This window comes from Acinetobacter lactucae, assembly GCF_013122135.1.
In the GTDB taxonomy this organism is placed as follows: domain Bacteria; phylum Pseudomonadota; class Gammaproteobacteria; order Pseudomonadales; family Moraxellaceae; genus Acinetobacter; species Acinetobacter lactucae.
Genome location: NZ_CP053391.1, coordinates 3575287 through 3690629, shown reverse-complemented (window position 1 = coordinate 3690629; position 115343 = coordinate 3575287). Strand labels below are relative to the sequence as shown.

Here is a 115343-nt window from a genome sequence, read left to right as displayed (position 1 = left end):
GTGCATATAGCTCAGTTTAGGATAACCTAGGAGTTGTCCCAGCCAGATCTGACGTTCGGTGTTATCTAATAAGTCTGCGCCTCGAACGACATGGGTAATACCTTGTAGATAATCATCCACGACCACGGCAAGTTGATAATTAATAATCCCATCGCGGCGCTTAAGGACGAAGTCTCCGAGATCGTAGTATAGATTGGAGCAATGAATTCCTTGCAATCGATCATCAAAACAGATCTGCTGATTTTGAACTTTTACCCGTATCGCTTGACCTTGAAAATCAAGATTGAGATCACGGCAAGTACCTGCATAGATTGCATTTGATCCGAGCATTTTGCGCGTACATTGACATGCATAAATCAGACCTTCTTTCTTAAGTTGGTCTAATACGCTTTCATAAATATCTAAACGGTTTTTTTGAAAGATGATCTCGGCATCGGGTTCGAACTGGAAGGCTTCGAGTGAGGTGAGAATATGCTCCTCACTGCCGGGATAAATACGAGGGATATCTGTGTCTTCGACACGAACCAGCCATTTGCCTTGATGGGCTTTTGCGTCGCAATAGCTGGCAACAGCAGTAATGAGTGATCCAAAATGCAAAGGGCCGGTTGGCGAGGGCGCAAACCGGCCTGAGTATGAAAAGCTAGGCTTCTCTTGAGTAGCTACAGCGGTCATATTAACCGTTATTTTGCTTCTCTTTGATTTCTGCCAAAGTTTTGCAATCAATACATAAAGTTGCAGTTGGACGTGCTTCTAAACGACGTAAACCGATTTCGATACCACATGTTTCACAGAAACCGTAGTCTTCGTTTTTAATTGCTTCCATAGATTGTTCGATTTTACGAATCAACTTACGTTCACGGTCACGTGTACGTAATTCAATTGCAAATTCCTCTTCTTGGGTCGCACGGTCGTTTACATCTGGCAGTGCAGTTGATTCGTCTTGCATCGTATTTAACGTACGATCAACTTCAGACATTAATTCAGCTTTCCATGCTTGCAGAATTTGTCGGAAATGCTCGAGCTGTCCTTCAGACATGTACTCTTCATTTTTCTTAGGTTGATAAGGTGCAATACCAAATAAACTTGCAGTTGTGCCTATGTCAGAAGTTTTAGGTTTCACTTTACGTGCACGTTTTGCAGAAGCTTTGTCGCCTTCCACTACAACTTCTGTATGTTCATCCAAAACTTGGTTGTGGTTGTCATTCGCCATAATAGGGCATTCCTCATCATACACGTATTATCTATACGCAAAAAATATGGTGATATGCAAGTGTTTTTATAGAAAACCATCGATGGGATTTTCCCATCGGGTCGTCATCATATAGATTTTTCCTGCAAGATGATAGTCATTCCGCCCCGTAAATATTTTCAAAACGTGTTTACCCCAGTCATAATTATATATAAGCATATAAGAAATAGACCTAATAGCCTGAAATATCGGTATTTATATGGCCTTGAAAATTTTCAAGACGGAAGACTTCTGTTTCAAAACTACCATCGTTTTTTAGACGAATGTAACGGTAGCCGGGAGCATTTTGATCTAAAGCAAAATCATTACTAAACGGTTTAAACTGAACACTTGTTGATGGAGTCGAGAAAAATTCGACCCCTTGCCAAATGTTTATGGAATCCTGATGAACATGACCACAGACTAAAGCTTTCACATTTTTAAACGGCGCCAATGTATTCAGTAAAGCATTAGAATTTTGTAGCTTGTGATGATCAATCCATTTTGATTTCATTGCAAAAGGATGGTGATGACAAGCCAACAAAATCGGGTTGTCTGCAAACTCTTCAAGTAAAGCCGTTAATTTCTCTAGTTGTTCTTCTGATAGATGCCCATCAATATGACCTTTTACCGCACTATTTAATAAAATAACGCGCCAGTTTCCTAAGCCAATTACCACCGGTTCCTGATGGTTCTCTTTATGCAATGGAAAATGGTCAACATTGTCATGATTACCTAAGGTCTGAAAAAAAGGCAGACCAAGCGTTTGCATATATTGAATATAACGTTTGTAGGTAATAGGCGTCGGTGCTTGAGCCAGATCACCCGTATGGACGATGGCATCAATTTCAGGATGTTTATTTCGTATTTGCTGAATAATGGCATGAAAACTTTCTTCAGGATTCATACCCACAAATTCTAAATGTGGATACTCCAATAAGTGGGTATCGGTAATTTGTATAATGACATGGTCTTTTTGTGAAAGTGTTGAGACTTGAAAAGTCACCGTCCTACCTCTTCGGATTTATTATCGTTTTGCCGTGTTGGGCCAGCCATTGTAATGCCATAATGACAGGAGCATTTCTTAAACGTCCACTGTTGAGTAGAGTCTGGATTTCACTATAATTAAATAAGTGCAATTGAATATTTTCACCCTCATCATCTACGCCAAATATACCACCTTTAGCGGGCAATTCAGTTTCGGCAACATAGAGATGAAATAACTCTGAGCAAGCACCAGCTGACGGATAAAAGCTAAATAGGTGCTCTAAATCCTGAACTTCACAACCTGATTCTTCAAGACTCTCTCGTCGAATGCAACTTTCTGGTGATTCATCACCATCTAACACGCCTGCAATGATTTCCAGTTGCCATGGTGATTGAGAGTCGTCTAAAGCCCCAACACGGAACTGTTCAATCAATGCAAACTGTTGTTTTTGATCGTTGTAGAGGAGTACACCAGCTGCTTCAGGCCGATGAACGAGTTCACGTTGCAATACATGAGTATATTCAGGTTGATTAAATAGACGATGTCGAAGGCTGACTTTTTCAACTTGAATAAAACCACGGAATAAAGATTCACGTGATGTTACTTCGACATCTTTAGATGTATAACTTGGACGTTCAACAATACTCATGATTCGGTCAGGACGAAATCTATTTATTTCATCCTAACCGAGAATCAGGGCTAGGCAAGTGTTTTTTTTGAATATTTACACTTTATGATACAGTTTTTGACCTTGCTCCTGATAAACCTCTTTCATCGCTTTGAGGCCTTCTTCAACCTCTGAATCGTTATTGGTGAGGTTGTTGGCATAGTCGCGTACATTCTGAGTGATTTTCATTGAACAGAATTTTGGACCACACATTGAGCAGAAGTGAGCAGATTTGTGAGCCTCTTTTGGTAAGGTTTCATCATGCATACTACGTGCTGTATCAGGGTCTAGGCTTAAGTTGAACTGATCATCCCAACGGAATTCAAAACGCGCTTTTGATAAGGCATTATCGCGAACTTGAGCACCTGGATGTCCTTTCGCAAGGTCAGCCGCATGTGCCGCAAGCTTGTAGGTAATAATTCCGTCTTTAACATCTTTTTTGTTTGGTAAACCCAAATGCTCTTTTGGTGTGACATAACAAAGCATCGCTGTACCGTACCAGCCAATCATGGCAGCGCCAATTGCAGAGGTAATGTGGTCATAACCCGGAGCGATATCAGTCGTTAAAGGCCCAAGCGTATAGAATGGCGCTTCTTTACATACTTCTAGTTGAAGGTCCATGTTTTCTTTAATCATGTGCATTGGTACGTGACCAGGGCCTTCAATCATGACTTGAACATCATGTTCCCATGCACGGTGAGTAAGTTCACCAAGGGTTTTAAGCTCGCTGAACTGTGCTTCGTCATTCGCATCTTGAATACAGCCCGGACGTAAGCCATCACCTAAGCTAAATGAAACGTCATAAGCTTTCATGATTTCACAAATTTCGTCGAAATGAGTGTATAAGAAGTTTTCTTCATGATGCGCTAAACACCACTGTGCCATGATTGAACCACCACGAGACACAATACCGGTCAAACGGTTTGCGGTGAGTGGTACGTAGCGAAGTAATACACCTGCATGAATCGTGAAGTAGTCAACGCCTTGTTCGGCTTGTTCAATCAGTGTGTCTTTGAAGATTTCCCATGTTAGGTCTTCTGCAACACCATCTACTTTTTCAAGCGCTTGATAAATAGGTACGGTACCGATTGGAACAGGTGAGTTACGAATAATCCATTCACGTGTTTCATGAATGTTTTTACCTGTCGATAAGTCCATAATGGTGTCGGCACCCCAACGAGTTGCCCAAGTCATTTTGGCAACTTCTTCGTCAATTGAAGAACCAAGTGCTGAGTTACCAATGTTGGCATTAATTTTAACCAAGAAATTACGGCCAATAATCATTGGTTCAAGTTCTGGATGGTTAATGTTGGCAGGAATGATCGCACGACCTTCAGCCACTTCTTGACGAACAAATTCAGGTGTAATTTCTTTTAAGTTTTTTGCACCGAAATTTTGTCCAGCATGTTGACGCATATCAACACCTTCACGCTGGCGCTGATTCTCACGAATTGCAATATATTCCATTTCAGGTGTGATAATACCTTGCTTGGCATAGTGCATTTGAGTGACATTTTTGCCAGTTTTAGCGCGGCGTGGGTTTTGAATGTGAGCAAAACGAATGTCAGCGGTACGAATGTCTTTTAAACGCTCTTGACCAAACTTTGAAGTTAAGCCAGAAAGTACGTCGGTATCGTTACGCTCTTCAATCCAGTTTTGGCGAACTGAAGGTAACCCTTTGTTTAAATCAATTTGAACATTTGGATCTGTATAAACACCTGAAGTGTCATAAACCATAATAGGAGGATTATGTTCACCGCCAAGACCAGTAGGGGTGTCGGTTAAAGAAATTTCTCGCATTGGAACCTGAATATCAGGACGAGAGCCTTCAATATAAACTTTTTTAGAAGCGGGTAAGATGCGGGTTAAATCTTTTGCATCTTGTTCATGTTGTGCTGAAATTTCAGCAGAAGAGAGATTCGTTAACTGGTTCATCACATGATCCTTATGAATAACATCAACGAATCAAGCACGACCAAAAACGATGGCGGATTTATCTTTACGAGATAAATTGAGGGCTTTAAGTTTTCAGATGGCTTGATTCCTACGCAGGTCTTAACCTGATCAGGTTCAACGGTACTTGTGATCAAACTTGTGTTGCGATAACACGGAATTTACACAATCTCAGCGAGCTATTACTCGCGCTCCGTCAAGCGATTTACAGACTAACATGTTTTAGGTTGGCTGGCATTGTCAATTTGTATCTATACAAACCGCATCCATATGGCAGTCACGATAGACTTCAGTGTTCCATGGGGAGTCTAATTTTAATAGCTGCTCAAGTTGTTCATGCGTAATCTGATAATTTGATTTTTTATCACCATTCTTATCAGTTAAATCTATTTTAAATTGCTTATTGCGTTCCTCTACAGGCGTGGCAATAAACTTAAGAAACAGTTGAGCAGGTTTGGCTAAACTCGATTCATTTTGTGTAGAGAGAAACCGAATTTGTTGAAGCGCATCTTTATCAAACCATGTGTTCGGGGCATATTCATCTGACACAGGGGTGTTGTCTAAACCAAAGAAAATAAAATAGCGATATTCGTTAAAGAGTAATTTGGCATCACTAATAAAGAGGCTCTTTGGATATTTTTGAATAAATTTTTCCCAAAACAATGCGCGTTCAGTGAGCTCTTTCCAAGAAATAGCCAACGCACCATCGTTATAAAAAATATTTTGATTGTCTTTCGCCATACGCGTTAAGAACTCTTTTTGGTCTGCTGGTAAGGCTTTAGAAAAAACATCAACTAAATAGTTTGGCTGACGTCGATAGGTAAACATGCCTTCACCTTGATAAAGGAGTTCAATGTAGGCTTGACCTTCATGTTGAAGTAAATATTGATCACGCGGGCTAAGTTGGGCGAAGAGTTTTTTCTGAGTTTGAATGACCTTTTTAAGGTCTTGTTTCTGTTCTAAAACAGCATAGCCAAATGCTTCAAAAGCTCTAGCTGTTTTGTCAGTGTAGTCTTGTTTAAGAAAACGTTGATACATGGCAGTTGATGCATTAATCAGCTTAAGCTGTTCCTCATTTTTTAAAGAGGGAACACAAGTTTTAAGCTTTTCATTAATTTGATTTAAATTTTCTATTTTACTGTTTTGGTCGATTTTCTGCATGGCAGCCATGATCTGTAAGCAGCTACTGTCTTGTTTTTGAGTAGCCTTTTGTTCAGTTGTTTTTTGCTCTTTAGACACAGGCTGATCTTGCTCTGATGTTTTATTACATCCAGCTAAAAGTAGTGCACTGCACATACTCATCATTAGAACTTTTTTCATCATAGTACTTTTATAGAAATTAATATTGCTCAAATTATAACGCTTAAAAAGATTGCATCATTGTTAGAAATCTTTATTATTAGGTAGGTCGGTCTACTTAAATTAAAACTATGAATGATAAAACAGCAAGACAGAAAATTCTCGATGCAGCGGCAACCTTATTTTATAACGATGGCATTACTGCAACGGGTATTAACTCGGTTACGACTAAAGCAGATGTTGCTAAGATGTCGCTTTATAATAATTTTTCTTCAAAAGGTGATCTTGTAGATGCCTACATTGCTGCACGACATCAAGAGTGGCTTGATCTCTATCAAACACGTTTAGAAAAAACAAAAACAGCGAAAGAAGCTATTTTGGCTGTGTTTGATGCCTATCAAGACCATGCAGAATTTGCCTATGAAAAAGGCTTTCGAGGTTGTGGATTATTGAATGCTGCGGCTGAGTTTCCTGCAAATAGTGCAGGGCGAAGTTCGGTAAAACGGCATAAAGAAGAAGTCGAGGCTATTGTTGCTGAGCATTTAAAAAAATTAATACCAGACTCTCAGCGTGTTAACTATGTGGCGACACAGCTTTCTTTTCTTTTAGAAGGTTCTATGGCACGAGCAGGCTTAGAAGGCAACAGTCGTCAACTCCTCTTGGCAAAACAAATGGCTGAAGACATTTTAAATAGAGAATGTCCACATGATTAGCCTCATTAAAAATAGTAGCTATGGAGGCACAATTGCGATTTTAGTTGCTTCCGTTTTATGGGGAACAACTGGTACGGCCGCAGCATTTGCACCGACACTTGGCCCACTTGCTATTGGCGCTGTAGCGATGGGTGGAGGAGGTCTTTTACAAGCTTTGGTCGCTTCAAGAGCAATTCGGGAAAACCGCCAATTTATTAGAAAAAATCTTTCAATACTTCTTTTAGGCGTAGCGGCAGTTGGTATTTATCCTTTGGCTTTTTATTCTTCAATGCATTATGCAGGTATTACGATTGGCACTGTGGTTTCAATTGGTACTGCTCCATTGATCGCAGCAATTTTAGAACGATTCTTTGACCGCAAAGCTTTATCGGCTATCTGGTTTCTAAGTTTTGTGTGTGGGGTACTTGGCGTAACGATGTTGTCGATGGGCGAAAGTCATGCGGTCCAAGAGAGTACAAACCAATGGAATAAATTCTTCGGTATTTTCCTTGGGCTGGTCGCTGCTACAACTTATTCACTTTATTCATGGGCTGCAAAAAGATTAATAGATCGGGGTGTTGCTGCTAAAGCTGCAATGGGCATGATTATGGGTGGTGGGGCAGTTATTTTATTGCCTACTTTGTTAGTTACAGGTGGAGGGTTATTGCAAAGCTCAACCAATCTACTTGTGGCTGGCTATATGATGCTAATTCCTATGTTTTTGGGTTATTTACTTTTCGGTTTTGGACTAAAAACAGTAAATACTAGCAAAGCGACCACCCTAACTTTATTCGAACCCTTAGTCGCTGCGATTTTTGCGATTGTTTTGGTTGGCGAGCATGTTTCATGGGTAGGTTGGATAGGCATGTTTTTGATTTTTATTTGTATTTTAATATTGTCAAAAACTAAGAACGCTTAAAAAACTAAAACTTTTAATGGCTTGAGTTTGATTTGAATTTTTCTTAGTCTTAAAGGCAAGTTTTATCGTTGATTTGAACAATGAAAATAAAATTAATGGTCGCTGTTGGCCTTTGGAGTTTTGCATCTTCGAGTTTTGCTCTAGATTTGGTTGAAGCTTATGAGCGCGCAAAACAAAATGACCCGACATGGCAAGCCAATCAACAACAATATGAAGCAGATCAACTTAATTTAGGCTTGGCAACGGGAGCGTTATTACCCACCGTTACATTGTCTGGAAACATTACTCGTAATCGACAAACTGTAAAACGTTCAAACTTTCCGGGTGTTGATCAAGAAGGCCTGTCAGATGCTTTGGTAAGTAACACGTCAACGACTCGACAAGCGACTCTCACTGCACGCCAGCCACTATTTCGTATGGATGCTTGGGAAGGTTATAAACAAGTTAAAACTTCGGTTGCCTTAAGTGAAATTACTTTAAGGCTGCAAAAACAAGATCATGTTTTAAATGTGGCAGAGGCCTATTTTAATGTGTTGCGTCAGCAGGCACTGAGTGTTGCATATTTACAAGAAGAAAAGGCTTTGCTTGAACAGCTCAATATGATGAATGCCAAACTCAAAGAAGGATTGGTGGCGCGTAGTGATGTGAGTGAAGCAAATGCTCAATATCAAAATGCCAGAGCCAATCGTATTTCAACCAATGTTCAATTACTTTTAGCTCAAGAGCAGCTTTCTGAATATATTGGTTCTTATCAAGATAAACTTGCTGTCCTGCGTAGTGATTTTAGTTTTCAAAAGCCTTATCCGGCAGAACTTAATGACTGGCTTTCTTTGGCGCAGCAAAAAAACTTAAAGATTCAGCAAGCCCGTTTACAGCAAAAATATAGTGAAGATCAGCGCCGTGTCGAAAAGGCCGCGCTTTATCCTCAAATAGATGCTGTAGCAAGCTATGGCTATACTAAACAAACACCAGAGACACTCATTTCGACTGATGGAAAATTTGATCAGGTCGGGGTAGAAATGAACTGGAATTTATTTAATGGTGGACGGACCCGAACATCAATAAAAAAGGCGACTGTAGAAGCCAATAAAGCGCAGGCACAACTTGATGCAGCCATTCGCCGTGCCAATGTCGATGTGAAAAGTGCCTTTATGCAGGTGGACACAGATCAAGCCAAACTTGAAGCAAGAAAGGCCGCAATGGATTCCTCTTCTTTAGTTTCTCAAGCTTCAAAAGCGAGTTATAACGAAGGCTTGAAAAGTATGGTTGATGTTTTATTGGCCCAGCGTAATGCTTTTTCTGCAAAACAGGATTATCTTAATGCTCAGTATGACTATTTATTGAATGTGCTTCGTTTAAAAGCTGCGGTAGGCCAATTAGGTGAAAAAGATCTGGTTGAGCTTAATAGCTGGTTAACCTATCAGTAAGTAAATGCTTTTATCTGAAATTTAATTTTGTCATAAAAACTTAATGATTGCTGTGTTTTAATGCTCAATCATTTTATTCCTGCGCCATCATGTTGGAGGCTTCCCTTGAGTCCAAGTAATCCGGTGTTAACCCATCATATTTCTTCTCAATTTAATGAAGATTTGCAAGATGTAAACACAAAGTTTATGACCATGGGTGGCTTGGTCGAACAACAGGTTGCCAATGCAATTCATTCTTTACTTGATACAGACGCAAATTTAGCAATTGATGTTCAATTTAAAGATAATGCAGTCAATCAATATGAACGTGATATTGATGAAGGTTTGACGCTAATTTTAGCACGTCGTCATCCAGCAGCGATTGACTTACGTATGGTTATTGCCATGAGCAAAGCCAATACTGACCTTGAGCGTATTGGTGATGAAGCGGCAAAAATAGCCCGTATTGCACAAAATCTGTGTGAAGAGGGTGGTTCGCCTCGTGGCTACATGGAAACACGTCATATTGGTAACCAAGTTCGTGTCATGATTCATGATGCACTTGATGCTTTTGCACGTTTAGATGCAGATCAAGCTTTACGTGTACTTTTAGCTGATGCTGACATTGACCGTGAATATCAATCAGCAACACGTACATTAATGACCTATATGATTGAAGATCCGCGTCATATTGCTCGTGTGATTAATGTGATGTGGGTTTTACGTTCATTAGAGCGTATTGGCGATCATGCTCGTAATATTGCTGAGCAAGTGATTTATATGGCGAAAGGCTTTGACGCTCGTCATACCAAAATTGAAGAAATTGAAGCCAAAGTCCACGAAAAGTAATCTTGAGCTGAAATATTTAAAAGCCTTGTTTCAAGCAAGGCTTTTTTATTTTTAAAAATAATAGATAAAAAAATGTCCCGAACTTTGGGGGGAAGTTCAGGACAGAAAATCAAGTGCATAAACACGACAGGGATCGTGTTCTTCTTGCTATAGAGTGATATTAAGTTCTTCGCTTTTTGATGTCATGTAGAGTCCTGTGCGCTCTATGTAAGGCTTTTTATGTTTGTGTAAGTTTCACGTAAAAAAAGGCGGATCTATGTATATAGATCCGCCTTTTAAATGATGAAAAAGCTAAAACAAACCGATTATTCTGGTTTCCAGCCTTCAGCTTTTTCTACACTTTCATCATTATTGAAGAATTTTTCACGTTGTTCTTCCAGAAACTTTTTAGCTTCTGGTTCAAACACGTTTAAACGCTTTTCATTAATGAGCGTAGTTTGATGCTGCAACCATTCTTGCCATGCTTGCTTAGAAACATTTTCAAAAAAATCTTGGCCTTTAGCACCCGGGAAAGGAGCGAAGTCTAAACCTTCCATTTCCTTTTGATATTTACGGCAAAATACTTGACGACTCATGTTTTATCCTTAAGCGTATAACTGTTCTAAACGTGTATGGGCACGCGCAATCGCAGCTTCAACCTGTTTTGGTGAAGTTCCACCAATATGATCACGTGCATTTACAGAAGCTTCTAGGGTTAAGGCTTTATCAAATACATCTGCTGTAATTAAGTCAGAGAATTGCTGTAATTGCTCAAGTGTTAACTCAGATAAATCTTTTTCTTCAGCAACGCCTAACGCGACTGCTTTACCTACAATTTCATGCGCATCACGGAAAGCAACGCCTTTTTTCACTAAGTAGTCAGCAAGATCGGTTGCAGTTGAGAATCCACGAAGCGCAGCTTCACGCATAATTTCAATATTTGGCACCAATGCAGGAATCATGTCTGCAAATGCCATGAGTGAACCACGAACCGTATCGATCGCATCAAATAAAGGTTCTTTATCTTCTTGGTTATCTTTGTTGTACGCCAATGGTTGACCTTTCATGAGCGTAAGCAAGCTAATTAAGTCACCAAATACACGGCCAGATTTACCACGGATAAGTTCTGGAACATCCGGATTTTTCTTCTGCGGCATAATTGAAGAACCAGTACAGAAACGGTCAGGAATATTCACAAATTTGAACTGTGCAGAAGTCCAAAGAATGAGCTCTTCTGACATACGTGATAAATGCATCATGATCAGTGCAGCAGCTGCATTAAATTCGATGGCAAAGTCACGGTCAGATACGGCATCAAGCGAGTTTTCAGATACAGCTTCGAAACCTAAAAGTTCTGCTGTGTATGCGCGGTCAATCGGATAAGTTGTACCAGCAAGCGCAGCTGAGCCAAGTGGCATGCGGTTAACGCGCTTACGGCAGTCTTGAAGACGCTCAGTGTCACGTACCAACATTTCAAACCATGCAAGCAAGTGATGACCAAAAGTCACAGGCTGAGCAGTTTGTAGATGTGTAAAGCCCGGCATAATTGTATTTACATTTTTGGCAGCCAAGCCTAACAAGCCTTTTTGTAAACGCTCTAATAATTTTAAAATATCATCAATTTCGTCGCGTAGGTAAAGACGAATATCAGTTGCAACCTGATCGTTACGGCTACGGCCGGTGTGTAATTTTTTACCTGTAATGCCAATACGTTGAGTCAAACGTGATTCAATGTTCATGTGAACATCTTCAAGATCGATGCGCCACTCAAAGTTTCCAGCCTCAATTTCTGAGCGAATGGTGCTTAAACCTTCAATAATGTCATCGCGTTCTGCTTCTGTGAGTACGCCAACTTTCGCAAGCATGGTAGCATGCGCAATCGAACCAGCGATGTCTTGCTTATAAAAACGTTGGTCAAACTGAACAGAGGCGGTAAATTCGGCTACAAAAGCGTCCGTCGCTTCAGAAAAACGACCACCCCACATACCTGAGGTTTGGTCTGGGGTTACTGAATTAGGGGGATTTGAAGATGTGGTCATGGTGGCTCAGTAAAATAAAAAAGAGTATATCACTTGCCGAAGCTCAACAAACAAAGTTGTTTCCTACAGCATACCGAAATCAAAATTCCTCCTATTTTTTTACGAAAAACGGGCGTTGGCAACACTTATTCGAATTAATTATCGCAAGTAATGTTTTGGCACTGGTCTTGGCATTGGCTGAAGCGCAGTCTTGGCAAGCCTTAAGTGGTGGAAGACTTTTTCAATACATCATTTTTATTAACTGGGTAATATTGTCTTTTTTTGCCTTGGTTGAACGCTTTCAAGGTTTTTTTAGCGGTTTACGTCAAGAGTTTGCTTTAGCTATTGGTTTTGTGATGCTACAAGGCATTGTTGTTTTGACTACTTTAATGAGTAATTTTTTTCAGTTTGGTCTTTTAAATAAACATGCTTCTTTAACACAGGACTTGAGCATTTACTTTACCAATGTACCTTTATATCTAAGCTATGGAATATTACTCGGGGCTTTCTGCTTACGTTATTTATATGTCAGAGAACAGTGGTTGCATCAGCAGTATGCAGAATTAAATGCTCGTATTCAGGCCATGCAAGCGCGAATTCATCCTCACTTCTTATTTAATAGTTTAAATAATGTGGTCAGTTTAATTACGATAGATCCAGATAAAGCAGAAAGCATGCTTATTAGTTTGTCGCGGCTATTTCGCGCGAGCTTCCAAGAATTGAAGTTGGTGAGTCTGCATGAAGAAATCGAGCTCAGTAAACAATATTTAATGATTGAACAGGTTCGCTTGGGGGAACGTTTAAAAGTAGATTGGAAAATTGAGCTTTCACCTGTGCAACTCAAACAGATCACTATTCCTTTATTGACATTACAACCCTTGTTAGAGAATAGTATTTTTCATGGGGTAGAACCAATGATGGATAAAGCAACCATAGGGGTATTGGTTGAAATATTGCAAAATCAGGTCAGTATAGTCATTACCAACCCATATACAGACGATACAATAAATTCACGGAAAGGGCATGGAATCGCTCTTGAAAATGTTAAGCAGCGCCTGAAAGCGTATTATGGGAACACCGTTAGATTTCAGGTTTATAAAGGCGAAGCTTTATATACCACTATTATGAGCTATCAATATCAAACAAAATAATAAGTCAGTCAGAGTTAACCATAAAAAAATGGACCAAGTTAACGGTGACAAGGAGGATGAATGAAGGTGCTAATTTGTGACGATGAACCACTTGCAGTGGAGCGTTTGTCACGTTTAGTTTCAAAGATGGGACATGAAGTTGTATCAACGGCTCATCATGGACAGGAGGCCTTAGAACAGGCACGGCTTCATCAACCGGATGTAATCTTACTTGATATTCAAATGCCAGGTATGAATGGTCTCGTCTGTGCAGAACAGTTAAGCCAGTTAAATCCTCGGCCTGCGATTGTGTTTTGTACCGCCTATGATCAGCATGCATTAGAAGCTTTTAAATCTCAGGCTCAAGCATATCTTCTTAAGCCGATTGATCCAGTAGAACTTGAACAAGCTTTTGGACAATTGACACAGCTTACTCGAGCACAGCTAAGTGCTTTGCCACCACATGAATTTTTACATGATCTAAAAACACAGCGCCATCAAATTGCTGCAAAAACCTATCGTGGCGTTGAGCTGATTCCTGTTGAGAATATCTATTATTTTTTAGCAGATCAGAAATATGTCACGGTGCGTCATCAAAACGGCAGTGTATTAATAGATGAAACATTAAAAGAACTTGAAACCGAATTTGCAGATCAGTTTATTCGTATTCATCGAAACGCGTTGGTTGCAGTTGCATATCTAGATGGGCTAGAGCTGGTTAGTTCGGGACAATATCAGGTTAGATTACGAGGTCTTGATGAAAGGCTTTCAGTGAGCCGTCGACATTTGTCTACGCTTAGAGAGCGAATTCATCAGCTCTAAATTTAAAAGAGTGATCTTGGACTTGCGAGATTTTACTTGCAATTTTAAGGGATCAAGTTAAGTTTAGGGTGTATTGTTTGACCAGCCCATGCTTGAATTTATGAAAACCTTGAAAATTGCTACGCGACAAAGCCCTCTTGCTCTTTGGCAGGCAGAACATATTCGTGCCCGTTTACAGGATCTTCACCCTGATTTAACAGTGGAATTGGTCAAGTTTGTCACGCAGGGTGATAAAATTTTAGATACGCCTTTAGCAAAAATTGGGGGCAAGGGGCTGTTCGTTAAAGAGTTGGAAGCAGCACTTTTAGATGGGCGTGCAGATTTGGCTGTACATTCAATGAAAGATGTCCCAATGGCTTTGCCAGAAGGTTTAACCTTAGCAGTGATTTGTGAGCGTGAAGATCCATTAGATGCTTTTGTTTCAAATCATTTTGAAAAATTCGCTGATTTACCACAAGGTGCAAAAGTCGGTACATCAAGCTTGCGTCGTAAATCTCAGATTCTAAAACAACGCCCAGATCTACAAATTATTGACTTGCGTGGAAATGTTGGCACACGTTTAGCGAAGCTAGATGAAGGTCAATACGATGCGATTATTCTTGCCAGTGCCGGTTTGAAGCGTTTAGGGTTGTCAGAACGGATTCGTCATTGTTTAACACCAGATATTAGTTTGCCTGCTGTAGGGCAAGGTGCATTGGGCCTAGAATGCCGTGCAGCTGACCAAGATGTATTGGCTTTAATTCAACCTTTATTACACGAAGAAACAGATGTTTGTGTACGTGCTGAACGTGCATTTAATGCCTATCTTGAAGGTGGTTGTCAGGTCCCAATTGCAGGTTATGCCACACTACAAAATGGTCAAATCCATATCGAAGGTCGTGTTGGAAGTCCTGATGGCCAAACATTATTACGTGCGGAAATGACAGATGAAGCCAATAATGCTCAGCAATTGGGTGAGAACCTTGCTCGAAACTTACTTGATCAAGGTGCGGGTGAACTATTAAAGGCCCTCTACTAAACTATGTTGTTTATTAATACTCGACCTGATTCTCGTGCAGCCGAATTAACAGATGCTTTGCAAAATGAAGGTTATCAGGTTGAGTCTTTACCTCTTTTAGAACTCGTTGCTAAACCCTTTTCCGACCACTTACTACAGCTTTACCAACAATTAGTTAAAGCACAAGCTATTGTTGTGGTCAGCCCAACAGCTGTTGAAATGGGCATGGAGTATTTAGCACAAAGTGGCTTAAAAATTAGCGATTTAAAACATATCCAATGGATTGCTGTAGGGCAGGCAACAGCAAATTGTCTAAATGAATATGGAATAGACGCACATATCCCAGATGTTGAAACCTCTGAGGGAATGTTGAACCTACCTATTCTGCACAATATGCAACAGACGGGTAGTGTGGCTTTTTGGCGGGGAGAAGGTGGTCGCCAATTTATGATGGAGACTTTGCAACAGCAAGGAATTCAGATTTTAAATTTTGTTCTATATCATCGGCAGTGCCCAGAAGCTTCATATTCTGCATTCAAACATCTGACACAGAATTCAAATTATAATTTAAATAAATGGCTGGTCTTAATTACCAGTGAAGCGAGCTGGAAGTATTGGTTAGAGCTTTGTTCAAAAAATAATGTACAACCTGATGGTGTATATCTGGTTTTAGGACCTCGTCTTTTTCAAATGGTTAAAGAGTATCGCGATCAGCAACAGGCTCATTTTCACATTATTCAACTTGAAAATTTATCGCCTTCGGGGATGATTCATCACATTCAGGCATTATAAGGATTCATATGAGAAAACTTGTTTCTATCATCATTTTACTGGGCGTAGCTTGGTTGGCTAAGCTCAGTTACGATATGTGGCAAATTTCTCGTACTGTTCCCGAGCTCAAACAAAGTCTGCTGCAATCAGAACAGCACTATGCCAATTTAAATGATCAATTAGTTGCTTTACAGCGACAGTTGCAGAATCAACCCGTAAATACAGGGAATAAAACTAATTCAGTGGTTCAACTAGATGCTCCACCGACAGGTATTGCCCCTACAGTTTTAATTAAACAAAAGTTAGATTTAATTCAATTTGCAATTGATCAGCAGCAGTTGATTTATGCAGTTGATCAATTAAATCAGTTACAGCAATCGCTTGTACACTACGAAATTGCTCCTGCATTGCAGCATAGCTTGAATCAATCGCTCGAGCAGGATAAACAGGCAGTTCAACAGTTCACTTTGGCTCAAAATCAACGTCATCAATTAATTGATGATTTATTACAGAACATTGATAAGAATATTCAACAAGCCTTAGCCCAGCCTAAACTTGAAATGGATCAATCCGAGACTGTGTCTTGGTGGAAAAAATGGTTCCGCATAGAAAAAGTAGAAACGCCGTCTATTAATTTAATGAGTCGAAGTGTCGTGCTGAAAGAAGTGCAATTAAGATTGTTAATTGCCGAACAGGCACTCAATCAAGGAAAAATGACTGAGTATCAAAATGAGTTGCAATCGGTGATGCAAAAGTTAGATGAAATGCCTGATGCAACCAGTCAGCAGTTAAAAAAACGTATTGCTAAAGTGGCACATTTATCTGTGGTGCCAGTTCCTAAACTCTCTACACTTGGGCTAATTGGCTCATAAGGAGGATATATGAAACACCTCCTGTGGGTTTATTTCGTAATCAGCTTAATACTCTTTGCAGCCTTAGCTTTATTTAGTTATGGCTATGGAATGGGGTATGTTTATATCTATTGGCGACAACTGCAGCTGCAAACAAATGTCTGGGGATTAACCCTTACTTTTGTAGTGATGAGTTTTATTGCTCAACTCGTATGGCTATGGATTAAACGTTATTCATCTCGTGAACAAAGAAAAAGTGAAAACATTTTCCAGTTTAAAAACCTTCACCCCTATGAACAATTAGGTATTGTTTGGTTATTAGAGGCTGCCGAAGATCAACGAGTATTTATTGAGCGTGTTTTTACTCAATCAGGACTTTTAAAAAATATTATTGATGCCAAATTTTTGGTTTTAAGTGGCGACTATCCAAAAGCATTAGCTGCTCTCGATCAATCACCACCGATGGCATTTGAATTGGCTGAGTTACAACGAATTGAAATCTTTTTAGCCCAAAATGAAGCCGACCGCACATTAACTCATCTCGAATTTTTATACCAACATCAGTTATCGCCTTGGTTACAAGAAATAGAAACTGCCTACCAGCAAAGATTAACTGCGTTATGGGGGCAATTAGCGCTGCAACATCCATGGGTATATTTACGTTCCATGAAATATGGTTTGCTAGATGCAGAACACCGTGATTTATGGTTGCAGCAACTTCTTCAGCAATTTGATCAAGCTTCTATTGATGACTTGCAGGCCTTACAGCAACGTTATTTAGATTTAGAGTCTGAAATTCAAACTCGACCTTATAGCAGTAAGTTGTTATGGCTAAAACTATTAGCCCGTATGCCAGATATGAGTATGCAACATGCGGCTTTAACCCTTCACTTGTTAAAAGAGCAGTTTGATCCAGAAGTATTTTATTTATGGTTTCAGCAACAACTACTTAAACAGGTTCCTGACTATGCTGATGTTGAAGAAAAAATTATTCAATTTGAAAACCAATATATGAATCTGCCGGTTTTGACCTTCGCAAAATGGCATGTCTATATTGCAACTGGACGTCAAGCAGAAGCTGAAACATTATTATCATTATATCCAGATAATATTTTAATGAGCTATTTACGTATTAAGTCTACGCTTAAAGAAGATGAAGTGTTAATCAAACAGTTAAATCTAATCTTTGAAAATGATGCAAATTTTTTAAAGTTTAAAATATGAGGTAAAAATGAAAGAACTGTCTGTCTACCCGATAATATATGAACAGAAAGTCGCATGGGGAGATATGGACGCTTTTGGTCATGTCAATAATGTACAATATTATCGATATATTGAAAGCTCACGTATTTTATATATGGAAGCAATAAATATATTAACCCCCCAAATATATCCCGTTGTTGCTTCAAGTCAGTGTAAATATTTAAGGCCTGTTTTTTATCCCGATGTATTGAAAGTCGGTGTTCGCGTGGAAGAGCTCCGTAATAGCGCATTCCGTATGGCCTATATATTGTGGAGTGAAACCCAACAACAAATCGTGGCTACTGCTGAGGCTGTTCTGGTATGCATGGATAAATTAACAGAACGAAAATGTGAAATACCTCAGGACATAAAACAAAAAATTATTGAACTAGAAAAATCAGTAGGACATGACTTAATACATTTATCTTAAATAAATATTAATAAAATATATTTCATTTATAATTGATAATGTAATTAAAAGGTAATTTTTTTAGTTATTCTGATGAACACGGCTTTCAAACTATTGCTTATTGAATAGATTATAAATAATATTGGTCTTGATTTTATGTTTTTAAATTTTGTCTGTATTATTTTGAATTGTCTGTAAGACTGGAGTATTTATTAATGAAACCGGATATCAGTGAATTATCTGTTGAAGAGTTAAAACGCTTACAAGAAGAAGCAGAAGCTTTAATTGCAAGTAAAAAAGATCAAGCAATTGAAGATGCTTATAATCAAATTATCGAGATTGCTGAAAATGTAGGTTTCAGTGTTGAACAACTTCTTGAGTTTGGTGCTCAAAAACGTAAGAAAACAACTCGTAAATCTGTTGAGCCTCGTTACCGCAACAAAAACAATGCTGAAGAGACTTGGACTGGTCGTGGTAAACAACCACGCTGGTTAGTTGCTGAAATTGAAAAAGGCGCAAAACTAGAAGATTTCTTAATCTAATCATAGTGCCGATTTAAAAAGCCAAGCAAATTTGCTTGGCTTTTTTATTTATAAAAATATCTCAAAATCTTGCTATAAATATTATTTGAAAAATGAGTGCTTAAATTCTTCTTTAAATGAATTGTTGAGATCAAATGTGCATTTAGTTCAATGAGCACCAAGTTTTCATGATTTTGTCATACGTTCAACTTATAGTCTTAATACCAAAGCCAAGCCAGATTGCTTGGTTTTTTTATATGAAGTGAATTGGCGATGTTGAAAAAGTATGCATAATGTCAGACTAGGGAGCTACTCTCAAAATAAGGACGATAATTTGCATGTTGGTAAGGCTGAATGAAGAAAAAGTCTAAGCAATGGAAGTGGTGGTTTTTTGCCCTCATTGCATTTTTAATTTTTATTATTTTACAGATCCCAGCGACGTGGCTTATTTCTAAATTTTCAAAGAATAATCAAACTCTACACAATGTAAGCGGAAATATCTGGCAAGGCCAAGCAGATTGGCGGCGTGGTACGTTGAGAGGCTCGATTCATTGGAAAACTAGACCTCTAGACCTATTTTTATTACGGTTCGCTGCTGACGTAGATATCCATAGTGGAAATACCCAGTTATCTGGGGTAATGGGTTATGGTGTGGGGAAAAAAGTAATTGTAAAGGCTATGAATGGTCAGGTCGCGCCTGAAACATTAAAACAAATTGTAAATTGGCAATGGCCTGCAAATAGTATTCAGCTTAAAGATATTGAGTTTAATTATAAAAAAGAGCAGGGTTTCGCCGCAGTTGATGGTCAATTGCATTGGGGTGGCGGTGTTTTAATTTATAATATCGGTGATCGTCAAGACCGTATGAATATGCCTTCTTTAAATGGGCAATTAACGGATCAAAATGGACAGTTGCAAGTTGATATACGTGATCAACGCAATCAAAAAATGGCGAATCTTTTATTAGATGCCAATATGATGCTTGATGTGCAGCTCACGCAAAGATTATTGCTCAATATTCCATCTTATGATGGAAAAGCTGGTTTAGATACGTTTGTCATTAGTTCTCGTCAACCCTTAATACAAGGGGGTAACTAATGAAAGTATGGATTGAGAAATTACAGCAACTACAATGGCAAAAATTAGACCGGTTAAGTGTGGTTGTATTTGCCTTTTTGATTTTATGGTTGTGTTGGAAGTTAGCTTCATTATTTTGGTGGGTAATTGCGCCTCCTCAAATGATGCAATTTGATCGGGTAGAGTTAGGATCGCAGCAGCCACAAATTCCTAACATTAGTACTTTTTCGCTTTTTAATGAACCTTCAGCCAATGCAGCTCAGGAAAATGTCAACCTAGAATTACAAGGTGTGATGCTGGGTTATCCAAATCGTTTTTCCTCGGCTGTTATTAAGCTAGATAATACTGCTGATCGATATCGGGTGGGAGAAACAATAGGCTCTACCTCTTATCAGTTGGCGGAAGTTTATTGGGATCACGTGATATTGCGTCAAGGTAATGGAGGTACTCGTGAACTTCAGTTTAAAGGTTTGCCAAATGGTTTATATCAGCCTATGACACCAGATGCTTCACAACCTGCTACTACTGCGCCTCAGTCATCGGCACCTGTCAATACGACTCAAGAGGCGTTAGGACAGGCTATTCAGCAAATGCAAGGCAACCGTGAACAATATCTACGTGACATGGGCGTTAGTGGGAACTCTAGTGAAGGTTTTGAAGTTACAGAACGTACACCCACAGCGCTTCGAAATAAGTTAGGTTTAAGGCCGGGTGATCGGATTGTTTCTTTAAACGGTCAAACGGTTGGGCAGGGACAAACGGATGTGCAGTTACTTGAACAGGCTCGTCGAGCTGGGCAAGTGAAAATAGAAATAAAACGTGGTGATCAAGTGATGACCATACAACAAAATTTTTAGTGATAACACGTCACCATAAGAGTTAGGAATTATCGCAAGTTATGGCTTTATTGAATCATCAACGTCCACTTTGGGCATTACTTGCAGCAGCCCCATTGATTGCGACAGTGAGCAGCAGCGTCTATGCCCAAACATGGAAGATCAATTTACGTGATGCTGACTTAACTGCATTTATTAATGAAGTGGCAGACATTACGGGTAAAAACTTTGCAGTAGATCCACGAGTGCGTGGCAACGTCACAGTAATATCGAATAAGCCCCTCAATAAAAATGAAGTTTATGACCTGTTTCTTGGGGTCTTAAATGTGAATGGAGTGGTAGCAATTCCTTCGGGGAATACCATTAAATTGGTTCCGGATAGCAATGTTAAAAACTCGGGAATTCCTTACGATTCGCGAAATAAATTGCGTGGTGATCAGATTGTTACTCGAGTCATTTGGCTTGAAAACACCAATCCTAATGATTTAATTCCAGCACTTCGTCCATTAATGCCACAATTTGCGCATATGGCTGCGATTGCAGGGACTAATGCGCTGATTGTTTCGGACCGTGCGGCCAATATTTATCAACTTGAAAATATTATTCGTAATCTGGATGGCACTGGACAGAATGATATTGAGGCAATAGGTCTTCAATCGAGCCAAGCTGAAGAAATCATTACCCAGCTGGAGGCGATGAGTGCTACGGGGGCATCTAAAGATTTTAATGGTGCACGTATCCGTATTATTGCAGACAACCGTACCAATCGTATTTTAGTTAAGGGCGATCCTGAAACGCGTAAGCGCATTCGCCATATGATTGAAATGCTGGATGTACCTTCGGCAGACCGTTTGGGGGGGTTAAAAGTTTTTCGCTTGAAATATGCAAGTGCAAAAAATTTATCTGAGATTTTACAAGGTCTTGTGACGGGACAGGCCGTTTCTTCATCAAATAGTAATAACAGTTCTTCTAATACATCGAATCCGATCAATAACTTGATGGGTAATAACCAGAATTCCAGTTCAAACACCTCTGGTTCAAATGGTAGCTCAATTTCTACGCCATCCATTAATCTAAATGGTAATTCAAATAATAGTAATCAGAACAGTATCTCTAGCTTTAGCCAAAATGGTGTGAGCATTATTGCGGATAATGCCCAAAACTCGTTAGTGGTTAAGGCAGATCCTCAATTAATGCGCGAAATTGAATCTGCTATTCAGCAGCTCGATGTTCGCCGTCAGCAAGTTCTGATTGAAGCTGCAATTATTGAGGTTTCAGGTAAAGATGCCGATCAATTAGGGGTGCAATGGGCACTTGGTGACATTAATAGTGGTATTGGTCTAATTAACTTTACGAATGCAGGTTCAAGTCTAGCTTCATTGGCAGCAGGTTACTTAACTGGTGGTGCTTCTGGTTTGGGGAGTGCAATTGGAGCCGGTAGTTCAATTGCATTAGGGAAGTATAAAGAGGGTGCAGATGGTTCTCGTCAATTGTATGGAGCTTTAATTCAGGCTTTAAAAGAGAATACGGCTTCTAATTTATTATCTACTCCTTCTATTGTAACGATGGACAATGAAGAAGCATATATTGTTGTCGGCCAGAATGTTCCATTTGTAACAGGGTCAGTTACTACCAATAGTACGGGGATTAATCCATACACAACAGTTGAGCGAAAAGATGTCGGTGTAACATTAAAAGTTATACCTCACATTGGTGAAAATGGCACAGTTCGACTTGAGATTGAACAGGAAGTTTCAAATGTTCAGGCAAGTAAAGGCCAAGCTGCCGACTTAATTACCAACAAGCGTGCTATTAAAACGGCTGTATTAGCAGAACATGGACAGACAGTTGTTTTAGGTGGTTTGGTATCTGATGATGTTGAGTTTAACCGTCAAGGTATTCCTGGGTTAAGTAGTATTCCTTATTTAGGCCGGTTATTCCGCTCGGATACTCGAAGTAATGTGAAGCGTAATCTTCTTGTTTTTATCCACCCAACAATTGTGGGTGATGCAAATGATGTGCGTCGTTTGTCTCAGCAGCGCTATAACCAGCTTTATAGTTTGCAATTGGCTATGGATAAAAATGGCAATTTTGCAAAATTACCTGAGCAGGTTGATGATGTCTATAATCAAAAAATGACACCACCTAGTATTGCCTCTCAGCCAAAAAATTATCAGCAGGTTCCATCAGGTGGAAAAACCTCGACGGTAATTACACCTGTGGCAGTAGAGCCAACGGTTCAAAAGCAAACCTTGCAGTTGCCTAATCCTGAAGTTAATCGTACTAAAAATACAGTAACAACAACGACACTGCGCCCAAGCACAGCACAGTAGTAGCATGTTATGATTGATAAAAATGAATGGGATATACGCATGACTTGGAAACTACAAGCAATTACTGGTGAAATTACTGGCCAAGAAATTAGTGTTGATCGTGATATGTTGGTAGGGCGTCATCAAGATGCCGATGTATTGTTACAAGCTGCTGAGATTTCACGTCGCCACGCGGCATTGCTTTTAAAAGATCAGGCGCTATGGGTGCAAGACCTTAATTCATCGAATGGCACATTTGTAAACGATATTCGTATTGAGCAAGAAAAGCAGCTACATGATGGTGATATTGTTCAGTTTGCTGGTTTTAAATTTTCTGTATTCGCACCTGCACAGGCAATCACGGAATTACCTGAAATTGAAGCCGAGCCTGTAAATACAACATCATCTCCAGATTTAAGCGATCAAGGAATGCCGAGCCTTGCAGAGCGTGCTGCAGAAGTAGAAGTTCGTCGCGATGGTATGCCGCAGAATATTTCTATTCCAAAGCCTGCACCTATTCCAGAAGGTGTAGATATCAATGCACAACAACAAACGCCTATCGCTTTTGATGAGCCAGTTTCTCGTGTTGCTGAAGAAAAGGAGCAACAGAAAAATGCTTCAGTTGGTTTAATCACGATTATTATTTTGGTAATTTTAGCTGTATTAGCATGGTTATTCTTTAAATAATCCGTTGCTGCTTTTACAATCAAGGCATGCTAAACGCATGCCTTTTTAATTTTGAGTAGAAAAAGATGTCTGTTGCACAACTAAATAAACGTAATTTAATTTTATTTGATCTAGATGGGACGCTAGTTGACTCTGCTGCTGATTTATATCGATCAATGAATTTAAGTTTAGAAGAACTAGAATGGCCTTTAGTAACAGAGAAACAAATACGAGAATGGGTGGGTAAAGGAGCATCTAAGCTCTGTGAGAGTGTTCTACTTCATATTTTTGGAATATTAGACTCTGAACAACATAAACTCTTATTACAGAAATTTATTGATATATACAGTGTAGAACTCTGTGTAAATACTCAAATTTATCCTGGTGTAACCGAGTTTTTAAAACATTGTAAAACTTTAAATATACAGATGGCATGCGTTACCAATAAGCCTGTACAACTTGCCCAAGGTTTGCTTGATGCTTTACAGCTCTCTTCATATTTTCAAGTCGTACTTGGTGGGGATAGCTTACCTGAGAGAAAGCCTCATCCATTGCCATTATTGCATTGCATGCAAAGCCTAAAAATATCTTCTTCACAATCATTAATGATTGGCGATTCAAGTAATGATATTGAGGCTGCGCGTCGCGCGGGAATTGATTGTATTGTAGTTAGCTATGGCTATAATCATGGAGAAAATATCTATGATTGCCAACCTCAGCAAGTTGTTGATAGTTTGGCTGAGTTAATTATCTAATGAATGAAATGGAGATCAGCATGAATAAGCGTATGGTTTTTCGATGGCGTGTCTAAATCGAATCTAGAAAAACACCCTTTTAAATCGAAACCATATTAGAGAAGAATTCATGACTACATTAGCGCAATTTGAACAACTTAAGGCTTTAGGCTACAACACGATTCCAGTCTATCGCCAACGCTTAGCAGACACAGAAACTCCTTTATCTGTTTTTGCTCGTTTTAAAGACCAGACACAGGCTTATTTATTTGAGTCCGTCGAAGGCGGTGAAAATTGGGCGCGCTATTCTATGATTGGCTTAGGCGAGTCGACGGTGTTCTCATGTAATGCTGGTATTCTATCTATACAGCATGCTGATGGTTCAATCACACAACAAGATTGCCAAGATCCATTTCAATATATTCGTGAATTCCAGAAACAGTTTAAAGTGCCTTCTGCTGAACTGTTACCAAACTTACCGAGTTTTACGGGCGGATTAGTGGGGTATTTGGGCTATGATGCGGTTCGCTACATAGAACCACGTTTAAAAAATGTCCCTGCGGCTGATCCCATTACATTGCCAGATTTATGGTTAATGCTATCAAAGACGGTTATTGTCTTTGACAACCTTAAAGATACTTTATTCTTAATTGTTCATGCCGACACTACCCAGCCAAATGCTTATGAAGATGCTCAACAAAAGTTAGATCAATTAGAGCAATTGTTGGCTACACCAGTAAGTTTGCAAGCTAAGCCACATACACCTCCACATTTTGAATCAATTACCGGCAAAGAAAAATTCCTAGAGACCATAGAAAAGGTTAAAGAATACATCCGTGCGGGTGATGTGATGCAGGTTGTTCCGGGCCAGCGTATGGTTTCTGATTTTGATGGGGAAGCTTTACAGGTCTATCGTGCTTTGCGTCATTTAAATCCTTCGCCTTATTTATTTTTGGTACAAGGACAAACCATTACAGATAAAAAGCCATTTCATATTGTAGGGTCATCACCAGAAATTCTTTCTCGCCTCGAAAATGGTATTGCGACAGTACGTCCGCTTGCAGGTACCAGACCTCGTGGAAAAACTAAAGAAGAAGATATTGCTTTAGAAAAAGACTTACTTTCGGATGAAAAAGAAATCGCAGAGCATTTAATGCTGATTGACCTTGGTCGAAATGATGTCGGGCGAGTTTCTAAAATTGGAAAGGTCCAAGTGACTGATCAAATGGTGATTGAGCGCTATTCGCATGTCATGCACATTGTTTCAAATGTACAAGGTGAAGTTCGTGATGATATTGATGCGCTAGATGTATTTAAGGCGACTTTCCCTGCAGGTACTTTGTCAGGTGCACCAAAAATTCGTGCAATGGAAATTATTGATGAAGTTGAGCCTGTAAAAAGAGGTGTCTTTGGTGGGGCAGTAGGATATTTAGGATGGCACGGTGAAATGGATATGTCGATTGCAATCCGTACTTGTGTTATCCGAGATAAAAAAGTCTATGTACAGGCTGGAGCAGGTCTGGTTGCGGACTCAAATCCTGAATCTGAATGGAATGAAACGCAAATAAAAGCTCGCGCAGTGATCAAAGCGGTTGAATTATCGTCAAACGGATTGATTTTATAAGTTTTTAGCGGTTTTTTTAAAAAAACCGCTTGCATCGTTTGGAAGTTTTGCTAAACTGCACACCGTTCCGATACGAAACGTACGAAACACTAAGAAGAGCCGGCATAGCTCAGTTGGTAGAGCAACTGACTTGTAATCAGTAGGTCCACAGTTCGAATCCGTGTGCCGGCACCATCTTAAAGGTGTGTAGTTGTGAAGTAAAGGACAACACTGAAATAAGTGTGATATGGTGAGATTCCCGAGCGGTCAAAGGGGGCGGACTGTAACTCCGCTACGAAAGTTTCGAAGGTTCGAATCCTTCTCTCACCACCATTAACTTCGATTGAAGTGGTATATACCAACACAGTGCGGGAGTAGCTCAGTTGGTAGAGCGGCAGCCTTCCAAGCTGCATGTCGCGAGTTCGATCCTCGTCTCCCGCTCCATCGAAGGATAATCGCTCTTATAGCTCAGTGGTAGAGCACTCCCTTGGTAAGGGAGAGGTCTCGAGTTCAAATCTCGATAAGAGCTCCAGATACAGTTTAGTAGATTTTCTACAAAGATTTAAAAAGCAGGCTTATTAGTCTGCTTTTCAAGTATTGGGTGTTTGATTTTTTTGGCGATATGTCGATGCTGGGTTTTTGCTCAGAATTGTGTTCGACGTAAACGAGGACTATAAACATGGCTAAGGCTAAGTTTGAACGTAATAAGCCACACGTAAACGTGGGCACAATCGGTCACGTTGACCATGGTAAAACAACTTTAACTGCTGCGATTGCAACAATTTGTGCAAAAACTTACGGCGGTGAAGCGAAAGATTACTCACAAATCGACTCAGCACCTGAAGAAAAAGCACGTGGTATTACAATTAATACTTCACACGTAGAATACGATTCTCCAATTCGTCACTACGCGCACGTTGACTGCCCGGGCCACGCCGATTACGTTAAAAACATGATTACTGGTGCTGCTCAGATGGACGGCGCGATCCTTGTGTGTGCTGCGACTGACGGTCCAATGCCACAAACTCGTGAACACATCCTTCTTTCTCGTCAGGTTGGTGTACCTTACATCATCGTATTCTTGAACAAGTGTGACCTTGTTGATGATGAAGAATTACTTGAATTAGTAGAAATGGAGGTTCGTGAACTTCTTTCTACTTATGACTTCCCAGGTGATGACACTCCAGTTATCCGTGGTTCTGCGCTTAAAGCGTTGGAAGGCGATGCTGGTCAATATGGTGAGTCTTCAGTTCTTGCTCTTGTTGAAGCGCTTGACTCTTACATCCCAGAACCAGAACGTGCTATCGACAAAGCATTCTTAATGCCAATCGAAGACGTATTCTCAATTTCTGGTCGTGGTACTGTAGTAACAGGCCGTGTAGAAGCTGGTATCGTTAAAGTTGGTGAAGAAGTAGAGATCGTTGGTATTAAAGATACAGTTAAAACAACTGTAACTGGCGTAGAAATGTTCCGTAAACTTCTTGACGAAGGCCGTGCAGGTGAGAACTGTGGTATCTTACTTCGTGGTACTAAGCGTGAAGACGTACAACGTGGTCAAGTACTTGCTAAACCAGGTACAATCAAGCCGCACACTAAATTCGATGCAGAAGTATACGTACTTTCTAAAGAAGAAGGTGGTCGTCACACTCCATTCTTAAATGGTTACCGTCCACAATTCTACTTCCGTACAACTGACGTAACTGGTGCAATCCAATTACAAGACGGCGTTGAAATGGTTATGCCAGGCGACAACGTTGAAATGTCAGTAGAATTAATCCACCCAATCGCAATGGACCCAGGTCTACGTTTTGCGATCCGTGAAGGTGGTCGTACTGTAGGTGCTGGTGTTGTTGCGAAAGTAACTGCATAAGCATATTATAGTGACGGATTACGTCTCAGGTTGAGGGCTTTGGCTCTCAACTTGCATTATAGGTCAGTAGTTCAATTGGTAGAGCGTCGGTCTCCAAAACCGAATGTTGGGGGTTCGAGTCCCTCCTGACCTGCCATATTTTGAAATAAAAAGCTTGATGCTGGCTTAGTTGTTCATATAATAAGTCGCGAGTTCTACGACGAGTACAAAAATGTCGAATGATAAACCGCGTGACGCATTGAGCGACGCGCCAATTCCTCAAAGAAATAATTCTGCTGAAGTTGTTCGTTCTGGTTCGCCTCTAGACGTTGTTCTATGGGTGATTGCAATAGCATTGTTGCTTTTAGCTACCATGGTGAATCAGCACTTACCAGCGTATTGGGCGCCTGCAAATAATGTTTGGGTGCGCGTTGGGGCAATTTTTGCTTGTATCGTTGTGGCTTTAGGTTTATTATACGCCACCCATCAAGGTAAAGGCTTCGTTCGTTTGCTAAAAGATGCACGAGTCGAATTGCGTCGAGTAACTTGGCCAACAAAACAGGAAACAGTCACTACTTCGTGGCAGGTTCTATTGGTTGTAGTTGTTGCATCACTGGTTTTATGGTGCTTTGACTATGGTTTGGGTTGGTTAATTAAGTTGATTATCGGGTAAAAGAGCTATGAAACGTTGGTACATTATTCATGCCTACTCTGGCTATGAAAAACAAGTGTTGCGTTCACTTACAGAACGAATCCAGCGTAGCGCTGTTGCTGATAGCTTTGGTGATGTCCTTGTTCCTACCGAAGAAGTGGTAGAAATGAAGGATGGTAAGAAACGTAAATCTGAGCGTAAATTCTTTCCTGGCTATGTGTTAGTCGAAATGGAAATGAATGATGATACTTGGCATATTGTTAAAGAATGTCCAAAGGTTCTAGGTTTTATCGGTGGTACACCTGAAAAACCAGCACCAATCACTCAGCGTGAAGCAGATGCGATTCTTGCGCGTGTACGTAATACTGGTGAAGCACCACGTCCTAAAACGATGTTTGAGCCAGGTGAAGAATTACTTGTTATTGACGGTCCATTCACAGACTTTAAAGGTGTGGTGGAAGAGGTTCAATACGATAAGTCACGTTTAACGTTGACGATTAATGTATTTAATCGACCAACTCAGGTTGAACTCGAGTTTCGCCAAGTCGAAAAAACGATTTAATCTCAATTGGTTGAAAAGCGCCCGATTTTATCGGGCATTGTTGTTGTAACAGTAGTGTTGCGTAAAGATTGGGGAGCCTAGCGGCGTTTGTACCCAGAGGTATTTTAAAATGGCTAAGAAGATTGACGGCTATATCAAGCTGCAAGTTCCAGCTGGTAAAGCAAATCCATCTCCACCAATTGGTCCTGCGTTAGGTCAACGTGGTGTAAACATCATGGCATTCTGTAAAGAATTCAATGCTGCTACACAAAAAGTTGAACCAGGTCTTCCAATTCCTGTAGTGATTACTGTGTACAACGACAAGTCGTTCACATTCATCATGAAAACTCCTCCAGCTTCTATTCTTCTTAAGAAAGCTGCTGGTATTCAAAAGGGTTCATCTGTACCAAACAAAACTAAAGTTGGTAAGTTGACTCGTGCTCAGTTAGAAGAAATTGCGACTACTAAAGAACCGGATTTAACTGGTGCTGATTTAGACGCACGTGTTCGTACCATCGCTGGTTCTGCACGTTCTATGGGCTTGGAAGTGGAGCTATAAGACATGGCAAAGTTAACTAAACGTCAAAAAGCCATTGCTGCTGCTGTTGAAGCAAACAAAGTTTACACTTTGGAAGAAGCGGTACAAGTTCTTAACAGCCTACCTGCTGCAAAATTCAAAGAATCTTTGGATGTGGCTGTAAACCTTGGTGTAGATCCACGTAAATCTGATCAGGTTGTTCGTGGTGCAACTACATTACCTGCAGGTACTGGTAAAACTGTACGTGTAGCTGTATTTGCTCAAGGCGCTCAAGCAGAAGCTGCGAAAGAAGCTGGTGCTGATGTTGTAGGTTTTGATGACCTTGCTGAAAGCATCCAGGGTGGAAACCTTGACTTTGATGTTGTAATCGCTGCTCCTGACGCTATGCGTGTTGTTGGTAAGCTCGGTACAATTCTTGGTCCACGTGGTTTAATGCCAAACCCTAAAGTTGGTACTGTAACTCCTGATGTAGCGAATGCTGTTAAAAACGCTAAATCTGGTCAGGCTCGTTACCGTGTAGACAAAGCGGGTATTATCCATGCTGCGATCGGTCAATTAGGCTTTGATGCTGCTGCTATCCGTCAAAACGTTGAAACTTTAGTTGCTGACTTGAAAAAGTTAAAACCTGCAACTTCTAAAGGTGTATACATCAAAAAGATCACTTTGAGCTCAACTATGGGTCCTGGTCTTACTGTTGATGTAAACAACGTTTCTAACTAAGTCTAGACTTAGTAAAGAATTTTAAAGTCCTGATTGAGGACAGAGCCCAAATAAAAATATTTTTATTAGGTGGGGTGGAGCAAAGCTTCATCCCTTACTCATCAGGCGGACTTTGAATTGATAAATGAGAATTTATCAGCGTCAAAGACCTCAGGCGAAAAGATGTTGTTTTCGAATAGCACTTTTCTTAATAAACCAGCCTGCGTAGACGCGGTGGTGTGATTTGTTCCTCCTCCGCGTGTAAGTCGAGAGGCTTACGAATTGGGAGTGTGCCCATTGGGTACATAAATCACCTTAGGAGGTTTTACAATGGCTCTTCTTATTGAAGACAAAAAACAGATCGTTGCGGAAGTAAGTGAAGTTGCTTCTAAGGCGTTTGCAGCCGTTGTTGCTGACTACCAAGGCTTAAGCGTAGAGCAATTAACAACACTTCGTGTTGAAGCTCGTAAGTTAGGTGTTTCTACACGTATTGTACGTAACACTTTGGCTAAACGCGCACTTCAAGATACTCAATTCAATATCTTGAACGACAACCTTGTTGGTCCAACAATTCTAGGTTTTTCAACTTCTGAAGATGACATGGGTGCAGCTGCACGTTTGTTCGAAGATTTTGCTAAAACTAACAAAGCATTTGAGTTAAAAGCTGCTGCATTTGACGGCAAAGTTTATCAAGGTGCTGACGTTAGCGTAATTGCAAACCTTCCGAACCAAGAGAAAGCTCTTACTATGCTTGCCTCTGTCCTTCAAGCTCCTATTTCGAAATTGGGTCGCCTTATTACAGCGCTCAAAGAGAAAAACGAGTCAGAAGCTGCTTAATCAATTTTACACACCATTCAATATCCATTTGGAGTTATTCTCATGGCTTTAACTAACGAAGAAATCTTAAACGCAGTTGCTGAAAAAACTGTTCTTGAACTTGTTGAATTAATTTCTGCTTTCGAAGAGAAATTCAACGTTTCAGCTGCAGCTGTTGCTGTTGCTGCTCCAGCTGGTGGCGCTGCTGCTGCTGCTGAAGAACAATCTGAATTCAACGTTGAGTTGACTTCTTTCGGTGCTAACAAAGTAGCTGTAATTAAAGCAGTTCGTGAAGCAACTGGTCTTGGTCTTAAAGAAGCTAAAGACCTAGTTGAAGGTGCTCCTCAAGTTCTTAAAGAAGGCGTTTCTAAAGAAGAAGGCGAAGAACTTAAGAAGAAACTTGAAGAAGCTGGTGCTACAGTTACACTTAAGTAATTGTAAAAGGAGTCGGTTTTTAAATCGGCTCCATAAAATGGCTGATGGCTCTTGGGTCATCAGCCTTTTTGCGTTACAATAATCGGCTCGATTTTTGTTAGTTTTGTTTGATTTTTGAGAAATTCGAAATAAAACAAGTAATTTCAAATGTTTACCAATATTTTTCTTTTTTAAAAATATTGTTAAGCGTTTTTATACCACTAAAAATTGCAGCATTTGTAAACAGTGGTGGCCATATCGGCCTGCGTAATTCCTTCTGAGCCCGTTCTGCAGGCGGGCTTAGTTTACTTTCCGAGGACTCCAGATGGCATACTCATATACCGAAAAGAAACGGATCCGTAAGAATTTTGGTAAATTGCCCCAAGTAATGGATGCACCGTACTTACTATCGATTCAGGTCGATTCGTACAGAACATTCTTGCAAGATGGCAAAACTCCAAAAAACCGCGAAGATATCGGTCTCCAAGCCGCATTTCGTTCAGTTTTTCCTATCGAAAGTTATTCTGGCAATGCTGCTTTAGAATTTGTTGAGTATAGCCTTGGTAAACCTGAGTTCGATGTACGCGAATGTATTCTTCGTGGTTCGACTTATGCGGCACCAATGCGCGTTAAAATTCGTTTGATTATTAAAGATCGCGAAACTAAATCAATTAAAGACGTACGAGAACAAGAAGTCTATATGGGTGAAATTCCACTCATGACTGAAAACGGTACATTCGTCATTAATGGTACTGAGCGTGTAATCGTATCTCAATTACACCGTTCACCAGGCGTTTTCTTTGATCACGATAAAGGTAAAACCCACTCAAGTGGTAAAGTGTTGTATTCAGCACGTATTATTCCTTACCGTGGTTCATGGTTAGACTTCGAATTTGATGCGAAAGACTTAGTTTACGTACGTATTGACCGTCGTCGTAAATTACTTGCTACTGTTGTATTACGTGCACTGGGTTATAACAACGAACAAATCTTGAATTTGTTCTATGAAAAAGTACCTGTGTATCTTGATATGGGCAGTTACCAGATTGACCTAGTACCTGAACGTTTACGTGGGGAAATGGCGCAATTTGATATTGCTGACAATGACGGTAAAGTTATTGTTGAGCAAGGTAAGCGTATTAATGCTCGTCACGTACGTCAAATGGAAGCTGCTGGTTTAACAAAACTTTCAGTTCCAGATGAATACTTATATGAGCGTATTACTGCTGAAAATATTACTTTACGTGATGGTGAAGTAATTGCCGCTAATACTTTGTTAAGCCATGAAGTTATGGTGAAACTAGCAGAAGGTGGTGTTAAACAGTTCAATATCTTATTTACGAACGATATTGACCGTGGTTCGTTTGTTGCTGACACATTACGTGCAGATACAACTGCTGGCCGTGAAGAAGCATTAGTTGAAATCTATAAAGTAATGCGTCCAGGCGAGCCGCCAACAAAAGAAGCTGCTGAAAACTTATTCAATAACTTATTCTTCTCTTCTGAGCGTTATGACTTATCTCCAGTAGGTCGTATGAAGTTCAACCGTCGTTTGGGTCGTCCATACGAAGTTGGTACTGACCAGAAGTCACGTGAAGTAGAAGGTATTTTATCGCACGAAGATATCATTGATGTATTACGTACATTAGTTGAAATCCGTAACGGTAAAGGTGAAGTCGACGATATCGATCACTTGGGTAACCGTCGTGTACGTTCTGTTGGTGAAATGACTGAAAACCAATTCCGTGTTGGTTTGGTTCGTGTTGAACGTGCTGTTAAAGAGCGTTTAAGCCAAGCAGAAACAGATAACTTGTCTCCGCAAGATTTAATTAACGCTAAACCAGTTGCAGCTGCAATCAAAGAATTCTTTGGTTCAAGCCAGTTATCTCAGTTCATGGACCAAAACAACCCATTATCTGAGATTACCCATAAGCGTCGTGTATCAGCGCTTGGGCCTGGTGGTTTAACACGTGAACGTGCGGGCTTTGAGGTACGTGACGTACATCAAACTCACTATGGTCGTGTATGTCCAATTGAAACGCCGGAAGGTCCAAACATTGGTTTGATCAACTCGCTTTCTGTATATGCAAAAGCAAATGACTTCGGTTTCTTGGAAACACCTTACCGTAAAGTGGTAGATGGTCGAGTAACTGATGCTGTTGAATACCTTTCTGCTATTGAAGAAGTAGGTACTGTTATTGCACAGGCCGATTCTGCAGTAGATAAAGATGGCAACTTAACAGAAGAGTTTGTTTCTGTTCGTCATCAAGGTGAATTCGTACGTATGCCACCAGAAAAAGTGACGCATATGGACGTTTCTGCTCAGCAGGTTGTATCTGTTGCTGCATCACTTATTCCATTCCTTGAACACGATGACGCGAACCGTGCGCTTATGGGTTCAAACATGCAACGTCAGGCAGTTCCTACTCTACGTGCGGATAAACCGCTTGTAGGTACAGGTATGGAAGCGAACGTTGCACGTGACTCAGGTGTGTGTGTGATCGCAAACCGTGGTGGTGCAATTGAATACGTAGATGCTTCTCGTATCGTTATTCGTGTAAACGAAGATGAAATGATTGCTGGTGAGGCTGGTGTAGATATCTACAACCTCATTAAATATACGCGTTCTAACCAGAACACTTGTATTAACCAAAATATTATCGTGAATTTAGGCGACAAAGTTGCTCGCGGTGATATCTTGGCAGACGGTCCGTCTACAGATATGGGTGAGCTTGCGCTTGGTCAAAACATGCGCGTTGCGTTCATGACTTGGAATGGTTACAACTACGAAGACTCGATCTTATTATCTGAGCGTGTACTTCAAGAAGACCGTTTAACTTCTATTCATATTCAAGAATTATCTTGTGTAGCGCGTGATACTAAGTTAGGTGCAGAAGAAATTACTGCCGATATTCCTAACGTTGGTGAAGCTGCACTTTCTAAACTTGATGAATCAGGTATCGTTTATATCGGTGCTGAAGTTACAGCAGGTGACATCCTTGTTGGTAAAGTAACGCCTAAAGGTGAAACTCAGTTAACTCCTGAAGAAAAATTGCTTCGCGCAATCTTTGGTGAGAAAGCAGCTGATGTTAAAGATTCATCTTTACGTGTTCCATCTGGTACTAAAGGTACAGTTATCGACGTTCAAGTCTTCACTCGTGATGGCTTAGAGAAAGATGACCGTGCACTAGCTATCGAAAAAGCACAGCTTGATGCTTACCGTAAAGACTTGAAAGAAGAATACAAGATCTTTGAAGAAGCAGCTCGTGAGCGTGTAATTCGTTTGCTTAAAGGCCAAGAGTCTAATGGCGGTGGTTCAACTAAACGTGGTGACAAACTCGTTGAAGACGTGTTATCTGGTTTAGAGCTTGTTGATTTGCTTGAAATTCAACCAGCAGATGAAGCAATCGCTGAGCGTTTAACTCAAATTCAAGTGTTCTTAAAAGAAAAGAGCGCAGAAATTGACGAGAAATTCGCTGAGAAGAAACGTAAGCTTGCAACAGGTGATGAATTAACAACTGGCGTATTGAAAGTTGTTAAAGTTTACTTAGCTGTTAAACGTCGTATTCAGCCTGGTGATAAGATGGCTGGTCGTCACGGTAACAAAGGTGTTGTATCTAACATCCTACCTGTTGAAGACATGCCACATGATGCTAACGGTGTACCAGTAGATATCGTATTGAACCCGTTGGGCGTACCATCTCGTATGAACGTGGGTCAGATTCTTGAGACTCACTTGGGTATGGCGGCTAAAGGGCTTGGTGATAAAATCGAAAAAATGTTGAAAGAACAGCGTACAGTTTTAGAACTGCGTGAATTCTTAGACAAGATTTATAACAAAGTCGGTGGTGAGCAAGAAGATCTTGACAGCTTAACTGATGCTGAAGTCTTAGCTCTTTCAGGCAACTTACGTGCTGGTGTGCCTTTGGCTACTCCTGTATTTGATGGTGCTGAAGAAGGTCAAATTAAAGACTTACTTGAGTTAGCTGGTATCTCTCGTACTGGTCAAACAGTATTGTTTGATGGCCGTACTGGTGAACAGTTTGATCGTCCTGTAACTGTGGGTTACATGTACATGCTCAAATTGAACCACTTGGTTGATGACAAAATGCATGCGCGTTCAACTGGTTCTTACTCTCTTGTTACACAGCAACCGCTTGGTGGTAAAGCACAATTCGGTGGTCAGCGTTTCGGTGAGATGGAGGTCTGGGCACTCGAAGCTTACGGCGCAGCATATACTCTCCAAGAGATGTTAACTGTTAAGTCGGATGACGTTGAAGGTCGTACACGCATCTATAAGAATATTGTAGATGGTAACCATTATATGGATCCGGGTATGCCTGAATCGTTCAACGTATTGACCAAAGAGATCCGTTCTTTAGGTATCAACATTGAACTGAAAAATGGTGATTAAGTCGTAAGACTCACGATTTTTTAGGTAAAAACAATATTTGTGACCCAGTCGGGCAAGCGTTGCTTCCCGACACACGGAGAAAAAAATTGAAAGACTTGCTCGATATCATGCGTAAGAAAACGGACTCAGATGGTCATGCACCAATTGAGTTTGACCGTATCCGTATTGGTCTTGCGTCACCAGAAATGATTAAGTCATGGTCTCATGGTGAAGTTAAAAAACCTGAGACAATTAACTACCGTACTTTTAAACCAGAACGTGACGGTTTGTTCTGTGCCAAAATCTTTGGTCCAGTAAAAGATTACGAATGCTTGTGTGGTAAATACAAGCGTATGAAATACAAAGGCGTCATTTGTGAAAAATGTGGCGTTGAAGTAACTACAGCGAAAGTTCGTCGTGAACGTATGGGTCACATTGAACTTGCTTCTCCAGTTGCACATATCTGGTTCTTAAAATCGTTACCGAGCCGTATCGGTTTATTACTTGATATGACACTGCGTGATATCGAACGTGTATTGTATTTCGAATCATACGTTGTAACTGACCCTGGTATGACTCCGTTTGAAAAGTATCAACTTTTAACAGACGAAGAGTACTTCAATGCACTTGAAGAACACGGTGATGAATTCACTGCGAAAATGGGGGCAGAAGCGGTTCAGGACTTGTTGAAAGATATCGATCTTGAAGCTGAAATCGCACGTTTACGTGAAGAAATCCCTCAAACAACTTCTGAAACGAAGTTGAAAAAAGCGTCTAAACGCTTGAAATTGATGGAAGCATTCAAAGATTCAAACAACAAGCCAGAATGGATGGTGATGAATGTACTTCCTGTACTTCCACCTGATTTACGTCCATTAGTTCCACTTGAAGGTGGTCGTTTCGCGACTTCTGACTTAAACGATTTATATCGTCGTGTCATTAACCGTAATAACCGTTTGAAGCGTCTTCTTGACCTTGCTGCTCCAGATATTATCGTACGTAACGAAAAACGTATGTTACAAGAGTCTGTAGATGCATTGCTTGATAACGGTCGTCGTGGTCGTGCAATTACTGGTTCTAACAAGCGTCCATTAAAATCTTTGGCAGATATGATCAAAGGTAAACAAGGTCGTTTCCGTCAGAACTTATTAGGTAAGCGTGTTGACTATTCGGGTCGTTCGGTAATTACTGTAGGTCCTACTTTACGTCTTCACCAATGTGGTCTTCCGAAGAAAATGGCACTTGAATTATTCAAGCCATTCATTTTCGCGAAACTACAAGCTTCAGGTCAGGCGACTACCATTAAAGCTGCGAAGAAAATGGTTGAGCGTGAGACTCCGGAAGTTTGGGACGTTCTTGCTTCTGTAATTCGTCAACACCCGGTAATGTTGAACCGTGCGCCAACACTTCACCGTTTAGGTCTTCAAGCATTTGAACCTATTCTTATTGAAGGTAAGGCAATCCGTCTTCACCCACTCGTTTGTGCTGCGTTTAACGCCGACTTCGATGGTGACCAAATGGCGGTACACGTTCCGTTGACACTTGAAGCACAGTTAGAAGCTCGTGCATTGATGATGTCAACAAACAACATCTTGTCACCAGCAAACGGTGAACCGATCATTGTTCCTTCTCAGGACGTTGTCTTGGGTCTTTACTACATCACACGTGATGCTGTAAATGCCAAAGGTGAAGGTATGGTGTTTGCGGATACTCATGAAGTAAACCGTGCACTTGCTACTGGTCAGGTTGCGATCCATGCACGTGTTAAAGTACGTGTACATCAAACTGTTATCAATGAAAATGGTGAGCGTGAACACCAAACTATTATTGTTGATACAACTCCTGGTCGTTGTTTGCTTTGGGAAATTGTTCCACAAGGCTTAAGCTTTGACATGATCAACCTTGAGATGACTAAAAAGAATATCTCTAAATTGATCAACTCTTGCTACCGTAAACTTGGTTTGAAAGATACAGTTATCTTCGCTGACCAATTAATGTACTTGGGCTTCCGTCAAGCGACTCGTTCAGGTGTATCGGTAGGTATGGAAGACATGCTTATTCCACCTACTAAACAGACAATTATTGATAAAGCGGAAACAGAAGTTCGTGAAATCGAACAACAGTTCGAACAAGGTTTCGTAACTGCTGGTGAGCGTTATAACAAAGTTGTCGATATCTGGGCGCGTACAAACGACCAAGTTGCTAAAGCAATGATGGATAACTTGTCTTATACACTTGTGAAAAACAAACAAGGTGAAGACGAGAAGCAAAAATCATTCAACAGCATCTATATGATGTCTGACTCCGGTGCCCGTGGTAGTGCGGCGCAGATTCGTCAGCTTGCTGGTATGCGTGGTTTGATGGCAAAACCGGATGGCTCGATTATTGAGACTCCGATTAAAGCGAACTTCCGTGAAGGTTTAACAGTACTTCAGTACTTTATTTCTACACATGGTGCGCGTAAAGGTTTGGCCGATACAGCATTGAAAACTGCGAACTCTGGTTACTTGACTCGTCGTCTTGTAGACGTAGCGCAAGACTTGGTAATTACTGAACCTGACTGTGGTACAGCGGGTGGTTTAGTAATGACACCATTCATTCAGGGTGGTGATGTCATCGAGCCATTACGTGACCGCGTATTAGGTCGTGTAACTGCTGAAGATGTACGTCGTGCATCTGATGATGAAGTTGTATTACCTCGTGGTACGTTAATTGACGAGAAAATCGCAGCTCAGCTTGAAGAAGCTGGTGTCGATGAAGTTAAAGTACGTTCAGTAATCGCATGTGAATCAACATTCGGTGTGTGTGCTCGTTGTTATGGTCGTGACCTTGCACGTGGTCACTTGGTGAACCCAGGTGAATCAGTGGGTGTAATGGCTGCACAGTCAATTGGTGAGCCAGGTACACAGTTAACGATGCGTACGTTCCACGTTGGTGGTGCTGCGAGCCGAACTTCTGCTGCGAACAGTGTTCAAGTACGTAACAAAGGTACTGTACGTTTCCATAACGTGAAAACTGTACAACATGCAAAAGGCCACTTGGTTTCAGTTTCACGTTCAGGTGAAATTGGTATTGCCGATGATTTAGGTCGTGAGCGTGAGCGCTATAAACTTCCTTACGGTGCAAGCATCTTGTTGAAAGATGGTGAAGCTGTAGAAGCTGGCGGTATCGTAGCGACTTGGGATCCGCATACACATCCATTGGTAACAGAAGTTGCTGGTAAAGCACGTTTCAGCCAAATCGCTGATGGCGTAACTGCAACATCGAAAACTGATGATGCAACTGGTATGACTACTGTTGAAATCTTGCCTGTAACAGCTCGTCCTGCTTCTGGTAAAGATTTACGTCCTGCAATCGTGTTGGATACAACAGATGGCGGCGAACAGTTCTACTTCTTGCCACAAAACACAATCGTGACTGTCCGTGATGGCGAAACGATCGGTGTGGGTGACGTTATTGGTCGTGTACCACAAGAAACATCACGTACTCGTGATATTACCGGTGGTCTTCCGCGTGTAGCTGACTTGTTCGAAGCGCGTAAACCAAAAGAGCATGCAATTCTTGCTGAAGTATCAGGCGTTGTAAGCTTCGGTAAAGAGACTAAGGGTAAAAACCGTTTGGTAATTACTCCTGATGATGGTTCTGAGATTTACGAAGAATTGATTCCAAAATGGCGTCAAATCAACGTATTCGAAGGCGAGCATGTGAACCGTGGTGAAACTATTTCTGATGGTCCACAAAACCCTCATGACATCTTGCGTTTGAAAGGTGAAGTTGCATTAACTAACTACATCGTGAACGAAGTTCAAGACGTTTACCGTCTCCAAGGTGTAAAAATCAACGATAAGCACATTGAAGTTATCGTACGTCAAATGTTGCGTAAAGTTGATATCACTGATGGTGGTGATACAAGCTTCATCAAAGGCGAGCAAGTGGATTACATTCGCGTTGTTCAAGAGAACCAAGCTGTCTTGGCTCAGAACAAGTTCCCTGCGAAGTTTGAACGTCAATTAATGGGTATTACGAAAGCATCGCTTTCTACTGACTCGTTCATCTCTGCTGCATCGTTCCAGGAAACAACTCGTGTGTTAACTGAAGCGGCTGTAACAGGTAAAGAAGATGATTTACGTGGCTTGAAAGAAAACGTTGTAGTAGGTCGCTTGATTCCAGCAGGTACTGGTCTTGCATACCACCTAGAACGTCGTCGTCAAGAAGCAGAAGCTGCAGAACATGAGCTTCACAATGACTTCAGCGAAGTAGACCAAGCATTCAGCCAAGCATTAAACTCAGAACAATTCTAAGTTTAGACTGGCACTAAAAAAGGCACCTCAGGGTGCCTTTTTTATTTATAGTTATTTTTAACAATTAAGAGTTGTAATTACATAAACATATTAAAGAGCCATTATTTTATTACTAAAGCGGGATAAAGACTCCATAAAAACACACTAGGCTACCTGCTTATGAAGACTGGAGTAAATCTAATGAAAAAAATGATGATGATTGTTGGTGTTGGCTTGATGTCAGCAACTTTGTTTGTAGGTTGTCAGAATGCAAGCCCAGAAAGTCAACGTATTGGTTCAGCTGCGATTGGTGGTGGTGCAGGTGGTGCGGTAGGTAAACATGTGGGTGGTAATATTGGTGCAGGTCTAGGAGCGGCACTTGGCGCAGGTGTTGCGGCTAATGCCAAAGGATCTAGCAGTAAAACCGTACGTAATAGTGCAATTGGTGCTGGTGTTGGTGCGGTCTTAGGTGGAGCAATTATTGGTGGTGATGCTGGTGCTGCTACAGGTGGAGCACTTGGTGGTAGTGCAGGCGCAGCTTATGAAGAGAAAAAAGGTAAATACTAAAAGTATCCTTAATAATTGTTAAACCATAGAAGTCTTTATATGATTAAAGACTTCTTTTTTTACGCCTTTTTATAATTAAAATTTTGATTAATGAGCTTATAAGGATGAGCTTTACAAAATATCAATCGATTAGGACAGACGAATAACACAATCTGATCAAATTCCTCATAAAAGGGGATTATTCTTTTCATTAGAACAGATAGTAGTGAGTACGGTCATGAAAAAAACAATTGGATTAGTTTCTGCGTTAATGTTGTCTACACTTATGTTCACAGGCTGTCAAAATATGAGCCCATCTGATCAACGTATTGGTGCGGCAGCAGCAGGTGGAGCACTTGGTGGTGGTTTAGGTAACCATGTAGGTGGAGGCATTGGTGCAGGCTTAGGCGCAGCGGTAGGTGCTGGCGTTGGTTCTAATACTCAAGGTGGTAGTAAACAGACAACGACTAAGAGTGCAATTGGTGCTGGTATCGGTTCTGTAGTAGGTAAAGCACTGATTGGTGGTGACTCTGGTGCTGCAATTGGTGGTGCGATCGGTGGTGGTGCTGGTGCAGCAATTGAAGAGAAAAGATAAAAGGTTTAGAAGATTTATAAAATAAGCGCTTTTTAGCGCTTATTTTTATTGAGGGAAGGGCTTCGCTTTTTTACGTCTGATATAAAGCGTTTTTTGAACCTCTGCAATTCTTACTCCTGATTCATCAAAAATATTTAGATGATAGGTTCTTAGAACGGGCTCATAGTTTTCGGCAAGTTCACGAATTTGTTCAATTTCGGCTAAATCGACTCGAATATCTGCATGTACAGTGCTGCGCCCTGGGGAAAGAAAATTGATTTCAGCAGCTTTATCCCAAACAATATATTTTGATCCGAGATGATGCATAAGAATCATCATATAAAATGGGTCAACCATTGAATAAAGACTTCCACCAAAATGTGTTCCGACTAAATTTTGGTTTTTCCAAGTCAGTGGCATCTTTACACGCACATGGCAAAGTTCTAAATTCATGATTTCAATATAAATCCCCGCGCCACGATAAGGGGGATAGTGATTAAATAGAAATTTTGAAATCGTAGGATTGTTCTGAAGTCTTCTTAAAATAGCCATAATAGTCAATTTTTTTTATTGAAACAGTATTCATACTAGATAAGTATCATCTTTTTTATATTGATGGCAATGCTCTATCCGACTAACGACATGATCGATTGAAAAACAAGATAGGAAATGATTATGCAGCCAAAATTTCATACAGTAACAACAAGTGATCAACAAACGCTTTGTGCCAAAACATGGGGTGATGAAAAAAATACTCCTTTGGTTTTAGTACATGGCTATCCAGACAATCAAGAAGTATGGGAATCAATCATTGAGCATTTGATCAATGACTTCTACATTGTTACTTACGATGTGCGTGGAGCAGGTTTGTCATCTATACCAAAACGTATACGTGATTATCGTTTAGAGCGTTTATCTTTAGATTTACAAGAAGTGGTAGATGAGTTATTACCGAATCGCCAATTCCATATGGCTGCACATGATTGGGGTTCTATTCAGTCTTGGGAATCGGTTACCGAGCCTAAGTTCAAAGGACGTTTATTATCATACATCACCATTTCTGGGCCATGTCTTGATCATGCCGCTTTATTTTTACGTGATAAATTTAAATCTTCGCCAGCCCAAATCTTAAAAATATTAACCAAATCTTGGTATATCGGGGCATTTCATCTTCCGTTAATAGCACCAACAGTATGGTCTCTTTTTAGCCCAGAAAAATGGGGGAAAATTCTTACTCAATTAGAAAGAAAAAGTAATTTACCTTTAAATAATAATATTAATGCTGATGGAAAATATGGCATTAATTTATATCGTGCCAATTTTATTCCTCGCTTAACTGGCCCACGTCAACGTTATGCACAGTGTCCAGTAAAAGCCGTTATTTTAAAATATGATACTTTTGTGAGTCCTGAATACATCACTGAGGCTATGCCAAAGTGGGTTGAAAAATTTGAATATGTAGAGCTTAACGCAAATCACTGGGCGATTCTGAGTGAGCCAGAGAAAATAGCAACTCATATTCGTGAGTTTATTAAAGCTCAAGCTTAACAGTGAAATAACTGCATAAAACTGTTAATTCGGCGATATTTTCGGCTTCATAGAAATGAATCTGCTAGAATATCGCCTTTTGTTTTGCTCTGAACTTATTCATGAATGCTGTCGTTATTGCGATTGCAGTGATGTTCTTATTATCACTGGCGCGCGTCTCTGTCGTACTGACTTTAGTGGTTTCTGCCATTGTGGGCGGCCTCGTAGCAGGTTTAAGCCTTTCTCAAACCGTTGAAGCTTTTAACGCTGGTCTTGGCGATGGTGCTGAAGTTGCACTTGCCTATGCGGTGTTAGGGGCATTCGCTCTGGCACTTTCAAAATCTGGATTACCTGATTTACTTGCTCATAAGCTGATTGGTTTATTGGGAATGGAGGCTGGGAAAAGCCGTCAGACCAAAGTGAAATATCTACTCTTAGGTATTTTATTAATTTCTGCTATTTTCTCTCAAAACCTTATTCCGGTTCATATTGCTTTTATTCCAGTATTGGTGCCGCCACTATTAAAAGTAATGAACCATTTAAAATTAGACCGTAGAGCAGCAGCTTGCGTACTTACGCTAGGTTTAGTCGGGACTTATATTTTTCTTCCGGTTGGTTTTGGTGCAATTTTCCTTGAACAGATTTTGATGGGAAATATCAACAAGATTGGTGCGGCGTATGGCTTACATGTTGATCGAGCAATGATGCCAATTGGCATGGCTATTCCTGTTTTAGGGATGGTTTTAGGCACCTTGGTTGCGGTATTTATTAGCTACCGTAAACCAAGAATTTATGCAGATCGTAATATCACGCCTGTGACCACGATCGATTTAGATAAACCTCTTCGTGCAAATACAGAAGTTCAAACAGCTGACTTAAAAGCAGATGCTGAAGAGTTAAAGCATGAGGCAGAGCAAGCCCCGGTTATTGCAAAGAAAACAATCTTGATGGCATTGCTCGCAATTGGCTTAACGCTCGCTGCACAGCTGTATTCAGGTTCGATGATTTTAGGTGGTTTAGTCGGTTTTGCTGTTCTATCTACTGCCGGAATTTTCAAATGGCAAGATGCTGATGATGTCTTTGTACAAGGCATGCGTATGATGGCTTTAGTAGGTTTCATCATGATTTCTGCTGCCGGCTTCGCCTCGGTCATGACCCATACTGGTGATATTAATCAGTTAGTAAATGGTGTAGTTGAGATTATTGGAGATAATCGCGCACTTGCTGCTTTCTTAATGCTTTGTATTGGTCTATTTGTCACAATTGGTATTGGTTCATCTTTCTCAAGTGTTCCTGTATTAGCTGTTATTTATGTGCCTTTATGTGTGCAGTTTGGTTTCTCACCATTAGCAACGATTGCACTTATTGGTACGGCAGCAGCATTAGGTGATGCTGGATCGCCAGCTTCTGATTCAACCTTAGGGCCAACAGCTGGTTTAGGGGTAGATGGGCAACATGATCATATTTGGGATACAGTTGTACCTACCTTTATTCACTTTAATATTCCGCTATTAATTTTTGGCTGGATCGCTGCAATGGTTTTATAAAGTTTTTATAAAATATTAAAGTGTAAACCTTCTTAATCATAATCTTTAGATTTCAATTAAGAAGGTTTTTTGTTGTCTAAATAAAATATGTATTTAAAATAAATTATATTAAAACACTCGGAATTAAAAAGTTTATTAAAATAGTTGGTAATATAAAATAATCTTGATTAATAAGGTTGGAATAAAAACCTATTAAAATGGTTGGGTAATATATAATTTTATTTAAAACAGTTATTTAAAAATAAATACTAAAATAATTTTATAATGAGTATTGCAAGGTTTTAAAATAAGTGTTTATTATAAATATAAATAAGGTTGGAGATATTAAAGTGTTCAAAAAAGCTTTGGTTATTGCATTAATGGGGATGTCTTCTTTTACTTTTGCTGGTAACTGGCAAGTGAAATTTGGTGGTAGTGTTATTGCTCCATCAGAAGATACAACAACAGCTTTAGGCGTGGTAAAAGCAGATCATGAATATGCATTTACACCATCAGTAGAATACTTCTTTGGCCAATCTCCATTTTCGGCAGAGTTATTGTTAGCAACACCAGTTAATCATGATGTTTTGTTAGATGGAAACAAAGTAGCGCGTATTAAACAGTTACCACCAACGATTACTGCTAAATATCATTTTAAAAACTCGACTCGTTTTACCCCATATATTGGTATCGGTGCTACAGCATTTATTCCTTGGGACGAGCAAGGTGTTGCTGACAAAGTAAAAGAAGATTTTGGTGTGGCAGGACAAGTTGGATTTAATTTCCAACCTGCTGATGCTAAAAATTGGGGTGTATTTGTAGATGTTCGTTATGCTGATTTAAGCCCAGAAGTTACTTTAACAAATGGCGCTAAATTTGATCTAGATATTAATCCTTTTGTTTACACTTTAGGTTATAGCTATAAATTTTAAGCATAATAATAAATAGAAAAAATATAATAATAAAACCTAGACTCAGGCACCTCACATATATTTTATGTGAGGTTTTTTTATGGATTTTATTTGCACTAAAAAAAGCATAAAACAGACAGTTTTATACATATTTTCTGCAAGTTTTTTTCTAAACTAATTTCTATTCATTACAAGCATGGGAATAAGAACATGAATAACAAATTAGCGATTTGTTTAGCACTTTTGAGCGGTATTGCTTTTACTCAAAATTTACAAGCTGCAAGTTTTTCGTGCGATGCTGCAAAAACGAAAACAGAAAAAAGCATTTGTAAAAACCTTTCTTTAAACGATGCAGATGTAAAAATGGCAACGACGTATCAAATCGTTTTGCATGCTTTACCGATGGGTGGACGAGATAACCAAAAAGATACTCAGCAGCAATGGCTGAAAAAAAGAAATGCTTGTGCTGCCAATGTCAGTTGTATTAGCAAAGCTTACCAACAACGTCAAAAGCAGTTAGATACGATATTGCAAGATAGAGTGTTAAGCCACGGCCCATTTTAATTAGATTAAAAATTTTTGATATTCAGGATTGAAAAATTCTAGAAGTACTCCATTCATAAAGCATTCGAGAACAAACAGCTTCAAAATTTAAGGAGTGATTTATGAGTGAACAAGCATCACAAAATTATAGTTTCCAAGCAGAAGTTGCCCAGCTTTTACATTTAGTGACGCATTCTCTCTATTCTAACCCTGAGATTTTCTTACGCGAACTTATCTCTAATGCATCAGATGCATGTGATAAGTTGCGTTTTGAAGGAATTAATCATCCTGAATATTATGAAAATGATCCAGACTTACATGTACGTATCAGCTTAAATAAAGAAGATAAAACATTAACGATTTCTGATAACGGTATCGGTTTAAGCCAGCAAGAAGCAATTGATAACTTAGGTACAATTGCTAAGTCAGGCACTAAAGATTTCATGTCAAAATTGACTGGCGATCAAAAAGCAGATGCTCAGTTGATTGGTCAATTTGGTGTGGGTTTCTATTCTGGTTTTATTGTTGCAGACAAGATTACGGTTGAATCACGCCGTGCGGGTCTAGATGCATCTGAAGGGGTGCGCTGGATTAGTGGTGGTACAGGCGAGTTTGAGGTTCAGCAAATTGATAAAGCTTCACGTGGTACCGACATTATTCTTCACTTACGTGATGATGCACTTGATTATTTAGAATCTTATAAAGTTAAGCAGATTGTTAATAAATACTCTGATCACATTAGTCTGCCAATTGAAATGCAAAAAGAAGTTTGGCAAGAAGAAGAGGTTGCTGAAGGTGAAGAGCCTAAAGGCGGCCAAATGGTCAAAACTGACGAGTGGGAAGCGATCAACTCGGCAAGTGCTTTATGGACACGTAACAAAAGCGACGTGACTGAAGAGCAATATATTGAGTTCTATAAAAACTTAACTCATGACTTTGAAGCACCGCTCGCATGGGCACATAACCGTGTTGAAGGTAGTACTGAATATACCCAATTACTTTATATTCCAAGTAAAGCGCCACATGACATTTTTACTCGTGAAGCAAAAGCGGGAATTAAGCTATATGTAAAACGCGTCTTTATTATGGATGATGCGGATAATTTAATTCCAAACTATTTACGCTTTGTTCAAGGTGTAGTGGATAGTGCTGATTTGCCGCTTAATGTTAGCCGTGAGTTGTTGCAAGAAAGCCGTGATGTCAAAACGATTCGTGAAGGTAATGCACGCCGTGTATTAACCGTACTTGATGGTTTGGCTAAATCGGAAGATGAAAAAGACCAAGAAAAATTCAAGACTTTCTATAGTGAGTTCGGCTCAGTACTTAAAGAAGGCTTGGGTGAAGACTTTGGTAACCGTGAACGTATTTTAAAATTATTACGTTATGCGACTTCAACAAATGATGAAGTAACGACTTCTTTTGCTGACTATAAGGCACGTATGAAAGAGGGCCAAAAAGCCATCTATTATGTGACTGCTGACAGTCTGGCAGCAGCGAAAAACTCACCACAGTTAGAGTTGTTCAAGAAAAAAGGCATTGAAGTATTATTAATGGCAGAGCGTGTTGACGAATGGGCAATGAATTTTGTTCATGAGTTTGACGGTACGCCATTAAAGAATGTGTCTAAAGGCGCTGTTGATTTAGGTGACTTGCAAGATGCTGAAGAGAAAAAGGCACTTGAGCAAGCAGCTGAACAGTTTAAGCCTGTTGTTGAGAAACTAAGTGACTCATTAAAGGCTAAAACTAAAGAAGTACGTGTAACTACACGTCTAGTTGATTCTCCTGCGTGTTTAGTAACGAGCGAAGGTGAGTTATCTCCTCAACTGATTCGTATGCTCAAACAAGCAGGCCAAGCGGTGCCGGAAATTAAACCGATTTTAGAAATTAACCCTGAGCATCCTTTAGTGAAGAAACTTGATGGTTCAGAGCAGTTTGATGACTTGGCAAACGTGATTTTCGATCAAGCTGTTATTGCTGAAGGTGGTTTACCAGAAGACCCAGCAGCTTATGTGAAGCGTATTAATAGTTTATTGCTCAAGTAATTTGGCTTTAAAAGAAGCCTCTGAACTATCAGGGGCTTTTTTTTGTGGATAAAGAAAGAGTTATCCACAATTTATTAATTTCTGATTAAAAATTAGCTTCTAGATTCATTTGGACACTGAGTTGATGCTTAGAGTCATCATCAAGATGGTTAAAAAAATTAAGATCATTTTGCATAAAAATCCAATCTCGCCACACAGGCTGTCGCCATGAAATATAAGGACCCCAGCTATTTAGTCTGATATCATTTTTGGTGTAGACGCCACCGCTATAAACACCGTAAGTCAGACTATTATCTTTTACAAACTCAAATTGCTGGAAAGTCCAGTTACCCCAGTTGTAATCTTCATTTTCACTCTTATTCACATTAAATTTGTTAGCGAAAAGGGTATTGTCTTGCATTTTCTGTGTTAAGTTTAGGGTAGTTTCAGAATAATTTCGGCTGGTAGAGCCGTAACGAAAGATCTGTTCTGTATCAATGCTAATGTTATGTCTCAAATTCCATTTCTTCTTTGCTAAAAATTGTACGTAGATATCACTATCTGAATTTGAACCTAAATCAAGGTCATTTTCAAAAGGCATCCAGGTTGAAATGGTGGCCCAGCTTGCACTCAGTGGATTTATGACTGAAACCTGAGTTGATGAGTTCTTCTTCTTTCTTTTACCCAAAGCTTTATACGTTTGTTCAGGCTGAGTCGCACGTTTCCATAACGTATCATTTCCGAATACAGCCATAAGCTCTTGAATAAAATTAGCATCAGATAAGGTATTGTTTGGTTCTACTTCACAAGGAGAATGTGAAAATGATTGCCGTTTTACTTGTGCGAAACTTGTAGAAGAGTAGGGATAACGCCGTGACCTTTTATGTTTTAGAGAGTGATAAAAAAATTGAGAATGCGGAAGTAAAGCCAATACACCCAAACTATAAATACAAATGAAGATAGCCGATCTATTTTGAAATGAAAAAGAAGAAAATTGATTCATTTTTAGAGAGAAGGAATCAAAAATAAAAAAATTAGAACAGTACTTTAGAAGGCTAAGCTTAAAATTTTATTTAAAGGGATTTTATTATTCATCACCTTGGATGAGGTTCCAAGGTGATGGCTGCAAGCTTAAAAAAGTGCTTCTAAGCGTAAGAAGGTGCTGACAAAATGATTACGATCTTCGCGGTGGTCATTAAAGTAATTTACATCACCTTGTACAAAGAACCATTCACGTAAAACGGGTTGGCGCCATGAAACAAACGGTCCCCAACTATTTAAACGTAGGTCATTGTCGTTGTAATAACCACCTGTATAAATACCATAGTTAAAACGGTTGTTTGCAAAGAAATGATGTTCGCGGAAAGTTCTGTTTTCCCAAGCTAGATCGTCATCTTGATCATCCGCATAGGTCAGGCTGAACTGATTCGATAAAAACGGTTGATTTGGTCTGGCATGAGTCAGTTCAAGATTGGTACGTAAATAGTTTTCGCTGTCTATTCCATAACGATAAATTTGTTCAGCATAGAACTTAAAATCATTACGGAGTTGCCAATCTCTTGATGCTTTTAAACGAACATAAATATCGTCCCCAGAACGAATACCTAAGTCGGCATCGGTTTCGAAAGGCAGTTTTTTAGAAAAATTTGACCAACGTAAGGCAATCGAACTGTTGTCATCTCGAGTTCGTTTGCCATCTAATTTTTTATTTGGATCTTGATTCGGGTTCTGATTAATATTGGCTGGACTGTTATTAAATTCATCATCTAAAGAATCATCACCAAATACCACGCTTAGACGTTTTTCTAGAGTCGGCAGCTTAATCTTACCGCGTATTCTGGGTTTGATTTCATAGTTATCGTATTCATTCCAATAGTTATCGACCATTACACGGATGGTCGCGGTAGCAGGTTTTTGTGGATCGACTTCACCAAACCAATCATCAATTTTTTCAGAAGTACGATCGGCCCAATTACGAATTTTCTTTTGTTTGCGGTCAACCCAAGTTTGATCTTCTGTTTGTTCAGTAGGGGGAACTATAGGATGATTAGACTGCTCTGGAAAAATGGTTGGAGTTGCGTCCACCCAACGCGGTATTTTATCTAATACATTTTCATCTGTAGTAGCTTCGGTTTGTACTCCAGCTGATGTACTCCCTACTTGTGGGGTAGTAGAAGAAGAGGTGGCCTCTGCATGAGTGATGCATACTGAACCAAATCCAATTGTTAAAAGTGCAAAAAGCTGCCGGTACGGCATTACATGAAATGTTTTCATATCTATCTTTATGTTTTGTTGTTGTTTCCACTTTTGTTGATTTTTCTAATAAAATCAAGAGGGCGACACAAAAGTTAAGTAAATTTAACTTTTTTTACATATTTGAAATAAATGAAAAAGTTTAAGCTAGTAGCGATTATTTTTAGCCAAAAAAAATCCCCCATTAATGGGGGATGATAGATCAAGGAAACTTCAAATTCCGATCATTAAACACATAAAAAACAGAACATTACAGCGCGAATATTCTAAGCGGCAATAATAAACTGATTTTTGGCAATTGGATAGTTCTTTTTTTAGAACGCTCTATTGCTAAAATGGTGATAAAACATACGATTTGATCACATTTTTAATTGTGTTGATTTATTTCTGTGGAATATCACATGATTCATCAGTGCAAACAGCTGCATCATCTTGCTCTACTTCTTCAATATTTGCCTTGATTTGCGCTTTTTCTAACACTTGTAAAAAGACTTCGCGAGGTTGAGCTCCAGCAAGGGCAATTCTTTGATCAAAGACAAAAAATGGTACACCAGTTACATTGAGTTGCTCTTTCGCAATTTTTTCATCATGGCGGACAAAGTCGGATAGTTCATTGGTATCTAATACATATTCAACTTCGGCATTATCAAGGCCAATACGAGATGCAATTTCTTCTACAACTTCACGTTCGCCAATTGCGAGACCTTCTGTCATATAAGCATGGAAGAAAGCTTCTTTAGCTTCATTGCCTAAACCTTTGCTTTGAGCAAGGTGAATAATACGGTGTGCATTAAAACTATTGCCTGAGTTCGCCTTTTGCCATTGGAAATCAATACCTTCAGAGGCAGCCATGGCCGCAATATTGCGCTCCATTTGTTCCATCTCTTCATAGGTACGGCCATATTTTTGAGCCAAACGTTCAGTATTCGAAGTGTCATGTTTTGCTGGCGCATCAGGATCCAATTCAAAACTATGCCAGTGGATTTCAAGCTCGATACCTGCTTCAGCAGCTACATGTTCAAGGCGTTTTTTGCCGATATAACAGAAAGGGCAAACTACATCAGACCAGACATCAACACGCATGGGAGAATCTCATAAATTTTAATTACCCATCATAATAGGGATGATGGAACAGGATTTAAAGCTTTGAGTAGCGAATACAGTGTTGCGTATTGTGAAATAAATGGCATATAAAGAAGAATAAGCTCTATTTTATAACTATAAAGAGCAAAACTATAAGAAGGGAAATAGGAGGTGTGTATGCGCCGAGTTTTGATTGCGATTGCAAGTCTGATTGTTATCACAAGCATTGTTTTTTTCACCTATCAGCATATCAAACAGCAGCAAGCCAAAGACAGTAGTCAAATGTTTGATGTCGTCATGACTGAAAAAATGAATCAGCTCTATGAACAAGCGCAAGACTGGTCTAAACCCGTCCAGCTTGATATTCATGATAAACGTTTGGCAGGACACTATAAGCAAATTTCAGAATTTCTTTTAAGTTATTGGATTCAAAATATTAATGCACGAAATGCATACTTAAGAGAACTCAAAGCCGCCAAATGGGATACTTTTTTAAATGTTGATCGTCTAGATCTTGATAAAAAGCAAAAGTTTGTAGAAACCGAGAAGATGTTAGCTGATGTCCGTATGGCTTCAGATCAGTATCAAACTGAATATGAAAAAATTCATAAAACTTTCTTAGCAAAGGTTCAAGAGTTATCTGTTGATGCAGAAATGAGGCAACTCCTTGAAATGAAATTGGGAACTCAGCAAAAAGCAGATCAAGACCATGCAATTTTTATGATTGAACTACAAATTTTAGATAAAGCAGAACAAATGTTTAAGCTTCTAAAAAATTATGAATGGCAAAAGAAAGATCAGATGATTCTTTTTCACGAAAATGCACAGGTCAAAAAGTTTAATGGGCTTTATCAAGATGTTTTAAAACTAAATGCAAAAATTGAAAAAATTAAGAAAAAAAATGTGGCTGCACTCGAAGGAGATTTAAAAGAATAAGCAGAGTGTGAGCATCAAGAATTATAGTTTGGTGCTCTCGGCTTTTCCTTTGGTTAAAAAAGATTGTAATAAACTTTGAGAAGTTTGTAGTTTGTTTAACTGCTCAGACACATGCATGAGTTCAGTTTGCAGTTTCTCTTGAACCACTGAACACAGTGTAAATACACGTTCATCTAAATCAAAACAAGGCAGCAAAACCTGAATATCTTTTAGGTGCATGCCTGCATCATTCAATATTTTAATTTTCTTAATAGTTTCAATATCTTTTTTTGTGTAGCTTCGATAGTTATTGCTCGCTCGATGAGGTTGTATAAGGCCTAAACTCTCGTAATAACGCAGCATACGAGGACTTACTTTTGTGAGCTCTGAAACTTTAGCTAAGTTCATAAAATGGGGTTGACCTTAACAGTGGTGTCATAGTTTAGCATGTTTTTATCTTTCAAAATGGTACTTGTTCAATGATCAGAAAACTCATTTTATTGGTGTTATTCGGATTAATGTCATTTGTTGCAAATGCCAAAACACTTGAACTTCAGGAGAAGAACATGCGTCAAATATTTGTGCTTCATGGTTATTCTGCTTCTATCGATGATCATTGGTTTCTAGATTTGAAACATCAAATAGAAAATGAAAATACAACGGTTACCTTAATTCCGTTTCCAGATTCTGAGAATCCAGATGTGGATGCCTGGCAGAAGGTTTTAGATCAACAGATCCCTAAGGTGGATGAGAATACCTATTTTGTTGCGCACAGTTTAGGGGTGATTACTTTACTGCACTTTTTGCAAAGACATGATTACCAAAATATTGGTGGAATAATTTTAGTATCTGGATTCTCTGGACCAATTTCAGATTTTTCTTCGCTTGATGGTTATATAACAAAAAGCAAAGTCGACACAAATTACTTTAAAGGTATAAAGAAAAAGCTAGTGTATTTGTCTGATAATGATGATTTGGTTCCGCCAAAACTGACGATTCAATTGGCGAAAGAAATTGATGCGCCGTACATTACTGTTCCTAATGGCGGGCATTTTTTAGGTAGAGAAGGTTATACAACGTTTCCGCAAGTCGTGAATTCTTTAAAAGAGATGTTAAATGATTAATAAAAATCCCCGTAATAAGCGGGGATTTTTAATCTTTACTGAAAGTTTGTAATTTTTATTCGGAGTCTATTAGGGCTGATAAATGATACCCATGACTTTCGCAGGTAAGGCGATCAGATCAAAAGTTAAGGTAAACGGAAGGAGTGGTAAATTTGCTAGCTTCTCTTTAGTTGATAAGGGCACTTTTCCGCTTTTATCGTGAAGATATTGGATTTTGATGTGATATGGCTTAGATAAAGGGGTTATTGTTTTAAGATTGTTTACAGGAGGATAAACAGTTCCTTTAATATTTAAATCAAATTTATGTGGTTCTGATGTCTTTGCACAGCCACATGGCACTACACCATATTTTTTAAATAAAGCCGATTCTTTCTCGTTCAATTTCCCATTAGGTGGGGTGTAAGAAAATCTAATATGTCCGTAAAAATGATTACTATCCGGAGCTGGAGCATTAAAATCTAGCTCATTACTTATTTGGATATATTGTGGATTTAATTGATTAATTAATTGAATGAAATCGTTACCGCCTTTACTAATGACATAACTATATTTTTTCCCAGCGATGACAATACTGTCCTCTGGTTCATTAGGGAGAGATACTGATGGTTTCCCAAATGCAATTACATCATCTTCAATTAAAGTGATCCATTCATGGCCTGAGTCATATTTTGTAAATAGCTCTCGCGTATTTTCACCAATAATTCGGTTACTCGCACAACCAGTGAGAAAGAAACTGACGAGTAGGCAGCTCATAAGAATATTCTGATTTAATATTTTAAAGTTCATTATTTCTGTTGAATTCAATGGATTTATAAAAGTCTGACTATAAACAAAAGATCTTAATATTTAAATCCAGTAGTATGATCTGACTTAGTTATACTCAGGCTAAGTTCTAAAATATTTTATAAAGTCCCTTACTATTACATTAAAAATTTTAATTATATTTACCGTTTATCTGAGCCTTACTGAATCAAATTCGACTTTGTTGTAGCCTATTTATAGATACTTTTAATTTAATCATCATCTTTTTAATTTGAATAGGATGAGTGATTTTTGGAGCAAGTTATGAACTTTCTAAAACAATCAGCCTTCATTGCTGCATTTGCTTTTATAGGTTTACCGACTGTTCAAGCGGAGGAAGTAGCGACTTTACCAACAATTCGCGTTATGGCTGAATCTGAGCTACGTGAAGAAGTAGGGTTTGTACCTTTCCAAGAAGATAAAAAAGTGCGTCAGGCGCTACAACATCATGAGTATAAAACTCATTACGATATACAGAATGCTTTAGTCCCTGAAGGCATGACGACAGTAGATTATCAGCCAGTTATGGCTCAGCCTGATTTATCTCAACTTTCTCCGTTCTTACAACAATACATTTTAGCGGTAGCGGGTGGGATACAGTCTTCTGATCCAACCAACGGCATTTTTGAAATGTTAAGACCATTGAACATTAACCGAAGTAATGTCGATGCTTATCGTGAGGGTACGATGAAAGTGAATATTAATGACCTCATATATCTACAGCAGCAAATTCAAGATGGTTTAAAAGGCCGATAAAATAAAAATCCCCGTATTGAGCGGGGATTTTTTTATCTTGGTGTTAATTAAACACGTTCGATCACTGTTGCAATACCTTGACCAAGACCGATACACATCGTCGCAAGACCAATTTGAGTATCTTGTTGTTCCATTACGTTTAACAACGTAGTGGTGATACGAGCACCAGAACAGCCTAGTGGGTGACCCAAAGCAATCGCACCACCATTTAAGTTAATGATGTCTTGTTTGTCATAAATACCTAAGCCTTTCATTACTGATAAGCCTTGAGCAGCAAATGCTTCGTTTAATTCGATAGTTTGAATATCAGCCATCGTTAAACCAGCACGTTTAAGCGCTTTTTGAGTTGCTGGAACTGGACCGTAACCCATGATTGCAGCATCACAACCTGCAACTGCCATAGAACGAATTACAGCACGTGGTTTTAAACCTAATGCTTGCGCACGCTCAGCAGACATAAGCAACATTGCAGAAGCACCGTCAGACAACGCTGAAGATGTAGCAGCAGTTACAGTACCGCCTTTCGGGTCAAATACAGGACGTAGTGCTTTGAATGCTTCAAGGTTTGCATCTGGACGAATTACTTCGTCGATGTCGCAAAGGATTTTAAAACCATTTGCATCGTGGCCTTCAACACCAACGATTTCGTTTTTGAAACGACCTTCTTGAGTTGCAGCCCAAGCACGACGGTGAGATTCAACACCAAAAGCGTCTTGCTCTTCACGGCTAATGCCATTCATGCGACCTAACATTTCAGCAGTTAAGCCCATCATGTTAGATGCTTTTGCATAGTGTTTAGATGCTTCTGGGTTTAAGTCGATGCCGTGCATCATACCTACGTGACCCATGTGCTCTACACCACCAATAATGAAGATATCACCTTGGTTTGTTGCAATCTGTGCAGCAGCAGTATGAAGCGCTTGCATAGAAGAACCGCAAAGACGGTTTACCGTTTGACCAGCAACAGTTTTTGGTAAGTCAGCCAATAAGCCAATGTTACGGCCAATATTCATACCTTGTTCTAGAGTCTGGTTTACACAGCCCCAGATCAGGTCTTCAACTTCGTTTACATCAAACTGGTTACGGGCAACGAGTGCACGAACCAATTCAGCAGATAAGCTGTCAGCACGTACATTACGGAACATACCGTTTTTGGTTTTACCCATTGCAGAACGTACGCCATCAACGATGACAACGTCACGTGGATTTAAAGTAGCCATTCACGTTGCTCCTTAACCGTAGAATTTTTTGTTGTTAGCAGCCATGTCGCGCAACATTTGTGGCGCTTCATAAGCCTTACCTAAGTGTGCATATTTGTCGCAAAGTGCAACGTATTCAGCAACACCAGTCTGGTCGATATAACGACATGGACCACCACGGAATGGAGGGAAACCTACACCCATAATCATTGCCATGTCTGCTTCAGCAGCAGTTGCAACGATGTTGTCTTCTAAGCAACGAACTGTTTCGTTACAGAAAGCAAGCATCATACGGTCAATGATTTCTTGGTTATCAAACTCGCGTTTTTCACCAGTGACGAAAGGAGCAATGATTTCATACGCTGTTGGATCAACAGTTTTTGCTTTCTTGCCTTTCTTATCGAGTTCGTATTTGTAGAAACCAACGTCATTCTTTTGACCAAGACGTTTAGCTTCGTACATTGCTTGGATTGAACCTTTGTAGTCTGGCTTCATACGGTCTGGGAAACCTTCAGCCATGACTTCTGCACCATGTACACCCGTGTCGATACCTACAACGTCGATAAGGTAAGCAGGACCCATTGGCCAGCCAAACTTAGACATTACATTGTCAACTTGCTGGAAGTCTGCGCCGTCTTTTACAAGAAGGTCAAACGCACCAAAGTAAGGGAACAATACACGGTTAACCAAGAACCCTGGGCAGTCGTTTACAACGATCGGTGTTTTACCCATTTTTTGAGCAAGCACAACAGTAGTTGCAATCGCTTCTTCAGAAGTCTTTTCACCACGAATAACTTCTACAAGCGGCATCATGTGAACTGGGTTGAAGAAGTGCATACCAACGAAGTTTTCAGGACGTTGTAATGCTTTTGCTAAACGTGTGATTGAAATCGTAGAAGTATTAGAAGCAATAATCGTATTTTCACGAACATTCTTCTCAGTATCCGCAAGTACCATTTCTTTTACTTTTGGATTTTCTGTAACTGCTTCGATCACGATATCAACTTCTTTAAACTCATCGTAGCTTAAAGTAGGACGGATACGTGCAAGCGTTTCACCCATTTGCGCAGGTTTCATTTTCTTGCGTTCAACTTGCTTAGTTAACAAGCTGTTTGCTTCTTTCATACCTAGAGCAAGTTGTGGGTTACCAATATCTTTCATGATAATTGGTGTGCCTTTGCTTGCTGCTTGGTAAGCAATACCACCACCCATGATACCAGCGCCGAGTACAGCCGCTTGGTTTACAGGGTGAGCACCTTTTTCATGTTTTTTAGCAGTTTTCTTAACCACTTGGTCATTGAGGAATAAACCAATCAATGCGCCAGCTTGTGGAGTAATCGCAGCTTTTGCAAAACCTTCGGCTTCGGCTTTTAACGCTTCGTCACGTGCAAGGCTTGCACCTGCTTGTAATGAATCAAGTAATAATTTTGGAGCAGGGTATTGAGCAGGATTTGCTTTAGCTAGTACTGCACCTTTTGCAGTATTGAACGCCATCATTTGTTCAAGCGGGTTCAATTTTACAGCTTCAAGCTTTTCTTGACGTTTTGCTTTCCAGTTTAAACGACCAGAAATTGCTTGCTTAACCAAGTCAGTTGCAGCTTCAAGTAATTTATCAGCAGCTACAACCGCATCTACAGCACCATCTTTTAGAGCAGCAGCCGGTTTTTTAGGAGCAGCCATCGCCATCCATTCAACCGCGTTGTCGATACCGATCAGACGGCTTAAACGTACGCTACCACCGAAACCTGGGTAAATACCAAGTTTAATTTCCGGTAAGCCCACTTGTGCAGCTTCTGACATCACACGATAGTCACAAACTAAACACATTTCAAAACCGCCGCCTAACGCCATACCGTTAATAGCAACAACTTTTGGAATTTCTAAATCTTCAAAGCTATTGAAGATTTCGTGAACAGGCATAAGCCAGTTAACAATCGCTTTTTCGCCTTGTGCGAAGTTTTCACCAAATTCGGTAATGTCTGCCCCAACAATAAATGTTGATTTGCCCGAGGTAACAACTAAGCCTTTAATATCATTATTTGCTTTTACCGCAGCAATAGCAGCTTGGAAATCTTCAATTGTTGCACGGTTAAATTTATTGACCGACTCACCTTGTAAGTCAAAGCGGAATTCTGCAATTCCGTCCGAAAGCATTTGGACGGTAATGGCATTGCCAGCGTGGATCATGCCTGATCTCCTTAGTTTTGGAGGACTTCTAAGTTGATGTTATGAAGCGTGTGCACAACTTCGGTACACATTTATGCTTCGCTAATCTTACGATAACTATATCTAAAAAAAACCTGACAAGTTGTATCAAGCCGTGACGCAAGGGTCATCAATTATTTTTAAATATTTTTTTTAATCCATATTTATGAAAAATATATTTTTAATTGTAAAAGCTGCTTATTAATAATGGCCCAAGATAAAGCTAGGGAATGTAATCGACAATTATTAAATTGTCTTTGAGCTAATAAGAAAAATTAATATTCTTTGTGAATTATTAGACAGAAAGTATTGTCTATTTTTTTATCTTTGGATAAACTTTGTGTTATAAAAATGTTCAATAAAGTATCTATTATGTTAAAAAATAAATTTATGATTTTGGCCATTCTTCCTTTTATGTTGAGTGCATGTGGAGGCGGTGGTTCTAGTGATAATAATTCTGCAAATAACAACCAAAATGGTACATCACAAGATTCTATTGCGGATGGTACTCGTTATTATTTTATGGATTACAATGCTAATGAAAAAACAGATGAGCTAAATAATGCTTATTTTGAAATTTTTAATAAAAAATCAATAGATGGCTCCTCTAATCAAGCTTTAAATGAGTATTTGTTAACAGAGAAAAAACTCTATTTTCCTACTGATAAAGCAATAAATGTCATGAATTTTAATTCAATGACAGATTGGAGATTAGACATCATTGGAGATGTTAAAGAGGATTGGAAATTTCAAAGAGTTGATTTATCTGATAAGAATATGTTTGATACTGTCTTACCAGGGTATCGAGCATTAGGCTTTTCAGTGAGTGATGAAAGTACGACTAATGGGCGTCTATTTCTTACTAACTATGGACAGAATAAATTCCCTCAAGGAAGTAGCTGTTATCGTTTAGTTTTAAAAAAATCTAATCAAGAAACATTTGCATTTAATATTGATCAAAACTATGAAATTAATCAAAGTTTTGATCAGTTTGATGCTGAAAATGGTCCTTATCTTAATTATTTGAATCAAACAAATCCATTTGGTTTTACTTATAAAGCAGTTAAAGGATCATGGCAAAATGTTCTATGGACAACGATTTATGATACTACTTTAGGTTTTGCTATTAGTGATGGTGTTGCGGTGCAATATCAAGGTAAGCTCTATAGAGCAAATTATTCGAGTAACATTGCTTGGACTGCTGATCAAGAGATTAAGCATTGGGAAATATATTTAAAAAATACAGATGATCCTGAAGAGCTCCGTTTTGCCCAATTAACAATTGCTCAATTGAAATCTGGTTGTTATGCCTACAATGAAACTGCTGCAAAAGCACTTGTTTCTCTGACTGGATTAGATTGGAAACCATATCAAGACTAACTTTGGAAGTTGAGTTTGAGAAATCTCAAAAATGGTTATTTTTGAGATTTCTATTTAGTCAAAAAATAATACTTGCTGATCTAGGTCTGAATTTTCTTCGAGACTTTGTTATTATTCCCTCAATTTCAAATTCCTTCGAAGTATCTTTAAAGATGCTTAAATGCGAGTAACTATATGATTAAGTGGATCATATTAGCGATTTTTGTGATATCAGCATTGTATATCCAACATCGCGGCAAAGTGCGTCACTCGTTTTATCGTCAATTTTTTGACCATTCAACCTTGCTCGCACCGATTAACTTTTTAATGTACATCTTTTCAAAGGTGCCGAATCAACCTTATATCGATACACAGTATTTTAAAGATTTAAAAGTGCTGGATGAAAATTGGGAAATGATTCGAGATGAAGTGAAAGCTTTATATGACCAAGGCGGAATTAAAGCTTCAAGTACCTATAACGACTTAGGTTTTAACTCATTCTTTAAAACAGGTTGGAAGCGTTTTTACCTCAAATGGTATGAATCTAGTCATCCATCTGCTGCTGAGCTTTGCCCAAAAACTACAGCACTTCTGAAAACATTGCCAACAATTAAAGCAGCCATGTTTACCGAGCTTGCACCTGACAGTCGTTTGGTAAGACACCGTGATCCGTATGCGGGTTCACTGCGTTATCACTTAGGTTTAATTACGCCAAATGATGATCGTTGTTTTATTGATGTTGATGGTGAAAGATACTCTTGGCGAGATGGTCAAAGTGTCGTGTTTGATGAAACCTATATTCACTATGCTGAAAATAAGACTGATCAAAACCGTATTATTTTCTTTGCAGACGTTGAACGTCCAATGAAAGTAAAATGGATGGAGCGTTTCAACCATTGGTTTGGTCGTAATGTGATGACTGCGGCAAGTTCACCGAATGAAACAGGCGACCAAACAGGTGGCCTAAATAAAGCTTTTGGTTATGTCTATCAAATTCGTATTAAAGCTAAGGCTTTAAAAGCTAAGAACCGTAAGTTGTATTACTTCTTAAAATGGTTCTTGATGCTTGGGATTTTTTTCCTGATTTTTGTTCGACCATATGTATTTTAATTAAAGCGCCCGAAAGGGCGTTTTTATTTTAAATAATGATATTCATCATGCATCATTTATTGCGTATTGAATGATCTTAAATACAAGGTCTTGATTATTTAAAGAGTCATCTAGGTCTTCTATTAACTCTTTGATAATAAATAATTCAAGAAAATAGCTGTAGTACGTATCCTTGATAAAAACCTCCATCTTTTCATCGTTTGATAGAGCAATTGCTTTGGATGTAATATCCCAAGGTTGTTCAGCATAGATGGTGTGTTCATCAGAAATATGTTAAATATTTGATATCATTTCTTGTAAGGGCATGGGATATTTCAATGGAATTTAACCTGCTAGTCTAATTACCACAAAACTTTTATAAAGATTCGTGATGTTAATGATTAAGTTTTAATATTGAAGTTTTTTAGATTAATTTAGCATGAAAATTTTAGTTCTCTTTTCTAAAAGAAAAAATAAAAAAGACTATAAAATAATTTAGAAAAAAGATAATAGTAGTGGTTTACCTTATTTAATTATATGGTTTTTCTTAGTCTAAGATTAAAATTTTATAAAATAGTTCTTAATAAAAAAATAGTGCTTTTTATCTGAGTATTTAATTTTAGATTGATAAAAATAGAAAATTATTGATAATTCAGATTACATTATATTAATAATTTGAATCGAGGAATAAAATGAAAAAAATACTACTTTCATGTTTATGTATATTAAGCCTTTCAGCATGTAATGATGAGACAGAGGAACAAAGTGAGCAACTTGTTGGTTTTTCTGCGAGTCAAGTCGCTGGATTTCCAATGCTTGAGAAGAATAATTATAAGATTTTAGATAATAAAATCTATATTAGCTATCCTGATGGGCGTCCATTAGGTTATGAGCTTAGTCGACATTATTTCACTGATCGGGGCGTGACCTTGGAACCCATTAAAACAACTGATGGCACATGGTATTTGTTAGGTTCTCAAGTTCAATTTTCAGATAAAGTCTTAAACTACCAACCTGCCAATTTAGTCAAAGACGATAATTTATTTTTAAATCAAGATTTAATTAAAATTGATATTTCAGGTCAGCCCGTAACTAAATATTTAGGGCAATGGATTTTTGAATCATTACCTCTTAGTCAACAGGTGCTTTTTGAAGATTATTACAATGCATTATTACAGCAAAATGTAGTGAATTTTCCTAAAGGCTCAACCTGTTGGATGATTAATAAGGTCTACAGCAATAAAAACTATATAGAATTTTCTAGTGATGGCACTGCACCTTTATATATTGATTCAAATCGTACCGCTCCAGCAACTGGGACGTGGCAAGGTATTACGTGGTCACGTGATGAATCTTCATTAGCAATGAAATTTACAATAGATAATATTGATTATTTAGGACAGTATCATCATCAATCTGGTACTGATGAATATATCCCACCTTATACTGGTAAATATTGTCACTTTGTTAGTGAAATTGCTGCGGATACTATGATTAAAACTTGGAAAGGCGAACCTTAAGCTCAGTAATTGAATTTCATTTGTAATTTATATTTATATAAATATTAAAGCGCCTGAAAGGGCGTTTTTTTATGACATAAAGTATCTAATAACTTTTGTGATCTATTTCACAGTGCTGGCAATTTGTTACAACTATTAAAAGCCAATAGGCAATTTTGATTCTACAATGGCGCGGTTTTTTCGAAGACTGGTCAGCGGAAGTAGGTTTTAAAATGGCTCATGCTCATCACGCAGCTCATGCACATGTTCACCATATCGAAGTGAGAAAAGAAGACAGTTCTCAAGGCGATTTAAAAACAAAAGCGATGTTAAGCAAAGCAAATCCGACGACTGAAAAATCTAAGCGATCTAAAAGCAAAAACCGTAAAACTGAAGATCAAAATATTAATTTGCATAAGTTCTCAAGTAAGCTTGAAAGTATCTCTGCCAACCATAGTAAAGAGAAATGCGCCAAAAATATTCGTATTGCCCTACAAGCAGCAGGAGCAGATGTATCAAAGCATCCTGTAGCTGCTTCTGATTGGGGGCAAACGCTAGAAAAGAATGGTTATAAGAAAATTAAACCTGCTTTCAACCGTCCACAAGAAGGTGACATTTACATTATTGAGCGAACAAGTGGTCATACCTATGGTCATATTGCGGGCTATACAGGCAATGGTTGGTTCTCGGATTTCCGTCAAAAAACCTATGCGGTCTACAAAGAAAAAGACGTTAAATATAGTTACTATCGTCTAGACTCTTAAGCAAGTACGACACAGTCTGTCGGGCCATATTCAGAACTGTTCCCAAATTTATGTTCTAGCACAGTAAAGCACTTGAAAAGTAAGGGTGAAAACATCACATTAGGTATTCAGTATTAAGCCATGCATGCCAATAGTGAATCAAAACGCTCGTCCCCATATTGAAAAAATTTTAGCCAACATGACCCAACTTCCAGGTGTTTATAAAATGCTAGGGAAAGAGGGCGAATTATTATATGTCGGCAAAGCAAAAAACCTAAAAAATCGGGTGTCGAGTTATTTTGTTAAAACAATTGAGCATCCTAAAACGCAAGCTTTAGTTGCACGAATTTATGATATTGAAACTTTGGTTACTCGTTCAGAAACTGAAGCTTTACTCTTAGAACAAAATTTAATTAAACAACATCGTCCGCCTTATAACATTATGCTGCGGGACGATAAGTCTTATGTCTATATTTTTGTTTCGGCTGATAAGCCTTATCCTCGGCTTGCCAGTGGGCGTGGTAAAGGTAAACACCAAATTGGTAAGTTTTTTGGCCCGTACCCAAGTGCCTATAGTGCACGCGATACGTTACTGGTTTTACAAAAACTTTTTAATGTGCGTCAGTGCGAAAATAGTTATTTTTCACAGCGCAAGCGTCCATGTCTGCAATATCAAATCAAGCGTTGTTCGGCCCCTTGTGTAGGTCTGATTTCGCCCGAAGATTATAAAGAAGATGTTAATAATAGTATCCGCTTTTTGCAAGGTGATACTAAAGAGCTTAACCAAGAGCTCATTGCCAAAATGGAACAAGCAGCGGCTGAGCTTGAATTTGAAAAAGCTGTTTTTTACCGTGATCGTTTATCTTTACTGCGTGAAGTTCAAGCGCAACAGGCCGTGTTTAAAGTCAAAGGCGAAGCGGATATTCTGGCAATCGCATATCAGGCAGGTGTGACATGCGTGCAAATTATGTATGTACGTAATGGGCGAATGCTGGGTGGAAAAAGTTATTTCCCAGACATGCTCGGTGATGATCTTGGGCAAATGCTCAGTGACTTTATGGCGAACTTTTACTTTCAGGTTGCAGATGAAGTACCTAATGAGCTCATCGTAAATATTGCTTTGCCTGACTGTAAAGAATTAGAAGAAGCATTGGCACAGCAGTTTGGTAAAAAAGTTCAGATTAAGAGTAATGTTCGTGAAACTCGCGCCGAGTGGCTAGAGTTAGCCGAAATGAATGTTCAACATGCCATTAAGGGGCAGTTGAGTAATCATTTAGAACTTAATGAACGTTTCCATCAGTTAGAGCAAGTGGTGGGAAGACCTGTCGATCGTATTGAATGTTTTGATATTAGTCACACTATGGGGGAAGCTCCAATTGCCTCATGTGTTGTGTTTGACCAAGGGGGCGCTCGTAAGCGTGACTATCGTCAATTTGCGATTCAAGACATTACTGCAGGCGATGACTATGCTGCTATGCGACAAGCCTTAACACGCCGTTATAAAAAGGCTATATTGCCTGATTTGCTGTTGATTGATGGTGGTAAAGGCCAGCTCCATATGGCGATGGAGGTCATGCAAGAGCTTGGATTAGACGCTTTTATGGTGGGTGTATCTAAAGGTGAAGGGCGTAAACCCGGACTTGAAACCCTGCATTTTACCGATGGCACAAAAATCCAGTTACCGGAAGACCATAAGGCATTGCATTTGATTCAGCAGGTGCGTGATGAAGCCCATCGTTTTGCGATTACCAAACATCGTGCTAAACGTGATAAACGCCGAAGTACCTCAGTTTTGGAAGCAATTCCGGGGCTGGGACCAAAGCGCCGCCGAGATCTATTAACTCATTTTGGTGGGATCCAAGGTGTTTTAAAAGCATCTGAAAAAGAGCTTACTCTTGTGCCCGGTTTTGGTGAAATGATGGCAAGAACGATTTATAAAATTCTGCATGAATAAGATGTGTTTTTATACTGAGTGACCAAATAGTTGGCATATAAGTAGAAGAATGATCATTCACATTCTCTTTAAAATGATGAAAGATGTTTCATCAAGAGTCAGAGTGCTTTAGGGAAGTGAATGTCATTACTGCAATTATTTGAAGAAATAAAACAAAAGGAATGTATTGAAATACCTGAAGGGTGGTTACAGGGGCGAACCGTTTTTGGTGGTCTTGTCGCTGGATTACTCATGCAAAAGGCCTGCTGCAATATTCAAGATCCAAATAAAAGATTACTAAGCTGTAGTATTACTTTTGTGGGCCCTGTACAGCAGGGACCTGCTCAATTGACTATTGAAATTTTAAGAGAAGGGAAGTCGGTCACTACGCTTGAAACGCGTTTATGGCAAGATGGGGCGGTACAGACCATTTTGGTTGCGAGCTTTGGTGTACCTCGTGCATCCAGTATTGAGGTAAGACATGAGCCTATCGTTCCAGTTTATGCACCACCAGAAGATTTACAACCTATTCCTTTTGCTAGACAAATGCCAGAATGCTATCAACATTTTGATGTATGCTGGGCAGAAGGTCACTATCCTGTTACAGGAAGTCAGTATGCTGACTTTGGAGGATGGTCAAGGTTTTCTCCAAAGAAGCATGAAAATCGTCAAATGACTTTGCCAGATTTAATTGTTTTGATGGATATTTGGCCACCTGGTGTATTGCCGATGTTTAAGCAAGTTGCTCCTGCAAGTTCTTTAACTTGGCACATTACCTATGTCCATCCGTTCCAACATCAATTGTGTGACTGGTTTAAATATAAAGTGATAACTGAATATGCGGGTGAAGGTTATTCCACGGAATATGCCCATCTTTGGGACCAAAATGATCATTTAATTGCAATTTTACGGCAAACTGTTACGGTATTTACTTAAGCAGTCTACTTCCTCGATTCATATATTTCGTATAAAGTGGCTGTTACAGATAGATACAATATTGAAGAAAGTATTTTTGTCTGTTACAAGATGCTTGAAGACTTAATTGGCGGTGTTTATGACCACAGGGCGAATCCTGAATATCCCAAATATCCTAACTTTGGCGCGTATCGCGCTTATTCCTGTATTTTTGGTGATTGCGTATTGGCCGCCTGCAATGGGTATTGGTGAGCACGAAGGAAGTATGAGTCGTCATATTATCTTGACGGCTATTTTTGTGTTTGCTGCTATTACCGATTGGTTTGATGGCTATTTGGCACGAACTTTAAACCAGACTTCAGCATTTGGCCGTTTCTTAGATCCAGTTGCAGATAAGCTCATGGTGGCGGCCGCACTGATTGTTTTAGTACAGTGGAATCCAACCATTTCAATGGCATTTGCCGCAATTGTGATTATTTCGCGAGAAATTACGGTTTCTGCTTTGCGTGAATGGATGGCAGAACTTGGTGCACGAACCAGTGTAGCAGTATCAACTGTAGGTAAATATAAAACAGCCTTTCAGATGATTGCTATTAGTGTGTTCTTACTCAATTGGCAGCCTTTAGAAATGCTTGCCTATGCTTTGTTATATACAGCGGTCATTTTAACTTTATGGTCTATGTTTATTTACCTCAAAGCAGCTTGGCCTTATTTAAAGCAGCCTTAAGCCCAAATTGAATGATGAAGCCTTTCTACAATGAAAGGCTTTTTTATTTTTGAAGAGTGCAAGAATCGGGTCGTCATAGGGCTTTGGCTACTTTAATGTAAGATATAAGTGCTAAGGAGGTGACACATGCAAATGCTTTCTTCTCGGCAATTTGCTGTAATTGCCACTGTAATTGAATATTTATATGAACATCTAGACCAGCAACCGAGTCTGGACGATGTTGCGAGTCATATGAATTTAAGTTCAGGTTATATCCAACGTCAGTTTCAGGAATGGGTAGGGATCAGCCCGAAAAAATTTGTTCAATATATGAGTTTGCAGCAGGCCAAATATTATCTGTTGCAGCAACGGAGTTTATTAGAAACTGCGTTAAATACGGGTTTATCTGGTACTGGTCGTTTACATGATCTATTTATTCAGCTTGAAGGGATGACACCCGGTGAATATAAACAGCAGGGCGAAGGCGTTATTCTTAATTATTCGGTTGAGACAAGCCCATTTGGTGAGTTGTTAGTGGTCAGTAGTGACAAAGGTATATGCTCTATTCGATTTATCGAAACTTACGAGAATATTGAACATCTCATTCAACAGTCTTTTCCGAAAGCTCAATTAAAAAATCAGTCACCGATTTGGCATCAACAAATTGCAAAATGGTTTGAACAGGATTTTTCAGAACATTTACAGCAGAAACTTCCTCTTAATTTGGCTGGAACCCCATTTCAGCTGCAAGTATGGGAAGCCTTGCTCACTATTCCAGAAGGACAACTTCGGACTTACCAAGATATTGCAGAGCAAATTGGCAAGCCTAAAGCAGTCAGAGCCGTAGCTACCGCAATTGGACAAAATCCGATTGCATATTTGATTCCTTGCCATCGAGTGATCCGTGCCACAGGGATGGTTGGAGAATATCATTGGCAAAAAGGACGTAAATTGGCATTGTTAGCTTGGGAGATGTCAAAGCAACACGGAGAAACTGTATGACCTTGGATTTATTTTCTCCAGAGCCTTGTGAGAATTTATTACCCTACGATGGTGAAGTTCAGGACTATGGTTGTATTTTAAGCCCTGAAGAAGCTGAACAATATTTTCACTATCTTTATCAACACCTCGCATGGAAACATGACGAGGCTAAGTTGTATGGCAAGCACTTTATTACAGCTCGAAAAGTTGCATGGTATGGAGATGACTACTATCAATATAAATATTCGGGTGTCGCGCGTGATTCTTTGCCTTGGGACAAAGCACTCGCCAAACTAAAACAACAGGTAGAGCAAATACTTTCAGAAAAATTTAATTCTTGTTTGGCAAATCTTTATGAAGATGGGACTCAAGGAATGGCTTGGCACAGTGACTCAGATGTGTCTTTGGCAAGAACAACCACAATCGCTTCTTTAAGCTTTGGTGCTACCCGAAAATTTTCTTTTAGGCATATTCAAAGTAAAGAGAAAGTTGAATTGTGGTTACAGCCAGGCCAACTCATTGTGATGCGCGGTGAGACTCAACAATATTGGCAACACCGTTTAAATCGCTCAACCAAGATTTTACAGCCGCGTATTAATCTTACTTTTCGGCAATTTCAGTTTTTATAACCTTCATTAAAAAGCGGGCAAGAAAAAAGCCCATGATGGCAGCATGAGCTTATTCCTCTGAGGGGGATGCTTCTACTGATGAGCTGCTGATGAAAAGAATCATCAATAAGAGCTAAAATCATAATATGAGAATATTGTGATATATTCAATGTTTTAAAGTGTAAGAAAAGTTTAAATTATCATAAGGTGGGGTTTTAGATTTCACCTTTTTCAGATAATTCCATAAAACGTTGTTCAATAAGTGCTGCATTTTCTTGCAAAATTTCGATGAGCTTTTCAACGTTTAAAAAATCAAAACGATTTTTAGAGGCAACTAGAGTCAAAGCTAAAGGTACTTCTTTATTTGAAAAACGAACAGGAACCGCTAGACCTGAAACATTCGGATCAATCTCACCTTGTGAGAAATAGAAGCCTTGTTTTTTGATTTTACGCATACGCTGAATAAAGCTTGGTTCATCTTCAGCAAAACCTGATTGTTTTAATTCTTGTTGGTAACGGTGGTAGTAGTCCTGCATCCGTTGTTTACTTAAATGCGAAACCATTGTTTTTGGAGATGATCCAACGTAAATCGGTCTTGGGCAACCTCGACCATATGAAAGTAATTCAGTGTCTTTAAATATTTCATGATGTATGTCAATGCAATAGTCATCATTTAAATAAGTAAGTAAACAGCACAGTTCGGTACGTTCTACAATATTTCGCATAAACGGTGTGCTGATCTGAACCAGTGGGTCGGTTGTTCTAGAGATATAGTCAAGAACTGCAATTTTTGAGCCTAAGGTATAATCGCCAGAGGTTCCATTAATACGTTTTAATAGATCGGCTGATACTAGCTCTTTGAGGTAACGGTAACTCGTTGGTTTGGACAAGCCAAGTTCTTCGCAAATAATATCGACGTTAATGATTGGACGCGAAACTGAAAATAGGTCCAGTACGGTTAAAATTTTGCCAAAACTTGAAATTGCCATAATGTCTTGTTCGTATCCTTTAACAACGGGTCATCTTTGAGTTTTTATAACAGAAAAAAAGAAGATTTGTCTCAATTCTAAAATAAATGCCTGATTTGAGTATTTTACTCTGACAAAGAGAAAACTTCTCTTGGCTTATACATCATATACGATAATTAAAAAATATATCAAATTATCAAATAGAGATATTTTGGTTGACTAAATCGCTTTATTTTGAAAAAATTGCCAAACAAAATATCTAATCGAGAAATTGGTCGGTTCCAGATTGATTTCTTGATACCTCTTCTTTCCAAAGCTTGGCCGTTTAAATGGCGCCCAAACTGAAATCATCTCGGCCAATCAGGCGAGATGTGGAAAAATCATTGTATTGAAGGATGCTCCTCATATCATTTGCTTATAAGCAAATGGCAAAGTTGTGTTGTCTTTAGAAAGGCAATCAAACATTGAAGGGCATGCTCATCAGTTCAAATCTGTATTTGAGATGAGTTCATGTTATTAAAGCAAATACTGGCGTTCCGCCCGAGTAGGCTTGATCTGATCTTTGCCTTAAAAACATTTATTGCCGGAATGTTGGCACTATTTGTTTCGTTTGAATTAGATCTAATTAACCCGATGTGGTCGATTGGCACGGTTCTGATTATTGCCAATCCATATTCAGGAATGGTGTCCTCTAAATGTGTCTATCGAGTGGTAGGGACAATTGGCGGAGCTGTGATTGCCTTAACCCTAACGCCACATCTAATTAATACACCTTGGATATTTACCGTGGTGTTGTCGTTGTGGGTGGGTTTTGCGCTTTATGTGTCGTTACTCGATCGTACTCCACGTAGTTATGCTTTTATGCTGGCGGGTTACTCGACAGCCATGATTGTCTTCAATGCGATTACCTATATTGATCAATACAATATATTCGATATTGCTTTAGCTCGAGTCATAGAAATCTCAATTGGCGTGATTTCAAGTGCTGTGGTTTCTGCCACGATTCTTCCAATGCATATTGGCTCGGCAATTAAACAGCGGGTGATCAAAACCCTAAAAGATACAGAAAATCTGTTTGCTAATTTATTAAATACAGATTCGCAGCAGAACAATACTCAGCTTTTGGCTGCCATTACTCGCGACACCACAGACATTCATGCCTTGGCAGTACATTTGAGCTATGAAAAGGGCGAACTGCATGGCATGACCAAACCCTTGCAAGAAATGCTCCATCAAATATCAATGGTGGTGGCTAATCTGGTGGCTTTATCTGAGCGTATTAAGCAGCTTCAAGAACTTCGGTTTATCGAGACGCATGCAGAAAAGCTGCAACAGCTCTCAGCTCATGTCGTACAGTTTTTAGAGCAAAAAGATCTGATTATTGATGAAAATATTTTGCAGTTGCCTGATGAGTTTGAAAGTGATTTTGCAAGTTTGATGGAGTCGGCTTCTACACATCAACAAGTTTTGGTTGCAGCCATGAAAATGGATGTGCGCCATTTCATTAGCAATGTGTTAGCGGTTAAAGTCTTGTGGCAGCGAATTCAGCACGGTAATAAAGAAATTCCTGACAACATTACCCCAATGACGACCAAATATCCAAGTTTGCACCGAGATCATGGTGTGGCGATACGAGGCGGTATCAGTGCAGTCCTTATTACATTTATTGTGACTGGAGTCTGGATTGTGTCGGGATGGAAAGCTGGATTTATGATGGCACAGATGGGCGCAGTAACGGCCTGTATTTTAACGGCCTTAGATAACCCGGTTCCGGTTTTGCGTATTTTTATCTGGGGCAGTATTGCTTCAGCAGTTTTAGTCTTCGTTTATGCATTTGGTATTTTCCCTCATGTCACCACTTTTTGGGAACTTGGATTGGTTTTATTACCGATGTTCTTATTCGCCGTGTCTATGATGGCTAACCAGATGCTGATGCCGGTAGGTATGGTGTTGGGTATTAATACCATGATGGGACTAAACCTGCACAATGCTTATAGCATGGATGCGGTGTCTTATCTTGATAGTTCATTTGCCATGATCTTAGGTGTTTTAGTGTCTTTGATTGTCATTGACGTTGTTCGCGCTATGTCACCAGATACAAGTGCAAGCCGTATTTTAGCCTTGCATTATCGTGCCATGCGACAAGCGATCTATCTGCCATATGGTCTTGATTTTAAAGTTCATCTACGCAGTATGCTAGATCGAATTGGGATTCTAAACAGCAAAATGGTGCAGTCTGACGAGATTAAAACTTCAATTCATCAGGCCCTGATTGAGTCGAGTAGTATTGTCGATTTAAGCCGATTGCAAGAGTTAGCCAATCAGTTCCCTCAAACCTCTGAACTCACTCAGCATATTGGTCATTTGCAACAAAATCTGGATGAGCTGTTTAGAGCGAAAGAAAATGATGGAAATGATACAACCGCTTTGGTAGAGCGAATCTACCGAGCGTTATTTGAATTAAAACAGCTTGCTTCAAATGTTGAAGATATGACTATGCGACAAAGATTACTCATTTCACTGAACAATATTGCTTATAGCATGTGCCATGTTTCATCAGAGCAAATGAATGAAAACAGCCCCCTGAGAGGAGCCACAGCAAATGGGTGAGTTTAATGTTTATGGGATTTATGTGCCTTCTTTGCTCGTTCAAGCACTCTTGGCATATATCTGTTTCCGTGGGTTAAGTCCTTTAACAAACAAGTTGATTGCACAAGGCTGGATTGCATTACCTAGTATTTTTAATTTGTGTTTTTACCTGTTACTGCTTTTGGTAATACATCAAATTTTTGTTGGGGTCGGTGCGTAGAGATGTTTGCGAAATTAAAGATTGAGTTAGGTGAGTGAAATGAATCAGGTGGATTTGAAAAAAGTCATCCGTCCAGTAATTTTGATTGTCGCATTAATGGTGGCGGTCTATACCATTGTGCATTTGTGGAATTACTATAACGCGGCGCCGTGGACCCGCGATGGGCGAGTTCGTGGTGACGTTATTCAAGTATCTTCGGATGTTGCGGGCCTTGTCACAGAAGTATTGGTTCAAGATAACCAGACTGTGAAAAAAGGCCAGGTGCTATTTAAAATTGATGTTTCTCGCCGAGCTTTAGACGTAGAGCAGGCAAAGTCTGATTTAGCAAAAGCAAAAGCAGCCTTTGCCCAAGCACAAGCTGGTTTGGCACAAGCAAAAGCGAACCTGATTAAATCAGATACGAATATTAAGTTAGCCGAGAAAAACGCAAGCCGCTATTCAAATCTCATGGATGGTGCTATCTCTAAACAAGAACAAGATCAGGTTTTCGCAACACGTGATCAATCTCACGCTGAACATGAGCAACTCCAAGCTGCCATTCAACAAGCGGAAGCGACTGTGAAGCAACAACAGGCTTTGATTGAAGCCGCAACGAGTAATTTGCATTTGGCTGAGCTTAATATGCATCGTGCTGCGGTGGTTGCTCCAGCTGATGGTACTTTATCTAACTTTGATATGCGCCCAGGTAACTATGTTCAAGTTGGACAGGCTGTTGCAGCACTACTTGACCGTAAACAACTCTATGTTGTGGGTTATTTTGAAGAGACTAAATTAAACCGTATTCATGTTGGTGATCAGGCCAGTGTACAGTTAATGGGTGATAGCCAGAAAATTAAGGGCCATGTACAAGGTATTGCATCAGGTATTGAAGATCGCGAGCGCTCAAGCAGCTCTAAACTTCTTGCCAATGTAAATCCAACGTTTAGTTGGGTTCGTTTAGCGCAGCGTGTACCTGTGAAAATTGTATTAGATGAAACACCGAAAAACCAGCTAGCTTTCGTCTCTGGGCGTACGGCAACTGTGCATATTATCGAGAAATAAAACGAGAAATAAAAAAGGAAGGCTTCAGCCTTCCTTTTTTTAATCTTACGGTGTTAAACCGACTGGATTTCGATACCAACTCTGGATGAGTAATGCTGCTGCAAAACTATCTGCCGAGAGTTTTTTGGCTCGACCTTGCTCTTGGTAGAAGCCTAGTTCTTCTCGTGCTTCACGGGTAGTTAAACGCTCATCTACCATGAATGTTTCTATGTTGGTTTGATGGCGTAAACGTCTCGCAAATTTACGGGCACGTGTAGAAAGTTCTGACTCGCTATCATCCATGTTTAAAGGCAAACCCACCAAAAATAAATCAGGTTGCCATTCTTTCACGATTTTTAAGAGCTGATCCCAGTTTGGAATACCATCTTTCATCACAAATAGAGGGAGGGGATTGGCACTTTCAATTGAAGACTGGCCAATCGCCATTCCCATTTTTTGAGTGCCAAAGTCAAAAGCCATAATCGATTTTGATTGTGTCTCGGTCATTAAGCATGTCCGATTTCAGATGCTAACCACGCACGATCTACACCGATTTTCTTATAAGCTGCATCCCAACGATCGTCGTAAGGCAGATTAAAAATCAGGTCCATATCGGCATCACAAATCAGCCAGTCACCACGCGTAATTTCTTCTTCTAACTGATTTTTGCTCCAGCTCGCATAGCCTAGAGCAATCTGATATCGACCAACACCTTCATTATGGGCAATCGCATCCAGAATATCTTTACTGGTGGTAATACAGACATTTTCACCTACAGCAATAGATGAATGCCATGTTGGCTGTCCAGTATGAAGAACAAATCCAGCTTCGGGACGTAATGGGCCACCTTGTAAAACCGCATGTGGATTTACATTGTCTGCTTCAATGTCGAGATCATTGAGTAATTCTTTAATTTGGATACCGGAAGGACGATTAATAATAATGCCTTGAGCACCTTCTTCATCATGACGTGCAAGATAAATTACAGTGTTTGCAAAAAAGTCATCTGCCATTTCTGGCGGGGCAATCAGACAACGGTGAGTCAGATATTGTTTGGTCACCTAAGCGGTTCTCCCTCAAAAAATGTCACTAGAGGGTCTCTCGACCCTTTTATCTATATAGGTTCTTTTTATCAACATACAAGAGTTAATCGGATTTCGCCAATCTTTTTCTCTCATTTTTTATTAATTTGAAGAAGCCTGAAATTTAAGTTGGCGTAATTGTTTTGCGTGTTGCAAGGTTGTTTCATTAATTTCAACACCGCCTGACATGCGTGCTAACTCAAAAATGATTTGATTTTCGTCTAGTTCCACGATTGTACTGCTGGCTGGGTCAGTTTGTTGTTTCTTCACTAATAAATGCTGATCAGACTGTGCTGCAACTTGTGCTTGGTGAGTAATACATAAGAGCTGAACATGTTGGGCTAGGTCGGCAAGTAAACGTCCTACCACTTCTGCGGTACCACCACTAATCCCGACATCAATTTCATCAAACACCAATACTTCGGCTTCAGTTTTCTCAGCATTCATCACTTGCATCACTAGTGCAATACGTGAAAGTTCACCACCTGAAGCGACGCGTGCTAGTGGTTGTGGCGGAATACCTTTGTTAGCCGTAAATAAAAGCTGAATAAAACTTAAACCTTCAGCAGTAGGCTGCTCGAGTGGTTCAAACTTAAACTCGAAGTGTGCCTCTGGTAACGCTAAAGGTTTAACTTGTTCGGTTAATTGTTTAGCAAGTGGGGTGGCAGCTTCACGACGAATATTGTCTAAATGTTGAGCTTTTTCTAAGAATTCCTCATGAGACTTTTCAACTTGTTCGGCCAGTGTTTCTGGGTCTTCAAGTTGATGTAATTGCTCAAGCTCGCTTTGCCAAGCTTCATATTCTTCTTTAAGCGTTTCTGGTTGAGTTCGGTATTTACGTGCTAAACGATGGAAGACTTCAAGTTTAGAATTAAGTTCTTCCATTCGTTCTGGATCAAAACTTTGACGATCAATAAATTGACGCAAGTTTGCTGTTGCATCATCTATTTCACTTTGAGCATTGAGTAAAGAATTATAGATCTCAGAAAGCTGTTCGCTACGCCCCGCGTGGGATTCTAATCTGCGAATAATCGAAGACATTTCTTGAGTAATATTTTGCTCAGCTTCATCAAGCACATTTAAACTATAGCTACAGTCTTGCATGATATGTTCATGATGACTGAGGCGATCAAACTCTTGCTCAATTTCTTTATAGTCAGTTTGAATGACCTCTTCGAGTTCTTCAATTTGATGCTCTAAAGTACCAATACGTTGTAGACGAGTTACTTGTGCATCTAAAGCTGCTTGATGCAAACGAATGGTACGTTGCCATGTGCTATAAGCATCACGTACATCATTTGCTTCAGCATAAAAATTGTTATAACGATCTAGCCAATGCTTTGGATAAGGCGGCTCAAGAAGTTGCTGCTGGCTGTGCTGACTATAGAGCTGAACCAGCAAACGCCCTAGTTCTTTAAGTTCGGATAGACTGCTTGGACGTCCATTAACCCATGCTTTGCTGCGTCCGGTTGCAAAAATCACCCGACGTAAATGAATTTCCCCAGAATCATCATCAAGCTCGTGGTCTTGGAGCCATTTTGCTTCAGGACTATTATTTTGATAGGTAAAAACAGCAGTGATATCCGCTTTATCCGAACCGTAACGGACATAATTTGTATCTGTACGTTCCCCAAGGCAGGCAGAAAGTGCATCCAGTAATAATGATTTTCCGGCACCTGTTTCGCCTGTTAGAACATTAAATCCTTGTTCTATATCAATAGCCAAATGATCAGCTAATGCAAAATTAATTAAAGTTAAATGTGTGAGCATAAACGCATCCAACGCGCCAAATTATGGGTTAAAGATAGAGAAGTTTTGAATTTGCTACAAGTGATCTATTATTCTAACTGAAATTATAGAACAGCAAGATTACGGATATTTACAATGAAAAAAACATTAAGCTTACCGAAACCACCAATAGGGATGATGAACCGCCATAAAAAAAACAACCCTGCGGAAATGAATAAAATTTTAAATCAACATTTTAATGCATTTAAACAAGCAGCAGCACAAGGCGATTATGCCAAAGCTTATCAACATGTTAAACAAGCTGTTAGCTTAGTTCCTAAACATCCGGGAGCTTTATCTGACTTGGCTTATACCGAATTACGTTTAGGTCGTTATAACGAAGCCTATCCGCATTATTTACAAGCGATTCAGGCGAGTGGAACGAATGTAAATACCAACTTATATGATGGACTCACAGAAGTTTGTCATCATTTAAAGAAAAAAGAAGAAACAATCAAATTTGGACGCTTGGCAATTTCAACCAAAAAAGAATTAGCGAAGAGCGAACCTGTTTTGGTGATTCCAGATCAAGCACCACCAGCATTTAGTGCAAACCCTGAAGAAAATATTATTGCTTTTTCATTGTTTGGGGCAAACCCCCGCTATTGTGAAACCTCTATTTTAAATACTCAGCTTGCCAAACAGATTTATCCAGAATGGACGTGTCGCTTTTATGTCGATGAAAGTGTGCCAGTACTGGTGCAACAGCGCTTAAAAGAGAAGGGCGCGCAAGTTATTCAGGTTACAGATTCTCAAAAACAGCTATCTGGTCTGTTTTGGCGCTTTTTGGTGATGGATGATCCGACAATTAAGCGTTTTCTGATACGTGATGCCGACTCCATTGTCTCGAACCGAGAAAAAGCAGCTGTAGATGCTTGGCTCAAGAGTGATAAATGGTTTCACTTAATGCGAGATAATTATTCTCATACCGAATTAATTTTAGCGGGAATGTGGGGCGGATGTGCGGGGATTTTTCATAATATTGAAGCACATATCAGGGATTATGTTGCCACCGGACGTTATCTGGATAATCGGGTGATGGATCAACATTATTTGCGCTACTGTATTTGGCCGACTTTAAAACAAAGTGTGCTGATACACGATAGTCAGCAATTTGACTCAGAGGCTATCGATTTTCCAGCTTATGATCTGGCGTTAATGCAAAATGACAGTGAAAATTTTCATGTAGGAATGAATGACGGTTCACCAATAATTGCTACAGCAGTTGCCCATCCAACTGCACAGAGAGTTTGTTGGGTGCTCTTAGATGAAAATCAGGTCGAAGTTTGCAGATACGATGCAATTGTGTCGAATAGTCGAAATATTGAGATTAACTTACCTTATGCTTTTGCCAAAAAAATTCAGGCACAGCAGTGGAAATTACAAGTCTATCCGTATGAAAACTGATTGATTAGTTATTTAGGCACAATTAAACTACATTCAACATAATTTATATAAATACGGCATTATCTGGAGAGTGTGCATGAGTTCAACCCAATTTGATCATGTAACGGTCATCAAAAAATCAAACGTTTATTTTGGTGGAGCATGTATCAGCCATACCGTGCAATTTGAAGATGGAACAAAAAAAACACTAGGTGTTATTTTGCCGACTGAGCAAGCTTTAACTTTTGAAACGCATGTTCCTGAGCGTATGGAAATTATTTCAGGTGAATGCCGCGTAACAATTGCGGACAGCAATGAAAGTGAATTGTTCCGTGCAGGACAATCATTTTATGTGCCTGGCAACAGCCTCTTTAAAATCGAAACTGATGAAGTCCTCGATTATGTGTGCCATTTAGAAGGCTAAGAAATTCCTATTCAAATCGGGTACACTATGCCCAAAGAAATCCTGTGAAGTTGGCTTTGCAGGATTTTTATTTTTTTGCTCAAACGTTGTTAGAGGTCATGCATGGCAAAACCGGAATATTATTATGGCGTTCATTCAGTGGAGTCATTGTTAGAACTTGAACCGGAACGTGTGCTAACCCTGTTTACTTTAAAAGGACGGGATGACCAGCGTTTGCAAAAGATTTTGCAATTAGCAGAGCCTTTTGGCATTAGTGTACAAAAAGCAAGCCGTGATAGTCTCGAAAAGCTTGCTGGTCTACCGTTTCATCAAGGCGTGGTTGCAGCAGTACGTCCGCATCCGACTTTAAATGAAAAAGATCTAGATCAGATCTTGGCTGAAACGCCAGATGCTTTATTGTTGGCATTAGATCAGGTGACAGACCCGCATAACTTAGGGGCTTGCATCCGTACCGCTGCTGCAATGGGCGTGCAAGCAGTGATTGTACCTCGTGATCGTTCGGCAAGTTTAACCCCCACAGCTCGTAAAGTTGCCGCGGGTGGAGCTGAAAAAGTTAAATTCATTCAAGTCACAAACTTGGCTCGTACATTAGCCCATCTCAAAGAAACGACTCACATACGTGTGATTGGCACTATGCTTGATGAAAGTGCAATGCCAATTCAAAAATGTGATTTCGCGGGTCCAGTCGTGATCGTGATGGGAGCCGAAGATACAGGTTTACGCCCAATTACACAGGCACAATGTGATCATAAAGTGTATATTCCGATGTCTGGAAATTTACAGAGTCTCAATGTGAGCGTGGCAACCGGTATGGCACTTTATGAGGCTTGCCGTCAGCGTTCTGAGGTATAATCTAGCTGCCTTTCTAATTTGTAAGCAGTCTTGATATGTCTCCCCGTAAGCAAGGTTATTTCTTTGTATTGGTGACCATGTGCATTTGGGGCGGGTTTACACTTTTTGCCCGTTTAAATGCACAGTGGCACATCAGTGCTTGGGACATTGCTGCTCTGCGTTTTGCTATCGCCTTCCTGATTTTGATGCCGATTCTAATCTATAAAAAAGATCTCGCTTTTTTATGGAGTAAGCACGCTGTTATTTTGGCTCTGATTGGCGGGGTCATTTATTGTCTTACCGTCTATACCGCGTTTCTCTATGCTCCTGCTGCACATGCTGCTATTTTTTTAAATGGTTGTATTCCAATTTGTACTGCAATTGCAGCATACATTTTATTTAGGCAACCATTTGATAAGCATACATGGGTGAGTTTGGCAATTATGATCACTGCCTTGGCTCTCATGAGTGTGTTGATGTTGCAAGGTAATGCTTCTGCTTTTGGCGTGGGGGATTTACTTCTATTTATTAGTGCGATTTGGTGGGGCATTTTCACTGTATTACTTAAACAGTGGAAACTTTCCGCATGGCACTCTATGGCAAGTGTTGCGATTTGGTCTGCAATGATCTATTTACCCATCTATGCTGTATTCTTACCTAAACATTTCATGGAAGTCAGTCCTGTTCATCTAGCGATACAAGGCATTTTCCACGGTGTGTTTGTCGTGATTATTGCGACATTAACCTATGTAGCAGCGATTCAGCGACTTGGTGCTTTTAAAACGGGAAGTATTGTTACTTTAGCGCCGTTTATTGCTGCCATTTTAGCTGTACCTTTACTTGGCGAGTCATTAAGCCCATCGATTGTAGTGGGCTTGGTCGGAATGGGAATCGGTGCCTTACAACCTTGGCGCTGGTTTCGACAAGATAGCTTGGCGCAAAAGATTCAACTGCAAAATAAGCAAGATTAGTTTGTACGTTTCAAATAGCTTTGATGTAAAGGCTCTAATTGCTGATATAAATGCTCGAGTAGTCCGTCATTAAACACAATGTCATTGGCAAGTTCACGTTTATGCTCGCGTGGCATTTGTGCTGCAATAATTTTCTGGATTTGTTCTTGGTTTTGCCCATCTCGCTGGCTTGCACGCTGAACTTGAGTTTGTTCACTCGCATCAACTAATAAGGTGTGGTTAACCAGCTCATGCTGGTTGGTTTCAAAAAGTAGTGGTGAAACTAAAATCACATAAGGACTTTTAGGATTTTGTAGCTGTTGAATAATAGATTGGCGAATGGCTGGATGTGTGATTTTCTCAAGGGTTTCTCTCGCTTCAGGGTTTTGAAAAATATATTCACGTAGGGCTCGGCGGTCTAGATTGCCGTCGGGTTGTAGCACCCAATCTCCAAAAGTTTGTTGGATTTTTTGGAGGGCAGGTTGGCCTTTTTCAACCACTTCGCGAGCAACAATGTCGGCATCGACGACTTGGATTCCTTGGGACTCAAACCATTGTGTTGCTGCAGATTTTCCACTGCCAATTCCACCTGTGATTCCCAGAATAAAAGCCATCTTAACCTCCCAAATAAATTTTCATAATCTGATCACCCCATAAAAAGGCAACCCAACCCGCAATGGCAATATATGGCCCAAACGCAAAGGGCTGATTATCATTACGCAATTTTAGTAAAATGATGCCAATAATTGCACCGAGTAAAGATGACAATAGCACAATTAATGGCAGCATCAATGGCCCCATCCACGCGCCTAATGCGGAAAGCAATTTAAAGTCGCCGTAACCCATACCTTCTTTGCCTGTAATCACTTTAAATAAGTAATACACAATCCAAAGGCATAAAAAGCCGATTAAATATCCCCAAATGGCTGAGTTAGGCGAGGTGTAAATATTAAATGTATTAATACCTAAGCCGAGAGCAGCCAAAGGCAAGGTAAAACGGTCGGGGAGCAGCTGAGTATCAAAGTCTATAAATGTTAAAGCAATCAAAACCCAAGTCAGGACTAGCCCCCAAAGCATTTGTAGGGTTGGACCAAAAACCATGACGACTACTAATGAACATAGCATAGTGAGTAGTTCAATCGTTGGATAACGAATACTAATGGGATATTGGCAATAGCCACATTTTCCTCTTAACATCAACCAGCTTATGACAGGAATATTTTGATACCAACGGATGGGTTGATGGCACTCAGGACATGATGAAGCAGGCTTACTTAATGTCAGCTTTTCATGCTCAATGATGGGTTGCTCAGGATTAAGCAACATTTGACATTCCTGCTGCCAATCTTGCTCCATCATTCTTGGGGTGCGATAAATTACTACATTCAAAAAACTACCAATACATAGGCTCAATAGTGCAACAGCAATATAAAGTGCAGTTAAGTTTTGAATGAAATAAGCAATAATTTCTTGCATTATATGACTGAGCCCATTTGGAAAATTGGAAGATACATAGCAATCACTAGCCCACCTACAAGCACCCCTAAAATTGCCATGATTAAAGGTTCCATCATTGAAGTTAAACCATCAACGGCATTATCAACTTCATTTTCATAATAAGTGGCAACTTTATCGAGCATGCTGTCTAGTGCACCAGATTCTTCACCAATTGCGACCATTTGTATAGCCATAGATGGAAAACGATTTGAAACGCGCATCGCAAATTGGAGTTGTTGGCCTGTAGCAACATCTTCACGAATTTTCATGACGGCTTGTTCATAAATGACATTGTTGGTTGCACCAGCCGTTGACTCAAGCGCATCAATGAGTGGAACACCTGCGGCAAACGTGGTGGCTAAAGTACGGCTATAACGGGCAATAATCGCCTTGTAAACCAGATCACCAAAGATAGGTAGTTTCAGGGTGAGTTTATCTAAACCATCACGGAATTTTTTACTACGCTTTTTGGCTTCCAAAAATGCAGCAATAATTGCTCCAATCACAATGATCATAATGAACCAGTATTCCTGCATCCATTTCGACATATTCACGACCATTTGGGTGAATGCAGGTAAATCTGCGCCAAAAGATGAAAACAGGTCTTGGAAAACGGGAACGACTTTAACCATCAAAATAATGGTAACAACCACGGCAACCACGATAACCGTTGCTGGATATTTCATAGCCTTCTTAATTTTCTGTTTAAGCAATTCACTTTTTTCTTTGTAAATTGCCACGCGGTCCAACATGGTTTCAAGCGCACCAGATTGTTCACCAGACTCTACAAGAGAACAAAACAAGTTATCGAAGTGTTGAGGATACTTTCTTAAAGCCGAAGCAAAAGTACTACCACCTTCAACTTCGCCTTTAATACCAAGTACTACCTCGCGCATGGCTGGGTTTTCTAGGCCTTCCGCTACAATTTCAAAGCCTTGTACCAGTGGAACCCCTGCTTTCATCATTGTTGCAAGTTGTCTGGTAAAAATCGTGATATCGAGTGTTGATACTTTCTTCTTGAATAAACCCTCAAGAATATTTTTACGCTTTTCTCGAATATTACGGACAGTTACCCCTTGTTTGCGTAGGGTGACTTTGGCTAAGGCCATATTCTTAGCTGGAAGTTCTCCCTTAATTTTTACGCCCTTACGGTCAACCCCTTCATAAGCAAAAGTCGGCATCATTTGTGCCTTTTTGACAGTCATGAATTATCCTTATTTTTAAATTGTCTTTTATTCACTGGTCACGCGGTTTACTTCCTGTAAAGAAGTAACACCCTGCATGACTTTCTTTAATCCCGAACGACGCAGATTATTAAACCCCAGTTTTTCAGAAGCAGCAGCGATTTCTAAAGCATTGCCATCTTCCATAATAATCTTGGAAATTTCAGGTGTAACTTTCATTACCTCGTAAATACCTACTCGACCTTTATAGCCTTCCCGACACTCAGTACAACCGACAGGTTGAAAAACTTGAAAATCGGGATGGGTTAAATCTTGTTCGGTAAAGCCCATTTCTAATAGGCTCTGTTTAGGAATGTCAGCAGGTATTTTACACTGTGGGCATAGCCGACGTGCCAAACGTTGAGCAATCACCAGATTGACAGAAGTTGCGATATTAAAGGATGGAACGCCCATATTACGTAGGCGAGTTAGTGTTTCTGGAGCACTATTGGTATGCAGTGTGGACATTACCATGTGACCGGTTTGCGCAGCTTTAATCGCAATTTCAGCCGTTTCTAAGTCACGAATCTCACCAACCATAATAATGTCAGGGTCCTGACGTAAAAATGATTTAAGTGCGGCCGAAAAAGTAAGACCTACTTTCGGGTTGACGTTAACCTGATTAATACCTTCAAGGTTGATTTCGACTGGATCTTCGGCAGTGGAAATATTAGAGCTTTCGGTATTTAAAATATTTAAGCCTGTATATAAAGATACCGTTTTACCAGAGCCAGTAGGGCCTGTAATTAGAAGCATACCTTGGGGCTTATCCAGTGCTTCTAAAAAAAGAGCTTTCTGATCTTCTTCATATCCTAAAGCATCAATTCCGAGCATCGCGCTAGATGGATCGAGAATACGCAGAACCAGTTTTTCACCAAACAAGGTTGGAAGTGAGTTCACACGAAAATCGATTGCTTTAGTTTTTGACAGCTTAAGTTTGATACGACCATCTTGAGGCACCCGTTTTTCGGAAATATCCATTTGAGACATGACTTTTAAACGTGAAGCCAAACGGTTAGCCAATTGCAAAGGCGGATTTGCAATCTGACGCAACACGCCGTCGACTCGGTAACGGACCCGATATGATTTTTCATAGGGTTCAAAATGCAAGTCTGAAGCTCCCATACGAATCGCATCGATGAGTAATTTATTAATATATTTAACAATAGGTGCTTCATCGCCTTGAGGTGTTTCTTCCTCATCCTCTTGTGATGGTGGAGCTTCAAGGTCTACATCAAGATCAAACTCTTCATCACTAAACTCGAAACTGCTCTCTTCGGTAAATTGTTGCGTCAGAATTTTCTCAAGCTTATGGTGCTCGACAATAACTGGTTCAACCATGAGCTTACTATTGAAGCGAATGGCATCAATCGCCTCAATATTACTTGGATTGCTGGTCGCGACATATAAAATCTGTCCTCTTTGTATAAGAGGTAAGACCCGATGTTTTAAAATCAGTTTTTGGTCAACCAAATCTTTAGGAATTTGGTTGGTATCGTAAACGTCCAGATCAAAATATGGTTCAGCAAATTCAATAGAAATAGTTTCAGCTAATAAAGAAGGGGAGAGATGAATCTCTTCAATCAGGTACGCAACCGTATCCCGTTTAGCTCTCTTTGCTGCATCTAATGCTGTTTGCATGGTCGCTGCCGACACATGTTTTTCTTCGACTAATCGCCGAAAAAACCCCGAAAATTTTGGAGATGTATGTATGACTGACATCTGCCTACCTGTACTCATATGTTTATAATTGGTATATAAAAAATTATACTTTTGTTATCTAAAATTACTACCTTAGAAAATGATGCTCTGGTCTTGATCCACTCACCAAAGCTTGAACTAGTCGAAGTTTTTATTCATTAATTTTTAAAAGATGATTCTTTAGAATCAATAAAGTTTTATAACTGTTTTCAATAACTAGAAAAGATAGCGGCAAAGCCGTTAAAGAAAAGTATCTGAAATTTGTATAAATGCGTGTAGAATGTGCTGCATTTTTGATGAAAGGTGAGCCGTATGTCGGGTTCGACGATTACGCCTTGGGTAGTTGGCAACTGGAAAATGAACCCAATGCGTGCCAATGCCAAACAACTTATAGAAGAATTTAAACAACTATTGCAACAAGACCAAATTGCAGATGAAAGCTGTCATGTAGGGGTTGCTCCAGTTTCTATTGCACTTGCAATGGTACAAACACAATTGCAAGATGCTGCAAGAACAGTATATACAGTTGCACAAGACGTATCACGTGTAGCGGGTACTGGTGCGTATACTGGCGAAGTCAGCGCAGAATTATTAAAAGATAGCCAAATTAATTTTGTACTAGTTGGGCATTCTGAGCGCCGTGATATTTTTGGCGACAACTTTGAAATTTTGAAAGCTAAACTCCAAAATGCATTAAATGCGGGTTTGACTGTCATTTATTGTGTTGGTGAAAGCCTCGAACAACGTGAACAAGGTTTGGCAGAACAAGTTGTATTGCAACAAATTTGTGATATTGCTCCTGTAGTGACTGCTGAGCAGTGGCAAAAGCAAATTGTAGTTGCCTATGAACCAATCTGGGCAATTGGGACAGGTAAAACTGCTTCTCCACAAGATGCACAGGCAATGCATGCTAAGATTCGTGAAGGTTTAAGTCAGATTACCTCAGCGGGTTCAAGCATTGCGATTTTATATGGCGGTAGTGTAAAAGCTGAAAATGCAGTCGAATTGGCAGCATGTCCAGATATTAATGGTGCTTTGGTAGGTGGTGCTTCATTAAATGCAGTATCTTTTTATCAAATTGTACAAGCCTTTGCACAAAGTAAATAACGAGGATAGGGTATGCACTCTTTTGTACTGATCGTACATATTATTTTAGCGGTACTGATGATTGCCTTGATTCTAGTGCAACACGGTAAAGGTGCTGACGCTGGTGCTTCTTTCGGCGGTGGCGGAGCTGCAACTGTATTCGGGGCATCGGGTTCAGGTAATTTCCTTACTCGCCTTACTGCAGTTTTAACAGCCTTGTTTTTCGTGACGAGTTTAACTCTTGCTGTTTTTGCAAAAAAACAGACTACGGAGGCATATAGCTTGAAAACTGTACAAACTACAGCACCTGTTCAAACGACATCGCCTGAAACTTCACCAAATGCACCAAAATCGAGTCAATAATTCGAAATAAGGCTTTCCTTTTGCAGTTGGAAGGACTAGAATGCGTCCCACAAGCTGCGGTGGTGGTGGAATTGGTAGACACGCTACCTTGAGGTGGTAGTGCCTTCGGGCGTGGGGGTTCAAGTCCCCCCTTCCGCACCAACTTTGAACCAGAAAGTTGAGTGCAAGCAGTTTATTGATGCGGGATGGAGCAGTCTGGTAGCTCGTCGGGCTCATAACCCGAAGGTCGTTGGTTCAAATCCAGCTCCCGCTACCAATTTGATTAAGGTGCAACTTAATCAAGCTAATATTGGATAAGTTTACATTGACTTTTTTCGATATTTGTATATAATTTTTGCACGTTGATGCGGGATGGAGCAGTCTGGTAGCTCGTCGGGCTCATAACCCGAAGGTCGTTGGTTCAAATCCAGCTCCCGCTACCAAGTTTCTTAAAAGAGGCTCACAGACAGGTGGGCCTTTTTGCACAGTGGACTATTGTTTTCTGTGCTAAATAGGGGCGATTAACGCCCTTTTTTATTGGTTATCGTATCGCTATCGTGTAGTGTCGACATCAATTGGTCAAATAGTCATGCTTCACTATAGTAGGTCTGTGTCGGTTAAAACAACCGATTGAATCGCACGAGAATGACGAGAGTAAATGAAATTATCAAATAAATCCCAAGCATTGCATGACTTAATTGTTCCTGCAGTGGAAGCATGTGGTGTTGACCTTTGGGGAATCGAATTTCTCCCACAAGGTAAACGTTCATTATTGCGTATTTATATCGATAAACCGGTAAGTGAAGATGCTGAGCCTGTAATTAATGAAGATGGCGAAGTAGAACTAGGCCGTGGTATCGGTGTACAAGATTGTGTGCGTGTAACACAACAAGTTGGCGCAATGTTGGATGTTCATGATCCAATTTCAGGTGAGTATTCATTAGAAGTTTCTTCACCAGGCTGGGATCGTCCTTTTTTCCAACTAGAACAGTTACAAGGCTACATCGGACAACAAATTGCTTTGCGTTTAATTGCAGCAGTAGAAAACCGTCGTAAATTTCAAGCAAAACTTATCGCAGTAGACCTTGAAAATGAAGAAATTCAGGTTGAAGTTGATGGGAAGCATGTGCTTGTGATCGACAGCAACAATATCGATAAAGCAAACTTGATCTATCAAGATTAAATTTATTTAAATTTTATAAGAAATCGGTAGGTGACTTATGGGCCGCGAAATTCTTACCGTTGTTGAAACGGTTAGTAATGAAAAAGGTGTTAGTCGTGAAGCGATCTTCGAGGCTTTAGAACAAGCTCTAGTTGCTGCAACGAAGAAAAGATTTTACGAAGGTACGCACGCTGAAGAAGCTCAGCTTCGTGTAGAAATTGATCGTAAAACTGGTGATTACCGTACGTTCCGTCAATGGACTGTCGTGGCAGATGAAGATCATGAAATGCCAGCTTGCCAAGATGCAATTTCTGACGTTGATCCAGCTAAATGGTCAATTGGTGACGTGCGTGAACTCGAAGTAGAATCTATTGAGTTTGGTCGTATCGCTGCACAAATTGCAAAACAAGTTATCGTACAAAAAATTCGTGAAGCTGAGCGTGCTTTAGTTGCTGATGCATACGAGTCTAAAGTTGGTGAGTTAATTTACGGTGAAGTGAAAAAACAAACCAAAGATGGCTTCATTATCGACTTGGGCGACAACGCAGAAGCTTACCTTGCACGTGAAGAGATGATTCCAAAAGAAATTCTTCGTCCAAAACAACGTGTAAACGCTATTTTATATAATGTTAACCGTGAAGGTCGTGGCGCTCAGTTGTTGTTATCACGCGCTAAGCCTGAAATGTTAATTGCTTTAATGAAAAAAGAAATTCCAGAAATTTCTGAAGAAATCATTGAAATTAAAGCGGCAGCACGTCAACCGGGCGTTCGTGCTAAAATTGCAGTGAAAACAAATGATCACCGTATTGACCCTGTAGGTGCATGTATTGGTATGCGTGGTACGCGTATTCAAGCTGTACAACAAGAGTTAAATGGTGAGCGTATTGATGTAGTGGTCTGGTCTGATGATCCGGCTCAATACATTGCTAGTGCATTAGAACCAGCTGATGTTTCAGGCATCGTGCTTGATGAAGATGCAAGAAGTGCCGACATTATTTTTGCAACCAGCGATCAATTAGCTCGTGCGATTGGCTCTCAAGGTCAAAACGTTCGTTTAGCTTCTGATTTAACTGGCTACAAACTCGACATGATGCTTGAAGAAGAGTATCGTGCTCGTCAGCAAAATGAAGCTCAGCAATATCTCGACATGTTTGTATCACGTCTCGATATTGAAGAAGATTTAGCAATGGCATTGGTGGAAATGGGCTTCACTTCTTTAGAAGAGATTGCTTATGTTCCTGCTGAAACTTTTGACGAAATTGAGCTTGATGCTGAATTGGTTGAGTTATTGCAAAGTCGTGCAAAAGAAGCAGCCCTTACTGATGCTTTGAAACAGCAAGAAAATATTCAAGAACCGAGCGCAGACCTTCTCACTATGGAAGGCATGACTTCTGAGATCGCTTACTCGCTTGCCGCTCGCGGTATTATTACTGTCGACGATTTGGCAGATCAGGCTACTGACGATATCTCTGATATTGAAGGTCTTGGTCATGAAAAAGCAGGTCAATTGATCATGAAAGCTCGCGAATCATGGTTTAACTAGGAGATGAAATATGACGGACAAGTCGATTAAAGAGTTAGCTCTCAGTGTAGGACGTCCTGTTGAGAAGCTCCTAGAACAGGCTCGTGAAGCAGGTTTGCCTCAACGTACAGCAGACGACATTATTACCACTGAACAACAGGATACTTTGGTCAATCATTTGAAAAAAGTTCATGGTCAGGAAAGTGGTAACACAGGAAAAATTGCGTTGAAACGTAAAACAACCAGTACCGCTAAAGTTGCAAGTACTTCAGGTAAAGCAAAAACGATTAACGTAGAAGTACGTAAAAAACAGGTTTTTGCTAAACCAAACCCTGAACAAATTGCAGCAGAAGCTAAAGCACGTGCAGAAGCAGAAGCGAAAGCACGTGTAGAACAGCAAACGCGTGAAACTGCCGAGCAAAAAGCGCGTCTTCAAACAGAGCAAAAAGCTAAAGCAACTTTAGATGCTATGCGTGCTGCTCATCAACAAGATACTGCTGCACAGACAGCTCCAAAAGCTGCTGTTGTAGTGAAAAAGCGTGGTGGTGGTACAGTAAAACCTGCACCAAAACCAGCTGAAACTCCAGAACAGAAAAGAGCTCGTGAAGAGCAGTCAGCTCAGTTAAAAGCAACTGAAGAAGCTGCACGTCGTAAAGCGGCTGAAGAAGCTCAGCAACGTACACTTGAACAAATGCGCAAAATGGCGTCTAAGTATTCAAATGACGATGCTACTACGACAATTCGTGTGATTGATGATTCTCCACTTGCTTCAGGTCTAGTTGGCCAAGCTTATGAAGATTCATTTAAGCAAGAAGACCGTGAAATTAAACGCGGTGGCGCAACCACTAACCCACGTGCTGGGAAGAAAGGTGGTCGTCGTGGTCAAGAAGAGCAAAGCTTTGTTAACCATAACAAACGTGGTTTAAAATCAAGCCAGGCGAATAAGCATGGATTTGAAAAGCCAGTTAAAAAGCAAGTTTATGATGTAGAAATCGGTTCAAGCATTGTTGTTGCCGATCTTGCTCAAAAAATGGCAATTAAAGTACGTGAAGTTATCAAAACACTTATGAAAATGGGTGAATTGGTTAACCAAGATCAAGCTATTGATCAAGACACAGCGGCACTTGTTGTAGAAGAAATGGGCCACAACCCTGTTTTAGTTTCTGATACACAAGCGGAAGATAACTTGCTTGAAGCAGCTGAAGAAGCTCGTGGTGAGCAAACAACTCGTCCGCCAGTTGTTACCATTATGGGTCACGTCGACCATGGTAAAACATCATTGCTTGACCGTATTCGTCGTTCGAAAGTGGCGGCTGGTGAAGCAGGTGGTATTACCCAGCATATTGGTGCATATCACGTTGAAACAGACAAAGGGATTATTACATTCCTTGATACACCGGGACATGCGGCATTTACTTCAATGCGTGCACGTGGTGCTAAAGCAACAGATATCGTTGTATTGGTTGTTGCAGCAGATGACGGTGTAATGCCACAAACTGCGGAAGCAATTGACCATGCTCGTGCAGCAGGTACTCCAATTATTGTTGCAATCAACAAAATGGATAAAGAATCTGCTGATCCAGACCGTGTGTTAAATGAATTAACAACGAAACAAATCGTTCCAGAAGAATGGGGTGGTGATGTTCCGATTGCTAAGGTTTCTGCACACAGTGGACAAGGTATTGATGAACTCCTTGATTTAATTCTTATTCAATCAGAATTGATGGAATTAAAAGCATCTGCTGAAGGTGCTGCGCAAGGTGTTGTTATTGAAGCACGTGTCGATAAAGGCCGTGGTGCGGTAACTTCTATTCTTGTTCAAAACGGTACATTAAACATTGGTGACCTTGTTCTTGCAGGTTCATCTTATGGCCGTGTCCGTGCAATGTCTGATGAAAACGGTAAGCCAATTAAATCAGCAGGCCCATCTATTCCTGTAGAAATTCTGGGTCTACCAGATGCTCCAATGGCAGGTGATGAAGTTCTTGTTGTTAATGACGAGAAGAAAGCGCGTGAAGTTGCCGATGCTCGTGCTGACCGTGAGCGTCAAAAACGTATTGATCGTCAAAGCGCAATGCGCCTTGAAAATATCATGTCGTCAATGGGCAAAAAAGATGTTCCTACAGTCAACGTTGTTTTGAAAACAGACGTACGTGGTACTTTAGAAGCATTGAATGCAGCTCTACACGAATTATCTACTGATGAAGTAAAAGTTCGTGTAATTAGTTCAGGTGTTGGTGCGATTACTGAGTCTGATGTGATTCTTGCTGAATCTTCAGAAGCGGTATTGTTAGGCTTTAACGTTCGTGCCGATACGACTGCTCGTCAGCGAAGTGACCAAGATGGTATCGATATTCGTTACTACAGCATCATTTATGAATTAATTGATGATGTGAAAGATGCTATGAGCGGTAAACTTGCTCCTGAACATCGTGAAACAATCTTGGGTGTTGCGGAAGTACGTGAAGTATTCCACTCAAGTAAGTTTGGTGCAGCAGCAGGTTGTATGGTACTTGAAGGCACATTACATCGTAATAAACCGATTCGCGTATTACGTGATGATGTTGTAATTTTCCAAGGTGAGCTTGAATCTCTTCGTCGTTATAAAGACGTAGTTGAGGAAGTTCGCGCAGGTATGGAATGTGGCCTTGCAGTTAAAGGTTATAAAGACATCAAACCACAAGATAAGATCGAAGTGTATGATGTTCAATTGATTAAACGGAGTCTTTAATGGCGGGTAGCCAACGCTTAAAGCGCATGGCGGATTCAGTACAACGTGAGTTGTCTGAGCTAATCCGTCAAGAGCTTAAAGATCCTCGCTTAGGTGGTCTAGTGACCATCTCTGCGGTGAAAGTTAGTGCGGATATGGGTTATGCTGAAGTTTATGTCACCGTTATGGGACGTGAACTAGGCGATGAGCAAAGTGAAGCAGCAAATAAAGAAACTTTAGATGTATTAAATAAAGCTTCTGGTTTCTTGCGTCACGAATTGAGCCGTCGCATTAAGACTCGTATTACGCCTCGCTTACGTTTCCATTACGATAAGACGAATGCATATGGTAACTATATGTTTGGTCTAATCGAAAAAGCGGTACAAGATTTACCAGAACGTAAGTCAGATGACCAAGAGTAATTAAAACTCAAAATAAAAAAGCCACCTTCGGGTGGCTTTTTTATTGATTCAATTTTTTATTCTTTAGGAGGTTCCATTGGCGGTTTGTTTTGTGAAAAGCGTTGACCAATTTTGTAACGGTCCCAAGGTAGAGGACGTTCAATGGCTTCAGGTACTTCACCACTTAATGAGCGTAAACGTAAATGTAGCGCAGCTTGAGCAATCAAATTAGCCGAAACTGGTGCGGTGATGAAAGCTAAAAGGGTAATGAGTAGCTCAGCAAAACCAAAGCGACCTTGGAAAGCAAAAAAGATCATGGAAGCGATCAGAAAGCTTCCTAAGCCGAGCGTACTCGACTTAGTTGGCGCATGTAAGCGCATGAATAAGTCAGGTAAACGGACCATACCGATTGAGCCCACTAGCATGAAGAAGGCACCAAAAACCAGAAAGACCGAAACAATAATTTCCATTGCAAATTGCATTTGACCTCTCCTTAATCGATAACATGACCAGTTGTGAAGTAGCGTGCTAAGGCAGCTGTAGATACGAAACCTAACATCGCAACCAGTAGTGCACCTTCGAATAGAGAGGTCGTCATCCAATAAATACCTAACACAACAATAAGACAAGTTGCATTGAGGAAAAGCGTATCGAGTGCCAAAAGTCGGTCTACAATTGATGGGCCCATGACCATTCTGAAAAGGCAAAGTAGCATCGAGATTGTAACGGCAATCAAGCTAATACCTAGAGCATAGGGTAAGATTGTCATGCACTTGCCTCCGTTTTACTTTTCACATCAAAAATTTCCATAAGAGGAATTTCATAACGTTGTTTGATGTCTTGAATGTCAGATTCGGTATTATCTGTGCTCAAAGCATGAACCAGAATATCCCCACGTTCCTGATCGATACCCGCAGAAACCGTACCAGGCGTTGTGGTGATGATCATCGCCAGCAAGGTATTGACCTGTTCATGTTCTGTTTCTAAAGGTACACGATACCATTTAGGATGTAATTTTTTGGTAGGCCCTAAAACAAGTTTTGCGACCTTAAAGTTAGAAATAATAATATCCCAAAGAACCACAAAGCATAGTTTAACAGCTGGTTTCCAGTGAATATGCGGTGTGCGGGTAATAAACGGTTTAACTAAACGAGGAATAATCAAGCCTAAAAGCATAGCAGTCAAAAGATCACTCGCATCAAGGCTATGCGCCAGCATCAACCAAAATAAAATGATGAGAACTGAAACAAATGGGTGTGGAAACCAGCGTTCAAGCAAATGAGATAACTGCATTGTTATGGCTCCATAGGTTTCAATTGACTTTCATCAACAATGGTAGGCGTTTGAAGTTTGTCCTGTTGCTGAATTTGTCGTTGTTTATATTCAGAGATATGCTCACCATTGAACGTATCTTTCGAAATAATGTCTGGAACAAGATAAGCATTATGATCTTCAACCTCACCGCCATACTTGGTTTCCGGTAAGTAAGCTGGGTCATATGGTTGCACACTGATGACTTCACCGTTTTGATCTACTTTAAGAATAGAGTGTTGGTAAAGCGCATGGTCTTGGATCTGCTCTGCGGTGTTTAATGTGTAATGCTGAATTGGTGCAGCAAAGACAACATAAGCGATTAAACCAGCAAGTAATATATAAATGACTTGATCGTTACGTGGTGGTGCGCGTTCCGGCAAAGCACGATAAAGAATATAAGCAGGATGGATTGGATCTTCTTCTGGAGGAGATGCGCGCCAGAATAAGATAAAACCAACACGTGTAAGAGCAATAATACTTAATAGGCTCACAACAAGCACAACACCAATAATCCAGCCTTGATAGCTAGCTTCAACTGTCGCTTGCAAGATAAATACTTTTCCAAGAAAACCACTAAAAGGTGGTAAACCTGCGAGCATCATGGCAATCAAGAAATAAGTCAGCATAGCCGCTTTTTCTTGTTTGATTCTTGGTGCAACTTTTAAATGATCTTTAAAATCTCCACGTTGTGAAGTGATCCATCCACAAAATAGATAAAAAGCTGCTCCGATCAATGTACTGTGCACTAAGTAATATAAAGCGCCAGACCATGCCTGTGTATTAGACATGGCAATGGCTGTAAGCAAAGTACCAATTGAAGAAAGTACCATAAAGCCGACAAAGCGACGCAAACGATCTGCCCCAATTGCTGCAATCACACCATAGAGTGAAGTAATTAAGCCAATAGGCAGTAACCAGCTTTTTAAGATTTCTTGACTAAGTGCATCGTCAAATACTGTTCCATTTACACGTAAAATAGAATAGATCCCGACTTTAGTCATGATGGTGAAAATCGCAGCTACAGGCGTACTTGCAACGGCATAAGTTTTTGGTAGCCAAAAACCGACAGGAAGCATTGCCGCTTTAATACCGAAAACAACAAAGAGAAGTAAGGAACCAGCGACTGCTAATTTGTGTTGATCTGCTTCAAGTGTCGGTATAAGTCGTGAGACATCGGCCATGTTAAGGCTACCCACACTGCCATAAATCATACCAAGCCCAATTAAGAATAGGGCAGAGGCTAAAAGATTGATAATGACATAGTGAACGCCAAGCTGAAAACGAGGTTTACCTTGTCCATGTAAGAGCAACACATACGAAGCCATCAACAGGATTTCAAAAAAGACGAAAAGGTTAAATAAGTCGCCTGTGAGGAATGCTCCACAGATCCCCATTAAGAGGAAATGTACCATGGCATGAAAATAGCGACCACGGGTGTCCCAGTTATCACTTGCATACCATAAAACTGGTACTGCTAATGCGTAGGTCAATACCAGCATAAAAGCTGAAAGACGATCGAGTACAAGGACAATACCAAACGGTGCTGACCATTCACTGAGTTGGTAAACAGTAATTTGACCCGTGCTGGCGTAACTTAGATAAACAATAGCGGTAATTAATCCGGCAATTGCTGAGACAAGGCTAATGCCACGGCGCCATGGCTGACGCCAGTCATCTTTTAAAGCACCTGCCCCAGGGTTGCCTAACAGTAATAAGATAAAAGCAGTAAATGCTGGGATGAGAATGCTAAAAATAGGCGTGTGTTGTTGCCAAAAAGATAAAAAATCAAACATCACGGCTCATCCTCACGCGGGTCGTATGTTGGGGAAGCATCTTCTTTAGCATCAACATGATCACTACCTGATTCATAACGGCTACGTAGCGCAAGTTGTACAATAAACGCTGTAGTTGCAAAACCGATCACGATGGCGGTTAATACCAGCGCTTGAGGAAGTGGATCGGTTATTTTTGTTGTTTCAGTTAAAATTGCCGGTGAGCTGATTTGTAATCGACCCATAGCGAATAAAAATAGGTTTACTGCATAACCGATTACAGCCAATCCAAGCACAACAGGGAAAGTACGAGCACGTAAAATCAGATAAATACCTGTGGCAACAAGTAAACCTATAGCAGAAGCCAATAAGAATTCTAAACTGATCATGATGATTCCTCCCGATGTGGTACAGGACCAGACATACTCGAATGACGAGAGTCGCCTAATACAGAGATGAGCAACATTGTCGCGCCTACAACGGTGATATAAACACCCAAGTCAAAACTTGCAGCTGAAGCTAGATGTAGTTTCCCTAGAATTGGTAATTCAACATAGACATGAGCGCTAGTGAGGAACGGACGTAACCAGAACCATGCTGCTATACCAGTCAAACCTGCAATCGTTAATCCTGTGCCAATCCAAACTTCGTAAAGGCGGCCTGACTTCGCTTTTAACAGCTGTTCTGCTTGATCTTGACCTAGTGCGATATATTGGATGATTAAGGCCATTGAGGTGATTAGACCTGCAATGAAGCCACCGCCTGGATAGTTATGTCCTCGCAAAAAGATATAAACACTGACGACAAGCGCTAGCGGTAATACCCAAGAGGCCGTAATACGGAACATAAGCGGAGATGGATTAAAACGGTAGGTGAGACCTTGAGTCATTGTTGTACCGTGTACACGCATACCATCCATTAAACAAAGTGCACCAATCGCAGCGATTCCTAATACCGTAATTTCACCGAAGGTATCGAAGCCACGGAAGTCAACTAAAATAACATTTACAATATTTGAGCCACCACCAAGTGGTAAAGACTGTTGGGCAAAGAACCAAGAAATCGAATTATGATCACGGGTTAAAATGAGCCACGTAATCCAGCCAATTCCTAAACCTCCAATAATTGCTAAGGCAGCATCTCTTAAACGTCTAGAGCGACGAGATTCATAAGGTGTTAGCTGTGGAAGTAAAGATAAACTCATTAATAAAAGAACAGTCGTTACAACGTCTACTGTAATTTGAGTTAGTGCTAAATCTGGTGCTGACATGGTGACGAAAACCATAGTTACCACTAGACCAATTGCACCACTAATAAGTACTGCCTTAATACGCTCATGGTGGAACCAGAGCATCATCCAACAGCCTGAGAACAATGTGAGCCAAAGAACGATAGCAATCCATGGAGCATGGGTGAGTTCACGTGTACCCGTGCTCAGCCCTTGATTGAGTAAAGGCATGGTCACCATGATGATGCTAAAAGCAATGATCCAGAACAAATAACTTTGCAATGAACCATTTTCCGTTTTCTGTTTGATTTTTCGGCTAGTAAGTAGCAGATGTTTTAAAAATAAATCAAATAAGATGCGGCCTTGTAATCTGCCTAGACGTGGGTCAAGGTCAATTTTGCGAATCATACCGTCTTTTGCTAAAGCAAAGTAGAAGAGCGTACCGCCAACCAAAGCAATAATACTCATCAAAAGCGGAGCGTTAAATCCATGCCAAATTGCAAGGTGTGTACCCGCAAATTCCGGTTGCATTAAGCTTGCTCTCGTTACGCTATTTACCAGTGGTTCTACCAATAGGGAAGGTAGAACGCCGACCAAGATACAGAGCACAGCAAGAAGAATGGCTGGGGCACGCATCCCGATCGGGGGTTCATGGGCATTTTTATTTGGAACTTGTTTGCCAATTGGACCATCAAAGAACACACCATGCACTAAGCGAATTGAGTAACTTACTGCGAAGATACCAGCCAGAGTGGCAATAATGCTGGCAAAGATAACCGTTGAACCTGAAAGATTCGCCAATAGCTCGGTAAAGAACATCTCTTTTGAAATAAAGCCGTTGGTGAGTGGTACACCTGCCATAGAGGCAGCGGTGATCATGGTGAGTGTGGCAGTGAAAGGAAGTAATTGCCAAATACCACTGAGTTTTCGAAGATCACGTGTGCCAGTTTCATGATCAATAATCCCTGCAAGCATAAACAGTGCTGCTTTAAATGTTGCATGGTTAATAATATGGAAAATAGCAGCAGCAACCGCTAAAGGAGAACCGATCCCTAGTAAACAAACAATAAGTCCTAAATGACTAATGGTTGAATAGGCTAACAGTCCTTTTAAATCTTCTTTGAAAATAGCAAAGCACGCTGCCATACAGAGCGTAAATAGGCCGACAAACGTAACGATATTATGATAAATCGCAGTGCCTATAAAAATTGGAAGTAAGCGGGCAAGTAGAAAAATCCCCGCTTTTACCATAGTCGCAGAGTGCAGATAAGCAGACACTGGTGTGGGTGCAGCCATTGCGTTCGGTAACCAAAAATGAAATGGAAACTGAGCACTCTTCGTAAATGCGCCAAGCAAAATCAGCAATAACATTGGAATAAAAAGAGTGTGGGCTTGGATCGCATCTTTCATGCCCATGATTTCGCTAATTTCATAGGTTCCAGTGATTTGTCCTAATAGAACAAATCCACCTAGCATTGCTAAACCGCCCATCCCTGTAATCGTGAGTGCCATTCGAGAGCCACGTTGAGCAGCCTCATAATTACTCCAATAACCCACTAGCAAGAAAGATGAAATACTGGTGAGCTCCCAAAAGACTAATAAAATAATAAGATTATTAGAGAGCGAAATACCCAGCATTGCTGCCATAAACAGCATGAGTAAGGTATAGAGTTTACTTAAAGAATTTTTAGGGCCGAGATAATAATAGGCGTATATATAAATGAGTGTACCGATACCGGTAATAAGTAAAGAGAATAATAAACCAAGAGCATCGAGTCCGAAGCTCAGATTGATCCCTAATTGAGGTAGCCAATCCCAGCTTTGTTGAATGCTTGCACCACCAAGCACAGTTTTAGCCTGAGTCAGTAATAAACCAAAACTGGTTAAACTGACTCCAATTGCCCCTAAAGCCGTTACTCCACGCGAGAACCGTTGAAGCAATGAAACAAGGGTGGTGCCTAATATTAACGGTAATAAGATAATTATCGGTAGCACACTCGTATCCATATATGATTTAGGTCGAAACCTAAAGGTGAAATTTTAATTTCAGAATAGATAGGAATTCAAAGAGAGTTCCAAAGCTTATTATTCCGAAAACCCAACCAAATTAGAAAATAAAGCGAGAAACAAGTTGTATTGCGCAACTTGAAGAATAAAAACGCAAAATGAAATTTATTGTACACTAAAAAAGCATTGAAAATCTGATGTTATTACATGTAGTAACAACATCTAGTTATTTTAGAGCCTAAAAAACCGCACTCCACCATATATTTTGTGAGTGCAGTTTTTTGATTATAAAGCTCAAACCGAAGGGCTCTCCTCTGGTGTGTCTCCCGCATGAATCATCTTTAATAATTCATTTTTTTGTTGTTCATTTAAACCCTGAATTTGCTGAAATAAAACCTCAATCTGTGCTGGTGTTGGGTCTATTAAATTTAGAGGTTGTGCTTCTATATGTGGTACTAAAGGTTCGCTTCTTTGAAGTAAGGTATAGATCTGTTCAAGTTGTTGCTTGGTCGTATTTAGGTCAAGATGGCTAATTTTACCGTGCTCCAATTTTAGACATTGATAGGTTGAAGCATGTTCGAGTAACTCTTCACGACTTCCTGTTGCAATAATTTGTAGGCGTGGGAATGCTTGATGAAGTCTATTCAAAATTTCAGAGCAATGCGTCGAGTCGAGCTGTGCATCAATCTGGTCAATGAGTAAAATGCCATCTCCCTCAAGGCAAGGGTTTAAACTTAAAGGGTTGAGTAAGCAGAGTCGACGGGCTATATCACCCACTAAAGCAATCCAGGTTTTTGTTGTATTTGAAAGTTGCTGAAAAGGTAAGGTTTGATCTTCATAGTCAACCATGAGTTGCAGTCGAGGCTGATATTGTAGATATAGGTCTTTAAGCTCAGGCAAAACTATATTTAATGCATTCTTGAGGGCATATAGGTTAGGTGAAGTGAGTTGTTTGGGTTGCCCAGATAATTCTTTTTGAAGCTCATTTAATAATTCTGTTTGATCTTGCTGATCTGATTGCTTAGATCTAATGCGTTGTACTAGATATGCAGCTTGAGCATTTTCGATATCACTGATTTCTCGTAACCATTCAAAAAAGCGCGTAAAAGTTGTAAATGGGAGTGGGCTAATGTCATAGGCTGACATGGCTTGAGTAATGCCAGGTAAATTTTTATTGAGCAGATTAACGTCATTTACAAAGCGCTCGGCTGGGTAGTAAGCGATTAAGGGTAGCCCTTGTAATGGATCTTTTTTTGTGACTTGTTGATAAAGCGCCATGCTTTGATCAAGTTGCTGAGTTTCAACTTGGCTTATTCCGATACCACTAGCATTTAAGGTTTTAAAAAGTTTCCAGCTACACAGCGAAGAATCTACCTGCTGAGCAGAGGTACTTTCTGGTAAATGGCCAATTTCAGAAGGAATCTGAATGGTCACTTCGATTTTTGATTGGAGGCGCGACTGAGTAATGTCTTGATCAGGCATTACAATACCGGGACTACGTAAATCTTTAAGGCGAGCAGGCAACCAAGTTAAAGCATGGTAAGTATGTTTGAGCAACATACTTTTACCAGTTGCCTGTTCACCTAAAATTAAGGTGATTGGCTGTTTTTCATAGTGAAAATGTATTTTAAGGTCGTGAAACAGAGCAATATGTTTAAATTGGACAGATTCAAGTTTCATAGGCTCACCTAAGTATGAGCGCTTCAACCAACCGACTGACGAAGACTTAAAGGCGCCCTTAGTTTTAATTGTTGTATCAGATCATAAAGATGATGGATATTTAGACTTACTTTAGCACGAGTACAGGCAACGTACAGTAGTCTTAATTCTTCATCGGTAATCTTGTGCTCTAACCCATTAATTTTAAATTGATAGTCATCTTCAATATGAACACGGTTCCATTCTAGCCCTTTCGCTTTATGGGCTGTAGAGATGACATAGTCAGCCTGCTCAAGTGGGGTAATCTTTGCAAGTGCTTTTTTTAATGGGTCTGTGCCATGATCATCAACCAGTTTTACTAATGGCTTAATGTCACTACCTTCATTGGTTTCACAGTATTCATGGACATCGTGCCACGAATTAAACCATGCCAGTTCAGGCACATCCGTAACCCTTTTTCCTTGCTTTAAGAGGCTGGCAGCATCTACAAAACGGTTTAGTTTTTGATGATCAGCCTGCAAACTCACTTTATCGCCGTGAACTAAGCCTGCTAATAAAAGCTCCATTGCCCGAGCATTGGTACGGCATAAAATCGCATCACGCATTTTGGTGTGTGGTTTATTTACGACGCTCGATTTCTGGTTTGGGTTGCCAAGTAGGGGAACAGTTTCATTTAAACCGCCCAACAGTGCATTCGCAACATCGGCAATCGTTTCACCAAAACGAAAAGAGGTCGTTAAGCGAGACTCTGGCAACGGCAATTGTTGCATTGCATTAATCGCACCACGCCACGCATAGATTTGCTGATGTGCATCACCTACATAAATAACCTGCGTATTTTTTTGGCGAAGCAAAATACCCAACATTAAAGGATCAGCATCTTGTGCTTCATCAAATAGTACATAATCGGCTGGGATGTTAGGTTCAGACAATGCCCAAAGTTTGAGGTAAATATCGTGACCAATCCCAGCTTGGTGGTTTGGGTCGATGGACTCTAACCAACGGCGCTCTACAGCAGGGTAAAGATGGGTTTGAAGTGTAGTAATATCATCTGGATGTAACCAGTTTGGCGCCTGAATATGTCGAGGCGCGGGATATTGCGAACTGGTCGAACAGAAATAGCTCACTGCATTGGCGACAAGGCTCGCTAGGCGACTTGGCATTAAGACGTATTTCTCATAGCGTCCCCCCATCATGCGCCGTAATGTAATCGGTTCTAGTCGATATTCTTTTGCGATAAAGCTTGGGCTTAAGCGAGGCAAGCGTAATTTATCAGTCACCCCTCGTGGCACACTACGAAAAGCGAGTGAGTGAAAAGTACGACAATCTACATTACGATGAAATTTGTTTTGCGCTTCACCAGCAATGGCTTTGTTAAAAGCCAAATACATACCACGCCGTTCAGGCATGGCATCACTAATCATTTGTAACGTAGTAGTTTTACCTGTACCCGCATAGGCAATCACTTTAAATGATTGCCCAAGACGTGCGTTATCTATGGCAATGGCTTGCTCATAGGTGGCTTTAGGTTTTTCGATATTCGACACTGAGTGATTTTAAACCTTGTTGCGGTTAGCTTTTTCAACTAAACCAGATAAACCCTGACGACGAGCTAATTCGTCAATAATAAGTTGTGGATTAAGATCGAAATAACCCAACATGACAATGCTATGGAACCACAAATCGGCAGTTTCATAAATCAAGTCATTTAAATTGCTTTCTGTATTTTCAGCAGCGTAGTCTTTGGCAGCGATAATCGTTTCTACGCTTTCTTCGCCGACTTTTTCTAGGATTTTATTGATGCCTTTTTTGTAGAGGCTTGCCACATATGAAGTATCAGCTTCTGCTTGCTTACGCTCTTGCATCAATTGCCCTAAGTGAGCAAGTACATCAACTTGCTCTGTCGTGTGAACATGATCGTGGCTTTCAGTTTTGGCTTTGTCACCATAAATTGCATTAGGATCTTTTAATTGTGCATCGACAATTTCCCAGCCCTGTGGGGTAAGTTTGCGGTAGAAACAAGACTCACGACCTGTATGGCACGCGATCCCGCCGTGTTGTTCAACCTGTAATACAATGACGTCGGCATCGCAGTCTAAACGAATTTCATAAACCGTTTGGAAGTGACCTGATTCTTCACCCTTGTGCCAGAGTTTTTGGCGAGAACGAGAGAAATACACAGCCTGATTTTTTTCTGCTGTGAGCGCAAGTGATTCACGGTTCATCCACGCCACCATCAAAATACGTCCGGTTTGATGATGTTGAGCAATGGCAGGGATAAGACCTTGTTCGTTAAATTTTACTTCATCGAGCCATTGCGTGTTATTCATGAGGAATCACCAAAGAAATATGAACTATAAATTGATTTCAATCAGATGCTAAAAAATAGCTTGTATAGTGTACGGCATCAACGTCAGTTTTAGGAAAAATTCTTTGTCCTTTTTGTCTTTGTCAGCCCAATGAGTAGCTTGAATACGATTACTTTTAAAAGTCAGACAGAGATTCACTTTTTAAATTAAAAGTACTGTTTTCTTTAGGCAATTGAGCTACTCGATCATAATCAAGTTGTTGAAATGGGCCAGTCTTTAAGCCTGAAATCGTGATCGCCATTTCTTTTCGAAAATAAGGGATTTGATACATCCAAGGGAAAACTAAATCTCTTAAACCTCCAGCCCACCAATGGTCAGATTGATAAAGTGGTGTTAGTAAACGACTGAGAAATTGATAAAACTGGGTAGATGAACGGCGAAGCTGATGGTAGTGCTGCCAGAGTAGGGACCAATCAATATTTTGGTTCTTTTGAGCTTGTTGCAATGATTGAGAAAAAGCCCAAGCATCCAATAATGCCATGTTAGCCCCTTGTCCTAATTGAGGGCTCATCGCATGAGCTGCATCTCCAATTACGCCAATTCGACCTTGGCCAAATTGACTCATAACGACATCACGATAGTTTGCAGATAACCATTTAGGTTGAGTTTGACTGTTATACAAAATTTCTTTCAGCCATTCTGCTACCTTGGGCCAGCGTTCTGAGATTTGCTTTAACCAAGCTTGTTTCGCCTGTTCATCTTGCAAAAAGCTTTGTAGTTGTGGTGTAGGTAAGCTCCAAAAAACACTTGAAAGACGCTGTTGAGGTTCAGTTGGAATGGCTCCTGTAGGTAGAATTCCCATCATAATTTTCGAGCGATCATAAAATTGATGCAGAATTTCAGAATCGAGCACTTGGCACTCAGGCACGATACTCCAGGCTGCACCCCACGGATAGGCTTGATCGACATTTACCCATGCTTTAGGTCTTAATTGACTACGCGCACCGTTGGCAATAAGTACAGCATCAAAGCGAGCCTCAAACTTATGGTTTTGATGCATGCCGAACAGTCGAACTTCATCGTTACTTTCTTCAAAGCTTTCAACAGAGTGGTTCATACGCCAAGTAATTTGGCTTGAATATTCACTAAGCTTTTGTGTGAGCACATGACATAAAGTGGCACGGTGTATACCTAAACCATAAAGATTTGCTGATGCTTCATGATAATGACTATTCACTAAAAGACGCTTGTCTGGAAGTTGGCCTTCTAGGCCAGTGACTCTTGCACCTAATGTTAAGGCTTTGTCGAGCACACCTAAATGTTCAAATACAGCTAAGCCCGCGGGTTGTAGTAATAAACCGGCACCGACCGGAGATAACTCATCAACTTGTTCAAAAATTGTAACGTTATTGCCTTGGCGGGCGAGTAAAATCGCAGTGGCTAAACCTGCAGTGCCGGCACCGATAATGGCAAAATGAGGTGTTTTCATTGTTTGTTCTTTTGAAGCATTTATAGTTTCAATTTAGCAATGAACGAATAGTTGAGCTATAAATTTTTTTAAAATTAAAGTTTTTCCATAAAAAATCCCTTGAACTGGCAAGGGATTTAGAATTTATTTCAAGATGCGCCAAAGTGCTAATAAACTACTCAGCACAATCAGAATAATCGAGACAAACCAAGGGCTAATAATCGCGATGGTCAATAAAATCAGCATGCTACTACCGAACATCCAACTGCGGCGTTGTTGATGTTCCATTTGCAAACGAAGTTGTTGAATTTCACGTAACTGACGGTCTTGCCAAGCAGACTGATTCTTTAAACCATTTAGACTGTCAATAATTAAACTTGGGAAATCTTGAGCGCCTAAAAGCAGGTCAGGTAACTGCTGGCCGAGCTCTTTTACATTTTTGACTGGGTTCATGTTGGATTTGACCCATTCCGTCAAAATTGGTTTTGCCAACTTCCAGATGTCGAGCTGCGGATAAAGGTCAGTACCTAAGCCTTCTACATGCACTAAAGTTTTGAGTAGCAGCATGAGTTGTGGTGGAATTTCTAAATGGAACCGTCGAGCAATATCCATGACTTGAATTAAGATGCCAGCAAAATCAAGTTGATCCATTGGTTTAGACACCATTGGCCCAACAGTACGGCGCATTTCACGTGCTAACGAGTCTTGGTCTGTACCCGGTGGAATCCAGCCAGCTTGATGCACAATTTGAATAAGCTGCATAAAGTTGCTGTTCATGACAGCAAGCAACATGCGGGCAACCGTCATTTGGTCGTGTTTAGATAGCTCACCCATAATCGCGCAGTCCAGCGCAATAAAGCGTGGATTGCTTGGGTTGATGGTTTCTACAAAGACGTTACCGGGATGCATGTCGGCATGGAAAAAGTTATCGCGGAAGACTTGCGTAAAGAAAATAGTTAATCCTTTTTCTGCAAGTTGTGCGCGGTCCATGCCTAGACGGTCAAAGGTTGCCGTGTCTGAAATAGGTACACCGGTAATACGCTCAGCCACCATAACATCTTTGGTGTCCATGTAGACTTCTGGCACATACATCATGGTTGAGCCAGTAAAGTAATGACGCATACGGCGAGTGTTATCCGCCTCAATGCTCAAGTCCAGCTCATTTAAAATGATCTGGCGGTAGTCTTGAATAATTTCGGTGAGATGCAACGCACGAGCAGCTTCAAGGCGGCTTTCTAATGTATTTCCTAGCCATGCCAAAATTTCAAAGTCTTGCAAAATTTGATTGCGAATATCAGGGCGAGTGACCTTAACAACGACTTCGCGACCATCATGCAACGCAGCAGTATGCACTTGGGCAATTGATGCGGCAGCTAATGGCTGATCATCAAAGCGAGCAAACAATGTATTTACGTCAGCTTTTAACGAATCTTGAATACGTTGTTTGGCAACATCTCCATCAAAAGGCTTTACTTGATCTTGAAGTAAAACCAGCTGAGCGAGCACCTCAGGTGGAATCAAGTCACGACGAGTAGAGAGTAATTGACCGAGCTTGATTGCAAGTGGTCCCATATCTTCTAAAGCTTCTTTGAGCTTTAAAGGGTTTTTACGTTCACGGCTCGACCATGCAGCTGGATGCATTTTAATAATATTTAATGCATGCTGAGCTTTAACTGGTAATTCATCCGCAGGGAACAACGTATCGAGTCTATAGTGCGCTGCAATACGCCAAAGTTCGAGTAAACGTGAAACGTGCGGAATCATATACAGTCTTACCTAGTCTTGAGAGGGTTGTAGTTGTGCATTGAGTTGCTGCAATCTTGCTTCTAGACGGTCAATGTCTTGATTAAGCTTGCGAGTGGCTTGAGTTAAGTCGTCCATTTCCCAGCGAGGGGCAAATAGGCCGCTATCTTCTTTTAATGCGTCTTCTGCAAAAAATAGATGACTTTGAAGAGAGCGTTTTAAATGTTTTGGTGCAAGTTGAATCTTGCCAATCTCGTGTGCGAGTTGAGGACCGACCCATCTAGATAAATGCGCAGCTAAATCTGGTTCAGCTTGCTGCATAATCTTTTGAATATCCTGTAATAGGTGATAATCACCTTGGAGTGGGATATTGCCAATCTGGTCTGGATCGCTGACTAATAATTTAATCAGTTCAACGACATCTTTAACATGCAAAGTGGCAGTTGCTTCAGAAATTTTGAATTGAGCATCAAAAGGGCGTTGTTCAAAAATAGAAGGTTTTTCGCTGTGTCCTGTTGCAGTAGGTTCAAGACGTACTTTTTCTTGGTCAAAGAATACATCGACAGAAAGCTGCGGGCTATCAATCACTACACGCAACATTTTGCCCTGTAACTGATTAAGCTGAATGCGTGTAACCGCATCCAGATCGATCAGATGATGAATGATACGTTCGACTGCACCAAGTGCCAGAATCGACCACATATCGTTATCCCTTACAGTTTAAAGCCACGGTGAACGGCAACAATACCAGCAGTAAGGTTGTGATAGTCACAGTTCTGGAAGCCAGCATTTTCCATCATACCTTTTAAAGTACGTTGGTCTGGGTGCATACGGATTGATTCAGCTAAATATTTATAACTTTCTGAATCATTGGCAACCAATTTACCCATAATCGGTAAAGCGGTGAATGAGTAGAGGTCATAAAGTTTTGAAAATGGCTCAAATACAGGTTTAGAAAACTCAAGAATCAGTAAACGGCCACCTGGCTTCAACACACGGAACATAGACGCAAGTGCTGCATCTTTATCTGTCACGTTACGTAAGCCAAAGCTAATGGTGACAAGATCAAAGCTGTTGTCTGCAAAAGGCTCTAAGGTTTCTGCATTGGCAAGAACGAAATCAACATTGGTACAGCCTGCATCAATTAAACGGTCACGGCCAACATTAAGCATAGATTCGTTAATGTCTGAAAGAACGACATGGCCTTGAGGACCAACTTCACGGCTAAATACTTTTGCTAAGTCGCCTGTACCACCCGCAATATCCAACACGTGTTGACCACGGCGAACACCAGACATATTAATTGCAAAACGCTTCCACAAACGGTGAATACCAAATGACATCAAGTCATTCATCAAGTCATATTTGCTTGCAACAGAGTGGAAAACTTCTGCAACTTTTTGTGCTTTATCTTCAGTTCTAACAGTTGAGTAACCAAAGTGTGTTGTTTCACCCACGTTGCCGGTATTGCCCGCACCACGAGGTAAATTATATTTCGGTACAGAACCGTTAACAGGCGTGTCTGTTAAGGTTTGCTGTAAAGTTTGTTGTTGCCCTTGAGGTGTACCTTGCGGTAAAGGTGAGCTTAGGAATGGGCTAACTTTGTCTGAACTTTGTGCCTGCTCAGTTGGAGATGTTGGCTTTTGGTTTTCGTTAGACATATTGTCTCTCCTAGACTCAAACTCAAGTGAAACGGAATAAGTTCTGCATGATGACAGATTTTGTCTATTTTTACAGGCATCATCATGCAAATATAATGAATAAAATCTCAACTTCGCGAGGTTGAGTTTTTCTATGTGCCGACCTTATCACACTCTAAACGGATTCGGATGCCCTGAATGTACATTTTCAATAATCTGGCGTTCTTTTTCAGTAAAAGTCTTGATAAAGGTCTCGGCTGATTTTAACGGTTTCATTGCACTAAAACCATCTTGAATGAAATCATACATCAATTCGAAGTGATATTTTTGGGCAATACCTTTACACATTTTAAAAGCAGTAAACATCATAAATGAGCGCATGTACTTATCGAGCGCTGCTCCTAAATCATCAAGAAGGGCAAGCTGCTGGTAACGAGCCTCGGCCTGATCGAGCTTGATTAAGGTTAAACGCATAATTTCATCAGTGAGTACTGTATCTGCCGGATAGTCTTCAAGAAGTTGCATTGCTACTTGCTCATCAAGTCGAGTTGCAAGTACAGCCAAACTTACCGATTTAGTACCCGTTTTAATTGCATTTTCAGGTAAGACTTTTTCTGCTTTATGAGCATATTTCAATAGGCGTTCAATTTGAGCTGCAAGAGCATCAAACTCTGGACCACCATATAAACGATTTAAAAAATACTCTGACATGAGCTTGTGCGCTGACAAATTAAAAAAGTCATGATGTGTGTCTTTCATCCGCTCTTTTAGCCATGTTTGTACATCTTGCAAACGTTGGGCAAGCACTGGATTATCGTGATAATTAAATGTTTTATATTGTTGTAAAAGATCATCAAAAGCGGCGAGTTTAGACATTTAAGGCTCTAATATTGGGCTATTTGCAAAAAATCATAAAAGGCATTGTAACCTTGTACTATGGCGAGTAGATGTAAAAAAAATGATTCATGCGTCAATTTTTAAACAGAATTTTGTCGCAATGACATAATTTGTATAGCAATTCATCATTTAACCGCATAAGTTAAAGATCATCGAAATTAAACAATAAAAGATTAGAGCCGTGGACTATGAGTGAACAACAACCAAAATTTGAGATTCGTGATGAAGAACAGCTTTCAGTCGATTTGATTGAAGCACAATATGCGTTAAAAGAAAGTCGGGGCAAACCTAACGCTAAAAGTACACTGATATTAATGAGTGGTATTGAACTGGCTGGAAAAGGGGAAGCGGTTAAGCAGCTTCGTGAATGGCTAGACCCAAGATATTTACGAGTCAAAGCAGACGCACCGCGTGTACTGACGGATACAGAGGCTTTTTGGCAATCTTACTCGGAGTTTATTCCGACTGAAGGACAAATTGTGGTGATGTTCGGCAACTGGTATAGCGATTTGCTCGTCACAGCAACGCATGTTTCTGAACCTTTAGATGATTCCCGCTTTGATGAATATGTTGAAAATATGCGGGCATTTGAGGAAGATTTAAAAAATAACTATGTGGATGTGGTTAAAGTTTGGTTTGACCTTTCATGGAAATCACTACAAAAACGTTTAGACAAGATAGACCCATCTGAGCAACATTGGCATAAGCTTCACGGCCTAGACTGGCGTAATAAAAAGCAATATGACACTTTGCAAAAGTTACGCCGTCGTTTTACCGACGATTGGTACATTATTGATGGTGAAGATGAAAAACAGCGTGATCAGTTTTTTGCTCAGTACCTTTTACAACATATGCGACAGCTCCCAGAACATGAAACTGAAGTCAAAGGACAATGGCAGCAAGCTAAAATTCCAGAGAGTTTGTTACAACCAGCTAATGAGCAACTTGAAAAAGCCGACTATAAAAAAGAACTCGATAAACTTAGCAAAAAAATTGCCGATGCCATGCGTTTTGATAAACGTAATGTCGTGATTGCTTTTGAGGGTATGGATGCAGCCGGTAAAGGCGGTGCTATTAAGCGAATTGTTAAAAACTTAGATCCGCGTGAATATGATATTCATTGTATTGGTGCACCTGAACGCTTTGAAGCTCGACATCCATACTTATGGCGTTTTTGGAACCGCATTAATGAGGCTGAGAAAATCACGATTTTTGATCGGACATGGTATGGGCGCGTGCTTGTTGAACGTGTTGAAGGTTTTGCTTCGCCTTTAGAGTGGCAGCGTGCCTATGATGAAATAAATCGCTTTGAAAAAGATTTATTTGATAGTCAAACGGTTATAGTAAAAATTTGGCTAGCAATTAGCAAAGATGAGCAAGAGCAACGTTTTAAGGCCCGAGAGGAAACACCGCATAAGCGTTTTAAAATTACCGCAGAAGATTGGCGTAATCGTGATAAGTGGGATGATTATTTAAAAGCCGCAGCAGATATGTTTGAGCGAACCAGTACTGACTACGCACCTTGGCATATTGTCGCAACTGATGATAAATATACCGCACGTCTGGAAGTGTTAAAGGCTATTTTAAAACAGCTGAGAGCTGACTAAGCTCTCAGCTACAAGGCATATATTAATTTACAATAGTGCTACGGCTTTTTTGCTGAATACGCTTTGCAAGGTTATAACTGTCATTCAGATGAGTTTCTGCTATTTTTTTCATCATGAAATAGCCTAAACTTGCTGCTACAATTTGTCCGCCTAGCGGTATAAATTTAGTCACCTGTTTCGTTACGATTTTGCCAAAAAAGCCATTAAATGTTTTTTTAACGGTGGTACGTGCCACTACAAAGCCTGAAAATTCAAAACCACGTTTACGTAGCTCATCCCAGTGAATTGTTTTAGTTTTTGGGTCGTAGACACTCACGTGTTCAGGTGCTAAACCAAAACGGGAATTGATATCTGGAATCAGGTGAGACAAAATTCCCAAATCTACTACCACGTCAAAGAAAGGAATCGGCACGATCGCCGCTCCAGCTGAGACGTAAGCTCTTTTTTTGATGAGATCATGGCACTCATCGCGAATTTGTTCCAGATTTAGGCTAGGATCAATATAGTCAGGAATCTTGTCAATTTTCATAATGTCTACCTGTATAAGTTTCTTGATGGCGTCATTCAAACCAAGTGTAAGTGACACCTTAAGTTAAATTATGCTGTGTTTAAACCAACGTGACATAGTCAGATTCAGTTGTATAGTAATGAATGTTTATGATTTTGTGCATAAATTATGCAAGCAGGAAATGAAATAAATGGGGATCCATGTTATTCAAAGTCAACGTATTGATGTGTTGTTGCAAGGTGTATTGGCGTCTACATCTCAAGCTTCAACGCATCCATTACAGGTTTTGAAAACCCAACATTTTATTGTTCCAAGTCCTGCGGTCGAGCAGTGGCTGATACAAAAACTTGCAGAACAGCAAGGCATGAGTGCCAATTACCAGTTTCACCAAAGGGTACGAGGTTTCCAATGGTTTGCCTATCAGCAAGTTTTAACTGCGCATAAAGAGCAGGTTCGTAAAGCGAACATCCCGCGTTTGATTTTTAAATGGCGGGTGCATCAGGCTTTGCACGAATTTATTCAACCTGACACGATAAGCATCGATACGTCGCATCCTTTACATTCTATTGTTCAGCGTATTTATGACAGCGCAGATCGACTCGAACAAGGCATAGATAAACAATTAAAAAAACAAAAAATGCTGTATTGGGTCGCTGAGCAGGTTGCCGATCTATTTAGCAACTATATGATTTATCGTGGACAGTGCCAGCGTGGTTGTGAAAATAGTTGTACCTGTCCGGAAAACTGGTTGTCTGCTTGGGGACAGGGCCGAGCACTCGATATTGAAAAATATATTGTGCAGAAAGATGAAGAAGTGACTGCTTTTGCATTACATCAAACTGAGGAGCTAGAGCGTTGGCAGCGTTGGTTGTGGCAGCAACATTTTCATGATGATTTTTTGCAAATGCAGCAAATTGACGCGTTGTTTTGGCAAGAGTTAGATCATCCAGACCGTGGTAAGCGTGCTATTTCAAGATTACCTAATCAAGTGGTGATCTTTACGTTGCTAGATTTACCGCCAAGTCAGTTACAGTTCTTGCGCCGTTTAGGCCAATATATTGATGTCTTGATTTTGCACTATAACCCTTCACAAGAATATTGGGCCGATAGTGTCGATCCACTCTGGAAACAGCGTTATGACTTAGGGGTAAAAGAGCGTTTTATTGCGAAAAATCCAAAGGCTACTGATGCTGAAATTAGCGATTTCTTTAATAAATTCACACTCAATTTTAATGCTGAAGCGCGTGAGTCTAGACATCCGCTTTTAACCAGATTGGGTAAACAAGCCCGCGACCACTTTTCACTATTATCAAATTTATCTACGGGCGAAGAAGGTAAGTGGGTGGATGCTTTTGTGGATGATTTTCCTGAAAGTTTACTCGGTAAAGTTCAGTCAGATATTTTACATTTGGTAGAACCAGAAGCGAAACAATATGAGCTTGCCACAGACGATGACTCGATTCAGATTCATGTTTGTCATTCGACTTTACGTCAGCTTGAAGTATTAAAAGAGCAGTTGATTGGCTGGTTGGCTAAACCACATGAGCAGCCGCGCCGTCCAAACGATATTTTAGTTTTAGTTCCTAATTTGGCTGATATAGAGCCATTAATTCGAAGTGTATTTCCCGCTACTGCCACTGAGCAAGGTGTGCATTTGCCTGTGAAAATCGCCGGTGTTGCATCACTCGATGCACTTAATGCTTGGCGTGCCGTAATTGGACGTATTCAACTGATGCAGGGGCGTTTTTGCTTTGATGATTTTGCTGACTGGTTAAGTTTGCATGCGACTCAGCAACGTTACGAACTTGAATATGTTCAGGTTGAGCGAATTTTAAATTTACTTGCCGATGCGGGCTTTAAACGAGGGCTGGATGCAGAGCATCTCAAACGCAGTCTATGTGAAGGGGATGACGATTACCGATATAGCTTTAAATTTGCCTTAGAGCGATTGGCTCTTGGTATTGCTGTGCCTGTACATGCAACGTTCAATCAGGTGTTGAGTTATGCCAAAGTTCAAACGAGCGATTTCGAGTTGGTGGGTACACTCATTCAGATTTATCAAGATTTGAATGAGCGCCGTGATTGGCTGACTCTGCATGAACAAGGAAAAGTCTACACGGTTGAATATTGGCTCCAAGTGCTGGGCAAGGATATTATTGAATTTGAGCAGGTCGGTGTTGCAGCTTTAAAGGCTGTGCGGGAAATTGTTAAAAAACAAGAACGAATGTTAACGCTCGCAAGTTATTACGCCGAGACAGAAACAGGAACTTTGCGCAAAATTACCTTGCCTCTGCCTTATATTATTGAAGAAATTCAACGGACATTAGAAAGTCAAAGTGCGCAAGCTGAACCGACAGGGCAAATTACCTTTGCCCAAATTGGACACATTCGACCGTTACCTTATCGTTTAATGGTTATGCTAAATCTTGATGCAGGGCAATTTCCAAACCGTGATACACACGTTCCATTTGATTTGATGGATGCACTGCGCCAACAGTTAGGCGATCGCTCTCGACTTGAAGATGATCAAGGTGCTTTTTTAGATGCTTTATTATTAGCCCAAGAAAATTTATGGCTGTTTTATAACGGCTTTGATGTGAACGATGGCGAGGTGCGCGAACCTTCCAGTATTCTTCAAGAGTTTCGTGAACATCTTGCGTTGATCGTGAAAGCTGAAGATGGTGTATCTGAAAGTGTCGTTATTGAAGGAATTGAGATTCCATCACAGTTAAAACAACTCTATCACTTACATGATTTACAGCCCTTCGACCCGAAAGGTTTTACTGTAGAAAAAAGTGTTATTCGCTACCAAGACCACTGGTTTAAGATCGCTTCACAAATTCAGCAAGTTTCAGGAAGCCGTCAACCTTGGACGAACACAACCTATCCGCTACAAGCACCGGACATGCTGGTTTTAGAGAGCCAGCAGTGGATACAGGATGTGACATTCCCTGCACGGTTATATTTGAAAACTTTAGGGGTAGAAAACTTAGGAAGTGTCGGAGTGCTCGACCAAAATGAACCGTTATTATTAGATGGTTTAAGGCGTTATGCGATCCGACATTTTTTACAACAATCTGAACAGCAAGCACAACCTGAAGTACTAATTGATCAGTTGCCTGTAGGTAAAGTCAAATATAGTGCATGGCAACAAGGTGTGTTTGAGCAAGAATGTTTGCTTGAACGTCTTCACCATTATGCACCAGCAGTGACACAAACCACTCAGCGTATTTGGCGAATTGCTAAACAGCTGCATATGAATATTACAGTTCCGAAATCTGAAACTCGGGATTGGGTGAGTATGGAGCCTTCAAGCGCTCGGGCAAAAAGACGTGCTAAAGTCTGGTTAGAATATCTACTTTGGTTAGCTTACTTAAATGAAGGAAGTGCAGGGGCTGAAAAACGCCGTATTGTGGTTTTTAGCGATCAAATTGTGATTTGTAGTGGCATAAGTTCTGAGCAAGCTCGGCAATATTTACAGCCATGGTTTAAAATCTGGCGCCATGCACAGCAACAACCTTTGGTTCTACCAGCAGCCTTATTATTAAAGCCGCTAGAAAAAGCTAAAGCATATCAGTGGGAAACAACAAATCAGGCCGAAAAAGCAAAACTGGATGAGAAGAGCTATGCTGAGCTGCTAAAATACTGGAATGAAACAGGGTCATTTACCACGATGGATATGACTCAAAATGAAGCTTGCAAGTTGCATCAAGACTGGAGTTTTATTTTACAAGAACAAGATGCACAGGCTTTACTTCAACATGCTTGTGATGAGTTTGCGTATGATCTGTATCATCCGGTTTTTCAATTTCAACATTCGGAGTAAGGCATGAACTCAAGAGTACAGGTGTCTTATCAACCTATTATTGATATTGAATTTAGTGGCTTACATTTAATTGAAGCTTCGGCAGGTACAGGAAAAACCTATACCTTATCAAGTTTGATGGTCCGTATCTTTCTTGAAAAATACTTGCCTAGACAAGTCATTGCGACCACGTTTACCCGTGCTGCTGCTGCCGAGTTAAAAAGCCGTATTCGTGCACGTTTGGTTGAAACGTACCGTTATTTAGATGCCAAGCGTAGTTTTACAGAACAAGAATTACTTACGCAGGCAGAGCAAGAACCTGACTTATTACTCCAGCACATTTTAAAAAACTTCGCGACCCGTATTGCCTATGCGTGCGAACGTTTAAAATTGGTTATAGATCAATTAGACGAGTTATTTGTCGGGACACTCGATAGCTTTAGCCAAAAACTATTACGAGAGTTTGCCTTTGAAAGTGGAAAAATTGAACGCGCTCAAATTACCGATGATGCCAAAACTTATAGTCGGCAACTGATTCATGATGTTTTGCGTGAATGGATACAGTCTCAACCTCAAACCGTGATTGATGCTTTATATCTGGCAGGTGAGCTTAAGAGTGTTGATAGTTTTGTTAAACCGGTCGAAGACTCACTGAATTTTAGTTCAGCTCATTTTAAACTTCCCGAAAAACCAACTATTCAATTTGAACAACTTGCCCAGCTCAAACAATTAGCGACAGAAATTGATATCAGCCTTTTAGAAGCATATTACCTGCTTGATGGCGAGCACTATAAACATGTGAGCGGGACAGTATTTAGAAATGGGGCATTTAATAAACTATTTAGTGAATGTTTACCGCAGTTACTACAAGTTCTAAAGCAAAGCGACATTATTTTAGTTTTTGACGGGTCATTAGCCGCACAACGAGAACTTGTTTTTAAGTTTTTAGGCCAAATTGCCGATCAAAAAGTTTTTAAGAAATGTCCTGCTGAAATTTCAGATGGATTCTATCAACATCCCTGTATTCAACAGATTCAACAGCTATTTGGCGTACTGAAAAACTACGCCGAGCAGTTCGACCAGCTTCATATTTATTTAAAAGCCTATTTATGTGTAGAGGTTAAAAAACGCTTACCACAGGTTTTGCAAAATAAAGGTGAGACTACTTTTTCTCAGCAAATTCGTACACTTTCTGAAGCTTTAAAAGGTGAGCAGGGGCAACGTTTTGCTGTATTTGTGCAGGCTCGATATCCCTTAATCTTGGTTGATGAATTTCAGGACACTAACCAAGATCAAGACGATATGCTGGCGAGCATTTGGCGCCATCCAGAGCGCTACAAAAAAGGTTGCATGATTATGGTGGGTGACCGTAAACAGGCAATTTACGGTTTCCGCGGTGGGGATATGCTCACTTTCTTAAATGCTTATAAAGATATTCAAGCCAAGCATGGTCGTGAATATAAGTTAATTCATAACCATCGTTCTGTTGCTGATCTGGTTGAAGTGGTCGATGCCTTGTTTCAAAGGCAAGTCGACTTTGGTGAAGAAGTTCAATATGACCCAATTCGAGCAGGAACTCGGCCTCATCCTGTATTGATTGAGCAGAACAATCATAATCCTCACCCTTTACGCTGGTTGATGCTCAAAGATAAAGAAACAGAGGCTCAGCAAGTTGCATGGAAGATTCGAGATCTACTTAACCAGTCTCATGCTGGACAACTATATTTTCAAAAAGATGCTCAGACTCAAACCTTAAACGAAGATGATATTGCGGTATTGTCTCGTAATCATGATGGCCTCGATAAAGTTCAATTTGAGCTAGAACGTTTAGGAATTCGGGTTAATCGTCCATCAAAACGAAGTGTTTTCGATTGCACGATTGCTCAAGACGTGGGTGCTTTGTTGACGGCCATACTTCATCCTTACGATGAGGCAAAAGTCAAACGAGCGTTAATTAGCCGTCTATTTGCCATGGATTTAAAACAACTCTTGCAACTTGAGCAAACAGTCGAAGGGTTAAGCCAGTTTATGACTGGTTTTGACACGATTAGAGAGTTGTGGTCCGCTCAAGGCTTTTTAGTGGCATGGCAACAATGCCTCATCCAGTTTGATATATGGCAAAATTTGGTTGCAGCTCAAAGTAAAGATAATGAACGGGTTGTGGTGAACTTACGTCATTTAACTGAAATTTTGAGTCAGCATAGTGAAAAATACTCAGGTGCTCAGAACCTTTATCACTGGTATCTCAAACAGCTACGTTCTCCTCTTGACCGTGATTGGGAGTTAGAACGTAAATTATCGAGCGAAGCTGGTGTTCAGCTCATGACAATTCACCAGTCAAAAGGGCTGGAATTTAAGATTGTATTTTTATTAGGTGCAGATAAGCCCTTTCGAGAAAATAATAAAACACTCAATTTTTCGACCCAAGATATTGTCAAACCAGACTCAAACCAGACTTTGACTCAACGTGTCGTTGCAATTGCTGACAAAACTTATTTGAATGAGATTGAACTTAA

The 115343-nt window shown here is 40.1% G+C and carries 101 protein-coding genes, 8 tRNA genes, 1 pseudogene and 1 riboswitch (2 of these 111 only partly in view); of the genes and pseudogenes, 71 read left to right on the top strand and 39 right to left on the bottom strand.

The genetic code is table 11. The features are described from left to right. The 6 genes from gluQRS to HLV59_RS17225 form a co-directional block, all read right to left on the bottom strand. Positions 1 to 672, bottom strand: partial view of a tRNA glutamyl-Q(34) synthetase GluQRS gene (gene gluQRS, locus HLV59_RS17250; protein ID WP_171430442.1) — the 5' portion only. Its footprint begins 225 nt before the window's first position; the window shows 672 of its 897 coding nt (coding positions 1-672); its start codon is at positions 670 to 672; its stop codon lies off the left edge, out of view. Between the two features lies 1 nt (position 673). Further along, positions 674 to 1210 (bottom strand): RNA polymerase-binding protein DksA, encoded by a 537-nt coding sequence (gene dksA, locus HLV59_RS17245; RefSeq protein ID WP_002121205.1) that lies wholly within the window; start codon positions 1208 to 1210, stop codon positions 674 to 676. Between the two features lie 211 nt (positions 1211 to 1421). Next, positions 1422 to 2234 carry a 3',5'-cyclic-AMP phosphodiesterase gene (cpdA, locus tag HLV59_RS17240; RefSeq protein ID WP_016144115.1) on the bottom strand — a complete coding sequence of 271 codons (813 nt, stop codon included), beginning with the start codon at positions 2232 to 2234 and terminating at the stop codon, positions 1422 to 1424. 4 nt (positions 2235 to 2238) lie between these two features. Next, complete coding sequence (locus HLV59_RS17235; RefSeq protein WP_016144116.1) at positions 2239 to 2865, bottom strand: NUDIX domain-containing protein; 627 nt, start codon at positions 2863 to 2865, stop codon at positions 2239 to 2241. Between the two features lie 75 nt (positions 2866 to 2940). Continuing rightward, positions 2941 to 4818, bottom strand: coding sequence for a phosphomethylpyrimidine synthase ThiC (gene thiC / locus HLV59_RS17230; protein WP_171430441.1), 1878 nt, complete (start codon positions 4816 to 4818; stop codon positions 2941 to 2943). A gap of 89 nt (positions 4819 to 4907) precedes the next feature. Continuing rightward, positions 4908 to 5042: riboswitch (TPP riboswitch) on the bottom strand. Between the two features lie 34 nt (positions 5043 to 5076). Then, positions 5077 to 6159 carry a hypothetical protein gene (locus tag HLV59_RS17225; RefSeq protein ID WP_216606741.1) on the bottom strand — a complete coding sequence of 361 codons (1083 nt, stop codon included), beginning with the start codon at positions 6157 to 6159 and terminating at the stop codon, positions 5077 to 5079. Positions 6160 to 6266: 107 nt separating this feature from the next. On the opposite strand from HLV59_RS17225, the gene HLV59_RS17220 reads away from it, so the two are divergent. The 4 genes from HLV59_RS17220 (at position 6267) to phoU (ending at position 10001) form a co-directional block, all read left to right on the top strand. Beyond that, positions 6267 to 6848 carry a TetR/AcrR family transcriptional regulator gene (locus HLV59_RS17220; protein ID WP_171430440.1) on the top strand — a complete coding sequence of 194 codons (582 nt, stop codon included), beginning with the start codon at positions 6267 to 6269 and terminating at the stop codon, positions 6846 to 6848. Next, entirely contained in the window at positions 6841 to 7746 is a 906-nt protein-coding gene (locus HLV59_RS17215; RefSeq protein WP_171430439.1) for a DMT family transporter, read from the top strand. The genes HLV59_RS17220 and HLV59_RS17215 overlap by 8 nt, the downstream gene beginning before the upstream one ends. Before the next feature lie 80 nt (positions 7747 to 7826). Then, positions 7827 to 9173, top strand: coding sequence for a multidrug efflux outer membrane protein AbuO (gene abuO, locus HLV59_RS17205; RefSeq protein ID WP_456318746.1), 1347 nt, complete (start codon positions 7827 to 7829; stop codon positions 9171 to 9173). A gap of 105 nt (positions 9174 to 9278) precedes the next feature. Next, positions 9279 to 10001, top strand: coding sequence for a phosphate signaling complex protein PhoU (phoU, locus tag HLV59_RS17200; RefSeq protein WP_013199117.1), 723 nt, complete (start codon positions 9279 to 9281; stop codon positions 9999 to 10001). A gap of 305 nt (positions 10002 to 10306) precedes the next feature. Here the strand turns inward: phoU and HLV59_RS17195 are convergent, their stop codons facing one another. Next, on the bottom strand, positions 10307 to 10576 hold the full coding sequence (locus tag HLV59_RS17195; RefSeq protein ID WP_000089995.1) for an oxidative damage protection protein: 270 nt from the start codon (positions 10574 to 10576) through the stop codon (positions 10307 to 10309). A 9-nt stretch (positions 10577 to 10585) separates the two neighbouring features. Next, entirely contained in the window at positions 10586 to 12019 is a 1434-nt protein-coding gene (gene argH, locus HLV59_RS17190; RefSeq protein ID WP_002121138.1) for an argininosuccinate lyase, read from the bottom strand. On the opposite strand from argH, the gene HLV59_RS17185 reads away from it, so the two are divergent. The 30 genes from HLV59_RS17185 to HLV59_RS17040 all read left to right on the top strand — a co-directional run bounded on the left by HLV59_RS17185 (position 12010) and on the right by HLV59_RS17040 (position 41292). Continuing rightward, positions 12010 to 13149 (top strand): sensor histidine kinase, encoded by a 1140-nt coding sequence (locus HLV59_RS17185; RefSeq protein WP_171430438.1) that lies wholly within the window; start codon positions 12010 to 12012, stop codon positions 13147 to 13149. The genes argH and HLV59_RS17185 overlap by 10 nt on opposite strands. Before the next feature lie 60 nt (positions 13150 to 13209). Next, positions 13210 to 13950, top strand: coding sequence for a LytR/AlgR family response regulator transcription factor (locus tag HLV59_RS17180; protein ID WP_016144122.1), 741 nt, complete (start codon positions 13210 to 13212; stop codon positions 13948 to 13950). Between the two features lie 100 nt (positions 13951 to 14050). Beyond that, the gene (gene hemC, locus HLV59_RS17175) at positions 14051 to 14968 is read left to right on the top strand and encodes a hydroxymethylbilane synthase (protein ID WP_216606740.1); all 918 of its coding nucleotides are present in this window, start codon (positions 14051 to 14053) and stop codon (positions 14966 to 14968) included. A 3-nt stretch (positions 14969 to 14971) separates the two neighbouring features. Further along, positions 14972 to 15739, top strand: coding sequence for a uroporphyrinogen-III synthase (locus HLV59_RS17170; protein WP_171430436.1), 768 nt, complete (start codon positions 14972 to 14974; stop codon positions 15737 to 15739). An 8-nt stretch (positions 15740 to 15747) separates the two neighbouring features. Then, positions 15748 to 16590 (top strand): hypothetical protein, encoded by an 843-nt coding sequence (locus HLV59_RS17165; protein ID WP_171430435.1) that lies wholly within the window; start codon positions 15748 to 15750, stop codon positions 16588 to 16590. Between the two features lie 9 nt (positions 16591 to 16599). Further along, positions 16600 to 17793, top strand: a complete 1194-nt coding sequence (locus tag HLV59_RS17160) for a heme biosynthesis protein HemY (protein ID WP_171430434.1) — start codon at positions 16600 to 16602, stop codon at positions 17791 to 17793. Positions 17794 to 17800: 7 nt separating this feature from the next. Then, on the top strand, positions 17801 to 18241 hold the full coding sequence (locus HLV59_RS17155; RefSeq protein ID WP_171430433.1) for an acyl-CoA thioesterase: 441 nt from the start codon (positions 17801 to 17803) through the stop codon (positions 18239 to 18241). Positions 18242 to 18435: 194 nt separating this feature from the next. Continuing rightward, positions 18436 to 18762 carry an H-NS histone family protein gene (locus tag HLV59_RS17150; protein ID WP_000801427.1) on the top strand — a complete coding sequence of 109 codons (327 nt, stop codon included), beginning with the start codon at positions 18436 to 18438 and terminating at the stop codon, positions 18760 to 18762. A 333-nt stretch (positions 18763 to 19095) separates the two neighbouring features. Next, entirely contained in the window at positions 19096 to 19839 is a 744-nt protein-coding gene (gene gspN, locus HLV59_RS17145; protein WP_125739237.1) for a type II secretion system protein N, read from the top strand. Next, positions 19839 to 20675: a type II secretion system protein N gene (locus HLV59_RS17140; RefSeq protein WP_171430432.1), complete on the top strand. Its 837-nt coding sequence runs from the start codon at positions 19839 to 19841 to the stop codon at positions 20673 to 20675. The genes gspN and HLV59_RS17140 overlap by 1 nt, the downstream gene beginning before the upstream one ends. Positions 20676 to 20716: 41 nt before the next feature. Next, entirely contained in the window at positions 20717 to 22987 is a 2271-nt protein-coding gene (gene gspD, locus HLV59_RS17135; RefSeq protein ID WP_171430431.1) for a type II secretion system secretin GspD, read from the top strand. Positions 22988 to 23026: 39 nt separating this feature from the next. Continuing rightward, positions 23027 to 23653, top strand: coding sequence for an FHA domain-containing protein (locus tag HLV59_RS17130; protein WP_016144131.1), 627 nt, complete (start codon positions 23027 to 23029; stop codon positions 23651 to 23653). A 65-nt stretch (positions 23654 to 23718) separates the two neighbouring features. Continuing rightward, positions 23719 to 24387: a phosphoglycolate phosphatase gene (locus tag HLV59_RS17125; protein ID WP_163120044.1), complete on the top strand. Its 669-nt coding sequence runs from the start codon at positions 23719 to 23721 to the stop codon at positions 24385 to 24387. 109 nt (positions 24388 to 24496) lie between these two features. Further along, positions 24497 to 25990 carry an anthranilate synthase component I gene (gene trpE, locus HLV59_RS17120; RefSeq protein ID WP_016144133.1) on the top strand — a complete coding sequence of 498 codons (1494 nt, stop codon included), beginning with the start codon at positions 24497 to 24499 and terminating at the stop codon, positions 25988 to 25990. A gap of 98 nt (positions 25991 to 26088) precedes the next feature. Then, a tRNA-Thr gene (locus HLV59_RS17115) sits at positions 26089 to 26164 on the top strand. A gap of 54 nt (positions 26165 to 26218) precedes the next feature. Next, positions 26219 to 26302 (top strand) — tRNA-Tyr (locus tag HLV59_RS17110). A 35-nt stretch (positions 26303 to 26337) separates the two neighbouring features. Then, positions 26338 to 26413: transfer RNA gene (locus tag HLV59_RS17105), tRNA-Gly, on the top strand. Between the two features lie 13 nt (positions 26414 to 26426). Then, a tRNA-Thr gene (locus HLV59_RS17100) sits at positions 26427 to 26501 on the top strand. A 147-nt stretch (positions 26502 to 26648) separates the two neighbouring features. After that, a complete protein-coding gene (tuf, locus tag HLV59_RS17095) occupies positions 26649 to 27839 on the top strand; it encodes an elongation factor Tu (protein WP_005065785.1) in 1191 nt (396 codons plus the stop codon). 60 nt (positions 27840 to 27899) lie between these two features. Beyond that, positions 27900 to 27975: transfer RNA gene (locus HLV59_RS17090), tRNA-Trp, on the top strand. Positions 27976 to 28050: 75 nt separating this feature from the next. Beyond that, a complete protein-coding gene (secE, locus tag HLV59_RS17085; RefSeq protein ID WP_081175482.1) occupies positions 28051 to 28491 on the top strand; it encodes a preprotein translocase subunit SecE in 441 nt (146 codons plus the stop codon). Positions 28492 to 28498: 7 nt separating this feature from the next. Then, positions 28499 to 29032 (top strand): transcription termination/antitermination protein NusG, encoded by a 534-nt coding sequence (gene nusG, locus HLV59_RS17080; RefSeq protein WP_016142418.1) that lies wholly within the window; start codon positions 28499 to 28501, stop codon positions 29030 to 29032. Between the two features lie 109 nt (positions 29033 to 29141). After that, positions 29142 to 29570 (top strand): 50S ribosomal protein L11, encoded by a 429-nt coding sequence (gene rplK / locus HLV59_RS17075; protein ID WP_001074682.1) that lies wholly within the window; start codon positions 29142 to 29144, stop codon positions 29568 to 29570. Positions 29571 to 29573: 3 nt separating this feature from the next. After that, entirely contained in the window at positions 29574 to 30269 is a 696-nt protein-coding gene (rplA, locus tag HLV59_RS17070; protein WP_005065788.1) for a 50S ribosomal protein L1, read from the top strand. 309 nt (positions 30270 to 30578) lie between these two features. Next, positions 30579 to 31085, top strand: coding sequence for a 50S ribosomal protein L10 (gene rplJ, locus HLV59_RS17065; RefSeq protein ID WP_002115099.1), 507 nt, complete (start codon positions 30579 to 30581; stop codon positions 31083 to 31085). 42 nt (positions 31086 to 31127) lie between these two features. Further along, the gene (gene rplL, locus HLV59_RS17060; RefSeq protein ID WP_001229360.1) at positions 31128 to 31499 is read left to right on the top strand and encodes a 50S ribosomal protein L7/L12; all 372 of its coding nucleotides are present in this window, start codon (positions 31128 to 31130) and stop codon (positions 31497 to 31499) included. 304 nt (positions 31500 to 31803) lie between these two features. Next, on the top strand, positions 31804 to 35892 hold the full coding sequence (gene rpoB / locus HLV59_RS17055) for a DNA-directed RNA polymerase subunit beta (RefSeq protein ID WP_061874431.1): 4089 nt from the start codon (positions 31804 to 31806) through the stop codon (positions 35890 to 35892). A gap of 86 nt (positions 35893 to 35978) precedes the next feature. Continuing rightward, positions 35979 to 40172, top strand: coding sequence for a DNA-directed RNA polymerase subunit beta' (gene rpoC / locus HLV59_RS17050; protein WP_025470536.1), 4194 nt, complete (start codon positions 35979 to 35981; stop codon positions 40170 to 40172). Positions 40173 to 40352: 180 nt separating this feature from the next. Then, on the top strand, positions 40353 to 40718 hold the full coding sequence (locus tag HLV59_RS17045) for a hypothetical protein (protein ID WP_031947183.1): 366 nt from the start codon (positions 40353 to 40355) through the stop codon (positions 40716 to 40718). Positions 40719 to 40935: 217 nt separating this feature from the next. Continuing rightward, a complete protein-coding gene (locus HLV59_RS17040) occupies positions 40936 to 41292 on the top strand; it encodes a hypothetical protein (RefSeq protein ID WP_002115127.1) in 357 nt (118 codons plus the stop codon). A gap of 45 nt (positions 41293 to 41337) precedes the next feature. Here HLV59_RS17040 and HLV59_RS17035 read toward each other — a convergent pair whose 3' ends face one another. Beyond that, entirely contained in the window at positions 41338 to 41823 is a 486-nt protein-coding gene (locus tag HLV59_RS17035; RefSeq protein WP_005079397.1) for a DUF4442 domain-containing protein, read from the bottom strand. 117 nt (positions 41824 to 41940) lie between these two features. Between HLV59_RS17035 and HLV59_RS17030 the strand changes: the two genes are divergently transcribed. From HLV59_RS17030 to htpG, 5 genes are all read left to right on the top strand, one after another. After that, complete coding sequence (locus HLV59_RS17030) at positions 41941 to 42819, top strand: alpha/beta fold hydrolase (protein ID WP_171430430.1); 879 nt, start codon at positions 41941 to 41943, stop codon at positions 42817 to 42819. Between the two features lie 101 nt (positions 42820 to 42920). Continuing rightward, positions 42921 to 44345 carry a Na+/H+ antiporter family protein gene (locus HLV59_RS17025; RefSeq protein WP_016142410.1) on the top strand — a complete coding sequence of 475 codons (1425 nt, stop codon included), beginning with the start codon at positions 42921 to 42923 and terminating at the stop codon, positions 44343 to 44345. Between the two features lie 329 nt (positions 44346 to 44674). Continuing rightward, positions 44675 to 45256 carry an OmpW/AlkL family protein gene (locus tag HLV59_RS17020; RefSeq protein WP_016144139.1) on the top strand — a complete coding sequence of 194 codons (582 nt, stop codon included), beginning with the start codon at positions 44675 to 44677 and terminating at the stop codon, positions 45254 to 45256. A gap of 189 nt (positions 45257 to 45445) precedes the next feature. Then, a complete protein-coding gene (locus HLV59_RS17015) occupies positions 45446 to 45799 on the top strand; it encodes a lysozyme inhibitor LprI family protein (protein WP_061874435.1) in 354 nt (117 codons plus the stop codon). A 101-nt stretch (positions 45800 to 45900) separates the two neighbouring features. Further along, entirely contained in the window at positions 45901 to 47820 is a 1920-nt protein-coding gene (htpG, locus tag HLV59_RS17010) for a molecular chaperone HtpG (protein ID WP_062849636.1), read from the top strand. 85 nt (positions 47821 to 47905) lie between these two features. Here htpG and HLV59_RS17005 read toward each other — a convergent pair whose 3' ends face one another. From HLV59_RS17005 to HLV59_RS16995, 3 genes are all read right to left on the bottom strand, one after another. Then, entirely contained in the window at positions 47906 to 48802 is an 897-nt protein-coding gene (locus HLV59_RS17005) for a selenocysteine synthase (protein WP_171430429.1), read from the bottom strand. Positions 48803 to 48930: 128 nt separating this feature from the next. Beyond that, positions 48931 to 50073, bottom strand: a complete 1143-nt coding sequence (locus HLV59_RS17000) for a hypothetical protein (protein ID WP_171430428.1) — start codon at positions 50071 to 50073, stop codon at positions 48931 to 48933. 360 nt (positions 50074 to 50433) lie between these two features. Further along, a complete protein-coding gene (locus tag HLV59_RS16995) occupies positions 50434 to 51135 on the bottom strand; it encodes a DsbA family oxidoreductase (RefSeq protein ID WP_171430427.1) in 702 nt (233 codons plus the stop codon). Positions 51136 to 51312: 177 nt separating this feature from the next. Between HLV59_RS16995 and HLV59_RS16990 the strand changes: the two genes are divergently transcribed. Beyond that, positions 51313 to 52071 (top strand): hypothetical protein, encoded by a 759-nt coding sequence (locus HLV59_RS16990; protein WP_062849633.1) that lies wholly within the window; start codon positions 51313 to 51315, stop codon positions 52069 to 52071. A gap of 21 nt (positions 52072 to 52092) precedes the next feature. On the opposite strand, the gene HLV59_RS16985 is transcribed toward HLV59_RS16990, so the two are convergent. Beyond that, a complete protein-coding gene (locus HLV59_RS16985) occupies positions 52093 to 52458 on the bottom strand; it encodes a MerR family transcriptional regulator (RefSeq protein ID WP_016144145.1) in 366 nt (121 codons plus the stop codon). 71 nt (positions 52459 to 52529) lie between these two features. Here HLV59_RS16985 and HLV59_RS16980 point away from each other — a divergent pair, with 71 nt between their 5' ends. Next, positions 52530 to 53174: an RBBP9/YdeN family alpha/beta hydrolase gene (locus tag HLV59_RS16980; RefSeq protein WP_171430426.1), complete on the top strand. Its 645-nt coding sequence runs from the start codon at positions 52530 to 52532 to the stop codon at positions 53172 to 53174. Between the two features lie 69 nt (positions 53175 to 53243). Here the strand turns inward: HLV59_RS16980 and HLV59_RS16975 are convergent, their stop codons facing one another. Next, positions 53244 to 53960: a YidX family protein gene (locus HLV59_RS16975; RefSeq protein WP_171430425.1), complete on the bottom strand. Its 717-nt coding sequence runs from the start codon at positions 53958 to 53960 to the stop codon at positions 53244 to 53246. A 279-nt stretch (positions 53961 to 54239) separates the two neighbouring features. On the opposite strand from HLV59_RS16975, the gene HLV59_RS16970 reads away from it, so the two are divergent. Continuing rightward, positions 54240 to 54731, top strand: a complete 492-nt coding sequence (locus tag HLV59_RS16970; RefSeq protein WP_216606739.1) for a hypothetical protein — start codon at positions 54240 to 54242, stop codon at positions 54729 to 54731. 47 nt (positions 54732 to 54778) lie between these two features. On the opposite strand, the gene fadA is transcribed toward HLV59_RS16970, so the two are convergent. Beyond that, on the bottom strand, positions 54779 to 55951 hold the full coding sequence (gene fadA / locus HLV59_RS16965) for an acetyl-CoA C-acyltransferase FadA (protein ID WP_005065826.1): 1173 nt from the start codon (positions 55949 to 55951) through the stop codon (positions 54779 to 54781). A 12-nt stretch (positions 55952 to 55963) separates the two neighbouring features. Beyond that, on the bottom strand, positions 55964 to 58117 hold the full coding sequence (gene fadB / locus HLV59_RS16960) for a fatty acid oxidation complex subunit alpha FadB (protein ID WP_171430423.1): 2154 nt from the start codon (positions 58115 to 58117) through the stop codon (positions 55964 to 55966). A 390-nt stretch (positions 58118 to 58507) separates the two neighbouring features. Between fadB and HLV59_RS16955 the strand changes: the two genes are divergently transcribed. From HLV59_RS16955 to HLV59_RS16915, 9 genes are all read left to right on the top strand, one after another. Beyond that, on the top strand, positions 58508 to 59515 hold the full coding sequence (locus HLV59_RS16955; RefSeq protein WP_171430422.1) for a hypothetical protein: 1008 nt from the start codon (positions 58508 to 58510) through the stop codon (positions 59513 to 59515). 174 nt (positions 59516 to 59689) lie between these two features. Next, positions 59690 to 60604, top strand: a complete 915-nt coding sequence (gene lpxO / locus HLV59_RS16950) for a lipid A hydroxylase LpxO (RefSeq protein ID WP_171430421.1) — start codon at positions 59690 to 59692, stop codon at positions 60602 to 60604. 671 nt (positions 60605 to 61275) lie between these two features. Beyond that, positions 61276 to 62103, top strand: a complete 828-nt coding sequence (locus HLV59_RS16945) for a hypothetical protein (RefSeq protein WP_171430420.1) — start codon at positions 61276 to 61278, stop codon at positions 62101 to 62103. Between the two features lie 212 nt (positions 62104 to 62315). Beyond that, positions 62316 to 62846 (top strand): CHAP domain-containing protein, encoded by a 531-nt coding sequence (locus HLV59_RS16940; RefSeq protein ID WP_171430419.1) that lies wholly within the window; start codon positions 62316 to 62318, stop codon positions 62844 to 62846. Positions 62847 to 62979: 133 nt separating this feature from the next. Then, the gene (uvrC, locus tag HLV59_RS16935; protein ID WP_002114749.1) at positions 62980 to 64779 is read left to right on the top strand and encodes an excinuclease ABC subunit UvrC; all 1800 of its coding nucleotides are present in this window, start codon (positions 62980 to 62982) and stop codon (positions 64777 to 64779) included. Between the two features lie 120 nt (positions 64780 to 64899). Further along, complete coding sequence (locus tag HLV59_RS16930; protein ID WP_057105698.1) at positions 64900 to 65694, top strand: thioesterase family protein; 795 nt, start codon at positions 64900 to 64902, stop codon at positions 65692 to 65694. Positions 65695 to 65812: 118 nt separating this feature from the next. Further along, positions 65813 to 66400 (top strand): CDP-diacylglycerol--glycerol-3-phosphate 3-phosphatidyltransferase, encoded by a 588-nt coding sequence (gene pgsA, locus HLV59_RS16925; RefSeq protein ID WP_002114808.1) that lies wholly within the window; start codon positions 65813 to 65815, stop codon positions 66398 to 66400. Positions 66401 to 66526: 126 nt separating this feature from the next. Then, positions 66527 to 67381 carry a methylated-DNA--[protein]-cysteine S-methyltransferase gene (locus HLV59_RS16920; RefSeq protein WP_171430418.1) on the top strand — a complete coding sequence of 285 codons (855 nt, stop codon included), beginning with the start codon at positions 66527 to 66529 and terminating at the stop codon, positions 67379 to 67381. Beyond that, entirely contained in the window at positions 67378 to 67989 is a 612-nt protein-coding gene (locus tag HLV59_RS16915; RefSeq protein WP_016144153.1) for an alpha-ketoglutarate-dependent dioxygenase AlkB family protein, read from the top strand. Before HLV59_RS16920 ends, HLV59_RS16915 begins: the two co-directional genes overlap by 4 nt. Before the next feature lie 194 nt (positions 67990 to 68183). Here HLV59_RS16915 and HLV59_RS16910 read toward each other — a convergent pair whose 3' ends face one another. Continuing rightward, positions 68184 to 68957, bottom strand: coding sequence for an IclR family transcriptional regulator (locus HLV59_RS16910; RefSeq protein ID WP_002114686.1), 774 nt, complete (start codon positions 68955 to 68957; stop codon positions 68184 to 68186). A gap of 367 nt (positions 68958 to 69324) precedes the next feature. Here HLV59_RS16910 and HLV59_RS16905 point away from each other — a divergent pair. The 4 genes and pseudogenes from HLV59_RS16905 (at position 69325) to HLV59_RS16890 (ending at position 72786) form a co-directional block, all read left to right on the top strand. Further along, positions 69325 to 69456, top strand: a pseudogene (locus HLV59_RS16905) (hypothetical protein). Next, positions 69447 to 71546, top strand: coding sequence for an FUSC family protein (locus HLV59_RS16900; RefSeq protein WP_062849626.1), 2100 nt, complete (start codon positions 69447 to 69449; stop codon positions 71544 to 71546). The pseudogene HLV59_RS16905 and the gene HLV59_RS16900 overlap by 10 nt, the downstream one beginning before the upstream one ends. Further along, positions 71539 to 71745, top strand: coding sequence for a DUF1656 domain-containing protein (locus HLV59_RS16895; RefSeq protein WP_002115096.1), 207 nt, complete (start codon positions 71539 to 71541; stop codon positions 71743 to 71745). The genes HLV59_RS16900 and HLV59_RS16895 overlap by 8 nt, the downstream gene beginning before the upstream one ends. 39 nt (positions 71746 to 71784) lie before the next feature. Continuing rightward, complete coding sequence (locus HLV59_RS16890) at positions 71785 to 72786, top strand: HlyD family secretion protein (RefSeq protein WP_016144157.1); 1002 nt, start codon at positions 71785 to 71787, stop codon at positions 72784 to 72786. Positions 72787 to 72831: 45 nt separating this feature from the next. Here the strand turns inward: HLV59_RS16890 and ruvX are convergent, their stop codons facing one another. The 3 genes from ruvX to recN all read right to left on the bottom strand — a co-directional run bounded on the left by ruvX (position 72832) and on the right by recN (position 75617). Continuing rightward, complete coding sequence (gene ruvX, locus HLV59_RS16885) at positions 72832 to 73272, bottom strand: Holliday junction resolvase RuvX (RefSeq protein ID WP_031947205.1); 441 nt, start codon at positions 73270 to 73272, stop codon at positions 72832 to 72834. Then, positions 73272 to 73826, bottom strand: coding sequence for a YqgE/AlgH family protein (locus tag HLV59_RS16880; RefSeq protein WP_016144159.1), 555 nt, complete (start codon positions 73824 to 73826; stop codon positions 73272 to 73274). The genes ruvX and HLV59_RS16880 overlap by 1 nt, the downstream gene beginning before the upstream one ends. Positions 73827 to 73949: 123 nt before the next feature. After that, a complete protein-coding gene (recN, locus tag HLV59_RS16875) occupies positions 73950 to 75617 on the bottom strand; it encodes a DNA repair protein RecN (protein WP_171430417.1) in 1668 nt (555 codons plus the stop codon). 114 nt (positions 75618 to 75731) lie between these two features. Here recN and HLV59_RS16870 point away from each other — a divergent pair, with 114 nt between their 5' ends. The 4 genes from HLV59_RS16870 (at position 75732) to HLV59_RS16855 (ending at position 79247) form a co-directional block, all read left to right on the top strand. Next, on the top strand, positions 75732 to 77042 hold the full coding sequence (locus HLV59_RS16870) for a tetratricopeptide repeat protein (RefSeq protein ID WP_171430416.1): 1311 nt from the start codon (positions 75732 to 75734) through the stop codon (positions 77040 to 77042). Between the two features lie 76 nt (positions 77043 to 77118). Continuing rightward, positions 77119 to 77445, top strand: coding sequence for a pyrimidine/purine nucleoside phosphorylase (ppnP, locus tag HLV59_RS16865; RefSeq protein ID WP_002115102.1), 327 nt, complete (start codon positions 77119 to 77121; stop codon positions 77443 to 77445). A gap of 102 nt (positions 77446 to 77547) precedes the next feature. Then, a complete protein-coding gene (gene rlmB, locus HLV59_RS16860; protein WP_171430415.1) occupies positions 77548 to 78297 on the top strand; it encodes a 23S rRNA (guanosine(2251)-2'-O)-methyltransferase RlmB in 750 nt (249 codons plus the stop codon). A 35-nt stretch (positions 78298 to 78332) separates the two neighbouring features. Then, positions 78333 to 79247, top strand: coding sequence for a DMT family transporter (locus HLV59_RS16855; RefSeq protein WP_171430414.1), 915 nt, complete (start codon positions 78333 to 78335; stop codon positions 79245 to 79247). On the opposite strand, the gene coaE is transcribed toward HLV59_RS16855, so the two are convergent. From coaE to pilB, 4 genes are read right to left on the bottom strand one after another with little or no spacing between them, the layout of a single operon-like run. Beyond that, entirely contained in the window at positions 79244 to 79840 is a 597-nt protein-coding gene (coaE, locus tag HLV59_RS16850; protein ID WP_171430413.1) for a dephospho-CoA kinase, read from the bottom strand. The genes HLV59_RS16855 and coaE overlap by 4 nt on opposite strands. 1 nt (position 79841) lies before the next feature. Further along, complete coding sequence (locus tag HLV59_RS18790; RefSeq protein WP_171430412.1) at positions 79842 to 80702, bottom strand: prepilin peptidase; 861 nt, start codon at positions 80700 to 80702, stop codon at positions 79842 to 79844. Next, positions 80702 to 81928: a type II secretion system F family protein gene (locus HLV59_RS16840; RefSeq protein WP_016144166.1), complete on the bottom strand. Its 1227-nt coding sequence runs from the start codon at positions 81926 to 81928 to the stop codon at positions 80702 to 80704. Before HLV59_RS16840 ends, HLV59_RS18790 begins: the two co-directional genes overlap by 1 nt. Before the next feature lie 27 nt (positions 81929 to 81955). Beyond that, on the bottom strand, positions 81956 to 83668 hold the full coding sequence (pilB, locus tag HLV59_RS16835) for a type IV-A pilus assembly ATPase PilB (RefSeq protein ID WP_081175451.1): 1713 nt from the start codon (positions 83666 to 83668) through the stop codon (positions 81956 to 81958). 291 nt (positions 83669 to 83959) lie between these two features. On the opposite strand from pilB, the gene tpiA reads away from it, so the two are divergent. The 9 genes from tpiA to HLV59_RS16790 all read left to right on the top strand — a co-directional run bounded on the left by tpiA (position 83960) and on the right by HLV59_RS16790 (position 90891). After that, on the top strand, positions 83960 to 84754 hold the full coding sequence (gene tpiA, locus HLV59_RS16830) for a triose-phosphate isomerase (RefSeq protein ID WP_216606738.1): 795 nt from the start codon (positions 83960 to 83962) through the stop codon (positions 84752 to 84754). A gap of 12 nt (positions 84755 to 84766) precedes the next feature. Continuing rightward, the gene (gene secG / locus HLV59_RS16825; protein ID WP_171430410.1) at positions 84767 to 85096 is read left to right on the top strand and encodes a preprotein translocase subunit SecG; all 330 of its coding nucleotides are present in this window, start codon (positions 84767 to 84769) and stop codon (positions 85094 to 85096) included. Positions 85097 to 85152: 56 nt separating this feature from the next. Beyond that, positions 85153 to 85237, top strand: a tRNA-Leu gene (locus HLV59_RS16820). A gap of 38 nt (positions 85238 to 85275) precedes the next feature. Then, a tRNA-Met gene (locus tag HLV59_RS16815) sits at positions 85276 to 85352 on the top strand. Positions 85353 to 85441: 89 nt separating this feature from the next. Then, positions 85442 to 85518 (top strand) — tRNA-Met (locus tag HLV59_RS16810). Positions 85519 to 85733: 215 nt separating this feature from the next. Continuing rightward, the gene (rimP, locus tag HLV59_RS16805; RefSeq protein WP_016144169.1) at positions 85734 to 86258 is read left to right on the top strand and encodes a ribosome maturation factor RimP; all 525 of its coding nucleotides are present in this window, start codon (positions 85734 to 85736) and stop codon (positions 86256 to 86258) included. A 37-nt stretch (positions 86259 to 86295) separates the two neighbouring features. Next, entirely contained in the window at positions 86296 to 87780 is a 1485-nt protein-coding gene (gene nusA, locus HLV59_RS16800; RefSeq protein ID WP_002115134.1) for a transcription termination factor NusA, read from the top strand. A gap of 10 nt (positions 87781 to 87790) precedes the next feature. Further along, entirely contained in the window at positions 87791 to 90490 is a 2700-nt protein-coding gene (infB, locus tag HLV59_RS16795; RefSeq protein WP_031947214.1) for a translation initiation factor IF-2, read from the top strand. After that, on the top strand, positions 90490 to 90891 hold the full coding sequence (locus HLV59_RS16790) for a ribosome-binding factor A (RefSeq protein ID WP_002114836.1): 402 nt from the start codon (positions 90490 to 90492) through the stop codon (positions 90889 to 90891). Before infB ends, HLV59_RS16790 begins: the two co-directional genes overlap by 1 nt. A gap of 56 nt (positions 90892 to 90947) precedes the next feature. Here the strand turns inward: HLV59_RS16790 and HLV59_RS16785 are convergent, their stop codons facing one another. From HLV59_RS16785 to HLV59_RS16720, 14 genes are all read right to left on the bottom strand, one after another. Further along, positions 90948 to 91352: a Na+/H+ antiporter subunit G gene (locus tag HLV59_RS16785; RefSeq protein WP_014208229.1), complete on the bottom strand. Its 405-nt coding sequence runs from the start codon at positions 91350 to 91352 to the stop codon at positions 90948 to 90950. A gap of 11 nt (positions 91353 to 91363) precedes the next feature. Further along, entirely contained in the window at positions 91364 to 91639 is a 276-nt protein-coding gene (locus HLV59_RS16780) for a monovalent cation/H+ antiporter subunit F (protein WP_016144171.1), read from the bottom strand. Then, positions 91636 to 92163 (bottom strand): Na+/H+ antiporter subunit E, encoded by a 528-nt coding sequence (locus HLV59_RS16775; protein WP_004794999.1) that lies wholly within the window; start codon positions 92161 to 92163, stop codon positions 91636 to 91638. The genes HLV59_RS16780 and HLV59_RS16775 overlap by 4 nt, the downstream gene beginning before the upstream one ends. Before the next feature lie 2 nt (positions 92164 to 92165). Further along, positions 92166 to 93977, bottom strand: coding sequence for a monovalent cation/H+ antiporter subunit D (locus HLV59_RS16770; RefSeq protein ID WP_125699032.1), 1812 nt, complete (start codon positions 93975 to 93977; stop codon positions 92166 to 92168). Continuing rightward, on the bottom strand, positions 93977 to 94345 hold the full coding sequence (locus HLV59_RS16765) for a Na+/H+ antiporter subunit C (protein ID WP_002115033.1): 369 nt from the start codon (positions 94343 to 94345) through the stop codon (positions 93977 to 93979). Before HLV59_RS16765 ends, HLV59_RS16770 begins: the two co-directional genes overlap by 1 nt. Further along, positions 94342 to 97191: a monovalent cation/H+ antiporter subunit A gene (locus HLV59_RS16760; RefSeq protein ID WP_171430409.1), complete on the bottom strand. Its 2850-nt coding sequence runs from the start codon at positions 97189 to 97191 to the stop codon at positions 94342 to 94344. Before HLV59_RS16760 ends, HLV59_RS16765 begins: the two co-directional genes overlap by 4 nt. A gap of 294 nt (positions 97192 to 97485) precedes the next feature. Next, complete coding sequence (locus HLV59_RS16755) at positions 97486 to 98871, bottom strand: AAA family ATPase (RefSeq protein WP_171430408.1); 1386 nt, start codon at positions 98869 to 98871, stop codon at positions 97486 to 97488. 23 nt (positions 98872 to 98894) lie between these two features. Then, entirely contained in the window at positions 98895 to 100397 is a 1503-nt protein-coding gene (locus HLV59_RS16750; RefSeq protein ID WP_171430407.1) for a UvrD-helicase domain-containing protein, read from the bottom strand. Positions 100398 to 100406: 9 nt separating this feature from the next. After that, entirely contained in the window at positions 100407 to 101180 is a 774-nt protein-coding gene (gene hisIE / locus HLV59_RS16745) for a bifunctional phosphoribosyl-AMP cyclohydrolase/phosphoribosyl-ATP diphosphatase HisIE (protein WP_171430406.1), read from the bottom strand. A 154-nt stretch (positions 101181 to 101334) separates the two neighbouring features. Then, positions 101335 to 102648, bottom strand: a complete 1314-nt coding sequence (locus tag HLV59_RS16740) for an FAD-dependent oxidoreductase (RefSeq protein WP_171430405.1) — start codon at positions 102646 to 102648, stop codon at positions 101335 to 101337. A 123-nt stretch (positions 102649 to 102771) separates the two neighbouring features. After that, complete coding sequence (locus HLV59_RS16735) at positions 102772 to 104391, bottom strand: ABC1 kinase family protein (protein ID WP_081175437.1); 1620 nt, start codon at positions 104389 to 104391, stop codon at positions 102772 to 102774. 12 nt (positions 104392 to 104403) lie between these two features. Continuing rightward, positions 104404 to 105072 carry a ubiquinone biosynthesis accessory factor UbiJ gene (locus tag HLV59_RS16730; RefSeq protein ID WP_016142358.1) on the bottom strand — a complete coding sequence of 223 codons (669 nt, stop codon included), beginning with the start codon at positions 105070 to 105072 and terminating at the stop codon, positions 104404 to 104406. Positions 105073 to 105083: 11 nt separating this feature from the next. Next, positions 105084 to 106031 carry a bifunctional demethylmenaquinone methyltransferase/2-methoxy-6-polyprenyl-1,4-benzoquinol methylase UbiE gene (gene ubiE, locus HLV59_RS16725; protein WP_002114829.1) on the bottom strand — a complete coding sequence of 316 codons (948 nt, stop codon included), beginning with the start codon at positions 106029 to 106031 and terminating at the stop codon, positions 105084 to 105086. 147 nt (positions 106032 to 106178) lie between these two features. Next, positions 106179 to 106886 (bottom strand): FFLEELY motif protein, encoded by a 708-nt coding sequence (locus tag HLV59_RS16720; protein ID WP_061874458.1) that lies wholly within the window; start codon positions 106884 to 106886, stop codon positions 106179 to 106181. A 209-nt stretch (positions 106887 to 107095) separates the two neighbouring features. On the opposite strand from HLV59_RS16720, the gene pap reads away from it, so the two are divergent. Then, positions 107096 to 108514 carry a polyphosphate:AMP phosphotransferase gene (pap, locus tag HLV59_RS16715; RefSeq protein WP_171430404.1) on the top strand — a complete coding sequence of 473 codons (1419 nt, stop codon included), beginning with the start codon at positions 107096 to 107098 and terminating at the stop codon, positions 108512 to 108514. Between the two features lie 22 nt (positions 108515 to 108536). Here pap and HLV59_RS16710 read toward each other — a convergent pair whose 3' ends face one another. Next, positions 108537 to 109043 carry a hypothetical protein gene (locus HLV59_RS16710; RefSeq protein ID WP_014208241.1) on the bottom strand — a complete coding sequence of 169 codons (507 nt, stop codon included), beginning with the start codon at positions 109041 to 109043 and terminating at the stop codon, positions 108537 to 108539. A gap of 169 nt (positions 109044 to 109212) precedes the next feature. Here HLV59_RS16710 and HLV59_RS16705 point away from each other — a divergent pair, with 169 nt between their 5' ends. Then, positions 109213 to 112848: an exodeoxyribonuclease V subunit gamma gene (locus HLV59_RS16705; RefSeq protein ID WP_171430403.1), complete on the top strand. Its 3636-nt coding sequence runs from the start codon at positions 109213 to 109215 to the stop codon at positions 112846 to 112848. Between the two features lie 3 nt (positions 112849 to 112851). Further along, positions 112852 to 115343 carry the 5' portion of a UvrD-helicase domain-containing protein gene (locus HLV59_RS16700; protein WP_171430402.1) on the top strand. The gene runs 1207 nt beyond the window's last position, so 2492 of the gene's 3699 nt are visible here — the first part of the coding sequence; the start codon lies at positions 112852 to 112854; its stop codon lies beyond the right edge, outside the window.

Bases quoted from the DNA above. Each gene is read 5' to 3' on its own strand.
- HLV59_RS16985 (WP_016144145.1), bottom strand. From the start codon at position 52,458: ATGAACTTAGCTAAAGTTTCAGAGCTCACAAAAGTAAGTCCTCGTATG.
- rplL (WP_001229360.1), top strand. From the start codon at position 31,128: ATGGCTTTAACTAACGAAGAAATCTTAAACGCAGTTGCTGAAAAAACT.
- HLV59_RS16915 (WP_016144153.1), top strand. From the start codon at position 67,378: ATGACCTTGGATTTATTTTCTCCAGAGCCTTGTGAGAATTTATTACCC.
- HLV59_RS17005 (WP_171430429.1), bottom strand. From the start codon at position 48,802: ATGAATCAATTTTCTTCTTTTTCATTTCAAAATAGATCGGCTATCTTC.
- pilB (WP_081175451.1), bottom strand. From the start codon at position 83,668: ATGTCAGTCATACATACATCTCCAAAATTTTCGGGGTTTTTTCGGCGA.
- HLV59_RS16930 (WP_057105698.1), top strand. From the start codon at position 64,900: ATGTCATTACTGCAATTATTTGAAGAAATAAAACAAAAGGAATGTATT.
- HLV59_RS16970 (WP_216606739.1), top strand. From the start codon at position 54,240: ATGAACTTTCTAAAACAATCAGCCTTCATTGCTGCATTTGCTTTTATA.
- rimP (WP_016144169.1), top strand. From the start codon at position 85,734: ATGAAATTATCAAATAAATCCCAAGCATTGCATGACTTAATTGTTCCT.
- HLV59_RS16790 (WP_002114836.1), top strand. From the start codon at position 90,490: ATGGCGGGTAGCCAACGCTTAAAGCGCATGGCGGATTCAGTACAACGT.
- recN (WP_171430417.1), bottom strand. From the start codon at position 75,617: ATGCTCACACATTTAACTTTAATTAATTTTGCATTAGCTGATCATTTG.
- HLV59_RS17150 (WP_000801427.1), top strand. From the start codon at position 18,436: ATGAAACCGGATATCAGTGAATTATCTGTTGAAGAGTTAAAACGCTTA.
- HLV59_RS16785 (WP_014208229.1), bottom strand. From the start codon at position 91,352: ATGCAATTTGCAATGGAAATTATTGTTTCGGTCTTTCTGGTTTTTGGT.
- HLV59_RS17170 (WP_171430436.1), top strand. From the start codon at position 14,972: ATGTTGTTTATTAATACTCGACCTGATTCTCGTGCAGCCGAATTAACA.
- HLV59_RS16940 (WP_171430419.1), top strand. From the start codon at position 62,316: ATGGCTCATGCTCATCACGCAGCTCATGCACATGTTCACCATATCGAA.
- HLV59_RS16980 (WP_171430426.1), top strand. From the start codon at position 52,530: ATGATCAGAAAACTCATTTTATTGGTGTTATTCGGATTAATGTCATTT.
- htpG (WP_062849636.1), top strand. From the start codon at position 45,901: ATGAGTGAACAAGCATCACAAAATTATAGTTTCCAAGCAGAAGTTGCC.
- HLV59_RS16740 (WP_171430405.1), bottom strand. From the start codon at position 102,648: ATGAAAACACCTCATTTTGCCATTATCGGTGCCGGCACTGCAGGTTTA.
- argH (WP_002121138.1), bottom strand. From the start codon at position 12,019: ATGACCACATCTTCAAATCCCCCTAATTCAGTAACCCCAGACCAAACC.
- HLV59_RS17125 (WP_163120044.1), top strand. From the start codon at position 23,719: ATGTCTGTTGCACAACTAAATAAACGTAATTTAATTTTATTTGATCTA.
- HLV59_RS17160 (WP_171430434.1), top strand. From the start codon at position 16,600: ATGAAACACCTCCTGTGGGTTTATTTCGTAATCAGCTTAATACTCTTT.
- HLV59_RS16770 (WP_125699032.1), bottom strand. From the start codon at position 93,977: ATGTTTGATTTTTTATCTTTTTGGCAACAACACACGCCTATTTTTAGC.
- HLV59_RS16710 (WP_014208241.1), bottom strand. From the start codon at position 109,043: ATGAAAATTGACAAGATTCCTGACTATATTGATCCTAGCCTAAATCTG.
- HLV59_RS17130 (WP_016144131.1), top strand. From the start codon at position 23,027: ATGACTTGGAAACTACAAGCAATTACTGGTGAAATTACTGGCCAAGAA.
- HLV59_RS17000 (WP_171430428.1), bottom strand. From the start codon at position 50,073: ATGAAAACATTTCATGTAATGCCGTACCGGCAGCTTTTTGCACTTTTA.
- HLV59_RS16735 (WP_081175437.1), bottom strand. From the start codon at position 104,391: ATGATTCCGCACGTTTCACGTTTACTCGAACTTTGGCGTATTGCAGCG.
- HLV59_RS16955 (WP_171430422.1), top strand. From the start codon at position 58,508: ATGTTAAAAAATAAATTTATGATTTTGGCCATTCTTCCTTTTATGTTG.
- HLV59_RS16760 (WP_171430409.1), bottom strand. From the start codon at position 97,191: ATGGATACGAGTGTGCTACCGATAATTATCTTATTACCGTTAATATTA.
- HLV59_RS16855 (WP_171430414.1), top strand. From the start codon at position 78,333: ATGTCTCCCCGTAAGCAAGGTTATTTCTTTGTATTGGTGACCATGTGC.
- rplK (WP_001074682.1), top strand. From the start codon at position 29,142: ATGGCTAAGAAGATTGACGGCTATATCAAGCTGCAAGTTCCAGCTGGT.
- HLV59_RS17040 (WP_002115127.1), top strand. From the start codon at position 40,936: ATGAAAAAAACAATTGGATTAGTTTCTGCGTTAATGTTGTCTACACTT.
- HLV59_RS16720 (WP_061874458.1), bottom strand. From the start codon at position 106,886: ATGTCTAAACTCGCCGCTTTTGATGATCTTTTACAACAATATAAAACA.
- HLV59_RS16870 (WP_171430416.1), top strand. From the start codon at position 75,732: ATGAAAAAAACATTAAGCTTACCGAAACCACCAATAGGGATGATGAAC.
- HLV59_RS17215 (WP_171430439.1), top strand. From the start codon at position 6,841: ATGATTAGCCTCATTAAAAATAGTAGCTATGGAGGCACAATTGCGATT.
- coaE (WP_171430413.1), bottom strand. From the start codon at position 79,840: ATGGCTTTTATTCTGGGAATCACAGGTGGAATTGGCAGTGGAAAATCT.
- tpiA (WP_216606738.1), top strand. From the start codon at position 83,960: ATGTCGGGTTCGACGATTACGCCTTGGGTAGTTGGCAACTGGAAAATG.
- HLV59_RS16990 (WP_062849633.1), top strand. From the start codon at position 51,313: ATGCGCCGAGTTTTGATTGCGATTGCAAGTCTGATTGTTATCACAAGC.
- HLV59_RS16900 (WP_062849626.1), top strand. From the start codon at position 69,447: ATGTTATTAAAGCAAATACTGGCGTTCCGCCCGAGTAGGCTTGATCTG.
- HLV59_RS17155 (WP_171430433.1), top strand. From the start codon at position 17,801: ATGAAAGAACTGTCTGTCTACCCGATAATATATGAACAGAAAGTCGCA.
- hisIE (WP_171430406.1), bottom strand. From the start codon at position 101,180: ATGAATAACACGCAATGGCTCGATGAAGTAAAATTTAACGAACAAGGT.
- HLV59_RS17180 (WP_016144122.1), top strand. From the start codon at position 13,210: ATGAAGGTGCTAATTTGTGACGATGAACCACTTGCAGTGGAGCGTTTG.
- fadB (WP_171430423.1), bottom strand. From the start codon at position 58,117: ATGATCCACGCTGGCAATGCCATTACCGTCCAAATGCTTTCGGACGGA.
- HLV59_RS16890 (WP_016144157.1), top strand. From the start codon at position 71,785: ATGAATCAGGTGGATTTGAAAAAAGTCATCCGTCCAGTAATTTTGATT.
- fadA (WP_005065826.1), bottom strand. From the start codon at position 55,951: ATGGCTACTTTAAATCCACGTGACGTTGTCATCGTTGATGGCGTACGT.
- HLV59_RS17025 (WP_016142410.1), top strand. From the start codon at position 42,921: ATGAATGCTGTCGTTATTGCGATTGCAGTGATGTTCTTATTATCACTG.
- HLV59_RS16995 (WP_171430427.1), bottom strand. From the start codon at position 51,135: ATGCGTGTTGATGTCTGGTCTGATGTAGTTTGCCCTTTCTGTTATATC.
- HLV59_RS17045 (WP_031947183.1), top strand. From the start codon at position 40,353: ATGAAAAAAATGATGATGATTGTTGGTGTTGGCTTGATGTCAGCAACT.
- rlmB (WP_171430415.1), top strand. From the start codon at position 77,548: ATGGCAAAACCGGAATATTATTATGGCGTTCATTCAGTGGAGTCATTG.
- hemC (WP_216606740.1), top strand. From the start codon at position 14,051: ATGAAAACCTTGAAAATTGCTACGCGACAAAGCCCTCTTGCTCTTTGG.
- HLV59_RS17235 (WP_016144116.1), bottom strand. From the start codon at position 2,865: ATGAGTATTGTTGAACGTCCAAGTTATACATCTAAAGATGTCGAAGTA.
- secG (WP_171430410.1), top strand. From the start codon at position 84,767: ATGCACTCTTTTGTACTGATCGTACATATTATTTTAGCGGTACTGATG.
- HLV59_RS16780 (WP_016144171.1), bottom strand. From the start codon at position 91,639: ATGACAATCTTACCCTATGCTCTAGGTATTAGCTTGATTGCCGTTACA.
- abuO (WP_456318746.1), top strand. From the start codon at position 7,827: ATGAAAATAAAATTAATGGTCGCTGTTGGCCTTTGGAGTTTTGCATCT.
- nusG (WP_016142418.1), top strand. From the start codon at position 28,499: ATGAAACGTTGGTACATTATTCATGCCTACTCTGGCTATGAAAAACAA.
- gspD (WP_171430431.1), top strand. From the start codon at position 20,717: ATGGCTTTATTGAATCATCAACGTCCACTTTGGGCATTACTTGCAGCA.
- HLV59_RS17140 (WP_171430432.1), top strand. From the start codon at position 19,839: ATGAAAGTATGGATTGAGAAATTACAGCAACTACAATGGCAAAAATTA.
- ruvX (WP_031947205.1), bottom strand. From the start codon at position 73,272: ATGACCGAGACACAATCAAAATCGATTATGGCTTTTGACTTTGGCACT.
- HLV59_RS16730 (WP_016142358.1), bottom strand. From the start codon at position 105,072: ATGTGGTCGATTCTGGCACTTGGTGCAGTCGAACGTATCATTCATCAT.
- HLV59_RS17195 (WP_000089995.1), bottom strand. From the start codon at position 10,576: ATGAGTCGTCAAGTATTTTGCCGTAAATATCAAAAGGAAATGGAAGGT.
- HLV59_RS16945 (WP_171430420.1), top strand. From the start codon at position 61,276: ATGAAAAAAATACTACTTTCATGTTTATGTATATTAAGCCTTTCAGCA.
- HLV59_RS16975 (WP_171430425.1), bottom strand. From the start codon at position 53,960: ATGAACTTTAAAATATTAAATCAGAATATTCTTATGAGCTGCCTACTC.
- pgsA (WP_002114808.1), top strand. From the start codon at position 65,813: ATGACCACAGGGCGAATCCTGAATATCCCAAATATCCTAACTTTGGCG.
- rplA (WP_005065788.1), top strand. From the start codon at position 29,574: ATGGCAAAGTTAACTAAACGTCAAAAAGCCATTGCTGCTGCTGTTGAA.
- rpoB (WP_061874431.1), top strand. From the start codon at position 31,804: ATGGCATACTCATATACCGAAAAGAAACGGATCCGTAAGAATTTTGGT.
- HLV59_RS17185 (WP_171430438.1), top strand. From the start codon at position 12,010: ATGTGGTCATGGTGGCTCAGTAAAATAAAAAAGAGTATATCACTTGCC.
- tuf (WP_005065785.1), top strand. From the start codon at position 26,649: ATGGCTAAGGCTAAGTTTGAACGTAATAAGCCACACGTAAACGTGGGC.
- HLV59_RS17165 (WP_171430435.1), top strand. From the start codon at position 15,748: ATGAGAAAACTTGTTTCTATCATCATTTTACTGGGCGTAGCTTGGTTG.
- HLV59_RS18790 (WP_171430412.1), bottom strand. From the start codon at position 80,702: ATGCAAGAAATTATTGCTTATTTCATTCAAAACTTAACTGCACTTTAT.
- HLV59_RS17225 (WP_216606741.1), bottom strand. From the start codon at position 6,159: ATGATGAAAAAAGTTCTAATGATGAGTATGTGCAGTGCACTACTTTTA.
- ubiE (WP_002114829.1), bottom strand. From the start codon at position 106,031: ATGTCTAACGAAAACCAAAAGCCAACATCTCCAACTGAGCAGGCACAA.
- gspN (WP_125739237.1), top strand. From the start codon at position 19,096: ATGAAGAAAAAGTCTAAGCAATGGAAGTGGTGGTTTTTTGCCCTCATT.
- rplJ (WP_002115099.1), top strand. From the start codon at position 30,579: ATGGCTCTTCTTATTGAAGACAAAAAACAGATCGTTGCGGAAGTAAGT.
- HLV59_RS16755 (WP_171430408.1), bottom strand. From the start codon at position 98,871: ATGAAACTTGAATCTGTCCAATTTAAACATATTGCTCTGTTTCACGAC.
- HLV59_RS17030 (WP_171430430.1), top strand. From the start codon at position 41,941: ATGATTATGCAGCCAAAATTTCATACAGTAACAACAAGTGATCAACAA.
- secE (WP_081175482.1), top strand. From the start codon at position 28,051: ATGTCGAATGATAAACCGCGTGACGCATTGAGCGACGCGCCAATTCCT.
- HLV59_RS17035 (WP_005079397.1), bottom strand. From the start codon at position 41,823: ATGGCTATTTTAAGAAGACTTCAGAACAATCCTACGATTTCAAAATTT.
- dksA (WP_002121205.1), bottom strand. From the start codon at position 1,210: ATGGCGAATGACAACCACAACCAAGTTTTGGATGAACATACAGAAGTT.
- HLV59_RS16775 (WP_004794999.1), bottom strand. From the start codon at position 92,163: ATGCAGTTATCTCATTTGCTTGAACGCTGGTTTCCACACCCATTTGTT.
- HLV59_RS17220 (WP_171430440.1), top strand. From the start codon at position 6,267: ATGAATGATAAAACAGCAAGACAGAAAATTCTCGATGCAGCGGCAACC.
- trpE (WP_016144133.1), top strand. From the start codon at position 24,497: ATGACTACATTAGCGCAATTTGAACAACTTAAGGCTTTAGGCTACAAC.
- HLV59_RS16910 (WP_002114686.1), bottom strand. From the start codon at position 68,957: ATGGCAATTTCAAGTTTTGGCAAAATTTTAACCGTACTGGACCTATTT.
- nusA (WP_002115134.1), top strand. From the start codon at position 86,296: ATGGGCCGCGAAATTCTTACCGTTGTTGAAACGGTTAGTAATGAAAAA.
- lpxO (WP_171430421.1), top strand. From the start codon at position 59,690: ATGATTAAGTGGATCATATTAGCGATTTTTGTGATATCAGCATTGTAT.
- ppnP (WP_002115102.1), top strand. From the start codon at position 77,119: ATGAGTTCAACCCAATTTGATCATGTAACGGTCATCAAAAAATCAAAC.
- HLV59_RS16765 (WP_002115033.1), bottom strand. From the start codon at position 94,345: ATGATCAGTTTAGAATTCTTATTGGCTTCTGCTATAGGTTTACTTGTT.
- HLV59_RS16895 (WP_002115096.1), top strand. From the start codon at position 71,539: ATGGGTGAGTTTAATGTTTATGGGATTTATGTGCCTTCTTTGCTCGTT.
- HLV59_RS17015 (WP_061874435.1), top strand. From the start codon at position 45,446: ATGAATAACAAATTAGCGATTTGTTTAGCACTTTTGAGCGGTATTGCT.
- infB (WP_031947214.1), top strand. From the start codon at position 87,791: ATGACGGACAAGTCGATTAAAGAGTTAGCTCTCAGTGTAGGACGTCCT.
- HLV59_RS16705 (WP_171430403.1), top strand. From the start codon at position 109,213: ATGGGGATCCATGTTATTCAAAGTCAACGTATTGATGTGTTGTTGCAA.
- HLV59_RS16840 (WP_016144166.1), bottom strand. From the start codon at position 81,928: ATGACTGTCAAAAAGGCACAAATGATGCCGACTTTTGCTTATGAAGGG.
- HLV59_RS16920 (WP_171430418.1), top strand. From the start codon at position 66,527: ATGCAAATGCTTTCTTCTCGGCAATTTGCTGTAATTGCCACTGTAATT.
- pap (WP_171430404.1), top strand. From the start codon at position 107,096: ATGAGTGAACAACAACCAAAATTTGAGATTCGTGATGAAGAACAGCTT.
- thiC (WP_171430441.1), bottom strand. From the start codon at position 4,818: ATGAACCAGTTAACGAATCTCTCTTCTGCTGAAATTTCAGCACAACAT.